Genomic DNA, 99,613 nt, shown 5'->3' on the forward strand with positions numbered 1-99,613 from the left:
CAGCGCCGGTTCGTCGGCTGGGCGGCGGGCTCGCCCGGGGCGTCCGCGCCGGGCGCCGGTTCGTGCGCGGGCGCGTCGGCGTGGCCGGGCCACCAGGCGGCGTGCCCGATCAGCGCGGTCACGGCGGGGGTGAAGAACAGCGCCATGACGAACGCCGCGATCGCGATGCCCGCCGAGATCGCGAAGCCCATCTGCAGCAGGGTGGAGCCGCCCGCCAGCATCAGCGAGGCGAAGGTGCCGGCGAGGATGACGCCCGCCGCGGCGACGGTCGGCCCCGCGTACCGCACCGACAGCGCGGCCGCCTCGCGCGGCGACCGCCCCTCCCGCGCCTCCTCGCGCAATCGGGCGATCATGAGGATGTTGTAGTCGGTGCCGAGCGCCACCACGAACAGGTACATGATCACCGGCAGCATGAAGATCAGCCCGGGCTCGCCGCGGAGCTGCTGGAAGATCAGCACGCTGGCGCCGAGCGTCGCGGCGAACCCGAGCCCGACCGACGCCATCAGGTACCAGGGCGCGACCACGCTGCGCAGCAGCAGCCCGAGGATCACCATGATCAGCACGGCCGCGACGGGGAACACGACGGCGTAGTCGTGGTCGACCGCGGCCTGGATGTCGACGAACACCGAGGTGATGCCGCCGACGACCGCGGTCGTCCCGGCCGGGGCGGCGTCGTGCGCGGTGGAGCGCAGCGGCCCCTTCACCGCCTTGATGGCCGACGACGACTCCGGCTTCTCGGCGAGCGTGACGCGGAAGTCGGCGACGCTCCCGTCCTTCGACAGCACCGGGTCGGCGACGTTGCCGACGCCGTTCACCGCGGCCAGCTTCGCCTTGTACCCGGCGAGGCCGGCCCGGTCGAGCGGTGTTCCGGCCGTCGAGCGCAGGTAGACGTCGGACGGCTCGGTGGCGCCCGCGGGCAGGCCCTTGAGCAGCTCCTTCTGCCACACGGTCGACTCGGCGCCCTTGGGGATGGAGCCGCCGGACAGGTCGAAGTTGGAGTGGAAGCCGAGGGAGAAGGCTGCCAGCACGGCCAGCAGCAGGCCGGAGACGACGGCGAACCGGCCGGGGTGGCGGCCCATCGACGCGCCGATCGCGGCGAACCGGGCGCCCTTCGGCTCGTGCCGCCACGCCTTGGACGGCCAGAACACCTTCGTGCCCAGCAGCGACACCACCGCGGGGATCAGCGTCAGGCCCGCCAGCAGGGTCGTCGCCACCGCGATCGCCAGCGCGGGTCCGAGCGAGCGGAACAGCGCCAGCGTCGACAGGACCAGGGCGAGGAACGCGATGATCACGGCGCCCGCGGCCGACGAGATCGCCTCGCCGACGCGGGCGATCGCCGACACCATCGCCGTCTTGGAGTCCTCGCCCGCGCGCAACCGCTCCCGGTACCGGAACATCAGGAACAGGATGTAGTCGGTGCCGACGCCGAACAGCACGACGATGAGCATGGAGCTCACCGAGCTGTCGGTCTTGAGGTCGAAGACGTCGTTGGCCCAGCCGATCAGCCCGGTCGCGATCTGCGACACCGCCCCGATGGTGATCACCGGGAGCAGCGCGATGATCGGGCTCCGGAAGATCACCAGGAGCAGCACCAGGATCAGCCCGATCGTGGCGGCCCCGGTGATCGCCTCGGCCTTGGCCCCGGCCTCCTGGCCGTCCAGGTTCTGCGCGGCGGTGCCGGTGATCCCGCCCTTGAGGCCGGTGCCGTCCAGCTTGTCCTGCAGTGCGGACCGCAGGTCCTTCACCGCGTCGGTCTGGTTCTTGCCCTGCGTCCCCTCCGGCTTCGGCATCTGCACCGAGATGATCTGGATCTTCTTGTTCCCGGTGGCCGGGGCGGTCTGCACGGCCGTGACGTTCTTGATGTGCGCGTCCTCCAGCGCCTTCCCGACCGAGGCGACCCGCCCCGAGTCGGCCGCCGTCAGGGGCGCGCCGTCCTGCCGTTCCAGCACGATGATGGCGGCGGGCGTGGCGGCCTGCGGGAAGGCCTTCTGCTGCAGGGTCTGCGCCTGGATGGACTCGTAGTGGCTCGGCAGGAACGACGCCTCGTCGGTGGTCGCGGTCAGCTTCGGCGCGAGCGCGACCACGGCCGCCGCGGCCACCAGCCACACCGCGATCACCCGCCAGGGGTGATGCACGACGACGCGTCCGATACGAGCGAACAAAGCCGCTTCCTTCCTCATGTCGTCGATCGGGGTCCCGCCCCGGCGCCCGGGCGCCCGGCGCGGGCTCACGCGTCCCCGTCCCCGCCGGAGGCGCGGCCGAGCGTCCGCAGGGCGGCCCGGGCCATCGCCTCGCGCAGCGTCTCGTCGCTCATCGGCGGGTCGGCGGCGCCGGTCATGAACATGCCGCCGAGCGCCATCCACGCGGCGACCTGGTCCGCCGGGTCGGACGAGCGGCCCGCCAGCGCGTCCGCCAGCCGGTCGCCGAGCCCGTCGAGCGCCGGGTCGGCCGGCGCGGTCCGCTCCGGCAGGGTCTCCAGCAGCACCTTCATCTCGCGCCGGAACCGCACGGTGAGGTCGGCGAAGGCGCTGACGGCCGCCAGCGCGGCCTCCTCGCCGTCCAGGCCGGCCAGCCGCGCGTCCAGCGCGACGGCCTCCCGCTCCACGGGCGCCAGCAGCTCGGCGAGGATCGCCTCCTTGTTGGCGAAGTGGTACAGCAGCGACGCCTTCGAGCAGCCCGCGCCGGAGGCGATGTGCTGCAGCGACGTGCCGCGGAAGCCGTACCGCGCGAACGAGCGCAGCGCCGACTCCAGGATCTGCCCGCGCAGGGCGGCCGGGGTACGCGCCATGGCCACCACGCTAACTGTCCGATCGGTCAGGTCTGACCGATCGGACAGGGTGATCCCTGTGATCTCCGACACCGCCCCGGGGCGCCCCGGGCGATCTCCTTATCCTTGGCGCATGGCGATCAGCTGGACGGCGGGACCCATGGAACTGCCTGGCGCGGTCCAGTACACGCTGGTCGCCGGCGGCGAGCCCACCGACCGGTGGCATGTCGCGGTGGCCCTGCCGCCGCCGAACCTGCGGAAGGCGGCGGGCCCCGGCCCGTACCCGGTGCTGTACCTCCTCGACGGCCTGTTCACGTTCGCCACCGCGGCGCAGATCGCCCACACGACGCTGGCCTACGCGGCGGGGCAGCTGCGTCCGGTCGCCGTCGTCGGCATCTCGCCCGCCACCGACGACCTGCGGCGGCTGAGCGCCCAGCGCGCCCGCGACATGACGCCGACCAGCGCCGTCTCCGGCTACCTGCAGGTGAGGACCGCCTACGGGACGGGCGGCGCGGACGCGACGCTCGACCTGATCCGCGACGTGATCGCCCCGTACGTCGAGTCCGCCCATCCGCTCGACCCCGCCGACCGGGGGCTCGCGGGGTTCTCCCTGGGCGGGCTCTTCACGTGCTGGGCCCTGGCGCGCCGCCCCGAGGGGTTCCGCCGTTTCCTGGCCGTGAGCCCGTCGCTGTGGTGGGACGACCATCTGCTGCTCGACCCGCGCCGGACGCCCATCGCCGCCCCGGACGCCGCCGACGTCTACCTCGCCGTCGGCGAGCTGGAGGACGCCCCGCACCGCAGCTGGCCGGTCATGGAGGCCGAGATGCTCCGCACGCTGTCGGGCCTCGACATGGTCGCCGACCTCGCCGCGTTCACCGACCGGCTGAAGCGGTGCCCGGGTGTCGGCGTCCGCAGCGAGGTCATCCCCGGTGAGCAGCACGCGACGGTCTGGCCCGCCGCCGTGACGCGCGGCCTCGTACACCTCTACCGCACCGATGCCGCACCGCCCGGAGCGCCCTTCCCTGACACCCGCCCGGTGCCGCGATCCCGCCGGGAGGGCACCCCGTAAGGTGAGGGCATGGGTGCGGAACCGCAGGTCAGGGCGGTCGGGCTGGTCCTCCATCCGACCAGGCCGGTGGGCCCGTCGATCGAGACGATCGTGGCGGCCGCCCGCGACCGCCCGGCGCGGGTGCTGGCCCGGCCCGCCGACCGGCACCGGGTGCCGTCCGGCGTCGAGGTCGTCCCGGACGCCCGGTTCGCGGCCGAGGTCGACGGCCTCATCGCGCTCGGCGGCGACGGCACGATCCTCGGCGCGATGCGGCTGGTGATCGACCGTCCCGTGCCCGTCCTCGGCGTCAACCACGGCAACCTGGGGTTCCTCGCCGAGGTGCATCCGGCGCAGCTGCCCGCGGCGCTGGCGCGGCTCGCCGCCCACGACTTCACCATCGAGCAGCACGCCGCCCTGTGCGTGGACGCCGGCCCCGTCGAGCTGACGACCCGGTCCGGGTTCAACGACGTCGTCCTCGGCCGCTCGTCCCGGTCCGGCGCCGTCTCCCTCGACCTCACCGTCAACGACCTGCGGTACGGCTACTACCGGGCCGACGCGCTGGTGGTGTCGACGCCGACCGGCTCCACCGCGTACAACTACGCCGCCGGCGGGCCGATCGTGTCGCCGTCCTCCAACGCGGTGGCCATCACCCCGGTCGCCCCCATGTCCGGGATCAGCCGGCCCGTCGTGCTAGGCGCAGCCGACCAGATCCGCCTCTGCGTCGCGGCGGACAGCGCGCCCATCACCCTCGACATCGACGGGACGGCCGCCGCCGAGCTCGGGCACGGGGACCGCCTCACCGCGACGATGCTGCCGGAGGCCGGCCAGGTCGTCCGGCTGTCGGCGCGGGACCACGCCAGCCGCAGCCGGGTGAAGCTCAGCCTCCTCGACCTCCCGCTGCGTCCGGACCAGCTCCTCGAGCTGATCCCGCCCGAGCTGCGCCGCGACGCGGAGGCCGCGGCCGGGCAGCTCCAGGCCCCCGGCTCGCCCGGCCTCGCCTGACCGCACACCCGCTTCAGCCCCGGCGACGAGTCCGGCGCCGGATCCTGCGCTGGCCCCGCGACGGCGCCCATGCGACTCGGCGGCACCACCAGCAGGGCGGCCGATATGAAGTGTCCGGGGTTTCCCCCGTAGTGTTCATATACCGGTTTATTACGCCCTGCCGGGCATGAGCACAGACATGGAGCGTCCCGTCAGTGACCGCAGCGCAGGCCCCGCGCGCCCATGATCCCGACCCGGGGCCCGGAACCACCCTGGACGGCGACACCGGGCGGGACGCGGGCCGGACCCGTCCCGGCGGCGAACGGCCGCCCGAACGTCCGGACGGACGCGGCACGCCGGAGGATTCCGGGCACCGGCGCCCGTCGCTGAACCGGTTCCTGCGCCACCCGGTCACGCTCGTGACGGCGATCGCCGCGGTCCTGCACCTGCTGTGGCTCGGCACGCTCGCCAGCAGCGGCGGCGACCTCGCGGCGCAGGACGCCTGGGCCGAGTTCGCGGGCCGCCACCCGGGATCGGCGTACAACCTCGCCTGGTACGGCGGGATGCACCCGGTCTCCTACAGCGCCGTGTCGCCGTACGTGATGTCGCTGCTCGGCGTCCGGACCACGATGATCATCGCAGGCACGGTCTCGGCGGCGCTGATGACCGTGATCCTCACCCGCAGCGGGCACGTCCGCCGGCCGCTGTGGCCCTCGCTCGCCGGCGTCCTCGCGCTGATCTGCAACGCGGTGTCGGGCCGGGTCACGTTCGGCCTCGGCCTGATGTTCGGCATCGCCGCGGCCGCGATCGTCTTCAGCACCCCCCGCCCCCTGCGCGGCAACCGCTGGGCGAAGGCGGTGGCCGCCGGCCCGCTCGCCGGCCTCGCGACCGCCTGCTCCCCCGTGGCCGGGCTGTACATCGGGCTCGTGGCCGCGGCCCTGTTCCTGCAGAAGCGCAGGCCGGCCGCCTACGCGCTCGGCGTCGCGCCCGTCGTCGTGGTCGCGGTGTCGGCCTGGCTGTTCCCCTTCTCGGGCACCCAGCCGATGCCGCTCGGGTCGGCGATCCTGCCCATCGTCTTCGCGGTCGCCGTCATCCTGCTCGTCCCGAAGGAATGGCGGACGGTCCGGATCACGTCGGTCGTGAGCTCGGCGGTCGTGCTGTTCGCCACGCTGATCACCTCGCAGATCGGCACGAACATCACCCGGCTCTCCATGCTGTTCACCGGCGTCGTGCTGATCGCCGCGCTGCCCTTCACCGAGCCGCGGTCGCGCAAGTGGTACGCGATCGTGCTGGTGTTCCTCGGGTTCACGACCTGGATCGGCATCAAGACGGTCCAGGACGTCGTCCGCGCCCACCCGGCCGCCGCCTGGACCCGCCGCCTCGCGCCCCTCGTCCACGAGCTGCGCAAGGCGGGGGCCGAGCGCGGGCGGGTCGAGGTCGTGCCGGCGCGCTCGCACCGGGAGGCCTCGGCCCTCGCCCCCTACGTGAACCTCGCGCGGGGCTGGAACCGCCAGGCCGACATCAAACGCAACCCCCTCTTCTACGACGGCACGCTCACCGTGGGCACGTACCACGACTGGCTGAAGCACTGGGCGGTCCACTACGTCGTCCTGCCCGCGGACGCGCCCGACAACGGCGCCGAGCGCGAGCGGGAGCTGGTCGGCAACGGCCTGCCGTACCTGAAGAAGATCTGGAGCGACAGCAACTGGCACCTGTACGCCGTCACCGACCCCGCGCCTCTCGCCGAGCCGAACACGACCGTCGTCCGCGCGGAGCAGAACGAGATGACGCTGAAGGTCGGCGCACCGGGCCGGATCCTGATCCGCCTGCCCTATTCGCCCTGGCTGAGCCTGGTCGACGGGGAGGGCCACAGCCTCCAGCCGCCCTTCGAGACGGACGCGTCCAAGCAGATCCGCAAGTACGACGAGAGCCGGCCGCCGCAGTACGAGAACCCGAACGGCTGCCTGGCGCCGACCGCACCGGACGCTTCGGGCGACTCCTGGACGGAGCTCGTCGCCCCGAGGGCCGGCACCTACCGGCTGGCCGCCCCCTACAAGATGCCGCGCGGTACGTCCTGCCCCAAGGAGCTGCGCGGCCCGGCCCTTAGCGGCCCCTAGCCCACCAGCACGATCTTGCCGCGGGCGTGGCGGCCCTCGCTCAGCTCGTGCGCCGCCGCGACCTCGGCGAGCGGGAACGCCGCCGCGACCGGCACCCGCAGGCGCCCCCGGGCGGCGAGGGCCACCGCGATCGGCAGGCCGTGCACCGCCAGCGGGTCGGCGCCGACGCCGAGGGCCGCGCCCGTGTCGTCGACCGGCGCGCCGTGCGACATGTGAACGCCGTGGGACGCGGCGGTGAGGTCCGGGGCGATCGTCACCACGCGCGCCGGGTCCCCGGCGATGGCGACGAGGTCGGGCAGCGCGCCTCCGGCGCAGTCGAACACGGCGTCCACCCCGTCCGGCGCGAGGGCGCGGACCCGCTCGGCGAGCCCCGCCCCGTACGTCGTCGGCTCCGCGCCGAGGGATCGCAGGAAGTCGTGGTTCCGCTCGCTCGCCGTTCCGATGACGGTGGCGCCCCGCGCGACCGCCATCTGCACGGCGACCGTGCCCACGCCGCCGGCCGCGCCCTGCACGAGCACGGTCTGCCCGGCATCGACCGCCAGCCGGTCGAGGACCCGGGTGGACGTCTCGGCGGCTCCGGCGGCGCCGCCCGCCTCCTCCCAGCTCCACGCGGCCGGTTTCGGCGCCCAGGCGGCCAGGACCGCGAAGTCGGCGTTCGCGCCGCGCGCCGTCATGGCGGTCATGCCGAACACCTCGTCGCCGACCGCGACGCCGGTGACGCCCTCGCCGACCTCGTCCACCACGCCCGCCGCGTCGAACCCCGTCCGGTACGGAAGGGTCACAGGCACCAGGCCGCGCATGGCCCCGGAACGGATCAGCGTCTCCCCCGGCGAGATCCCCGACGCCCGGACGGCGACGCGGATCTCGCCCGGCCCGGCGTGCGGCGCCTCGACCTCGGCGATGCGCAGGACGCTCGGCGGGCCGTACTCCTCGAACTGGACTGCTCTCATGCCGCCGACCGTAACGGAACACCCCGTCCGCTTGGCTAAAGTGAGAGCGGTGACGGACGAAGTGGTTCGGAAGCTCCGCTCGGACGCCCGGGACAACCGGGAGCGCATCCTCGAAGTGGCGCGCGAGGCGTTCGCCGCAGAGGGCCTGGACGTCCCGATGCGGGAGATCGCCCGCCGCGCGCGCGTCGGCCCGGCCACGCTCTACCGCCGCTTCCCGACCAAGGAGGCGCTGCTCACGGCGGCCTTCGCCGAGCAGATGGCCGCGTGCATCGGCATCGTCGAGGAGGGCCTCGCGGCGGCCGACCCGTGGCGGGGGTTCGCCGCGGCAATCGAGCGGCTCATGGAGGTCCACGCCCTGGACCGGGGCTTCGCCCACGCCCTCACCTCGCAGTACCCGCAGGTGTACGACTTCGTGGAGGGCCGCGAGCGCACCCTGCGCGCCCTGGCCGAGCTGATCCGGCGGGCGAAGGAGGCGGGCGGGCTGCGGAAGGACGTCGTCATCGAGGACGTCGTGCTCGCCCTCATGGCGAACGAGGGCATCCGCGCCGGGTCGCGGGCGGCGCGGCTCGCGGCCTCGCGCCGCTTCGCGGCCCTGATGATCCGGTCGTTCCAGGCGGACGCGCCCACCGCGCCGCTCCCGCCCGCCGTCCGGCTGCCGATCGGCGCCGGGGGCCGGGGCACCGCGCGGGCCCGTCCCCCGGCGCCCTGATCCCTCCCGCCGAGCCGCGCCCGGCGGGGAGCGGTCACTTGCTCTGGATCTTCCCCAGCGCCTGCGGGTCGCCCTCCAGCTCGGCGCACGCCGCGAGCCAGGCCCCGTCCTCAACGTCGAGGGCGCTGCGCAGGTAGGCGGTGGTGAGCCGCTGGATCAGCGCGACGCGCTCGGGGCTCTCGTCGGTCGTCTCCGCGACGCCGTGACCGGGGATGCCGCCGAGCGAGTGCTCCGCCCCGAAGAGGGTCAGCAGGCTCTTGCTCCCCGGGCTGAGGAAGTACGGGTCGGTGAACCAGTCCGGGCCGCGGACCGACAGCGGCGACCGGTCCTCGTCCCCCGCGATCACGAGGGTCGGCGCGGCCATGCCGTCGAAGGACGGGTTCATGAACGGGAAGTGCTCGGCGGCGAACGGGGACAGGTCGTCCCCGCCGAGGCCGGTCAGGGCGAGCAGCACGCCCGCCGTCACCCGGGGATCGGTCATGTCCTCCCCGGGGACGCCGCCGGCGTCGAGCACCCGTGCTCCCAGCAGCATGCTCGCCGTCTGCGCTCCCCAGGAGTGCCCGGCCACGGCGACGCGGCGGCGGTCCACCCGTCCGGCGAGGCCCGGCACGGCCGCCTCGACGGCGTCGAGCCCGTCGAGGACGCGCTTCAGGTCCTCCACCCGGATGCGCCAGATCAGCGGCGTGCGGGGATCGTCGGCGGGCAGGCCGAGCGTCCTGGAGTCGAGGTGGGTGGGCTGGACGACCACGAAACCGGCGGCGGCCCAGAAGTCGGCCAGCGGCGCGTAGCCGTCCATCGACCAGCCGAAGCCGTGCGAGAAGACGACGACCGGCAGGTCGTGCCCGGTCACGGGCGCGGACACGCGGACCTGGAGATCCGCGCCGCGTCCGGGTGCGGGCAGCACGACCGGCTTCACGGACACGACCGGAGCGGTCACTGCGTTCGAATCGGGCATGGAACGGCCTTTCCTAGGAGGACCCGGCTTGGTGGCCGCGCCCGGGTCTGCCATCATGAACAAACGGGACGTTGTCCCATTTCGAACATACGGGACACTGTCCCGTTTAGCAATCCGGAGGTGGAGGGCTCGGTGAGCGGCAGCGAGCGGGAGGCGGACGCGGACGACCGCACCGCCCGTCCCAAGCGGGCGGACGCCCGGCGCAACAAGGAGGCCCTGCTGGACGCGGCCGCCGCGGTCTTCGTCGCGTCGGGCGTGGAGGCGCCGGTCCGCGACATCGCCGCCGAGGCGGGCGTCGGGACGGCCACGATCTACCGGCACTTCCCGACGCGGGCGGACCTCATCATCGCCGTCTACCGGCACCAGATCGAGGCCTGCGCCGAGGCCGGCCCGGCGCTGCTCGAAGCCGGACCGACCCCGCACGCCGCGCTGGGTCGCTGGATCGAGATGTTCGTCGACTTCCTGGTCACCAAGCACGGGCTCGCCGCCGTGCTGCAGTCGGACGAGGCGGGCTTCGAGGCGCTGCACGCCTACTTCCTCGACCGCCTCGTGCCCGTCTGCGCACGGCTGCTCGGCGCCGCCGCCGCGTCCGGCGAGATCCGCCCCGGCCTGGAGGCCTACGAGCTGATGCGCGGCGTCGGGAACCTGTGCATCGGCGCGGACACCGATCCCCGGTACGACGCCCGCCGGCTGGTGGCGCTCCTCATCGCCGGGCTGCGCCGGCCGGACTGACCCGCCGGCCGCCGCGCCGGGAATCCGTCGCCGGTTTCCGCTCCGGAGGGCGCAAGAACGGCGAGACGGCTCCGACCTATCCGGGAAGGACGCCTTCGCCTGGGCGCATGCCCGGCGACCGATGAACGGAGATCACGCGATGGACCTGCCCCGCCTCGGAGTCACCCTCCAGCACTTCGGCCCGCACGCCGGACCCGACGCCGTCGTCACGGTCGCGCGGGCCGCCGAGCGGGCCGGCTTCCACGCCGTGTCGGTCAGCGACCGGCTCCTCACCCCCGTCGGCCCGCACTGGACCAACGACGCCGGGCTGCCCGAGTCGGCGCCGTGGGACGTCCTGGAGGTGCTGACCTGGGCCGCCGCGCACACCCGGCGGATCCGGCTGACGACCGCGATCCTGAACACGATCTTCCAGCCGCCCGTCGTCGTGGCGCGCCGGCTCGCCACCCTCGACCAGCTGTCCCGGGGCCGGGTGGTCGCCGGCGTCGGGCAGGGCGGCGGCACCCGGCTCGCCCCGTACTACATCCCCGAGGAGTTCACCGCCGCCGGCGTGCCCGCCGCGCGGCGCGGCGCCGGCTTCGCCGAGCACGTCGCCGCGATGCGCGCCTGCTGGGGTCCCGACCCGGTCGAGTTCCACGGCGAGCACTACCGGATCCCCGCCTCCAAGATCGGCCCGAAGCCGTACGGCGACGGCATCCCGGTCCTGTTCGGCGCGATCACCCGCCGCACCGTCGAGCGCGCGGCACGGATCGGGGACGGGTTCGTCACCACCGCCGTGAACTGGGACGACACCCGGACCCAGGTCCGCTGGTACTGGGACGCGGGCGGCGACGGGACCGTCCTCGTCAGCGCCTTCCCCGCACCGCCCGGCACCGACGTGTCCACCGCCGACTTCATCGACGGCACGCTGCGTGCTCTCGACCTGGCCGCCGAGGTCGGCGCCGACGAGATGCACCTCGCCACCAACCTCCTGGACGTGCGCCCGGATCGGCAGGCGGACATGCTGGAGGCCCTCGCCGCCAAGCTGGACCTGCCGACGCCCTGAGGCCGCGGGCCCCGGCGGCGGTTCACGCCTCGGTCACGGCGCGGGCGAAGACCAGGTCGCGGGCCGTTTCCAGGCCCGTGGCCAGGGCGCCGAGGACGACGGCGTCGTCGCCGAGGGCGGAGACCTCGACGCGCGGCGCGCCGAGCGGGGTCATCGCCTCGAGGCGGTCGCGCACGGCGCCGAGGAGCACGTCGGCGCCGTGCCCGCCGATGCCGCCGCCGAGCACGATCAGGTCGGGGTCGAGGAGCGCGACGACGCTGGCCAGCGCGCGGGCGACGTGCCCGGCCTCGTGCGCGACGGCCTCCGCCGCGACCGGGTCGCCGGCCCGGGCCGCGTCGAAGACGCGCTTGGCGGTGATCGGCCCGGTCATGCCGAGCCGCTTCGCCGCGGCGACGACGCCGGGGCCGGACGCGACGGACTCCAGCATCCCGTGCGACCGGGTCTCCCGGGGGTCGGCCTCGCCGAACGGCAGCCACGCGATCTCCCCGGCCGCGCCGCGCGCGCCGCGGTGCAGCTCGCCGTTCAGGACGATCCCCATCCCGATGCCGGTGCCGATCGACACGAACGCGAAGTGCGCCACGCCCTCGCCCAGCCCGTACCCCCGCTCCCCCAGCGCGGCCAGGTCGATGTCGTTCTCGATGGTGCAGGGCGCGGGCAGCCGCCGCGCGAGCCGCGCGGTGACGCCCGGCTCGTCCCACCCGGGCAGGTTGGGCGCCAGCCGGAGGCGCCGGTTCTCGACGTCGTGGACACCGGGGGTGCCGAGGACGATGCTGGTGACGGCGCCGTCCGCGGCCTTCGCCAGGTCGTCGACGATCCGGCCGAGCCGGTCGATGAGCGCGGCCGGCCCGGTGCTCCCGTCGGCGCCGACCGAGCGGACGTCCTCGCGCACCGCGATCTCGCCGGACAGGTCGGCGAGCGCGGCGCGGATCCATTCCCGGCCGACGTCGAGCCCGATCACCCAGCCGGTCTCGGGCCGGATGCCGTACAGCCGGGCGGACCGCCCGGCGCCGCCGGTGCGGCGGCCGATCGCCTTGACCAGGCCGACGCGCTCCAGGTCGGCGAGCGCGAGCGAGATCGTGGGCTTGGACAGCCCGGTCGCCGCGGCGAGCTGCGGTCGCGACACCGGTCCGAGCAGGCGGATCTGCTCGTAGACGGCGCGTTCGTTCATGATCCGCAGCACGCTGGTGGTGTTGGCGGTCTCCCGGCTCGGCACGTGTAAAGCCTGACATATCCCGGCACGGCGCACGCCTCGGGTGTTGATTTGTTAGGGAGCCTCCCTTACATTCGCATCGACGTCGGGCGGGGGCGAGGCGTCCGGTCACGAGGAAGGGAGGACCGAGATGACCGCTCCCGCGGGCTCGGGGTTCGAACGGCGGCTCGGCGTGTTCCAGGCCACCACCGTGAACATGACCCAGATGTGCGGCATCGGGCCGTTCGTCACCATCCCTGCGATGATCTCCACGATGGAGGGGCCGCAGGCCATGTTCGGCTGGCTGGTCGGCGCGCTGATCGTGCTGGCCGACGGCCTGGTCTGGGCGGAGCTCGGCGCGTCCATGCCCGGCGCCGGCGGCACCTACCTCTACCTGCGCGAGGCGTTCCAGTACCGCACCGGCCGGCTGATGCCGTTCCTGTTCGTCTGGTCGGCGGTGCTTTTCATCCCGCTGATCATGTCGACCGGGGTGATCGGGCTCGTGCAGTACGCCGGCTACCTGTGGCCCTCGCTCGTGGACGGCTCCGGCCTGTCGACCGGCGGCCACGTCCTCGCGATCGCCGTCGTCGCGGTCGTCGTCGCGGCGCTGTACCGGAAGATCGGCGACATCGGGCTGCTCACGACGGTCTTCTTCGTCGTCATGCTGGTCTCGGTGCTCGGCGTGATCCTCGCCGCGTTCACGCACTTCCACTCCGACCTGGCGTTCACCTACCCGCGCGACGCGGGGTCGAAGTTCTTCCACGGGCTCGGCGCCGGGCTCGTCATCGCCGTGTACGACTACCTCGGCTACAACACGGCGGCCTACCTCGGGGCCGAGGTCCGGCAACCGGGCCGGGTGATCCCGCGCGCGATCATCTTCTCGATCCTCGGCATGATGACGCTGTACTTCCTCCTCCAGGTCGGGATCCTCGGCGTCATCCCGTGGGAGAAGACGCAGGAGTCCAGCTCGTTCGCGTCCCTCGTCCTGGAGAGGACGTGGGGCAAGGGCGCCGCGCAGGTCTTCACGGTCGGGATCATCGTCACGGCGTTCGCGTCGGTGTTCGCCGGGCTCCTCGGCGGCTCCCGCGTGCCCTACAACGCGGCGCGCGACAAGCTGTTCCTGCCGTGGTTCGCGCGGCTGCATCCGCGCCTGAAGTTCCCGACGTTCGGGCTGTACGCGATGGGCGTCATCACGGCGATCGGCTCGCTGTTCACCCTGACCGACGTCATCAGCATGCTGACGGCCGTGTTCGTGCTGGTGCAGTCGGTCGCTCAGGTCGTCGCCCTGACCGTGCTGCGGCGCCGGCAGCCGGACCTGCCGCGCCCGTACCGGATGTGGCTGTACCCGCTGCCGAGCCTGGTCGCGCTGGCGGGCTGGATCTACATCTACAAGTCGGCGGGCACCAAGCCGATCGTGCTGTCGCTCGTCTGGCTCGCGGCCGGCGTCGTCGCGTACCTGGTCTGGGCGCGGCTTGAGCGGATCTGGCCGTTCGGGCCGAAGGAGATCAGCGAGCCCTTCACCGAACCCGGCGGCGCCGAACCGCAGCCCGCATGATCCTGGCGATCGACTTCGGGGGGACCAAGGTCGCGCTGGCCACCGCCGACGCGGCCGGGACGCCGCTCCGCCGCGCCCGCCTGGAGACGCGGGCCGCGGACGGCGCGAAGCGGGTGGTGCGCCGGGCGCTCGACGCGGCGCACCGCCTCGTCGCCGCGACCCCCGGCACGCTGACCGCGGTGGGCGTCTCGACGTTCGGCGTCGTCCGGGACGGGCGGGTGCGGCTGGCGCCCAACGTCCCGGGCTGGGAGGACCTGCCGCTGCCCGACCTGGTCTCCGCCGACCTCGGCGCGCCCGTGCGCGTCGACAACGACGTGAACGCGGCCACCGCCGCGGAGGCGCGCTGGGGGCGGCTCGCGGGCGTCGGCACCGGCGTCTATGTGAACCTCGGCACCGGCCTCGGCGCGGGGATCGTCGTCGGCGGGCGCGTCGTGCCGGGCGCGCACGGCGCCGCCGGCGAGATCGGCTACCTGCTGCGGCGGCGCGGCGAGCCCGGGTGCGCGGACGGCCGCGCGCCGCTGGAGGAGTACGCCTCGGGCAGCGGCCTGGCCGCGCGGGCCTCGGCCGTCCTCGGCGAGGCGGTGACGGCCGCCGGCCTGTTCGCCCGCCGGGACGACCCGCGGGTGGCGGCGCTGCTGGACGACACCGCCGGGACGCTCGGCCTGGCGGTCGCCAACCTCGCGACCACGCTCGACCCCGAACGGGTGGTCCTCGGCGGCGGCATGGCCGCCGAGCCGTCGCTGCTTCCGGCGATCCGCGCGACCGTCGCGCGGGCCGTCCCGTTCCCGCCGGAGGTCGTGACGGCCCGGTTCGTCGACGACGCCGCGCTCATCGGCGCCATCGCGCTCGCCGCGGCCGGGCCATGAGGCACGCGCTCACGTCCGCGGCGCGGCGGGAACGGTGCGCGCCGGCAGGTTCGTCCCGGCCAGGCTGACGACCGGGACGGCACCGCGCAGGTCGGCGGCACGGTACCGGGCGGTCAGGGTCTGCGAGCGCCCCGGCCACAGCGTGACGTCGTTGTCGTCCCAGCGGATCGGCAGCACCTGGTCGTCGCCGGGCAGCGGGCGCCCGCCGGGCGCGCCCCGCCGCACGTCCGCCCTGGTGAAGACGGCCGGCGCCGTGCCGATCGCCGTGATCGTCACCGTGGTCACCAGGTCGGCGCCGTCGCGGCGGGTGGCGGCCGACGCGCGCACGGCGGCGCGCGGCAGGCGGCGCAGTCCGGTCAGGTCCGCGTACCCGTCCGGCCGGAAGGCCGCGCCGCTGCCCTTGCCGAGGGTGTTCTTCCAGTCGACCGCGTCCGGCTTCGTGGACAGCCAGTAGACGTTGCGGCTCACGGTCGCGCCGCGCCGCGTCAGCGTGAGTTCGAGGAAGTAGGTACGAGAAATGCCCTTCGGTGCTCGTGCGGCGGCGACGGTCCGGACGTCCTGGGTCGCCAGTGCCGAGACGGCGACGCGGGAGGTCCGCTTCACCGAGCCGTCGAGGTCGATCAGCCGCGCGCGCGCCGCCAGCCCGGTCTGCCGCCTCCCCGTCAGGTTCGCGACCTTCACCGCACCGGACGCGTAGTCGTACATGATGTGCACCGGCTCGCCCGCCTTCTTCGCGCCGAAGTACACGCCGGGCTGGTCGAAGTCCTGGTTGTACAGGTTCCACTGCAGCGACGGCCACGCCTTGTTCATCATCCAGTAGATGACGCCGGTGCTCGGATTGGCCGGATCCTTGGAGTTGCCGAGGTACGCCTCGAACTGCGCCCGGGCGGCCTCGTACCCGCCCATCTGCGCGATCCGCTGGTAGGAGGCCATGTCGGACCAGGGCCCGTACCGGTGCCACAGCGGGGTGTTGTACTGCCCCATGCGCGCGGTCCGGGTGTAGTCGTTGTAGGCGTACACGTGGAAGAGGTCCCGGCCGGAACGCGGACCGCGCGCCGTCGCCGGGTCCCAGATCGCGGCCTGGTCCTCCGGCGTCAGGAAGCGGTCGAGCGAGTCCTGGGTCGGGACGGTGTTGCCCGCGCTCGTCTCGGTGTCGAAGCCCCAGGCGCTTCCGGCGTTCGTGTACGCCGGGTCGTGCACGGCGGCGGTCTCGCGGCCGTTGCTCCACCAGTAGACCGGCGGCACGTAGTTGTACGGGCCCTCCTTGGCACCGGACGGGCCGAGCCGCGGCGACGCCTTGTCCTCCGCGGACGCGATCTGCGGCGTGCCCCAGTCCGCGGCCTCGAACGCCGGCACGTACACCGACTCCTTCGCCGCGTCCGGCGCCGCGTCGCTGCCCTGGAAGAAGGTGAACACGCTCGGGTGGTCGCGCAGCCGGCGGGCGACGGCCGCGGCCTGGACGGCGGCGCTGTCCTGGAGCTCCTTGCCCCACTTGGCGTACGGGTCCTCCCAGCGGTCGCAGCACTGCCAGCCCGTCATGGCGAGAACACCCGCGCGGTCCATCTGCCGGAACATGTCGTCGGGCGGGAAGTTGCCCTCGAACCGCAGCGCGTTCAGGCCGAGGTTCCTGACGTAGGCGAGCTGGTCGCGGACGTTCCCGGACGAGTAGCGCAGGAACATGTCCGGCGACCAGCCGCCGCCGCGGATCACGAGCGGCACGCCGTTGATCTCGAACCGCCGGTAGCCGTGCGGCACGTGCGTCCGGCCAGGGACGGCGCGGGTCAGCGACGAGGTGACGGTGCGGATGCCGAAGTCCTCGGCGTACCGGCCGCTCTCCCGCCCGCCGGTGCGGACGTGCGCGGCGAGGCGGTAAAGCGGCTGGCCGCCGAGCCGGTACGGCCACCACACGTCCGGGTGGTCGAGGCGCAGGCCGAGCGCGACGGGACGCACGGCGTGCGGCGGCAGCGTCACCGCCGTCCTGAACGGCAGCCGCCTCGCGCCCCGGCCGACCGCGCCGGCGAACTCGGCCCGCCGCGCCGTCCCGGTGTTGTTGCGCAGCAGGGCCTTGACGGTGAGGTCGGAGCGGGAGAAGTCGCGGGCGTTGCGCTGCACGACGTGGACGTCGCGCAGCGACACCGGCCCGTCCTGGACGATCTTCGGCGGGCGGTCCAGGCCGGTGCCCTGGTCGGGGGCGGCCGGGTTCCAGTCGAGGCGGCTGCCGGTGAGGTAGGTCTTCGCCTTGTTCGGCGCGACGTCGAGGGCGATCGCGTTGGCACCGTCGCGGACGTACCGGGTCACGTCGTACTCGAAGCGCGAGTAGGAGCCCTGGAGCCGTGCGCGGCCGTCGATCCGGGCGCCGTTCAGCCAGAGGTCGGCGGTGCCGGACACACCGTCCATGATCAGGAAGGTGCGGCCGCCGCGCCGCGCGTGCAGCGTCACCTCGTCGCGGTACCACCAGTTGACCGCGAACCGCCGCGCCGGCACCGATCTCAGCCGGTCGGAGAAGAAGGCGCGCGGATACCGGCCGTTCTCCAGGAGGCCCGCCATCAGCGTCTCGGGACGGCCGATCGGCAGCCAGCCGGACGCGCGGTAGCCCGGCCGGGAGATCCGCGCGCCGTCGCTGCCGGCGACGGCCGAGGACTGGATCCGCCAGCCCCGCACCAGTTCCGACGCGCCGTCCTCCCCCGGAGGCGCGAGGACGGCGGGCTCCGCGCGCCCCTGCGCGGTGCCGCTCACGGCGTACGGCGGGGCGGCGATCGCGAGGACCGCGCAGGCGGCCAGGGCCGCCGGCGGTCGTCCGGGCTTCGACATGGGTGCCTCTGCGGTCGGCTGCGTCGTCATGCGTTCACTACCTGTGCGATCACCCGATCCGGCCGCCGCCACACGCGAGCGCGGGGAAAGATCCGTCCCGCTGCTGCGGCCGATCGCCAGCAGCGCGCCGCTGGCGTTCTTCGCGTTCGGCGTCGGCACCGTCCTCTACACGGCGCTGCAGCTGCAGTGGGTCCCGCAGGCGCAGGCCGGGCCGCTGACGGTCATCCTGCTGGCCTTCGTGGCACCGCTGGAGATCATCACGGGGCTCATCGCCTTCGCCGCGCGGGACGGCGGCCTGGGGACGATCATGCTGATGCTCGGTGCCGTGTGGGCGTCCATCGCGATCACGATGCGGTCGTCCCCGCCCGGCGCGCGCTCGGCGATGCTGGGCGTCTTCCTGCTCACCGTCGCCGCGATGCTGCTGGCCATGAGCAGCGCGTCGGTCCGGACCCGCCCCCTGCTGTTCCTGCTCGCGCTCCTGGCGGCGACCCGGTTCACGCTCAGCGGGATCTACGAGATCGACGGCAGCACGGCCGTGGAGCACGCGTCGGGATGGATCGGCGTCCCCATCGTCGCGATCGCGCTCTACGCGGGGACCGCGTTCCTGCTCGAAGACACCATGCGCAGGACGATCCTGCCGGTGGCGCGCCGCAGGACCGCCAGGACCGCGCTCGAAGGAGACCTGAGCCAGCAGGTTCAGCGCGTGACGCAGGAGGCCGGCGTCCGCCAGCAGTTGTAGAGCCGCGCACCGGCGGAGTCGGTCCCGGCGGTGAGCCTGCACCTGGCAGATGTACCTTCAGCAGGGCGCTGGCTGGCCCTGCCCGCGAGCAGCAGTCTCAAGGGCATGACGACAGACACCTCACAGAGCACCGCGCAGCTCGGTCTGCGCGGCTGGCTCGTCCTCATCACCCTGTGCGGCGCCACCTTCATGACCGGCCTGGACTACTCGATCATCACCGTCGCCCTGCCGGAGATCGGCCGCGACCTCGGCTTCTCCGGAGCGTCCGCCCTCCAGTGGGTCGCGACCGCGTGCCTGCTGCCGACTGCCGCGCTGATGCCGCTGTTCGGGCGCGCGTCCGACATGCTCGGCAGGCGCCGGCTGTTCATGACCGGCGTGGCGGGCTTCACCCTCATGTCGCTGGCGGCGGCGCTGGCGCCGAGCCCGGGGCCGCTCGTCGCGGCGCGCGCCGGGCAGGGCGTCGCCGCCGCCATGATCGGACCGACCGCGCTCGCGCTGATGACCGCCGCCTTCCCGGAGGGGCCGCGCCGCACCCGGGCCCTCGGCGTCAACGGCGCGCTCCTGTCGCTCGGATTCGTCATCGGGACGATCGGCGGCGGCCTCATCACCAGCGGGCTGAACTGGCGGTGGACGATGCTGATCCTGGTCGGTATCGGCTCCCTGGTCCTGCTCGGCGCGGTCGCGGTCGTCCGCGAGACGGCCGGACGGAGCCGGGCCCGGCTCGACGTCCCCGGCGCGATCCTCGCGAGCGGCGGGCTGTTCGCCCTGGTCTACGGCATCTCCACCGGCGGCGACGCGGGCTGGGGCAGCGCGCCGACGCTCGCGGCGCTGCTGGGCTCGGCGGTCCTGCTCGGTTCCTTCCTCGCCGTCGAGGCCCGGCACGCGGCGCCGCTCGTCCCGCTCCGCCTGCTGCGCCGTGCGACCGTCAAGTGGGGCATGGCCGTCGGCCTGGTCACCTTCGGCATGTGCGGCGGCGCGACGCTGCTGCTCAGCATCTACATGCAGGACGTCCTCGGCTACTCCCCGCTGCAGACCGGGCTCGGCTTCCTCGGCGAGGGCGTCGCGGCCCTGGCCGGCGGCACCCTCGCCGCCCGGCTGATCAACGCCCGCGGGACGGCCGCGACCATCGCGATCGGCCTGGCCGTGCAGGCCGCGGGCACCGCGGCGATGGCGGTCCTGCCCGTGCACGGCGGCCTGGCCCTGCTGCTGGCCACGTCCGCCACGATGGGCTTCGGGCACGTCCTGACCGTGGTGGCCGCGATCACGACCATCACGTCCGGCCTGGACCCGGCCGACCAGGGCGTCGCGGGCAGCCTCGCCCAGATGCCCACCTTCGTCGGCGCGATCGGCGTCGCCGGGCTCACCGCGATCGCCGCGGCCCGCGCCGAGGCGCTCGCTCCGGCCACCACCAAGGCCCTCGCCACGCTGGGCGGGCTGCACGCCGCATTCCTGGCGGCCGGGGCGGTCGCGCTGCTCGGCGCGGTCGCGGGCGGCGTCCTGCTCCGCCGGACCGGCCCCGTCCAGGCGGCCGGGCGCTCCGCCGAGGAGCCGGCCGAGCGTTGCCTGGCCGCCTGATCGGCGCCCGTCAGCGGGCGGTCGCGGCGACGAGCCCGGCGAGCCGCCGCAACCGCTCGCTCGACGGCGAGCCCGGTTCCGCCTGGAACACCACCACGCCCTGGCCCTCGTCGTCGGGCGTCCGCAGCAGTTCGGTCGTGAGGGTCATGACACCGGCTTCCGGGTGCCGGTAGCCGCGCTCGATGGTCGCGCAGTTCGCCACCGGATGCTCCGTCCACAGGGCGCGGAACTCCGGGCTGAGCGCCAGCAGTTCCTCGACCAGCGCGGTCAGCTCCTCGTCGCCGGGGAAGCGGCTCAGCGAGCCCTCCAGGTAGGCGATGTCGTCACGGGCCTTCTGCTCCCAGTCGACATAGAGACCCCGCGCGAAGTCCGTCTCCAGGAAGTCGACGCGGATGAAGTTCGGCTTCTCCTCGCCGTCGAAGTCCCAGTGCGGGGCCAGGAGCGCGTGCGCCAGGCGGTTCCACGCGAGGATGTCGCCCCGCCGTCCGACCGCCATCGCGGGCGCCTCGGTGAACGAGTCCACCATCGCCTTGATGCCCGGGCGCAGCCGCTCCGGCCGGACCCGCTCCCGGGCCCGCACCACCCGGGCGAGCCGGTGCAGGTGGTCCAGCTCGTCGTCGTCCAGCCGCAGGACGCGGGCGATGGAGTCGAGCACCTCGTCCGAGACGTTCGGGCTCTGCCCCTGCTCCAGCCGCGTGTAGTACCCCACGCTGACCCCGGCGAGCGGCGCCAGCTCCTCCCTGCGCAGCCCGGCCACGCGCCGGTGCCGCACGCCGGGGCTCAGCCCCACGTCCTCCGGCCGGAGCCGGGCGCGGCGGGACCGGAGGAACTCACCAAGCGCAGAACCGGGATACATGGATCAAAGAATCTCAGATCCGCACATCCCCCGAAAGCTAGGGCGCCGGGGAGTGCGCGGCGTTGGCCTGGTCGACCTCGGCCATGTGCTCCTCCGCCCACGCGCGCACGACCGCGAGCGCGCCTTCGAGGGAAAGGCCCAGCTCGGTGAGCCGGTAGTGGACGCGGGGCGGCACGGTCGGCTCCACGCGGCGGGCGACGAGCCCGTCGCGGGCGAGGCTCTGCAGGGTCGCCGACAGCATCTTCTGGGAGACGCCGGGCATCCGCCGCCGCAGCTCGGCGAACCGCAGCTCGCCGGGCGCGGCCTCGGCGAGGACCTTGACCGCCATGGACGTCCACTTGGTGCCGATGCGGTCGAGGAGCCGGCGCGTCGGGCAGGCGGGGTCGAACAGGTCCCCGCGCGCCCCCTTCGCGGTACCGGCCGGTGAGGAGGTCACCTGCGGCTCACCACCTGTCGTAGAAGTGCCGTCTGGCAGCCCGAATGGGAGTCACTTAGGCTCCCCTGGTAACCAATGGTAACCACTAAGGGGAGGCGCCATGCCGTCCTTGTCAGCTTCCGGCGGGCCCGTCCCGGGGGTCTCGCTGAGGCGGGTGGCCGCGAACGGCATCGAGGCCAACGTGGCCGTCGGCGGGCACGGACCGGCCGTCCTGCTGCTCCACGGCTTCCCGCACACCTGGCGGGTGTGGACGGAGGTCGTCCCCGAGCTCGTCCGGCATCACCGGGTCATTGCGCCCGACCTGCGGGGCCTCGGCGGGACCACCCGCGCGGCCGGCGGGTACGACGCCGCGGGGCTCGCCGCCGACGCCGAGGGGATCCTGGACGCCCTCGGGGAGGAGTCCGCGACGGTGGTCGCCATCGACGCGGGCGTGCCGCCCGCCTTCATCCTCGCCATGCGCCGCCCGCACCGGGTGCGGCGGCTCGTGCTGATGGAAGGGACGCTGGGGCCGCTGCCCGGCGCCGAGGACTTCTTCGCGGACGGGCCGCCGTGGTGGTTCGGGTTCCACCGCGTCCCCGGCCTGGCCGAAACCGTCCTGGCCGGGCACGAGGCCGAGTACATCGGCTGGTTCCTGGCGGCCGGGACGCGCGGCCGCAGGGTTCCGCGCGACATCCACGACGACTTCGTCCGCGCCTACACCGGAAGCGACGCCCTGCGCAGCGCGTTCGCCCACTATCGCGCCGCCCCCGCCAGCGCCCGGCAGTTCCAGGACGCCGCCGCCTCGTCGCGGCTCACCATGCCGACGCTCGCGGTCGGCGCGCAGCCGGTCGGCGACGCGCTGGAGCGGCAACTGCGACCGCTCGCCGACGACCTGACCGGCCACCTCATCGAGGACTGCGGCCACATCATCCCGCTCGACCGGCCCGAGGAGCTCCTCTCCGTCCTGATGCCGTTCCTGGGCTCGGACGGTTCCCGCCGGGCGCGCACGGGAGCCGGGTCGCGCGTTGTCTAGGATCGGACGCCGATCAGCGATGTGAGCGGCAGCGGGGGCCGAGGTGGAACCGACCGGCGCGATGGCGGGGGACGGCTGGGAGGCGCACCGTCCGGCGGTGTTCGGGGCGGCCTACCGGATCCTCGGCAGCGTCGCCGAGGCCGAGGACGTGACGCAGGAGGTCTGGCTGCGCGCCGCCGCCGCGGACCTGTCCGGCGTGCGGGACCTGCGGGCCTGGCTGGTCACGGTCGCCGCCCGGACGTCCTACAACGTGCTGAAGTCGGCGCGCGTCCGGCGCGAGTCCTACGTCGGGCCGTGGCTGCCGGAACCGCTGCTGACCGGGCCCGACACCGCCGCGCGGGTGCTCATGGACGAGTCGGTGAGCACCGCGATGCTGGTCGTCATGGAGACGCTCACCCCGGCCGAACGCGTCGCGCTGGTCCTGCACGACGTGTTCGACTTCCCGTTCGCGCGGATCGCCGAGGTGCTCGGCGGCACGCCCGCCGCGTCCCGGAAGCTCGCCTCCCGGGCGCGGGCGCGGGTCGCCGCCGTCCGGGAGCGGCCCCGGGCGTCCAAGGCCGAGACCGAGCGGGTGCTCCGCGCGTTCAAGGCGGCGGCCGAGGCGGGCGACATGGCCGGGCTCGTCAAGCTGCTGCACCCCGACGCCGTCTACGTCGCGGACGGCGGCGGCAAGGCGACCGCCGCGCGCAGGCCGGTCCACGGCGCGGAGCGGATCGCCCTGCTCGCCGTCAGGCAGCTCGAGATGCGGCGGCCGGACGCGGTCCGGATCGTCGAGGCCAACGGGCACCCGGCCCTGGCTACCTACCACGGCGGCACGCTGGTCTGGCTCGACACCGTCGAGGTCGCCGGCGGGCGGATCACCGCGTTCCGGAGACTGGCCAATCCGGAGAAGCTCGCCCGCGCCGGTCACACCTGACCCGGCCGTCTTGTCTCCCTCGCGACTCCCCCGGATCCCGCCGGGGGCGAGAGCGAGAGGACGGACGATGGCGCACGTTGTCATCATCGGAGGCGGGTTCGCCGGCGTGTGGAGCGCGGCGGGAGCGGCCCTGGCACGCGAACGGGCGGGCGCGGGCACGGGCCTGCGCGTCACGCTCGTCGCGCCGAACGAGCACCTGGTGCTCCGGCCGCGCCTGTACGAACCCGAGCCGGACCTGGCCAAGGTCGAGCTGCGCAGGATCCTCGGCCCGATCGGCGCCGAGCACGTGCGGGCGTCGGTGAGCACGATCGACACCGGCCGCCGCGTGGTCGTGGCCGACGGCCGCGAGATCGGCTACGACCGCCTCGTCCTGGCGGCGGGCAGCGCGCTCGTCCGGCCGCACGGCCTACCGGGCGCCGGACGGCTCTTCGACATCGACACGCTGGACGGCGCCCTGCGCCTCACCGATCACCTGCGCGGCCGCGAGGACTACGCCGCCGTGGTGGTCGGCGCCGGGTTCGTCGGGCTGGAGGCCGCGACCGCCCTCGCGGCCCGGGGCCGGGTACTGCTGGTGGACCGGGCCCCGGTGGTCGGCGACCAGCTCGGTCCCGGCCCGCGTCCGGTGATCGAGGCGGCGCTGGACGAGCTCGGCATCGAGCGCCGCCTCGGCACCACGGTCACGGAGGTCGGCGAGGGACGCGCCGTCCTCTCCGACGGGACCGAGGTCGAGACGGACGCCGTCGTCTGGTCGGTCGGCCTCCGGGCCAGCGGCCTCACCCGGCAGATCTCCGGCGAGCTCGACGCGCTCGGGCGGGTGCCGGTGAACCGGCGGCTGCGCGCCCTTCCCGAGGTGTTCGCCGCCGGCGACACCGCTGCGGCGCCGTTCGACGCCGGGCACACGGTCATGCAGGCGTGCCAGCACGCGGTCCCGCTCGGCAAGGTCGCCGGTTACAACGCGGCCGCCGACCTGCTCGGCGTGCCGCTCCGCGACTTCACGCCCGGCCCGTACGTCACCTGCCTCGACCTCGGCGGCGCCGGCGCGGTCTTCACCCGGGGCTGGGAGCGGACGGTGATGGCCGCGGGCGCCGAGGGCGCGGCCGTCAAGAAGTGGATCAACGACCACATCCACCCGCCGGTCGACGACGCCGCGGAAATCCTCTCCGCCGCCGACCACGTCTATCTGGAGATCCCGTTCTTCCCGCGCGAAGGGACGGCCCCCGCCGCATGAGACCCCCGGTACACCGGGCCCGTGCTCACAGGCCGAGCGCCGCCGCCACCCGTCCCGCCAGCTCGTCCTCGGTCATGCCGACGTCGACCTCGATGCCGCACAGGCCCAGGGACCTCGTCTCCTCCCGGAGGCGCGCGGTGAACATCCGGTCGCGTTCGAGGAGGTTGCGCAGCGCCCGCTCCGGATCGCCGGTCCGGCGGGCGATGGCCCACGTCGAGCCCCTGCTGTCGAGGGCGGCCCGGCGGAACCCGGGCGTCGGGAGGAGCCAGACGGCCCGCCCGGGGACGTCGAGGAGCGGCGCGACCAGGTGCGGCAGCAGCCGGAAACCCTCGACGATCACGCACGGCTCCTCCGGCAGGCGCAGCAGATCCTCGACGATCAGCTCGAAGGCCTCGCCGCGGAACCAGTGGAACGTCTCGAGCATGGTCTCCGGCGTCCGGTTCACCCACCGCTCGTCCATGTCCATGGCCTTGAACTCGCTGAGGAACGGGCTGTCGCCGGGCGTGGTCCGGGCCGCGTGGTCCGCCATGACGTCGTCGGTCGCGTACAACCGGAATCCGTGCCGCTCCGCGAGACGGCGGGCGATGGTCGACTTCCCCGCCCCCGACCCGCCGCCGATCCAGTGGACGTGCCGCAGCGCCCTCACGCCGATCCCCCCGGTCCCGGCGCGATCAGTCATCGGCGGATGATCGCACGGCCGTGGAAGGGCGGCAACCTGCGCGGCGAGCCGCCGGCGGACCGTCCCGCCGGACGGCGCCGGGCCGTCAGGCGGCGCCGGCGAGGACGTCGCGGAGCCTGCGCGCGAAGGCCTCCGGCTGCCCGGCGAAGCCGTGCCGGCCGCCCACGAAGCCGCCGTGGTGGCTCGGGAACACCGTCGCCCGCTGCCCGAGCAGTTCGGCCGCCGCCTCCGAGGTGCGCGCGGTGACGGTGCCCCGCGACTCCTCCCCCACCGCGATCACGATCCGCGTCGGCGCGGCGGTCAGCGCCTCGATGTCGGGCCGGTAGCCGCTGACCGCCCACGACACGTCCGAGAGCAGGGGGTCGCCGCGAGAGCCGTCGTCCTCCGCCGGCAGCCCGAACTGCGCGGGGTCGGGTGCGGGCGCGGCGAAGTACCCGTCGGTGAACTCGCCCTGCCAGGAGGTCATCGCGATGAAGGCCGCCATGCCCGCACCCGCCCCCTTGGCCTCGTAGACGTCCCGGATGGCGGCCCGCGCGCGCTCGGCGGCAGCCGCGTCGGGCAGCAGCGGAAGGAGCGGCGGCTCGTGCGCCACCAGCGTGGCCACGTCGTCGGGGTGGGCGGCGACGAGGGCGAGCGCGGTCACCGCGCCGCCGCTGCTGGCGAACATCTCGACGGGGCCCGCGCCCAGCGCCTTGATGAGCGCGTGCACGTCCCCCGCCTGGGTCTCCGGGTCGTGATCGGTCCTGCCGTCCTTGCGGGTACTGCGGCCCAGACCGCGCGGGTCGTAGGTGACCACCGTGCGCTCGGGGAAGTGGGACGCCAGGTCGGCGAACCCGCCGGCGTCCATGGGCTGGCCGATCATGACCAGCGGCGGGCGGCCGTCCGAGGGCGGCAGCGGCCCCCGGACGTCGTAGAAGAGGTCGGCCTCGGGAGTCTCGAGCGTGCGGGTCTTCATGCCCGTACCGACCTGCGGTGCGTCCGAAACTCATCGCCGAGAACGCGCTACTTGCCGGAGTCGGCCGCCAGCCAGTCGGTGTACGTGACCTCGCCGAGGGTCGCGCCGTCGGCCGGGACGAGGTCCGGCTCGCGCATGACGCCGCCGTAATACGGCGCGTTCTGATCGGTGACGACCTCGCGCGGGTCGCCCCACGCGGCCAGGGCCTCGCGGAAGAACACGTCCATCCGGAAGCGCTCGGGTCCGGCGATCTCGGTCCGCCCGTTCAGCGGCGCTTCCACCGCGGCCTTCTCGACCGCCTGCGCGACCTCCTCGCCCGCGACGGGCTGGAACAGCACCGAGGGCATCCGGACCGTGCCGCCGTCCGTCGCGGCGTCGGCGATCTGGTGGGCGAACTCGAAGAACTGCGTGGCGTGCACGATCGAGAACGGGATGCCCGATTCCTCGATCAGCTTCTCCTGTGCGAGCTTCGCGCGGAAGTAGCCGACGTCGGGACGCTCCTCGGTGCCCACCACCGACAGCGCGACGTGGTGGCCCACCCCGGCCTCCTTCTCCGCCGCGAGCAGGTTGCCGGTCGAGGTCCGGAAGAAGTCGAGCACCGCCGCGTCCTCGAAGGACGGAGAGTTCGACACGTCGACCACCACGTCCGCGCCCGCCAGCGCGTCGTCCAGCCCCTGGCCGGTGAGCGTGTTCACGCCCGTCTTCGGAGAGGCCGGCACCGCCTCGTGGCCCTGCTCGCCGAGCTTCTTCACGACCTTCGAGCCGATCAGGCCGGAGCCGCCGATGACCGCGATCTTCATGCCGGGCTTCCCTTCCGTTCCGGTGACGTTCTTCGCCGCCCGTTCATCGGGCGTGCCGGGAGACTCAGGTTCGGGTGGGGTGCCATTCGAACACCAGGATGGTGGCGTCGTCGGTGAGGTGGCCGTCCTGGTAGGTGAGGATGTTGTTGACCAGGCGGCGGAGGGCCTCGGGGGCGGGCTCGCCGGCGGCGATGGCGCGGATGATGAAGTCGGCGAAGCGCTCCTGGCCGAAGCGCGTGCCGTCGGGCGCCTCGGCCTCGGTGACGCCGTCGGTGTAGAGCAGGACCCGGTCACCGGGCTGGAGCTGGACGGCGTCCACCCGCCAGGTGTGCTCACCGGGGTCGCCGGTCAGCTGGTGGGCCGGGCCGAGCGGCAGCTGCGGTTCGCGGTCCAGCGCGTTCGGCACGAGGTTCTGGTCGCGCAGCAGCAGCGGGGTCGGGTGACCGCAGTTGATCCAGGTCAGCGTGCCGCTGGACAGGTTCAGATGGGCGAAGACGCCGGTGAGGAACCGGTCGGGGAACCAGGCGGCGAGGTTCTGGTCGACGGTCGTGACGATCTCCTGCAGCGACCCGCTGCTGCTGCGGCGCACGTTCCGGCAGCTGGCCATGGCGACCGTGGAGGTCAGCCCCGACAGCAGGTCGTGGCCCATGGAGTCCAGGACGGTGATGTGCAGCTCCCCGTCGATCAGCGAGTGGTCGAAGGCGTCGCCGCCGAGGTCGTAGGCGGGCTCGAGGACGGCGCTGGAGGTGACCTGGTCGGTCCCCATCGTGCGGGGCGGCATGTACGCCCACGCCATCTCCGCCTCGAGCTTCAGCGGCGCGCTGCGCTGCAGCCGCGCGTAGGCGTCGCTGTGGCCGCCCTTCCCGATCACGGCCAGGGCCAGCAGCGAGGCCAGCGTCCGGCAGACCTGAAGGGTGGCCTGGTCGAGCGTGTCGGTCCGCACCTCCAGGACGCCGATGCGGTCCATCCCGTCGTTCATCGGCAGCCACAGCTGGAGGCCGCCGGCGCGGTGCTCGGCGGCCTGCAGCTGGCCGGTGCGGTAGGTGCGGCCGGCCTCGGTGTCGTCCACGGCCAGCCGCAGGGACGGCTGGTCGGGCCCCTCCGGCAGGGAGACCAGGGTGTTCTGGCGGAGATCGGCCAGGTAGATGGTGATCGCCCGGACGCCCAGGTCGGCCGCGTGGGCGTTGAAGAGCGACGGCAGCCGGTCCGGCGAGACGAAGTGCATCTCCTCCAGCAACAGGAGCAGGGTCCTCTCCTGCCGGTGGCTGGCAACCGCCTCCATGCATGGCCCCCGGGTCGTGGTGCGTCGCTCCGGCGGATCGGTCGTCGGTGACACGGACCCTGCCCTCGGGCGCCGGGTCCGATCCGCGAACGCGGTTTCCTTGGCGAATCCCGGAGAAGTCCCCGACCGGCCCTTGACGTCACTCGTGGTGGGCGGCGGGCGGCTCCCGGCGCAGGCCGGTCATGATCGCGCGGAGGGCGTCGGCCGCGGCGCGGCGGGCCTCGTCCGGGTCGGGGGCGGCGCCGGCGGTCATGGCCGCCTCGCACAGGGCGCTGAAGAGCAGGCGCGTCAGCATCGGGCCGGGCTCCACCGTCAGCTCTCCGGCGGCCGCCAGGTCGTCCATGAGCGCCTGGACCGCGGGCAGCCCCAGCTGCTCGTCCAGCTCGCGGCAGCGCTCGGCGCCCAGGGCGGTGGGGGCCTGCTGGAGCAGCGCGCGGTGCGCGGCGTCGGTGACGGTGCCGTCGAGGTAGGCGTCCAGCGCGGCGGTGAGGCGGGGCCAGGGCCGGTCATGCCGCAGGGCCGCGGCGGCGACGGCCTCGACGAGGTGCCGCTGGCGGTCGCGGAACACGGCCTCGAACAGGTGGGCCTTGTCGGTGAAGTGGTAGTAGACCGTCCCCTTGCTCACGCGGGCGGCGCCGGCGACGTCGTCGATGGTGGTCGCGGTGAACCCCTGCGCGGCGAAGAGCGCCGCGGCCGCGTCGAGCACCGCGGTCCGGGTGAGTTCCCTGTATTCGGCCCTCCGGCCCTTGACGGTCATGCCGACCAGGCTACAGTTACTGACTATGAGTCAGTTCTCGACTGAAGGTCAGAACGTGCTGGAGACGTCCCGGGGCCCGCTGCGCTACTGGCGGACGGGCACCGGGACCGGGCCCGCCGTGCTCTTCCTGCAGGGCTTCCTCGCCGGGCCGGACGTCTGGTCGCCCGTGGTCGCCGAACTCGCCGGACGGCACCGGTGCATCACCGTCGACTGGCCGTTCGGCGCGCACCGCGTGCCGATGCGGCCCGACGCCGACCTGTCCCCGCCCGGCCTCGCCGACCTGGTCGTCGAGGTCCTGGACCTGCTGGGCGAGAGCAGCGCCGTCCTCGCCGGCAACGACAGCGGCGGGGTCATCGCGCAGCTGGTCACGGCCGCGCACCCGGACCGCGTCGCCGCGCTGGCGCTGGTGGCCTGCGACGCCTTCGAGGTCTTCCCGCCCGGGATCTATCGGTGGCTGTTCCGCTTCGCCGCGGTCCCCGGCGTGGTGCGGTCGATGGCCGCCGCGATGAGCGTCCCGGCCATCGCCCGGTCGCGGCTCGGGTTCGGCGCCGTCATGGAGCACCGCCCCGGCTCGGTCTCGCACTGGACCGCGCCGCTCGCCGCCGAGCCCGGCGTCCGCCGGGACATCACCAAGCTGATGACGGGATCGTCCAACGCGCAGACCCTCGCCGCCGCCCGCACCTTCGGCAGCTACGACCGGCCGGTCCTGGTCGTCTCGGCCGAGCACGACCGGCTGTTCCCGGTGGCGCTCGGCCGGCGGCTGGCCGACGCCTTCCCGCGCGGACGCCACGAAGTGGTCGGCGGATCGGGGACGTTCGTGCCGCACGACCAGCCCGCGCGGCTCGCCGAGCTCCTCGGCGGCTTCCTGGCCGGGCAGGGCGTCCGATGACCCCCGGCGAGCTCCCCGCCGTGTTCGCCGCCGGCTGGGCGCTGCCCAAGCCCGACGCGTTCCTCGACCACTTCCGCCCGGTCATCGCGCCGGACGCGACGTTCGTCCAGCCCATGTTCCCCGACGCCCGCGGCATCGCCGCCATCGAGGACATGTTCCGCAAGCTGTTCGCCCTCTTCCCCGACGCGTCGCTCACGGTCGTCGGCGGCGCCGTCCAGGGGGACACCGTCTACATCGAGTCCACCTGCACCGTGACGCTGGGCCGCAAGCCGGCCCGGTTCGACGTCTGCGACCGGTTCACCGTCGCGGACGGCGCCATCCGGACGCGCAGGTCCTTCTCCGACCCGCTGCCGCTCCTGCTCACCGGGCTGCGCCGCCCCTCCGCCTGGCCCCGTCTCATCCGCAGCCGCATCTCCTAGGGAAGGCAGGGGCGTCAGAGGGCGTCGCCGAGGGCACGGCGCAGGTCGGCGGCGTCGGTGAACGCGATGGCCGGCTGGTCCTGGACGGCCTCGTCCACCACGTCCGCCAGCGCCCGGGGCAGGGCCGGATCGCGCTTCCGCAGCGGGACGGGACGTTCCTGCAGGACGATCTGCCAAGGGTCGCGCCCGCGCGGGAAGTCGCGCGGGTACCGGCCGGTGAGCAGCCAGTACAGGCAGGCCCCGGCCGCCCACAGGTCGACCTCGGGCCGGGCGTACTTGAAGTTGATCACCTGCTGGCGGGGCATGAACGTCGGCTTGCCGGCGGCGGCCCCGGTGCGGGTGAGGCCGCTGAGCCCGGCCTGGTCGAACGCCTTCGCCAGGCCGAAATCGCTGACCTTCGCGGTGCCGTCCCCCGCCAGCAGGATGTTGTGCGGGCTGAGGTCGCGGTGGACGATGCCCTCCCCGTGCGCGTGCCCCAGGCCGTCCAGCACCTCCAGCATGAGCGGGACCGCCTCGTCCACCGGCAGGACGCCGCCGTGCCGCGCGGCCAGCCGGTCCAGGCTGCCGCCGGAGCAGTACTCCATGGTGAAGAAGAACCCGTCGCCGTCAACGCCGATCTCGTGCAGCGAGGCGATGTTCGGATGCCGCAGGCCGCGGGTGACCTCGGCCTCGCGCAGGAACCGCTCGCGCGCCGTCCGGCCGGCCGCCGCCTTGGGCAGCATCACCTTCAGCGCGACCCGGTCGCCGGTGCGCTCGTCGCGCGCCAGGTAGACCGCGCCCATCCCGCCGCGTCCCAGCTCCTCCAGCACCGTGAACCCGTCGAGCGGCACCGGGCTCCGCGCCGGACGCGGCGCGGCGCGGCGGCAGTCCGCGCACGGGACGCCCGCGTCGGCACCGTCCGGCAGCTCGGCGCCGCAGGACGCGCAGGACGGCGGGACCTCGATCCGCACCCGGAACACCGTCTCGCCGAGCGTGATCGTGTCCCCGTCGGCCAGGTCCCGCTCCGGATAGGACCGCGCCTTCGCCTCCTCGGGCGTGAGGCCCTTGTCCCGCTGGCCGATCTTCTCCCCGTTGACGTAGGTGCCGTTCAGGCTGCCGAAGTCGCGGACGCGCAGGTCGGGCGGGTTGATGTCGAGCAGGCAGTGGTGCCGGGAGATCGTGCGGTGCTCGCGGTCGTCGGGGATGCGCGGCGAGCAGTCCGGGGAGCGGCCGACGACGCAGGTGGTGCGCTCGTCGAAGACGAACGCGCGGCCGCGCAGCGCGCCGGCGGTGACCTCCAACGTGACCGTCGCGGGCATCGGCCCCGTCACCCTCCCGCTGCTCGCCACCCGGACCCGCGTCGCCGCGGCGGCGCACAGCCTACGCCGCGCCGCGCCGGTTCGTCCTCCCGCCCACGTCCCGCCGGTTCCCGTGCCCGCGGGAACATTCGTCCAATACAGGCGGCCCCGCGCCCGTGCACGGTGGCTCCATGAGCGAGCATGACGGTCACCTCGCGTGCGGGATGCACGTGGTCCACCACGGGTCGCGGCAGGCGCCGCCGCTGCTGCTCATCCACGGATCGGGGGCCTCGGGCGGCACCTGGAACCCGATGGTCCCGGCGCTCGCCGGCCATCATCACGTCATCCGGGTCGATCTGCCCGGCTGCGGCCAGTCGCCGCCCGCGCCCTCGTACGACGTCCCCGACCAGGCGGACCGCGTCGCCGCGCTGCTGGACGAGCTCGGCCTCCGGCGCGTCGCCGTCGCCGGGCACTCCAGCGGCGGCTACGTCGCGACCGCGCTCGCCGAGCGGCGTCCCGACCTCGCGGGCCCGCTCGTGCTGATCAGCAGCGGCCCGAGCCCCGACGCGGTCCTGCCGCAGCCGTTCGCCGTCCGGATCATGCTGGCGCCGCCGCTCGGCGCGCTGCTGTGGCGGAGGCGTTCGGCCACGATGATCCGGCGCGGGATCGGCGCGACCGCCGCCGGCCCGGTGGACATCCCGGACGAACTCGTCTCCGGCGTCCAGACCATCTCCTACCGCACGATGAGGACGGTGCTGCGGCGCAACTCCGCGTACATCGCCGAGCGGGCCGTGCCCGAGCGCCTCGCCGACCTCGACGCGCCCGTACTGGTGATCTTCGGGGACGGCGACCGCCGCTGGGACCCGGCGTCAGCCCGCCAGTACGACGCGGTGCCGAACGCGCGGGTCGAGATTCTGCCGGGCGTCGGGCACCTGCCCGTCCTCGAAGCGCCCGAGGCGACCACCGAGCTGCTCCTGGACTTCACGGCGGCGAACCACGGGCCGCTCGGCCGGTGAGCCCGGAAACCTAGACTGGTCACATGCTCGAGACGGTGCCGTCGCCGGACTGGGCGCGGGTGGACATCGCCGTGCCGCGCCCGGCGGACCGCCTGCCCGGGATCAGCATGGCGGGGTTCCATCAGCGCGTCCCCGCGGTCGCCGACATCGCCATGGTCGCCCACCCGTCGGTCACCCTGCTCATCGACCTGAGCGAGACGGACGGCCTCGCCTACCGCGCCCACGGCCGGCGGCGGCGCGGGAGCTTCGTCGCCGGGCTCCTCCCCGGCGACGTCCGGACGGGCGGCCGGGTGGGCGCGTGCCTCCAGATCCGGCTGGGGCCGGTCGCCGCGGCCGCGGTCCTCGGCGAAGCGGCCGAGCTCACCGGGACGGTGGTGCCCCTTGAAGACGTCTGGGGCCGGGACGCCGCGCGCGCCGAGGACAGGCTGCGCGCCGCCGCGTCGTGGGACGAGCGGTTCGCCATCGCGGCCGGCCTCCTGCTCCGCCGGCGGCCGGACGCCGGGCGGCGCGTCGACCCGGAGGTGGCGCACGTGTGGCGGCGGGCGTTCGCCGGACGGGGCCGGGTGCGGGTCGACGGCCTGGCGGACGAGGTCGGCTGGACCCGCAAGCGCCTGTGGTCGCGTTTCCGGGCCCAGCTCGGCACCACCCCGAAGCGCGCCGCGCAGCTGGTGCGCTTCGACCATGCCGCCCACCTGCTCGCGGCGGGGCATCCGGCCGCCGACGTCGCCGCGCGGAGCGGCTACGTCGACCAGTCCCACCTGAACCGGGAGGTCAGGACGTTCAGCGGGCTCACCCCGGCGGCCGTCGCCGCCGCGCCGTGGCTCGCGATCGACGACGTGGCCTGGCCGGCACCCTGACGAGACCGCCGGCGCGCTGACGAGACCGGCGCGCTGACGAGACCGTTGCCGCGCGACCGGAGGAGTCAGCCTCCGGTCGCCGCGGTGAGCTGGGCGAGCAGTTCGGAGGCGGTGATCGCGTCGAGGTCGCCGTACACCTGGACGCCGCCGATGGTGACGATCTCGGCGGGGTCGCGGTGGCCGATCGCGACCGCGGGCCCGAAGCCGAGCGCGACGGTGGCGCCGCCGGGAAGCCCCCGCGTCATCCCGTCGACGATCCCGGCGTCCGCCGGAGCCTCGTGCTCCCATCCGCGCCGTTCGAGGCCGAGGAGGCTCCCGACCGGGACCTTCACCCCTTCGAACCGGGCGAGCCGCCCGGTCTCCCGTTCCTCGCGGGTGAGGGTGTGGACGGGCCGGTCGAGCTGCCGGAACGGCTGGGCGATCTCGTAGTCGGCGAACACCTCGCCCCAGGCGGCGAGGTCGTCCGCGCTCAGGTCGAGACGGTGCGCGACGCGGACCCGCGCGGCGTCCGGGAGGGTGCGGGCGTCGTCGGCGGAGTCGGCGTAGGTGCCGTCCTCGGCGACCCGGAAGGCCGTGCCGTCGCCGGTGAGCCAGACCAGGCGGCGGGCGAGGTGGCCGAGCAGCGGGTGGCGGACCAGGAGCCGTTCGAAGTCGGCGCGGGCCCAGGACCGGCGGGCGGCCATCGCGTCCTCCAGCCGCCGCACCTGCCCGGCCGCCACCGCGCGGACGTCCTTGCGCAGCGCCGCGAACCGCGCGTACGCGGCGGGCGCCAGCCGGGGGTCATCCTTGGCCCCGGGTTTGGGCAGCGCCTTGCGCGGCCGGCCGGACTCGTCCAGGACGAACGGCCTGAGCTGCTCGTCGAAGCCGACGGTGAAGCGGCGGGGGCCGTAGTCGAGGAGGAGGCCGCCGCCGGCGTCGAGCCCGAAGTCCGGGACGAGCCGGTCTTCGAGTTCCTCCTGGCTGAGGCCCAGCGCGCCGGCGATCTGGTCGATCTTCTCCCGCGCCCGGTCCCGGAGCGCTTTGAACCGCTGCTTCTGGGAGATGCCGTGCAGGTGCATGAGCGCGACGTCGGTGCCGATCTCGGCGAGGACGTCGAGCCCGGCGGCGGCGTTGCGGTGGCGGCTCTGGCCGGGCCACGCGCGGATCAGCGGGGCGAGGCGGCGGGCGGCCTCGCCGCCGCCGATGAGGCCGAGTTGGGTGAGCGCCCAGCCGTCCTTGGCCGGATGCCCGGCCGCCTCCCACCGCTCGAACACCGCCCAGGAGAACGCGGCGAGCGACTCCGGGTCGCAGGCCCGGACGACGTCGGCCAGGTCGGGGCGGCCACCGCCGGGCCGTTCGAGCGCGAGCGTCCGCAGCAGGTCGCGGGGCGCGGCCCGGGGCAGCGCCCGGTCCCGGCCGTTCATCAGGACCTGCGGCAGCAGCGCCGGGTCGGCCCAGGCACCGGTCTTCGGCGCGCGGACCGGGGCGAGCTCCAGCGGGCCGGCGCTCGTCAGGCCGGCGATCCCGGCGGCGGCCTCGTTCCCGAAGGCGCGCGCGGCCTCGACGAGCGCCTCGTCACCCTCGTTCCCGGCGATGTGCAGGAGCGCCGACTCGGCGGCCTGGCGCCCCTGCCCGACCGGGCCCAGGGCGGCGGGGATCAGGTGCTGCGCGGCAGCGAGCCCGTGCCGCGCGAGCCATGCGTGCGCGATGGGACGCCCGGACTTCAGCCGCAGCGCCCAGTCCGCCATGAGCCCGGCGATCTCCGGGGTGAGGAACGGCAGCAGGACGTCCCCGTCCGGCGCGGGCCGTCCGGCGACCGCCCTGACCAGCAGCGGGACGGCGGCGAGCTCGTAGCGGGCGGCGAGGGCCCTCAGCCCCCACCCGACCGGCGGTTCACCGGCCGCCCACTCGGCGAACAGGGGCCGCACCAGGTCCTCGGGCCCTTCGGTGAACATGGCCTGGATCTCCCAGTGGGCGAGGCGCCCCGCCCGGTAGTCGGCGATCCTGGCGGCCCACGCGTCCCGGCTCCACCAGTGCGTCGCCGCGGACCACGCCTCCCGCTCGCCCGGCGCCCATCGCACGGCGGCACCGTCCGGCGGGACGAGCCCGTCGACCACCACGGCCTCGCGTTCACGGCGCCGGCGCCTCCACGGCGGGTTCGCCAGCGACGCGGGAACGTCGCGCGCCGCCGCGTCGGGGATCAGCGCCGCCGCCGTCTTCCCGCCGGCCAGGTCGGGGTGGGCCGTCAGGTGCTCGTCCAGCAGTTCGGCCGCGACGGCGGCGACCTTGCCGGTCCCGGCCGCCGCGTCCTTGAGCAGCCGCGCCGCACGCTCGGGGAACCGTTTCATCGCCTCCGCCAGCGCGGGCCTGACGCGCTCCTTGCCGGCGCGGTCCACGAGCGCTCGGAACGCCTCGTCGGTCGGCAGGATCGCCAGTGTCTCGGCCGTGTTCTTGCGGGCCTTGGCGTTGTGAGCGGAGTCGTGGGCCTCGGCCAGCAGCGGCGCGAGCGCGGCGCCCACACCGTCCACGGCGGTGGTCAGGAGGTCGGCGTTCGTCGCGTGCCAGTCCAGCGCGCCGAGCACCGGCAGCTGCGCGGCGGACCCGATGGAACACCACAGCATCCAGGAGTACCGGTAGTCCCCCGACCCGCCGAACTCCGCGAGCACCTCGTCCACCCAGTCCTGGCGGGTCGGCACGAGGTAGGCGGTCACGAGCCGCAGCAGCACGTTCTCGCGGCACTCCCCCAGCCGCTCCACCGCCCGCTCGTACTCGGCCTCGTCGGCCACCGCGAGGACGGCGCGCATCCGTCGCAAGGCGCCCCGCGTGCCCCACCAGTGGCCGTACCGCGCCAAGGGGTCCCGCAGGCGGACCCACGCCTCGCTCTTGACGCCCTGCTCGATCCACTGCCACGTGGGCTCGGCGCGGCTGATGCCCGCGACGGCCGCCGCGGCGAACGCGGCGCCGCGCTCGGCGCACCAGGCGTCCACGAGCCGCGTGTGCGGTTCGTGCCGCCAGTCCTCGTGGCGGACGGCGATCTGCCCGGCCACCGCGGCGCCGAGCGGGTCGTCCTCCCCGTCCAGGTAGCGCCGCGCCGCCGCGACCAGCCCGGGATCGCTCTTCGGGTTCCCGAGCGTCTCCTCGACGTCGCCCGCCTGCGCTCGGATCTTCTCGCGCAGCTCGTCGCCCGCCGCGGGGTCGAGCTTCAGCGCCGTACCGGGCGTCCCGCCCCGCCGCGGATGCACCCGGCGCCGCCAGGCCGGCGGAATGACCAAGATCCCTTCGTCCATGCCGCCGAACCGTAGGCCCTACCCCCGACAAGACCTCGCCGCGGCTCCCGCCGTCACGCGACGGGCGCGGTGTGGATCGAGACGGGACGGGTGGCCGCGTCGTAGGCGGCCCTGGACCCGGTGGCGCCCATGCCGCTGTCGCCCGCCGGTTCGTACAGGCGCTCGGGACCGCCGCCCTGCCACTGGTTCACCCAGATGACCCCGGCGGGGATGGCCCGCGCCGCGGCCATGTGCGCGGGGTCGCCGGTGTAGACGGTGGCGGCGAGGCCGAACCGCGTCCCGGCGGCCCTGGCCAGCCCCTCCTCGAAGGAGTCGACGACCGCGACCGGGGCGAGCGGGCCGAAGGTCTCCTCGGTCATCACGAGCATGGAGTCGTCCACGCCGGTGAGCACGGTCGCGGGGTAGAAGAAGCCCTTGCCCTCGGGCGTCCTCCCTCCGATGCGGACGGTCGCGCCGCGCTCGACGGCGTCGGCGACGTGCCGTTCCACGATCTCGCGCTGCCGCCGGTCGACGAGGGGGCCCAGCACCGTCGTCTCGTCGCGGCCGTCACCGAGGGTGTAGGTCGCGGCGGCGTCCACGAGGGCGTCGATGAACGCGTCGGCGATGTCCCGGTGCACGTAGATGCGCTCCATGGACGTGCAGATCTGGCCCGAGTTGGCGAACGCGCCGAACGCGACGGCCGCGGCGGTGGCGGCCGGGTCCACGCCGGCGTCGACGACCACGGGGTCCTTCCCGCCGAGTTCGAGGATGGCGCGGTTCAGCCGCCCGCCGGTCTCGGCGCCGACCTGGCGGCCCGCCTCGACCGAGCCGGTGAAGTGGACGAGCCCGACCCGCTCGTCCGCGACCAGCGGCACGCCGGCCCGGGAGTCGCCGTGCACGAGGTTCACCACGCCGGGCGGCAGGTCGGCCAGCTCGAGCAGCCGCACCGCCGACATCGGGGACCGCTCGGACGGCTTGACCACGACGGTGTTCCCCGCGGCGAGCAGCGGGCCGAGCGCGCCGAGCGTCATCGGCACCGGGAAGTTCCACGGGACGATGACCGCCGCGACGCCGACCGGTTCGCGCAGGATCGCGGTGGTGCCGCCGCCCGGCCCGGCGACCGTCTCCTCGAACGGGTAGCCGAGGGCCTCGGCCACGGCGGCCTTGAACGCGAGCGCCGCGCCGGCGATGAAGGTCGTGCCGAGCGCGACGGGCTTGCCCATCTCGGCGCACTCGATCCCGGCGAGTTCGGCGGCGTGCTCGGCGACCGCGTCCGCCCACCGGGTCAGCCGCGCCGCCCGCTCGGCGACGGGCAGCGCGGCCCACGCGGGCTGCGCCTGTGCGGCCGCGTCCACGGCCAGCCGGACGTCCTCTGGCGAGCCGCTGGGGCAGCGGGCGACGGCCTCGCCGGTCGCCGGGTCGACCACCTCGTGGAACGCGTCGCCGCGGGTGCCGGCCGGGCGTCCGCCGATCAGGTTCTGCAGGGTCTTCACTGGAGGTGCTCCTTGCCGCTCTGCTGCGTCTCTGCTGCGTCCGGGGGTCAGGCGAGGCGGTCGGCCATGAGCTCGCCGGCCATGATCGACGCCAGGTTGGTGTTGGCCCGCGGGACGGACGGGAAGATCGAGGCGTCCACCACGCGCAGCCCCGCGAACCCTCGGACGCGGCACGCCGGGTCCACCACCGCCGAGTCGTCGTCCTCCGCCCCCATCCGGCAGGTGCTGGTGCCGTGCTGGGCGTCGACCGCGGTGGCCAGCAGGTGGTCGCCGAGTTTCGCGTCGTCGTCCAGGACCGCGAACAGCTCGGCGTTGACGGCGTCGACCGACCCGTCGACGACGGCGGCGGCCTCGGGGCCGCGCGCCAGCTCGACCAGGGCGCGGACACCGTCGCGCAGGCGCGCCAGGTCGCGCTCGTCCGACAGCATCCGTTCCCGGACCTCGGGCTGCGCCTGCGGGTCGGCGGACGCCAGCGTCAGCACCCCGCGCGAAAGGGTCTGGTTGAGCCACACGCCGAAGCCGCCCGACGGGAACCGCGTGTCGGCGCTCTCCATCGCCAGCACGTTCATGTTCAGCGACACGAACATCATGTCGTGAACGAGCCCGGGCGTGCCGCTGCTGTAGCGGACGCAGACGTTGGTGTGGCGGTCGTCGGCCGTCTTGACCGCGGCCTCCGCGGTCAGCGGCAACCCGACGACGATCATCGGATGATCCTGCATGCCGCGGCCCACGGGCAGGTCGGCCCGCACCTCGATGCCGAGGCGGCGCAGGTCCGCGGCCGGGCCGATGCCCGACCGCAGCAGGATCGCGGGCGAATGGATCACTCCGGCGCTGAGCACGATCTCGTCGGCGTGCTCCGTCACGGCCGTGCCGCCGGTGATGACGCGGACGCCGACGGCCCGGTCGCCGTCGAACACGACCCGCTCGACCAGGGCGTCGCCGCGGACGGTGAGCCCGGGCAGCGACCGGGCCGGTTCGAGGTAGCCGTCGTTGACGGTGACCCGGCGCCCGGCCCGCGAGTTGATCGGGTAGGGCGAGACGCCGGCCGCCCCGGGCGCGTTCACGTCCGGCGCCCAGGCGTGCCCGGCGGCCCGCGCCGCCGCGGCCAGCGCGCCGTCGACGCCGCCCCACCGGTCCCGCGGCATCCGGAAGATCGGGGTCGGGCCGCCACGCCCGTGGTACGGCTCGTCGCCGAACTCCTCGTCGTCCTCCAGCCGGGCGAAGTACGGCAGGACGTCCTCGGGCGACCAGCCGGCGCATCCGGCCGCGGCCCAGTCCGCGAAGTCCTCCATCGGCGGGCGGATCGCGATCTGCCCGTTGACCGACGAGCTGCCGCCCGCGCCGCGTCCGCGCCAGTAGGGCGCCTGCGGCTGCGCGTCCGTGCGGGACGCGTTGACGCCGTCCCACACCAGCCCGGCGACGGCGGCGGGGTCCATCAGCGCGCGCGCCGGGTTCGGCGAGCGCCACGCCTCGTGCATGTGCGCGGACCTGTAGTCGGGCCCGGCCTCCAGGAGCAGGACGCGCTTGCCGCGCTCGGCCGAGCGGGCGGCGAGGACCGCGCCGGCGGACCCCGCTCCCACGACGATGACGTCCCAGCCCGTGTCCCTCACGGCGAACCTCCTGCGTTCGGCGGGAGCGCGGATCCGCGGATGTCCGGACCGCTGCTGGGCGGTAGACTGCCTCCTTGAGGAAAGTTCAGTCAAGAGTGAACTTTCATTTTCTTCTGATCGATGGGAGCTCCGGCCGTGTCGAGCCTCGCCCGCGACGATCGCACCGGCGACGCGAACGCCCTGATCGACGACTTCGGCCTGCACATCGGCCGCGCGATGGGCTGGCCCCCGATGGCGGGCCGCACCGCGGCCGTTTTGATGCTCGGCGAGGCCCCCATGACCATGGCGGAACTGCAGGCGGCACTGTACGCCAGCAAGGGGTCGATGTCGGAGATGACGCGCCTGCTGGTGGAGAACGGGACCGTCCGGCGGTTCAAACAGCCCGGCTCCCGCCACTACGTCTACGAATGGCGCGACGACGCCTGGGCCGGCTGCCTCCAGCACCAGCTGGACGCGACGGCCGAACTGCTCGCGCTGGCCGAGAGCGCGCACGCGCGCAGCACCGGCCTGCCCGGACGCCAGCGCGAACGGCTCCGCCAGATGCACGAGTACTACACCTTCATGGTGAGCAGCCTCGAAGCCCTCCTCGCCCAGTACAAGGAATCCCACTAGCGGAGTGCGGCGGCCCTGGCCGAGACTGAGCCGCCGCGATCTCGGCGAGGTCGCCTCCGGGCCGCCGAGCGGCCGTGTCAGCCGCCGGGCGACGTCGACGGCTCCGGCTGCGTGGGGGTCGTCTGCTGCTTCCCGTCGGGGTCGGTCATGCTCTCGTTGGCCGCGCCGATCGAGGTGACCTCGGTGACCTTCCAGGTCCCGTGGCTGCGGGCGAGCTTCATGTCGAGGTAGGAGCCGAGGACGCTGCGGGTGCCGGCGGTGCTGTGCACCTCGCTGTCCATCACGACGACGGCGCGGGCGTTGCTCCCGTCGACGTCGCCGACGTAGACGGTGCGGACGGTCGCGGACGCGTCCGCCTTGAGCTTGGTGATGATGCCTTCGAGCCCGCCGGTGAAGGCCTGGTCGTAGGTCTTGGCGAAGTCGTCCGACGCCAGGGACAGCACCCTGTTGCGGGCGGCCTGGAGCCGGGTGTGGTCGTAGCTGAGCAGCGCCTGCCCGAACCTGCCCGCGCTGTCGCCGACCTGCCGCCGCACGTCCTCGCGGGTGTCGGCCTTGTCCGCCCGGTGCCACTGCAGGCCCGCGGTGACGATCGAGGCGATCAGGACCGCGACGACGAGGAGCTTGGCGGCGACCTGCCCGGTCAGCAGGCCGGCGATCCGCCCGCGCCGGCCCGCCCGGCCTTCGGGCGCGGCCGTCTCGTCGGCCTCGGTCTCTTCGGCCTTCGCCTCGTCGCTCGCCGTCTCCTCGGTGTCGGTCTCTTCGGCATCGGTCTCTTCGGCATCGGTCTCTTCGGCATCGGTCTCTTCGGTGCCGGTCCCTTCGGTGCCGGTCCCTTCGGTGCCGGTCCCTTCGGTGCCGGTCCCTTCGGTGCCGGTCTCTTCGGTGCCGGTCTCTTCGGTGTCGGTCTCTTCGGCGGACGGCGAGCGGATGTCCTCGGTGGTGTCGGTCTTCACTGGTCCTCCATTCATCGGCGGAAGCCGGATCGGCGGCGCACGAGCGTCCTGACGACGTTGGCGGCGACGGCCAGCACCACCACGGCGGCGAGCGCGGGCAGCAGCAGGGGCAGTGCGCGCGACAGCGGGGAGCGGCGGTCGCCGGCAGCGCTGACCGGACGGGTCGCGAGCGCGGCGGGCGTCCGCTCCTGCGCGGGAGCCGTCGCAGCCGAGCCGCTTCCGGAAGGCGGCCTGCCGCCGGACTTCGCGGAGCCCTTCCCGGCGGTCGCGGGGCAGAGGGCGAGGGCCGGCGCGGTGGGCTTGCGCGTGGGGGCGGCGTACTCGGCGGCCTGCGGCGGGCCCGCCACGGTGATCACCGCGGTGGTGCGCAGCGCGCTGCCCTTGCCTTCCTTGACCCGGACGTCCGACACCAGCGCCTGGAGCGTGGGGACCATCCGCAGGACGTGGTTGATCTTCGCCTGGTTGGCGGCGTCGAAGACCGGCGCGGTCGGGACGGCGGCCGCCGACAGCAGGCAGTCCAGGCCGGGCCGGGCGGACTCCAGGAGCGCGTCGAGGTCGCCGAGGGTGCCTGGGCCTCGCGCCAGGACGCTGTCGAGGTCCTGCCGGGCCTGCCGCATCGTCGCGGTGAACGCGGCGAGGTCGTTGACGCCGGAGACCAGCTGGTAGCGGTGCCGGGTGAGGGTGCTCGTGAGCTGGGTGAGCTGCGTGGCGAGGGCGTCGAGCGTGGGGGCCTCGGCGGCGAGCGTGGCGGTGAGCCGGTCGGTGTCGCCGATCATGTCGTGGAGCGCGGTGCCGCGGCCCTGGAGGCCGGTCGCCGCCTCGTGGAACAGGGTCTGCGCGTCGCGCGGGTCGACGGCCTTGAGCGTGTCGCTGAGCCCGGTGAACAGCTGCTTGTAGTCGGTCGTGCCGGACGTCCGGGCGAGGGGGATGTGGTCGCCGGCCTTGAGGTATCCCCCGCCCGGCGTCTTCGGCGAGGTCAGCTCGATGTAGGGCTCGCCGATCGCGGACTTGCGGAGCACCTGCGCGCCCGCGCCCGCCGGGACGTGGACGCTGCGGTCCATCTCGATGCGGACCTCGACGTGGCCGTCGCGCAGTGCCACACCGCCGACGCGTCCGACCTTCACGCCGAGGTGGGTGACCTCCAGGTCGCGGTGCAGGCCGGGCGAGGACGCGAAGTCGGCGGTCACCGGGAACGGCCGCTCCAGGGCGTCGACGGTGATGATGTTGCGGACGGCCCAGACCGCGAGGAGCGCGCCGAGCAGCGCGAAGAAGACCAGGTTGACGACGATCCGCGGCTGCTTGACCTGCGGGAGCTTCAACGGCGGTGTCCTCATGGTCGTGGTCCGAGGAGTCCGGTCAGCGACCGCGCCTGCGGGCGGGCCGCGGCGGGCGCCTTGCCGGTCGCCTTGCCGGTCGCCATGCCGGTCGTCGTGCCGGACGACGGCAGGAAGCCCTTGATCCAGATGAACAGCAGGGCCTGGCCGCTGGAGGAGACCGACGGGCCGCGCAGGAACGTCAGCACGTTGGCGGCGATCGCCTTCAGGTCGTCGCGGCCATGCAGCGCCGCGGCGAGCAGCTGGTCGGCGCGTCCCAGCAGGACGGCCAGCCGCTTGGCGTGCCGCTGCTGCACCTTCGCGTTGACCGAGCGGGCGAGCTGCTCGAGCCGCTGGATGGAGACCTTGATGCGGTGGCGCTCGTCCTGGAGCCGCCGGGTGGCGAGGGCGACGTTGCCGGGGAGCCGGCCGAGGTCGCTCCTGCCCTTCGCCAGGGAGTCGCCGAGCCTGCCGAGCGAGTCCAGGGCGCGGCCGAGGTCGGCGCTGGCGGCGGCGTAGCCGTCGGTGACGTCGGCGGCCCGCTTGATCAGCGTGTTGAGCTCGCGGCCCTTGCCGTCGAGCGCGGTCGCGGACTCGTCGGCGATGGTCGCGAGGTCCTGCCCGCCGAGCGCGGCGATCAGCGGCCCGACCTTCTCGCTGACCTGCTCCAGGTCGGGCTGGACGGAGGTCTGGACGATCGCGGCGCCGCTGCGCAGGAACGGCCCGGTGCGCATGTCGCGTCCGGGCGGGAGGTCCAGCCGGACGTAGTTCTCGCCGAGCAGCGACGACTTGGCGATCGTGGCGGTGGTGCCGGCCGGGACGCGCCGGTCACTCTTCAGCGACATGGTCACCTTGGCGCGGTAGCCGGACAGCCCGATCGCGGTCACGGTGCCGACCCGCACGTCCGAGACCTGGACGCTGTGGCCGACGACGAGGCTCTGCACGTCGTCGAACGTCGCCGAGAGGGTCATGTCCCCGCGCGGCGCCCCGACCGTCTGGAGCGAGCATCCGCCCGCACCGGCGGTCAGCGCGGCGGCCAGGGCGCAGCAGGCCACGGCGTGGCGTCTCATTTGCCCGCCTTTCCGTTCGGCACGCAGTTGCCGAGCGCCGGGTTGTCCGGGACGCAGGGCACCGTGCCCCAGCCCATCGCGGTGAACAGCGGCTGGAGCCAGGTGCGGAGGGTGGCGTGGACGAGCACGCGGATGGTGGCGACGTGCTGCTTGCGGTTCCACGCCTTCACCGCGACGTCGGCGAACCGCCCGAGGCCCTGGATGGCCTGGTTGAGCCCCCGCGCGTTGCCCTTGAGCGTGAGGACGATGTTGGACAGGTCCGCGACGGTGCTCGGCAGCGTCTCGCGGTAGTCGGTGATGAGGACGTCGCTCTTGCGGATGGCGGCGGCGAGTCCGGCGACGAAGTCGCGCAGTTTCGTCCGTTCCGCGGAAAGCGTGCCGCTGGTGGTCGAGAACGAGGCGATGAGCTGCGACAGCTGCTCGTCGCGCCCGTTGAGGCTCGCCGCGACCGCCCGGAGGTTCCTCGCCAGAGACACGATCTGCCGGTCCTGGGCGGCGAGGTCGCCGGTCAGCCGGGACGTGGCGCCCAGCGCGACGTTGATGTCGCCGCCGTGGCCGCGCAGGCCGTCCGCGCCGCGGTGCAGGGCCGAGCCGAGCTGCTTCGGGTCGATGGAGCGGTTCAGCTTGGCGAACGCGTCGAGCGCCTCGTCGATCTCGACGGGCAGCTCGGTGCGCGACTGCGGGATGACGGCGCCGGGCGCGGCCCTGCGCATGCCGGGCTTCCAGACCGGGTGGAGCAGCACGTACCGCTCGCCGAGCGCGTTGTCGGAGGCGATGGCGGCGTGCACGCCGTCGGGCACCGGCACCGACCGCTTGACGGCGAGGTCCACGCGGACGCGCGTCTGCTCGTCCTTGATGGAGGTGATCGTGCCGGAGTCGGCGCCCATGACCTTCACGCGGGATCGCTCGTACAGCGACGGCGTCTTGGCGAAGTAGACGGTCAGCTTGTAGGTGCCGCCATCTCCGGTCACCGTGCATCCGCCCGTGGTCGCGGCCAGCACCAGTGCCGCGAGCGCCGGGACGAGGCGTCGCATCATCGTTCTCCCTGGGGGGCGAGGCGGGCGAGCTGCGCGAGGTCCTGCGGGGACAGCGGGCCGAGCCCGGTCGCGACGACCTCCAGCCACGGCCCGTAGCCGCCGGTTCCGGCGAGGCCGCTGAGCGTGGGGCCCGCCCAGGCGAGCAGGTCGTTGAACGCGCCGGTCTGCGGGCGGAGCGTGCCGAGCGTGCCGCGCAGGTCGGACATGACCGCCACCAGTTGCGCCTGGTGGTCGTCGATGAGCTTGGTGAGGGTCGCCACGGTGCGGCTGCCGCCGCCGAGGAACGCCGCCAGCTCCGCCTTGCGCCGCTGTAGTTCGTCCAACATCGCCTGGATGTTGCCGAGCAGCCGGTCGAGCTGCTGGTCCTTGGCGTGCGCGAGGGCCAGGATGCGGTCGCCGCCGGCGAGCATCCGCTTGATCTGCGGGCTGGAGCCGTCGACCGTCTCGGCGAGCTTCGACAGGTTGACCAGGGTGCGGGACAGGCGTCCGCGGTGCTCGGCGTCGACGCCCTGCAGCTCCGAGACGATCGTGTTGATGGAGCGGGTGTCGAGCCGCGCGACCGTCCGCGTGGAGGTGTTGAGGACGTCGTTGACCGTGGTCGGCACCTGCGTCCGGTCGAGCGGGATGCGCCGCTTCGCGGGCGGCAGGTCGGCCAGGTGCGGGGTGGTGACGGCGCCGGACAGCCGCAGGTACCGGCCGCCGAGGATGTTCGCCACCTCGATCTGCGCGCTGGTGGACGGCCCGAGGTCCACGCCGGAGTCGACCTTCCAGGTGACGAGAACCTGGCCGCGCCGGAAGTCCGGGCGGACGCCGGTGACCTCGCCGACGCGGACCCCGGCCACCCGGACGTCGTCGCCGGAGGACAGTCCGCCGGTGTCGGCGAACACGCCGGTGACGGTGTAGCGGTCCCGGAGCAGGCCCTTCGTCCCGACCAGGAACACCGACACGAGGAGCAGGACCAGGGCCGTCGCCGACACCAGCCCGACGACGATCTTGTTGCGGTCGCGGAAGGACTTCAGTGCCATGTGCCGCCTCCGACCATGAGGTTCTCCAGGGCGCCCGCCGAGTCGATCGGCTTCCCGCTCTCCCTCGGGCCGGGGAGCCGCGTCGGGTACGGGCACGGCGGGGCGGCGAGGCTGAGGCAGGGGACGGCCACCTCGATGTAGCGGCCGTTGTCGACGGCGGAGAAGATGTGCTGAAGCTTCGGCGTCGCCGACCCGAGCACGTTCGCGACGGTCTCGTCGTTGCGGTGCACGCCGGCGGTGAAGGCGGAGAGCTTCGCGATGACGTCGGCGAGCCGGTCGCCGTTGCCCGCGAGGACGGCGTCGGACGTGCGGGCCAGCGCGGCGAGCTGCACGATCGTGTCGTCGATCAGCCGCCGGTCGTCGGGGAACGCGCCGCTGAGGCTGACCAGGTCGTCGGTGGCCGCGCTGATCTGCTTGTCGCGGCGGGCGATGAGCTCGGTGACGGTCGCGTAGTCCGACAGCATCTGCTTGAGGGTGCCGCGGCGCTCGGCGATCGTGGACGACAGCCGGTCGACGTTGCCGACCAGCCGGTCGATGCCGCCGGCGTTGCCGTCCAGGGCCTGTGCGAGCGAGGTGAGCACCGTGTTCACCTGCTTCGGGTCGAGGCTCTTGGTGAGCGGTGCGAGCCCGTCCAGCAGCGCGCTGCCGTCGACGACGGACCGGGTGCGGGCGATGTGGGCGCCGGAGCGCATCCTCGCCGGGCTCGTGCCGGGGATGAGGTAGACGACGCGGCGTCCCATCGCGTCCCGCCACCGGATCGCGGCCTCGCTGTCGGACGGCACCCGCACCGAGTCGCGGACGGTCATGTCGACCCGGGCGCGGCCGTCCACGACCCGCACCCCGTCGACGCGGCCGACCGGCGCGCCGGCGATCTTGACCTGGTCGCCCTTCGACAGGCCGCTCGCGTCGTCGAAGGTCGCCGACAGGTGCCAGCCGCCGCCGAGCCCCACGCGCGCGATCTGCATGCCGATGAACAGCGTGAGGAACCCGGTCACCAGCAGGAACGCGGTCAGCCGGACGATGACGCCGGCGCGCGCCCGCGCCTGCTCGCTCAGCCGCGCCCTCCAGGGGCGGGCCGCACCGAGGCGGGCCATGTCACCGGCCTCCCTTCGCGCCCGTGCCCGGACCGCACAGGCCGAGGATCAGCGCGCACGGATCGCTCGGCAGGTACGCCTCGGACGCCAGGTAGTGCTTGCCGCCCGGTCCCGGTGTCGTGGCCAGTTCCTGGTAGAGCGGGAGCAGGCGGTTGCCGGTGCGGACCGCGTCCCCGAGCAGGCCGAGCTGGGAGTAGATGACCGCGGCGGCGCGCTCGCCGCTGCGGAACGCCTCGCCGAGCTGCCCGCCGCGCTTGTCGAAGCCGTGGGCGACCAGCACCGACAGGGCGGAGAGCCGGTCGGCGAAGTCGCCGAGCCGTCCCTTGCGGCCGCTCGCCGCGGCGGTGATGAGCGCGTTGGCGTCCGCGCTGATCCCTGTGATCTCGTCTCCCGAGCCGGACAGCGCGCCGCTCAGCGCCGCGCCGTCGGAGATGAACCGGCGGGCGTCCTCGCGGTGCTTGTAGGCGACGTTCAGCAGGACGCCGGTCTGGTCGATGGTGGCGGCCAGCTTCGCGCCCTGCCCGTCCAGCCCCTGCGCGGTGGTGTGGACGATCGTGTAGACGTCCTCGGGTGCGATCGCGCCGAGCTGCCGGTCGGCGTCCGCGAGCAGGTCCGACAGGTCCTGCGGATCGGAGGTGCGCGCGATCCTCGCGCCCGAGGCGAGATAGGGGCCGGCGCCCTCGTGCGCGCCCGGGACCAGGTCCACGAACTTCGGGCCGAACGCGGAGGCCGGCTCGATCGACGCGGTGACCGTGTCCGGGACGCGCGTCCCCGAGCGGAGCCGCAGCGTCAGCCGCGCCTTGCCGTCCTCGCCCAGCCGCACCCGCTGCACCGAGCCGACCTGGACGCCGCGGACCTTCACCGGGGCGCCCTTGCCGAGCCCCTGCCCGGCGCGGCCGAACTCGGCGGTCAGCACCGTCCCGCCGCCCTGGAACGGCTTGGCGACCAGCACCCACAGCAGCAGCGCGACCGCGGCCAGCGTCAGCGCCGTGATCAGCAGCCGGCGGGGCAGGGAGAGCTCCTCGTCGATCATCCGCTCAGCCTCACCGTCGCGCCGTTGCCCCAGAACACGTACGACAGCAGCAGGTTCAGCGTCACGATCGTCACGATCGACAGCCGGATCGCCCGGCCCGCCGCGCGCCCGACCCCGGCCGGCCCGCCGGTGGCGTAGTAGCCGTAGAAGCAGTGGATGGTGATGACGGCGAACGCGAACATCGCCACCTTGACGGAGCTGTAGACCAGGTCGATCGTCGGCAGGTACAGCCGGAAGTAGTAGTCGTAGACGCCGGGCGCCAGGTCGAAGAACTCCGTGCTGATCAGCCGGGTCGCGAAGAAGCTCGCGAACAGCGCGATCAGGTACAGCGGGACGAGCGCGATCAGCGCGGCCACGACCCGCGTGCACACCAGGTAGGCGAACGACCCGATGCCCATGACCTCCAGCGCGTCGATCTCCTCGGAGATCCGCATCGCGCCGAGCTCGGCGGTGAACGCCGACCCGCACTGCGCGGCGAGCGCCGTCGCCGCGATCACCGGGGTGATCTCGCGGACGTTGGCGAACGACCCGACCAGCCCCATGAACGACTGCGCGCCGATCGACTCCAGCCCGGTGTAGCCCTGCAGGCCCACCTCGGTGCCGACGAAGAACGCCATCGTGAAGATCACGAAGATCATGCCGCCGCCGACCACGGTCGCGCCCGCGCCGACGACCACGTCGCTGACGTGCCGGGCCACCGTCCGCGCGTACTTGCGGTGCCAGACCAGGTCGCGAGCCGAGTACAGCAGGACCCGGTAGACGAACACCGGCCACTGCGCGAGGTCGCCGGTCCGCGCCGCGAACCGTCCCGCCGCGCGCACACCGCTCCGGCCGGCCCGCCCGGCGGAGATCGAGCCCGCCATCAGATCTTGGGCGGGAACGCGACGAAGTACACCGTCGTGATCACGTAGTTGAGGGCGAACACCAGCATGAAGGCGACCACGATCGCCCGGTTCACGGCACGGCCCACGCCGACCGGGCTCTGCGCGCAGTTCATCCCCATGTAGCAGGCCACGACCGCGGCGACCAGCCCGAACAGCCACGCCTTCAGCAGGGTCACGGCCAGGTCGGACACCTGCAGCAGCGACACCGCGCCGTCGAAGTAGGCGCCCGGCGTGACGTCCTGCAGCAGGACGTTGAATACGAAGCCGCCGGCGGCGCCGGAGACGATGACGAGCGAGGCCAGCAGCGTCGAGACGAGGCTGGACGCCCACAGCCGCGGCGTGACGAGCCGGTGCACCGGGTTGACCGCCATGGTCTCCATGGCCGCGAGCTCGTCGCGGATCCGGCGGGCGCCCATGTCGGCGGTCATCGCCGACCCGCCCGCGCCCGCGATGATCAGCGCGGCGGCGATCGGCGCGACCTCGCGCACGAGCCCCACGACGACCGCTCCCCCGGTCGCCGACTGCGCGCCGAGCTGGGCGGCCAGCTGCCCCACCTGCAGCGCCACGGTCGCGCCCAGGGGCAGCGACACGAGGATCACCGGCAGGCTCGTCACCCGCGCGAGGAACCACGCCTGCTCGGCGAACTCCCAGAACCAGCGGCGCACGTCCCAGGTGCGCCGCAGCCCCTCCAGCGCGATGACGAACAGCTCGCCGACCTCGCTGAGCAGCCCGTGGACACGGCCGGGCAGGTAGGCGACGGCCACGCCGATCACCTCCTCGGTCGTCGTCGGGCACGGATACCCTAGAGCACTAATTGGCGCTACGCCAATAGTGACTATCAGAGCGTCAGTAGAGCGTCCGGCACGGGACCGCGGCCCGCCGATCTCCACGCATCACGGCCAGATCGTCAGCAACTATTGGCGGAACGCCAATAACGGTCTAGTGTTCCGGGTGGCTCACTGGAAACCGGAGTGTGTCCCTTGCCGCGGCGGGCGCCCGAACCGCGCTTCGCGCGCCGCCGCGGCGGGCCGCCGGCTTCCCGCGTGCTTCAGGCGGGCCGCGACGATGCGTCACCCCGCGTATCAGGAAGGTGCTCTGGCCCCCGAGGAGGAGCGAAGGCATGGAGAAACCCAGCAGGCGCAGCGTGCTGATGGCCGGCGGAACGCTCGGCGCGCTCGGCGCGCTGACCGTCGCGACGCCCGCGCGAGCGAACGCACTGTGGACGTGGTCGCCCGAAGGCTCGGTCGTCGGCCGCGGCGAGGGCGCCGACCCCAAGTGGGTGTGGGACGAGGAGGCCGACTCGCTGGTCGCCGCGCTGCTCAAACGCGGCGACGTGCCCAAGGTGAACGAGCTGCTGAAGACCTGGACCAAGAACAGCCAGGCGCTGCCGGCGGGCCTCCCCGCCGACCTGCGCGACTTCGTGGAACGTGCCCGGCAGCTGCCCGCGTGGACCGACCAGGCCAAGCTCGCCAAGGCGTTCGAGTTCAACCAGAAGCGCGGGCTGTACCTCGGCGTCACCTACGGCTTCGCCAGCGGGATGATGAGCACGGCCATCCCGCACGAGGCGCGCGCGGTCTACTACTCCAAGGGCGGCGCGGACATGCGCGACCGCATCACCAAGACCGCCAAGCTCGGCTACGACATCGGCACCGAGCAGGCATTCCAGCCCGACGGCGAGATGATCGTGACCTGCGTCAAGACGCGGCTGGCCCACGCGGGCGTGCGCAACCTGCTGCCGAAGTCCGCGTACTGGACCAAGGTCGCCGACGAGAAGATCCCGATCAGCCAGGCCGACATGATGGTCACCTGGCACAGCCTGCCGACGACGGTCATGAAGCAGTTCGCCAAGTGGAAGGTGGCGGTCCCCGACGACGAGTCCGCGGCGTTCCTGCACTCCTGGCAGCTCGCCGCGCACATGCTCGGCATCAAGGACGAGTACATCCCGAAGTCGTGGGACGAGGCGAACGCGCAGGCCGCCCAGGTCCTCGACCCGATCCTGGCGCCCACCCCCGAGGGCATCAAGCTCGCCGACATCCTGCTGAACCTCGCCGCCTTCATCGACGGCGGCATCCTCACCAAGCACATCCTCGGCGCGCTCACCCGCTACGTGCTCGGCGACGAGATCGCGACCTGGCTGAAGATCCCGAAGGAGCCGGTGTGGGACCCGGTCTTCGAGAACCTCTGGCCGCCGTTCGTCGCCGTCCGCGAGGGCATCCTCGACATCACGAAGGCGCCCAAGGAGCTGCGGGAGTTCTACTGGGTGTTCGACGAGATCATCCGGCAGGGCGTCCTGCTCGTGCTGTCCGGCGCCAACTACCCGATCAGCATCCAGATCCCGACGACCAACAACCCCAACTACTGACCGGGCTCCTCCGGCCACGCCCCCGGCGCGGCGTGGCCGGAGGCCGCCGCCCCGTCCAGCGCCTGCGCGGCAGGCCGCGGTCCCGGCGGCCCCGGGCGCCCGGCCATGTTTGGCGGCGAGGTGCGGGGTAGCCGGGAGGGATGAGGCTGATGAAGCCGCCAGGGGTGTACGCGCCCCAAGGCGACACCTTCCTGCTGGCGGAGGTCCTGCGCAAGGCTCCGCTGCTGAAGGGCGCCCGCGTGCTGGACGTGTGCACCGGCACCGGCGCGCTCGCGCTCGCCGCGGCACGGGCCGGGGCGGGCCGGGTCACGGCGGTGGACCTGTCCGCGCGGGCCGTGCTGGCCGCCCGGGCCAACGCCCGGCTGAACCGGCTGCCGGTCAGGGTCCTGCGGGGCGATCTGTTCGGCCCGGTGGCCGGCCAGGCGTTCGACGTCATCGTGACGAACCCCCCGTACGTGCCGAGCGGGTCCGCGCCCCCGGGCCGCGCCGCCCGCTGGTGGAACGGCGGCCCGGACGGCCGGGCGCTGCTCGACCGGATCTGCGAGCGGGCGCCCGGCCGGCTCCGCCGCGGCGGCACGCTGCTGATCGTGCAGTCGGCCGTCTCCGGCGTCCAGGCGACGCTGGACGCGCTGCGGGCCCAGGGGATGTCGGCGTCGGTCGCGGCGCGGCGCACGCAGCCGTACGGCCCGGTGCTGCGGGCCCGGGCCGCCGACCTGGAGGCCGCCGGGCTCACCGAGCCCGGTGACGCGTCCGAGGAACTGGTGGTGGTCCGTGCCGACCGGAACTGACCGTCCCGCCCCCCGCCGGGTCCGGCTGGACGCGGACGGGCCCGTGCTGGTGGAGGGACCCGTGGAGATCGAGCTGCCGGACGGCACGACCGTGTCGTCCGACCGGTTCATGGTCGCGCTGTGCGTGTGCCGCCGGAGCCGGCGCTACCCGTTCTGCGACACCAGCCATCGCCGCAAGCCCCGCCGCAGGCCCGCCGGCGACTAGCCCGTTCCGGTCGGGAGCGCCTGGCGGAGCGAGGTGCGGCCTTCCCGCCACGACGCGAGCAGGTGCTCGCCGAACCGGTCCTCCAGGAACCCGGTGGCGCGGACGCCGAACACCACGTCGCACGCGAGGGCGGGCTCCCGGGCCAGCAGGTCGCCGAGGACGTCGTGCCGGAGCACCTGCTCGTGCACGGCGTCGGCCTCGATGTGCTCGGTGTGGAAGCGCACGCAGCGCGGGCTCGCGCCGAGGCGCTCCAGCGCGGCGGCCATCCGGCGCGCCGCGGGCGCCGTGGTGATCTCGGCGGCGGCGAAGTGCCCGGCCATCGCGCCGCGCAGCGCGCGGTGCAGACCGAACAGCGACATCATGTTGACGATCGCGAGCATCCGCCCCGGAACCAGGTCCAGGTACCGGCCGTAGGACGGATCCAGGCCGAGGTCCTCCATGAGGTCGGCGAACAGCCGGGCGTGCATGGCCTCGCCGCGGCCGCCGCCGAACTCGTCGAACTCCACCGCGACCAGCGCGGCCTTCGCCTGCCCGCGCAGGCGGGGGATCAGCCAGGCGTGCGGGTCGGCTTCCTTGAGGTGGTAGGCGGAGCGGTGGACGGCGTGTTCGCGCATGTGCCACCACTCCCCCTCCTCGCGCAGGTAGTGGGAGACGCCGTACGCGTCGGCCGGCTCGGCGAGCACCTCGGTCAGGACGCCGTCCACATCGTCGCCGGGTCCGGTCTCCGCGCGGAGGGCCGTCAGGAAGCGGCGCTCCAGCTCGCCGCGGAACGCGAGGAGCCCGGGCGCCCATTCCCAGCCGTCGTCCACACCGCCGAAACCGCGGTAGTGCAGCTCGTAGCAGACGTACAGGGCCAGGTGCAGATCGTCGCCGAACGGATCGGCGTCCTCCCGGGAGGACGCGGCGGCGTCGAGCATCGGTGCCGGGTCCGCGGGCCCGAGGCGGGCGAGCGCGGCCAGCACGGCCTCCGACAGCGGCCCGCGCGGGGCGGGCAGCGGCGGCCGCTCGCCGGCCCGGGGCGGGCTCGTCGCGGCGGTCGTCATGTCCCCTCCCTCGTCGATCAGCGGGCCGTCTCGGGCGATGGACCTGCGGTACCCGCTCCGATCCCGTCCATTCGGCCGCCGCCGTGGGCTGCGTCACCGTTCGCGGTGGAAGGGTCCGGAGACGTTCGCCGGGCGAGCGCCCCGACGAGCGCGCGCATGCCTCCGGCCGCGGCCCGGCGCTGGTGGTCGGCGCCCGTTCCCGCGCGCAGGACGCGTCCGAGCAGCTCGCGCGTCCGGCCGAGGTCGCCGGTCTCCTCCAGCGCGGACGCCACATGCTCGAGCAGCGCGGCGGCCAGCCGTGCCGCCGGGACGCGCCGCTCCTCGATCGGATGGACGCCCTCGCCCGCCAGGCCGTAGCGCGCCGCCGCCCAGACGGCGGCAGCCCCGACCTGGTCGTCCGGCGCGCGCGACGCGGGCCGTCCCGCCGCCAGTTCCGCCAGCGCGGTCCGCACCAGCCCGCGGGTCAGGGCGGCCTGCAGGACGGCCTCGTCGCCGGTCGGCACGGCGTCGGCCGCGCGGACCTCCACCGTCGGCAGGTGCGGCGAGGGCCGCGCCAGCCAGAACGACATGGCGGGGTCCACGACCACCCCGCATTCGGCGAGCCGGACCGTCTCCCGGTCGTGGGCCGCGGCGGACGGGAACCAGGGCGGCAGCCCGGCGCCGGGGAAGCGGGCCTGCTGGACCATCCGCCAACTCGCGTAGCCCGTGTCGGACCCCCGGTCGAAGGGCGAGTTGGCCGACACCGCCAGAAGGGTCGGGAGCCACGGGCGCAGATGGTTGACGACGGCGACCGCGGTGTCCCGGTCGGGGACGCCGACGTGCACGTGGCAGCCGGACACTTCGTAGTCGCGCACCACGCCCGCGTACAGGTCGCGGATCCGGGCGAACCGCTCCCCCTCGGACGTCGGCGGCACGGGGCCGGGCAGGGGCGCCGTCCCCGAGGAGACCAGCAGCGCGCCCTCGCGCCGGGCGGATTCGGCGAGTTCGCCGCGGGCCGCCGCGAGCCGGTGCTCCAGCGTCGCCAGGTCCGTGCACACCGCGGACGCCGCCTCCACCTGCGTGCCGAGGAGTTCGGCGTGGAACTGCGCACCGGAGCGCGGGGGAAGGTGCCGCGTGCGCGCGAGGACGGCGCCGGCCCTTGCCGTGGTCTCCCCGGTCACGGCGTCGGCCAGCAGGAACTCCTCCTCCACGCCGACCGTCAGCCCCGGCTCCTGCCCGATCGCGGTCGATCCCATGGCGGGGCCCTTCCCGGTTCCGGCCCGAGCGGCCTGCCCCGCTCGAATGCGCGTCAGTGGTCGAGGCCGTACAGGACCGCGGCGGTGACCGCGCCGTAGGCGGCGTGCGGGACCAGGTCGCTGATCCAGGACGACACCGGCCAAGTACGCGGATCGGTGACGCCCAGCGCGGTCATCGGGCCGCTGCTGCCGACCATGGCCCCGGCGGTGGCCAGCACGGCGGTGACGGCGCGCCCCGGCCGCCAGCCGGCGCCGGAGACGATCCCCAGCAGCACTCCGGTGCCGACGCCGGCCGCGAGCCCGGTCAGCGGACCGAGACCGGAGATGCGGTTGTCGTGCTGCTCGCCCTCGCCGGGCACCGGGATGCCGGTCTTGTCGGACAGCGCGCGGACCGTCTCCTCGGGCGTGTCGCTTCCCGGCCGCCCGCGCAGGGCCATGTCCAGATAGGTGACGCCGTTGAGCGCGGTCGTGCCCGCCGCACCGGCGGCGGCGCCCCGCAGCGCTCCTCGCAGCAAGCCGGCCATCCCGCGACCTTTCCGATCGTCCGTTTCGTCCTCTCGTGCTGCGCTCCCCGCCCCCGCACCCGGCAAACATCCCGCCCCGGCGCGCACCGGGTCCCATTGCACGCCTCCGGCGTGGGAGCCTGTTCCCATGCCGACAGGCCCTTCCCGGGCCACCGACGGCGAGTTCCTCGCCCCCTGACCGGTCCCCCTGCAGCGAACTGGGAGCCGAGCGTGAAAACGACCTCCTCCGTGGCGCTGGCCGCCGCGCTGCTCGTCCTCACCGCCTGCGGCTCTGAGGACCACGTGTGCGCTCTGGTCTTCTCGCCGACGGGCATCAGCGTCGACGTCGCCGCTCCGGACGCCTCCCGTGTCGCGTCCGCGTCGCTGCGCGTGTGCTGGGACGGAACGTGCAGGACGAAAGAACTCGGCTTCCGCCCATCATCGACGACCGTCCCGCTGGGATGCGACGTCGACGGGCCCGGCTCCGTCTGCGAGGCGTCCGCCTCACCCGACGGCGGTCAGCACGGATTCGCCGCCATCACGGATCTGCCCGAATCACCCGTCCAGGTCACGCTCACCCTGCGCGACCGCGACCGCCGCGCGTTCGTCGACCAGGAACTCCTCGTCACGCCGAAGGCCACCCGTGCGGACGGCCCGGGTTGCGGCCCGCAGGGCGTCCAAGCCGCACTGACCGTGACGAACGGTCGGCTGGCCGCTCGGTGACCGGTGGCGCCTGCGCACCCGCTGTCACCTGCGGGTCGCCGCGGTGACGAACATCGGGAGCGCGAGGAACAGCCAGCCTCGGCGGCCCCAGGTCGGCGCGGGCGTGCACGATGGCGCGGCTGAGCGCGGCGTCGGCGGCGTCGATGACGAAGGCCCGGTAGCCGCGCAGCTCGCCGTCGGCGAAGGGCAGCTCGTAGGCGTTCGCCACGCGGAAGCCCGCGGCGGGCCACCGCTCGCCGGCCGCGGCGACCATCCGCTCGTCGATGTCGACGCCGACCGCCCGCGCGCCCCGCTCGGTCATCTCCGCGACGGCGCGACCGGGGCCGCAGCCGACGTCGACCACCGCGACGCCCGGCGCGACGTCGAGCAACTCGTAGGAACGCGCGCGCAGCTCGCTCGCACCGGACATGGTGTCCCCGATATCGAGCAGGGCGATGAGGGCGTCCGCGCAGCGCGGCTACGACGGGCCGTCGTCCTGCGTTTCGGCGGCGCCCAGGCGCAGGATCGGCTCGAGCAGTCCCGGGAAGCGGTCGCCCAGATCGCCGGCGCGCGGCCGGACCCGCCGGTTCCGGCCGTCGACGGCCATGCTGATCAGCCCGGCCTCGCGCAGGATCCGCCAGTGGTTGGACAGCGTCGACAGCGGCACGTCCAGGCCGTCGGCGAGCGCGGAGCAGGTCGAGCCGGGCCGCGCCCAGGCGCGCCGCACCAGCTCCAGGCGCACCGGATCGCCGAGGGCGTGCAGGACGGGCGCGAGCGCCAGGGACTCGCGCGCGGGCTCGGGCAGCGGTCGCATGCCCCGACGATACCCCGACGCTTCGATGATCCGGGATCCTCGTTTGGACAACACTTCGATACTTCGGCATTATCGAAGTATTGTCCCCCGCGTCGTGAGAGGAGCCCGTGTTGAGCGCAGCCGAAGGCGCCCCCGGATCACCCGGAACCGCCGCCCCGACGAACCGTGCGGTCCTGCTCGCCGTGACCTGCCTGGGGCAGTTCATGGTCCTGCTGGACAGCACGATCGTCGGCGCGGCGCTGCCCGACATGCAGCAGCGGCTGCACACCCATATGAGCGGCCTGCAATGGATCGTCGACGCCTACGTGCTGCTCGTCGCCATGCTCCTGCTGTCCGGCGGCGTCTTCGCCGACCGCTTCGGGCGCAGGCGCGTGTTCCTGGCCGGCGTCGCGGTGTTCACCGTCGCGTCCGTGCTGTGCGCCGCCGCCCCGTCGATCGGCTGGCTGATCGCCGGCCGGGTGGCCCAGGGCGTCGGGGCCGCGGCGCTGAGCCCCGCCTCGCTGGCCCTGATCGCCGCCGCCCACCCCGTCCCGCAGGACCGCGTCAAGGCCATCGGGCTGTGGGCCGGCTTCAGCGGGATCGGCCTGGCCGCCGGACCGCTGGCCGGCGGGATCCTCGCGGACGCGTTCGGCTGGCCCGCCATCTTCCTGGTCAACGGACCCATCGGCGCCGTGCTGCTGCTGGCCGGGATCCGCGTCCTGCACGAGTCCCGCAACCCCGGGGCCCCGGCGATCGACGTCCCCGGGACGGTCCTTTCCGTCCTGGGCGTGGGGGCGCTGACCTACGGGCTGATCGAGGGCGGCTCCCGCGGCTGGACGTCGCCGGTGATCCTGGTCAGCTTCGCCGCCGCGGTGGTCGTCCTCGCCGCCTTCGCCGTCGTGGAGGCCCGCGTGCCCGCCCCGATGCTGCCGCTGCGCCTGTTCCGGCAGCGGCTGTTCACCGTGTCGAACACGGCGATGATCGTGGTGGGTTTCGCGCTGATGGGCTCGTCCTTCTTCTTCTCCCAGTTCTTCGTGTACGTCCAGGGCAGCTCGGTCCTGCGCGCCGGCCTGCAGACCCTGCCCGCGTCCCTCGCCATGGTGGTCGTCAGCCCGTTCGCGGGCCGGTTCGCCGCCCGGTACGGCTTCCGGATCGTGGTCACCATAGGCCTGGCCCTCGCCGGGGCCGGGCTGCTGACGCTGGGTCTCGTACACGCCGGCACCGGATACGGGAACGTGTGGTGGCGGCTGGCGGTCGTCGGCACCGGCTTCGCGCTGACGATGTCGCCGCTGACGGGCGCCGCCATCCAGGCGGTCAGCCCGCAGGAGGGCGGCCTCGCCTCCGGCATCAGCAGCACCACCCGCCAGATCGGCGCGGTCCTCGGCGTCGCGGTGCTCGGCGCCGTCGTCCGTACCCGCCAGGCGGGCGGCGCGTCCTTCGAGAGCGGGCTCGACAGCGCCTTCCTCGCGGCCGGCGCCGTCACGCTGGCCGGTGCCGTGTTCACCGGCCTCTGGCTGGCACGGTCCAAGCCGCCGGCTACGAGCGAACCTTCCCGATCACCCACTGGAGCGCGAGGAGTGCCAGAGCGGCGATGAGCGCGGCCCGCCCGTTCCCCGTGGCGATGCCCGCGCCGAGCACCACGGCCGCGAGGGTGGGGAGGAGCTTGAAGCCGAACATCGGTGCCTCCTGGAGACGTCGTGCGGCGGACCGCCGCCACCCGCGGATCCCATTCTTCTCGACGCCGTACCGGGCGGTAATCACCGCCGTGGTGAGGATCGCGGCCGGGGGCGGCGCGGCGGGTTCAGTACCGGTTCGTCGCGGCGTCCACGGCGAGGTCCGCGTCGATCTGCTCGGCGGACAGGTCCTTGAGTCCCATGTGGTCCTTGGCGATGCGGCCGAGCGTGGGGAGGCTCTTGCGGTCCGGCCACGTGCCGGGATCCCACAGGGCCGAGCGCAGGAACGCCTTCGCGCAGTGCATGTACAGCTCTTCGACGTCGATGAGCAGAGCGAGGCGCGGCCGCTTGCCCTGGACCACCATGTCGTCGAAGAACGGCGCGTCCGACACGAGCGTCGCCCGCCCGTTCACCCGCAGCGTCTCGTTCATCCCCGGCACGAGGAACAGCAGCCCGACCCGCGGGTTGCGCAGCACGTTCCGGAAGCTGTCGGCGCGGTGGTTGCCGGGACGGTCGGCGAGCGCCAGCCGGTGCGCGTCCAGCACCAACACCGAGCCGGCGGGGTCGCCGCGCGGCGAGACGTCGCAGGCCCCCTCCCCGTCCGAGGTCGCCAGCAGCACGAACGGCGAGTGCGCGATGATCGTGCGCGCGTGCTCGTCGATCCGGCCGATGTCCTTGTCCCAGATGGGCCGCGGCGGATCGGGGACGATCTCGCGCAGCTCGGCCTCGGTCGTCACCGTCCGGATCTCAGCAGGATGCACCGCTCGACTATAAGGTAAGGCTCACCAAACATGCACGGCCTGTCGGCCGAGGTAGCGCAGGAATCGGGTCTCCGCTGACGCGTCCGGCTCGACGGGCAGCTCCGGTGCGTAGTGCTCGGGGGAACGGTGCTCGCCGACGGTGCGCCTGGCGGCGTCCAGCCCGGCGCTCCAGACCTCGTCCGGGCAGTGGAAGGCCGCGCCGGTGGCCTGCCGGATGTCCCAGCCGTGGGCCAGCAGATCGATCAGGTTGATCCCGGCGGCGAGCTCGGCGGGGAAGGTGGGCAGATGGCACTGCCGGCGCGGATCGGCGCCGCGCCAGGCGGCGAGGGCCTCGGCGGCGGCATCGTCGAAGGCCGTGCGGTGATCGTCCCCGATGAGGCCGTGCTCCGGCGTGCGCGGCCGGTCGGTCGCTCCGGCGGCGAACGCGGCGAACTTCCTCGTGACCGCGATCGAGTGACCGATGACGTCGGCGACGTCCCAGCCCGGGTTCGGGGTGGCGAGCACGAGGTCGGCCGCCGTGAGCCGGTCCATCAGTGCGCGCCAGGCCTCCAAGGTGATGCCCAGTGATCGCAGGATCGGCCGATCGTCCACCCGCCCAACGCTATCGCCGTCGAGAGCCCGCGAATCGCCGTTCCCGGTGCGGCGGCGTCAGGCGCGGGGCGCGGCCCGGAAGGGGACGACCGGGTAGCCGCCCGCGGTCGTTCCGGTCGTGAGGACGCGGCCGTCTGCAGGCCCCGGAGTGTCCAGGCCGTGGGTGGCGGTGGTCACCAGGACCCGGTGCGGCGGTGCAAGCGAGAGGCCGACGCTGGTAGGCTGGCTCGCGGGAAGCCTGAACACCGTCAGCAGATCGCCGGACGGGGCGTAGCGGTGCACGGCGGACGCGCCCCAGACCGCCGACCACAGGCATCCCTCGGTGTCGACGGCCATGCCGTCCGGGGAGCCGTCCGGTACGCGGGCGAACACCTCGCGCTCCCCCAGCTCGCCGGAAGACGGGTCGACAGGGACACGGTAGATGACGCCATGGGCGCTGTCGGCGAGGTACATAGTCCGGCCGTCAGGGGTGAAGGCGGGGCCGTTGGGGATGGTCAGGCCGTCCATGGCGGTGTGGACGGTGCCGTCGTGCTCCACCCGGTAGAGGGAGCCTGCGGCGAGCGTGCCGTCGTAGGCCATCGAGCCCGCCCAGAAGCGTCCGGACAGGTCGGTCGTGCCGTCGTTCATGCGCATGGGCGTGGCGGCGCCGTCCTCCGGGCGCGCCAGCCAGTCGACGGTGCCGTCGCCGTTCAGGAGGGCGATGCCGGTGTCGGCGGCGGCGATCCACGCGTCCGAGTCCTGGACCGGGGCGACGGCGCCCAAGGGGAACGGCACCGAGGCGAGGAGCGTGGCGGGCTCCAGGCGGTACAGGTTTCCGGCCAGGAGGTCGACGGCGACGAAGCCGCCGGGCGTGGCGCGCAGCCCTTCGCCGAGTTCCCACGGGCCGGTGTTCTCCAGGACGGTCCAGGTCATCGCAGCGCGGCTCCTTCGGGAAGGCCGATGAGGTCGAGTTCGTCGCGGCGGGGCAGACCCTCCCAGTCGCCGCGCGTCAGCACCGCGAAGGCGCCGACGGTGTGGGCGCGGCGCAGGCGGGCCTCGGCGTCGAGGCCGTCCAGCAGGCCGGACAGGTACCCGGCGACGAACCCGTCACCGGCGCCGATCGAGTCGACGGGGTTGACGCGATGGGCGGGCACGGTACGCGTTCCGTCCGCGGTGTAGGAGCGGGCCTCGTCGCCGTTCTTGACGACGACCTCGGTGACGCCGCCGTCCAGCAGCCGTGCGGCGATGCTTTCCGGTGGACCGGATCCGAGCAGGGCCAGTTCGTCGGGGGACGCGATGACGTGGTCGGCGCCGGCGGCGAGCGGGGCGAGCGCCTCGGCGGCCGCCTCCCGGGTCCATAGCCGCGGCCGGTGGTTGAGGTCGAGGCTGATCTGCGCGTTCCGGGAGCGGGCGAGGCGGCACAGCGCGGTCACGGCGTCCCGGCAGGACGCGCCGAGCGCCGGGGTGATCCCGGTGACGTGCACGATCCGCGGCTCGAACGGCAGCGCCTCCACGTCGTCCGGGCAGAGCCGGGACCCGGCGGAGCCGGCCCGCAGGTACTGGACGCGGGTGACGTCCGGCAGCCGCTGCTCGAACATGATCACGCCGGTGGGCGCGGTGCCGTCGCGGCGGACGGCCGAGACGTCAACGCCCTCGGCGCCCAGCGTGCGGGTGACGAGGTGTCCAGCCTCGTCGGTTCCGACGCGCCCGGCCCAGGCGGCGGTGTGGCCGAGCCGGCTCAGGCCGATCGCGACGTTGCTCTCGGCCCCGGCGATGCTGGTGGTGAAGCCGGAGCCGAGCCGGATCGGGCCCGTGGCGCGCAGCGCCATCATCGCCTCCCCGGCGGTGAGGACGTCCACCCGGGTCACGCGGGCCCGCCCGGCGCGGCCGTGACGGCGAGGAACGCGCGGGCGCGGCGGCGCAGTCCTTCGAGGTCGCCGCCTCGGGGCGCGTCCCCGCACAGGGGCGAGCCGACGCCGACCGCGACGGCGCCGCGCCGCAGGTACTCGGCGGCCTCCGCCTCCCCCACGCCGCCGACCGGGACGAACGGGACGTCCGGGAACGGGTCGCGCAGCGCGGTGAGGTAGCCGGGGCCGTGCGCGCTCGCCGGGAACAGCTTGACGGCGGTCGCGCCGGCGGCGACGGCCGCGGCCGCCTCGGTCGGGGTGAGCGCCCCGGCGAGGACGGGGAGGCCGAGCCGCAGCGCCTCGTCGACGCCCGCGCCGAGCGCCGGCGTGACGGCGTATTCGGCGCCCGCGTCGCGGGCGCGGCGCGCGTCGTCCGCGGTCAGCACGGTGCCCGCGCCGATCCGCGCGGCGCCGGCGGTCCTGCCCGCGACCTCCTCGATCACGCCCAGGGCGCCGGCGCCGCTCAGCGACACCTCGATCAGCGTGACGCCCTCCTCCGCGAGGGTCAGGACGGTGCGGGCGGCCGCCGCCGGGTCCGGGCCCCGGACGATGGCGACCAGCCGGCGCCGCTCCAGTTCTTCGGCGATCGTGCCCGCCGTGTTCGCCGTGTTCGCCGTGTTCGCCGTGTTCGCCGTGTTCGCCGTGTTCACCATTCCGCGTGCCCTCCGTCCGGGTGCCGCCAGACCGGCGGGCGCCACCGGTGCCCGGTCCGGTCGGCGCGGCGCACCTCGTCCTCGTCGATCTCTATGCCCAGGCCCGGCGCGTCCCAGCGCTCGATCGAGCCGTCCACGAACGCGAACGGCGACCGGTCGGCCAGGTAGTCGAGCACCTCGGCGCCGTGGTTGTAGTGGATGCCGATGCTCTGCTCCTGGATCAGGAAGTTCGGCGTCGCGAACGCCACCTGCAGGCTCGCGGCGAGCGACAGCGGGCCGAGCGGGCAGTGCGGGGCGAACAGCGCCCCGTACACCTCGGCCAGCGACGCGATCCGCCGCACCTCGGAGATCCCGCCGGCGTGCGACAGGTCGGGCTGGACGACCGCGACGCCGGCCTGCAGCGCGGGCAGGAACTCGGCGCGGGAGAACAGCCGCTCGCCGCACGCGATCGGGGTGGTGGTGGACGCGACGACGTCCGCGAGCCGGTGCGTGTGCTCCGGCAGCACCGGCTCCTCCACGAACAGCGGGCGGTACGGCTCCAGCAGGGGGATCAGCCGCCGCGCGGCGGGCACCGTGATACGGCCGTGGAAGTCGACGGCGAAGTCGGCCTCGTCCCCGATCGCCTCCCGGACGGTCGCGGCCCGCCGCACGATCGCGTCGATCTGCGCGGGCGGCGGCAGCGCCGCGGCCCGCCCGGAGGCGTTGATCTTCACGGCGGTCAGCCCGGCGGCGATCTGCGCGGCGGCCTCGTCGCCCACCTCGCCCGGTTCGTCGCCGCCGATCCAGCCGTACACCCGGACGCGGTCGCGGACCGCGCCGCCGAGCAGCTGGTGCACCGGGACGCCGAGCGAGCGGCCGAGGATGTCCCACAGCGCCTGGTCGAGCCCGGCGACCGCGCTGGACAGCACCGGGCCGCCCCGGTAGAACGCCGCCTTGGTCATGGTCTGCCAGAGGTCCTCGACGCGGCGCGGGTCGGCGCCGAGCAGCAGGTCCGCCAGCTCGTGGACGGCGGCGCGGACCGTGTCGGCCCGGCCCTCCACGACCGGCTCGCCCCATCCGACGAGCCCGTCGTCGGTCTCCACCCGGCAGAACAGCCAGCGCGGCGGGACGAGGAACGTCTCCACTCTCGTGATCTTCATGCGGATCCCTTGGTGATGCTCCAGCCCCCGTCCACCGGCAGCGAGACGCCGGTGACGAACGAGGCGTCCGGGCCGGCGAGGAACGCGATCGCCGCCGCGACCTCCTCCGGGCGGCCGAGGCGCCCCGCCGCGGTCTCGGCGGCGCTGCGCCGCCGGTCGGCCTCGCCGATCCCGTCCCACTGCGCGGTGAGGACCGGGCCGGGCAGCACCGCGTTCACCCGGACGCCCGGCCCGTACTCGGCGGCGAGCTGCCGGGTCAGCCCGGTCAGCCCGGCCTTGGCGGCGGCGTACGCCGGGCGTCCCGGCAGCCCGAACGCGGCGTGCACGGACGACACGATCACGACGGAGGCGCGGTCGCTGGCGCGCAGGTCGGGGAGGGTCGCGCGGACGCCGAGGAAGGTCCCGGTGAGGGTGACGTCGAGCTGGCCCCGCCAGGATTCGAGGGTGATCTCGTCGGCCGCGCCGGGCTCGTAGCGCAGGGCGTTCGACACCAGGACGTCCACCGGCCCGAGTCCGGCGCGGCAGGCGGCGACGGCGCGGTCCCAGCCGGCGGGGTCGCTCACGTCGCAGCGCAGGCCGAGGACGGCCGCGCCGCTTGCGGACAGCTCGGCGGCCACGTCGTCGACCTGCGCGGACACGTCGAGCAGCGCGACCGCGTACCCGTCGGCGGCGAGCCGGCGGGCGGTGGCCGCGCCGATCCCCTGCGCGGCGCCGGTGACGACGGCGACCGGTCGTCTCGCGGTCACGGCGTCTCCCCTCTCTCGCCGGCCCGTTCCACCGTCACCCGGATGCCGAGCGCGGTGGACGCGCCGGGCGCGAGCGTCTCCCACGGGCCGAGCGCCTCGCACTCGACGATCCGGGCGGGCGGCGCCAGCCCGCCGAGGTGCTCCAGCGGACGGTCGAGGGGATGCTCCATCCACACCTCGGCGCGCGAGCCGCCGTCGGGGTACGGGGCGTCGTCGTGGACGTCGAACTCCATGGTCAGGCGGTGCCCGGCCCGCGTGTAGGCCAGCCGCCCGGCGGCGTGGGGGAAGCCGAGCTTGCCGACGGCGTCCTGCGCCGGGACCTCGACGGTGTCCGGGCGCGGACGCGTCCAGCCGGGCGCGGCCGTGCCGACCGCGAGCTCCACCGGTGCGCGGAAGCCCGGCCCCACCGCGACATGGACTGTTCCACCACCGGGGTACTGGGCGACGTTCCACACCGCCCACCGCACGGGCCCGGACGACGCGTTGACGGCCGAAACACGCAGGTCGTAGCCGCTTTCCCCGGCGCGCAGCCGGATCTCGCGGCGCAGCCGCAGCCCGGTGCGCGGATCGTGCTCGCTCTCCAGCACCAGCGCCGCGTCCCCGGAGCCCGTGCGCACCTCGCGCGTGTACGGGCCCGAGTCGAGCACCGGGTCGGGCGGCCCGGCCCACTCCCCCGCCGACGACCAGCCCTGCGGCGCGGGCCAGGTCTTGTCGCCGCCGTAGTTGTGCCAGTTCGCCATCGGCCCCGAGGTCGGTTCCGGCCGGTGCCCGCCGATGGGGTGCAGCCGGTCGTCCAGCAGCGCCGGATTGCGCCACAGCAGTTCCTCACCGTCGTGGACGAGGCTCAGCAGGCGCCCGCCCAGCGCCGGGACGCCCCCGAGCCGCAGCGTCCCGTTGCCGAGCCACACCACCTCGTACGGGCCGGACGTGTCGCTCTCGACGCGCACGGCTTCTTCCACACCGGCCGTCACTGCGCCGCGTCCGGGACGAGCACGACCTTGCCCTTGCTCGTGCCGGCGGCCAGGGCGTACGCCTCGTCGGCCCGCGACAGCGGGAAGACGTCGCTGACGGCCTTCTCCGGCCGCAGCCTCCAGCCGACGAGGTTGCGCGCCAGCTCGCTCATCGCCGGCAGCGACGTCACCCAGGACGCGTGGATGGTGAGCTGCTTGTGCAGCAGCGTGTCCGAGACCTCGGTGCACAGGTCGCCGCCCTCGCCGACGAGCGAGACGTGGCCCCACTCGGCCGCCGCCTCCAGGGCGAGGCTGCGGCCCGGGCGCGTCCCCGAGCAGTCGATCGTCACGCCCGCGCCGCCGCGTCCGGTGAGGTCGGCGACCGCTTCGGCGGTGCCGTCGCCCGCGGGCAGGGTCGTGTCGAACACGCCGAGCGTCCCGGCCCAGTCGCGGCGCGCCTCGGACGGCTCGACGCCGATCACCTTCCGGGCGCCCATGCCGCGTCCGATCATCCCGGCGGCGAGCCCGACCGGGCCGAGCCCGACCACCAGCAGGTCGGTGTCGCCGCTGACCCCGGCGCGGCGCAGCCCCTCGTAGGCGGTGCCGAACCCGCAGGCGATCAGCGCGCCGTCCACGTAGGACAGCTCGTCCGGCAGCGGCACGCACGTCCGCTCCTCGGCGAGCAGGTACGGGGCGTGCCCGCCGTCGCGCTGCCACCCGTAGGACTCGCGGCCGGAGCCGCAGCTGATGTAGTGGCCGCGGCGGCAGTTGTCGCAGAGCCCGCAGCCCACGATGTGGTACACGATCACGCGGTCGCCCACCCCGAAGCGCCGCACGCCCGGCCCGGCCGCCACGATCCGGCCGGACGGCTCGTGCCCCGCGATCACCCCCCGGTAGGCGGGGCCGTCCACGCCGCGGTAGCCCTTGTAGCCGCGGTAGATGTAGCCGATGTCGCTGCCGCAGATCCCGGACGCGCCGACCTCGATCAGCACCTGCCCGTGGCCGGGTTCCGGCACGCCGAACTCGCGCAGCACCGCCGTCGAGTCCCCGGGCAGGAACACGCCCTCCATCCGCCCGGGCGTCCCCTCGGCCCCCGCGGGCCGCGTCGTCGAAGTCACGGTCACCACCGCCCCCTCTCAGGCCGCCGCGCCGGCGCGTCCGCGCCGCGCGACCACCACGTTGATCAGTACCGCGCCGACGATGATCACGCCGCGCACCACGTTCTGCAGGAAGGAGTCCACCCCGAGCAGCACCAGCCCGTTGCCGATCACGGTGATGAACACGACGCCGAGCAGGGTGCCGAGCATCCCGCCGCGGCCCCCGGACAGCGCCGTCCCGCCGATCACGACGGCCGCGATCACGTCGAACTCCAGGCCGGACGCCGCGCCGCCGCTGCCGGAGCCGAGCCGGGCCGCCAGCAGGATCCCGGTGATCGCCGACAGCAGGCCGGTCGTGGCGAACAGCAGCACCCGGATCCGGGTGAGGTTGATGCCCGCGAGCCGCGCCGCGCCCGCGTTGCCGCCGATCGTGTAGACCGACCGCCCGTACGCGGTGAACCGGGCGATGTAGGCGAACACCCCGAACAGCACCAGCATCACGATCGCCGACGTCGGGATCCCGGCGACGTCCCCGCCGAGCACGTCGAACACGCCGCTGTCCGGCAGCGTCACCGGCAGCGCGTCGGTGAGGTACAGCCCGAGTCCGCCGAGGATGCTCCACAGGCCGAGCGTCGTGATGAACGACGGCACGTCGAACACCGCGCGCAGCCAGCCCGCGATCGCGCCCCACACCACGCCGAGCAGCAGGGTCACCACGATCGCGCCGCCGACGCCGAGCCCCCACTCGGTGGCGCCCTTGGCGACCAGCACCGAGGAGAACGCCGTCGCCGGGCCGATGCTGATGTCGATCTCCCCGGCGATGATGACCAGCGTGACGCCCCACGCGGCGATGCCGACGGTCGCGGCGTCCCGCAGGATGCCGAGCTGGTTGTGCACCGACAGGAACCCCGCGGCCGACGCGCCGAGCGCCACGTACAGCGCGACGATCGCGACCAGCAGGCCGATCTCGTTCAGCTGGTGCGACCGGCCGTTCAGCAGGCGGCCCGCCACGCCCGCGATGCGCGTCCCGCCGGGCGGCGGGACGGTCCGAGTGGTGGTCATGGTCTCTCCTCGTCTCTCAGGGCGGGTTGCTCAGGCCGCCATCGCGGCGGACAGCACGGCGTCGACGGTCACCGCGTCGCCGGTGAACTCGGCGGCGACCGTCCCGCCGCGCAGCGCGATCACGCGGTCGCACACCAGCGGCAGCTCCTCCAGCTCGCCGGACACGAACAGCACGGCGGCGCCCCGGCCGGCCAGCTCCCGGACCAGCCGGTAGATGCCCTCCTTGGCCTCCACGTCCACGCCGCGGGTCGGCTCGTCGAGCAGCAGGATCCGGCTGCCCGCGTGCAGCCACCGGCCGATCACGGCCTTCTGCTGGTTGCCGCCGCTCAGCGCGGCGATCGGGGTGCGGGCGGACGCGGTCGCGATCGACAGCCGCTCGATCAGCCCGCGCGCGGCCCGGTCGACCTTCGCCGGCAGCACGGACGTGCCGCTGCTCACCGCCCCGAAGTCCGACATCACCATGTTCTCCCCGACGCCGAGCAGCGGGACGATCGCCTCGCTCTTGCGGTCCTCCGGCGTCAGCCCGACGCCGCGGCGCTTCATCCCGGCCGCGGTCACCCGCCGCACCTCCCGGCCGTCCACCCGGACGGTCCCGGCGGCGGCCGGCTCGAACCCGGCGATCGCCCGCAGGATCTCGGTGCGGCCCGAACCCATCAGCCCGGCCAGCCCGAGGATCTCGCCCGGGTACAGGTCGAAGGACACGTCGGCGACCTTCGGCGGGACGCTCAGCCCCGACACCGACAGCAGCGGCGTGGCGTCGCGGTCCACGGCGCGGGCGCGCGGCCGGACCGCCGCCTCGTACGCCGAGCCGAGCATCATCGCGACGGCGTCCTCGGTGGACGTGGCCGCCATGTCGACGGTCCCGACGACCTCGCCGTTCCGCATGATCGTCGCGGTGCGGGCGATCCGCCGGATCTCGTCCAGCCGGTGGCTGACGTAGATCACCGCGACGCCGCTCTCCGCGATCCGCCGGACCGCCTCCAGGACGGTCTCGACCTCCGCCGCGGCGAGCGCGCTGGTCGGCTCGTCCAGGATCAGCAGCCGCGGCTCGCGGCGCACCGCCCGGCAGATCTCCACGAGCTGCTGCTCGGCCAGCGGCAGCGCGCCGACCTGCGCGTCCGGCGCGATGTCCAGGCCGAGCCGGTCGAAGATCTCGCGGGCCGCGCGGCGCATCGCGGGATGGTCGACCCGGCCCGCCGCCGACCGCGGCCACGCGCCGAGGAACAGGTTCTCCGCCGCCGTCATCCCCGGCACCAGGCTGAGCTCCTGGTGGACGGTCCGCACCCCGAGCTCGTTCGCGCGCCGGACGCCGCCGTCGCCGAGCGGGGCGCCGCCGATCTCGACCGTGCCCGCGTCGGCGCGCTCGACCCCGGACAGCACCTTGATCAGGGTGGACTTCCCGGCGCCGTTGCGGCCGAGGAGCGCGCGGACCTCGCCCGCCGCGATCTCCAGGTCCGCCCCGGTCAGCGCCCGGACGCCCGGGTAGTGCTTGGTGACGTCGGCGACGCGTACCAGCGGGGTGCTCATGCCGCTCCTCTTCTCGGGGTTACGGGATGCCATCGGAGTGCTCCTGGAGCCAGCGCGTCCCGTCCTTGGCGCCGAGGTAGCGGTCGATCGGGGCGGGGACGACGAACCGGTCGCTCGGCCGGCCCGCCAGCACGTCCCGCGCGGCCTGGCCGGCGAGCCGCCCGACCTTGATGCCGGAGATGTCGGCGACGCCCTTCAGGACCCGTCCGTCCTGCAGCTTCTTGGCGGCCTCGACCGACATGTCGCCGCCGAACACGGCGGTCCTGCCGGTCTTCCCGCGCGCCTCGACGGCCTTGACCGCGCCGAGCATCTGCGACCCGGCCTCGCCGTAGAACGCGTCGATGTCGGGGTGGGCGGTGAGGAGCTGCTCGCCCCGCTCGACCGCCTCGTCCAGCGCGAGGCCCTGCTGGTTCGCCACGATCCTCGCGCCCGGCACCTGCGCCTTCAGCGCCTTCTCGAAGCCCTGCCGGCGCTGGATGCAGACCTCGAACTGCTCGCAGTTGATCACGCCGACCTTCGGGGCGCGCTTGCCGGCGGCCAGGAAGTAGGCGGCCATCTGCTCGCCGCTGACCCGGCCGAACTCGGCGGGGTCGCCGAGGACGAACGACGTCACGTACTTGCGCGCCTGCGCGTCCTCGATGCAGGTGTTGTAGCAGATCACCGGCACGCCGCTCTCCTTGGCGAGGCGCAGCGCCGGGATCGACGCCGTCGCCGAGGCCGGGGACACGATGAGCGCGTCGACCTTCGCCGAGCTCATCGTGTTGATGAACGAGCTCTCCTTGGCCGGGTCGGACTGGATGTTGGTCTGGACGAGCTGCGGATCGTCGTCCCCATGGCCGAGCGTCGAGCGCAGCCCCCGCTCCACGCCCGCGTAGTAGCCCTCGGCGTTCAGGTAGACGACGCCGATGCGCCCGTGCTCGCCCACCCTGCCGCAGGCCGCGGTGACCGCCAGGACCGCCACGACGGCCATGAGCACGGCCGCCAGACGGCGCTTGGCATGCTTCATCGACGTACTCCTCGTTCCGGCAACCTGCTGACCTTGTCTAACGTCCCCGCCCCGGCGCTGTCAATATTAATTCCTAATTTATGATTACTCTGTGAGGGCTAGGGTACTCGACGGACGAGCGAAGGAGGGGCCCCGTGGTGCGCTACTCGGAGCGCGGCCTGCACGGCCAGACGGTGCAGGAGATCGCGCGCCGCATCCTCGGCGGGGAGCTGGAGCCCGGCGACACCATCGACGTGGCCGCGCTCGGCGGCGAGCTGGACGTCAGCCTGACCGCGCTGCGCGAGGCGCTGAAGGTGCTGGCGGCGAAGGGCCTGGTCGCCTCGCGGCAGAAGCGCGGCACGTTCGTGCGGCCCCGCTCCGACTGGAGCCTCCTCGACCCCGACGTGATCCGCTGGCAGTTCGCCAACCGCGACGACCATGCCTTCCTGCAGAACCTGGCCGAGGTGCGCGGCATCATCGAGCCCCAGGCGGCCCGTTATGCGGCCCTGCGCCGCACCGCCGACGACCTCGCCGCCCTCGACGACGCCCTCGCCGCCATGAAGGCCGCCGACGGCGACCTCACCCACGCCGTCCAGGCCGACCTCGACTTCCACCGGGCCCTGCTCACCGCGACCCACAACGAGCTGCTGGAGCGGATGGAGGTCGTGATCGAGGTCGGCCTCGCCGAACGCGACCGCCTCGTCCACGGCGTCCGTCCCCACGACGACCCCGTCCCGAGCCACCGCGCCGTCCTCGACGCCGTTCGCAACGCCGACCCGGACCGCGCGGAACAGGCCATGCACGACCTCCTCTCCAAGGCGGCACACGACCTCAACACCCTCACCACCGACTAACAGCGCCCCTCAAAAAGGCGCCTGAGGCCGAGAAGCGTCCCGTCACGATTTCCGCGCCCATGGCCGGCCCGACACTTCCGCCGCGCGACGGACACCGCATTTCACCGCAGCCGCTCCCCGTGATTTCCCGGTATTCGGCCGGAAACGTGGCCTGACCCGGGCAACTCCCTTGACCGGCCGTGTCAGCGGGCAGCATGCTTCGGTCCCTACGGAGGGACGAATGCGACACCTCACTTTGATCGCCGTGGCCGCGACCGGCCTGCTCGCCCTGGGCGCCTGCAAGGCGGACCCCTCGCCGTCGGCGGCCGTTTCGCCGATATCGAGCCCGGCGGATTCCGGGTCCCCGGCGGCGTCCGCACCGGCGACGTCAAAGGCGCCGAGCGTGAAGAAGACGGTCACCGTGACCCGGAAGATTCCCTTCGGGACCCGGAAGGTGCGCGACCCGTCCCTCGCCAGCGGAACCACCGAGGTGAAGAGGCGCGGCGTCACGGGAATCAAGACGCTCACCTATCAGGTGACCCTCGTCAACGGCGTGCAGACCGGGAAGAAACTGATCCGCGAGGAGATCACCAAGGCGCCGGTCGAGCAGATAGTCGCCGTCGGGGCCAAGCGGGCGTCGCGCTGCGACTCGAACTACAGCGGCGCGTGCGTGCCCATCGCGAGCGACGTCGACTGCGCCGGGGGCAGCGGCGACGGGCCCGCCTACGTCCGGGGTCCCGTCCGCGTGGTCGGGAGCGACATCTACGACCTGGACCGCGACGGCGACGGAATCGGCTGCGACACCTGACCCTTGTTCGGCCGGGGCTCGCCGTGGGACCGGTCTCTCATCCGCGCGGGCCATATCCCGGGCTGTAGCGGGAACTGCGCGGAATGGTTCGGGAGCGATTTTCTGCTCTGTTTTGCGGCGATGCCTGATTTCTGGTTTCCCGCTCAGCGGGAAGCGGCGGTGCCGGGGCGAGCGGCCCCTCTTACGTTGTGACGCACCTCACCGTCCGCCAATGGCGCGAACAACGCGCCCAGGCAATCGCGATATCGCAGCGGCTCCCGATGTCCGGTGCCGAGCCCGCCCCCCGCTCGGCCGATCCGATCTCCACCCCTGCTTCGGGAGGACGCCCGTGTCCACTTCTCCCCCCACCGGCGCCGCGATCCCCGCGGAGTCCGGTGCCGCCACCGGCCGCCTCGACGGCGCCTCGCCGGTGCGGATCTTCTCCGTCCTCGCGGTCATCGTGCTGTTCACCGAGGTCGCGCCGCTCCAGTACACGATGATCTCCGCGGCGCTGCGGCAGATCGCGCCGGCGTTCCCCACCGTGGGCGCCAACCTGAACTGGGCGATCATCATCTTCGGGCTGATCGGCGCCGCCGCGTCCCCGCTCATCGGCAAGATGAGCGACATCTGGGGCAAGAAGCGCATGTTCCTGGTGTGCGGGATGCTGTTCATGGCGGGCTGCGCGATCTGCGCGGTCACCGGCTCCTGGACCTGGTTCCTGATCGGCCGCGGGCTGCAGGCCATGGCCATCGCCACCGCCGTCATCGCCTACGGGCTGATCCGCGACCTGCTGCCGCGGCGGTACGTGCCGATCGGCATCGGCGTCGCGTCCACCGGCCTCGGCTTCTCGGCGCTGCTCGCGCCCATCGCCGGCGGCTGGATGGTCGAGAACTTCAGCTGGCGGGCGATCTTCTGGTTCCTGTTCGGCTACACCGCCGTGCTGTTCCCGCTGGTCATGGCGGTCGTGCCGGAGTCGCGGCTGCGGGTGCGCGAGCGCCTCGACGTCGTCGGCGCCGTCCTGCTCGCCGGCGGCGCCGGGCTCGTCCTGCTCTACCTCGACAAGGGGCAGGACTGGGGCTGGGGCCGCCCGAGCGCGTGGGGCTGGGCGGTCGCCGGGCTGGCGCTGGTCGTGCTGTTCGTCGTCATCGAGTCCCGCTCCCGGCAGCCGATCATGGACCTGCGGCTGCTGTTCGCGCCGCGGGTCAGCATGGTGCTGTTCGTGGCGCTGTTCGCCTCGTTCGCGATCGGTTTCCAGAACTACGCGATGGGCTACATGACGCAGAGCCCGGACGCGGCGACGCTGAAATCGACCATCGTGCAATCCACTCTCCAGTCCGTCCAGCAGAAGACCGGGCAGCCCCTTCCCGCGAGCGCCGTCCAGGTGGCATTGGACCCGGGCTACTCCTACGGCAACGGCTTCTCGCTGCTGGAATACGCCTGGCACATCGCCATCTGGAACGCGGTGCTGGGAATGGTCTTCGGCGCGCTGGCCGGGATCTGGGCACGGCGCTCCGGCCCGAGGCGCCCGCTGCTCCTGGCCGCCGCCGTGATGGCCGCGTGCGGCGTCACCTACGCGTTCCTGCCGCACACGTGGGTGGTGTTCACCCTGGTCAGCGCCGCGTTCGGGATCGGCTTCGGCGCCTACTACGCTGCGACGCCCAACCTCATCATCGAGGCCGTCCCGCAGGAGCAGCAGGGCGTCAGCGCGGGCATGCTCGGCATCATGCAGAGCATGGGCGTGGCGATCGGCCTGGCCGTGGCCACCGCGTTCCTCAACGCCAATCCCGTGAAGGCCTCGGTGTCGGTGGGCGGACGGCCGCCGGTCGTCCAGGAGATCCCGCAGGTGTTCGCCGACCGCGGATACGAGATCGGTTTCCTGTTCGCTGCCGGCGCCTCGCTCATCGCGCTGATCGGCGCGCTCGTCATGCGCCACGGCCGCGCCCCCGCCACCGGCGGCACGGCCCACTGACGCACGTCCAGCCCCGCCGGAGCCCTCAACCGGCGGGGCTGCCTCACGCCCGCCGCGCGGAACGGCCCTCAGGCCTTGCCGCGCGGCGGGTTCCGTCATTGCCGGACGCGCTCACGGCAGCGGCGACCAGGACACACACGCGGAACGACCTTTCCCGGAGCTATTGACCGATCGATCGATCGATCGGTACCGTCGGCGGAAACAGTACGATCGACCGATCGATCGACTGATGTCCGGGTGGCGCATCGAGGAGGCCGGATGAGCGGGAACGCCGACGGATCGGCGCGGGGGCGGCGCGGCCGCCGGGCCGCGGACGACGCGCCCGCGAGCGTCCGGCTCTCGCAGGCGGCGCTGGAGCTGTTCTCGCGCAAGGGATTCCACGCGACCGGGATCCGCGAGATCGGCGCGCACGCCGGCGTGAGCACCTCGATGCTCTACCACTACCTGAGCTCCAAGGACGAGGCGCTGACCGACCTCGTGCTGGAGGGGCTCAGCAGGCACGGCCAGGCGCTGGAGAACGCCTGCGCGATCGTCGACCGACCGGAGGAGCAGCTCGCCGCCCTGATCGGCGTCCACATCATCATTCCCGTCAAGCATCCGCAGATGGGCCAGTTGCTGCAGCAGGAACTGCACGCGCGCGACTGGTCCGACCATCCGGCGATCAGCCGCCAGCGCGCGCTCACGAACCGGTTGTGGACCGGTGTCCTGACCCGCGGGCAGGCGGAGGACGTCTTCACCTTCGGGTCGGCGTCGCTGGCGCGGATCGCGCTGATGCGCTCGACCACGCTGGTCACCCAGTGGTTCAAGGACGGCGGCGCGCTCGGCCTGGACGCGGTCACCGCCCAGTTCGCCGACCTCGCCCTCGGAACCGTCCGCGCCCACCGGGACGGCCGGCCGCTGCGCTTCGACGACCTCGAAGCCCCGTCCGTCGCCCGGCTCGTCGAGGTGGTCGAGGACGCCCACCGCGACGTCTGGTGGTGACCGTCCGCTAGGGCGGCCCGCACCCGCCAGACACAGCCCACTTCCCCCACCCGCACCACGACGCGGCGCACCCTGCGCGCGCGCCGTCCTGCCCGCATGCCGTGACGGCGGTGACGTCCGCGGCTTGAGCACCCCACCCCACGCACTCCTTCGCGCCCTGCGCGGCGTCGTGTCACCAAGGAGGTACCCGGATGTTCGCTGACACCGGGAGAAGCCGTCCATCCACCCCCATCCGCCCGCCGAGGTTCCGTGCGCGGACCCTCGGCGCGGCCACCGCCGCCCTGCTGCTTCCGCTCACCGCGTGCGGGACGAGCGAGGCCGGCGGCGACGACTCGACCATCAAGATCGGCTACATCGCGCCGCTGTCGGGGACCGCCGCGCTCTACGCGGGCGGCTTCACCGGCGGCGTCGAGAGCGCCGTCGCCGTCCACGCGAAGTCCGGCGGCCGGAAACTCGTCCTGAAGAAGGGCGACGACGCCAGCGACCCGGCGACCTCGACGCAGGTCTGCCAGCGCTTCGTCAACCAGGACCACGTGGACCTGATCGTGGCGGGGCAGCCCGCCGCCAACGCCCAGGCGTGCCGGGCCGTCGCCGCCGCACGGAAGATCCCGTACGTCTCGTTCGCCACCGGCGCGACCGAGTTCTGCTTCCCGAACATGTGGAACTACGGCCCGTCGCCCAAGCAGGCCGCCCTTCCCCTCATCGAGTACCTGCTCGCGCACGGGTCGAAGCGGTTCTACCTGCTGGGCACCGACTCGGCCTCGCCGAAGGCGACCTTCGCCATCGTGAAGTCGCAGGTCGAGGCCGCCGGCGGCACGGTCGTCGGCACCGGCTACGAGCCGCTCGGGACCTCGGACTTCTCGCCCGACATCTCCAAGATCGTCTCGTCCGGCGCCGACACCGTGTTCAGCGCCGCCGTCGCGGGCGACAACATCACCTACCACAAGCAGTTCGCCGCGAACGCGGGCACGAAGAAGCTGATCCAGGGCGACATGCAGATGGTCACCAAGACCGCGCGGGCGCTCGGTTCCGCGGCGGCGGGCGTCGTCTATGCAGGCCCCTACGACCCGTCCGCGCAGAACGCCGCCAACACCGCCTACGTCGCGGCGCTCAAGGCGGCGGCTCCGAAGGTGAACCCGGGCGACGCCATCCTCAGCTACCAGGGCATGACGCTGGTGGACAAGGCGCTCGACGGCCTGCCCAAGGGCGCGAAGCCGACGTCGGCCGCCATCGGGAAGGCCCTGTCGTCGGCGACCGCGGACACGCCGAGCGGCACGGTCACGGCCGGCGCGAACCGCTACGTGACGATGCCGATGCGGATCTGGAAGGTCGGGTCGGACGGCACGGCCTCGTCGGTCCTGCAGACCGTCCCGTCCGCGGACCCGTCCGTCGGGTGCAAGCAGTGACGGGGCGGGGAGCGACATGACCGTTCTCATCAGCATGGTCAACACGAGCGCGACCACGCTGCTGGTGGTGATGGGGCTGGCGATCGTGCTGGGCCTGATGCACATCGTGAACCTCGCGCAGACCGGCTTCATGGCCGTCGGCGTCTACACCGGGCTGGAGATCGGGCCGCGGCTCGGCTTCTGGACGGGGGCGCTCGCCGCCGCCGTGCTCGCCGGGCTGATCGGCGCGGCGGCCGAGACGCTGCTGCTGCGCCGCGTCCGGGAGCGGATGCTGGAGACGATGCTCGCGACCTGGGGCCTGTCGCTGATCCTGACCCAGCTCATCACGCTGCGGTACGGGCCCGACAGCCGCGTGATGGCGACACCGCTGCACGGCTCGTTCCACCTGTTCGGCACCACCTGGCAGAAGTACCGGGTGCTGCTCGTGGCGGCCGCGGTCCTGCTGGTGGTGGCGATGTGGGCGCTGACCCGCTTCACCCGCGTCGGGCTCCGGGTGCGGATGTGCATGGCCGACCCGGACCTCGCCGAGGACAGCGGCATCAACACGCTGCTGGTCCGGCAGGCGACGTTCGTGCTCGGCTGCGCGCTCGCCGGGTTCGTCGGCGTCCTGCTCGGCCCGATCTCCGGGATCGACCCGAACTTCGCCGGCAGCCTGCTCATCCCCGCCTTCCTCGCGGTGATGATGTCCGGGCGGACGCTGCACGGCCTGGTCATCTCCGGCGTCGCGCTGGCGGTCGTGCAGGTCGGGTTCGCCTACTGGTCCAAGCCCGCGTACGCGACCGTCGCCGTGATCGCGGTGGCCGTCGTCGTGCTCGGCGTCCTGCCGGACGGCATCGACCTGCGGCGGTTCAGGAGGGCCCATGTCTAGGCCCGTCCTGATCGCGACGGCCGCGGCGGCCGTGGTCGTGCTGGTGGCGCCGTACCTCACCGGCACCTACTACCAGCAGCTTCTCGCCCAGGCGTTCCTGTACGCGATCGTCGCGGTGAGCTTGGACTTCGTGTGGGGGTACGCCGGGGTCCCCGACCTCGGGCACGCCCTCTGGTTCGGCATCGGCGCCCTGTCGGTCGGCCACGCCACCACGGTGCTGTCCGACGTCGGGCTGGTCACCGAGGTACACGGCTCGTTCGGACGCTATGCCCTCGGCACGCTGACCGGGGTCGTCGCCGCGACCGTGCTGGCCGCGATCGTCGCGCGGCTGTGCCTGTCGTCGCGCCGCTCGAACGACTTCTACATCGTCGTGGTGACGCTCGCGCTGGCCACCGCCGCCGTCACCGTCTACGACCAGACGCCGGCGCTCGGCGGCGGCGAGAACGGGCTGTTCGGCTTCAACCTGCAGAACGTCACGCCGCTCGGCTGGTACTACATCACCGCCGCGCTGCTCGCGGTGACCGTCGCGGTGGCGCTGGTCGTGGTGCGCAGCGACTTCGGGCTGCTGATGCGGGCCGTCCGCGACAACGCGCCGCGGGCCCGCTACCTCGGCTACAACGACGTCAACGTCAAGATCGGCGTGTTCACCGCGGGCGCCGCCGTCACCGCGCTCGCCGGCGCGGTGTTCGCGATGATGACCGGCGTCGCCAACGACGGCCAGTTCAGCTTCACGCTCGCCACCTCGATGCTGGTGTGGGTCGCCGTCGGCGGCCGCGCCACCATCGTCGGGCCGATGGTCGGCGCGATCGTGATGAGCCTCGCCGGCGCGAAGCTGAACGAGCACTTCCCCGCCCAGTGGACGATCATCGAGGGCGCGCTGCTGATCGCCGTCGTGGTGTTCGTCCCCGGCGGGCTCATCGGCCCGCTCGTCCGGCTCGCCGGGCGGCTGCTCGCGCGCCGGTACCCGCCGCGCGGCCGTGCCATCGCCGCCGCGCCGGCCCGGCCCGCCGGGGAGCCCGGCGGCGGACGGCCCGTGATCCGCATCCGCGACCTGGTGTTCGGCTACGGGTCCCTGCGCGTGCTGGACGGCGTCACGCTCGACGTCGTCGCCGGGGAGCTGCTGTGCGTCGTCGGCCCCAACGGCGCCGGCAAGTCCACGCTGACCAGCGTCATCACCAACCGGCGGCTGCGGTCGCGGGGCGAGGTCGAGTACCTGCTGCCGGGCCACCGGCTCGGCGACCGCCCGGCGGCGCACGAGATCGCCCGCGCGGGCGTCGGGCGCAAATTCCAGATCCCGTCGGTCTTCGCGAGCCTCACCGTCGCCGAGGCGCTGCTGCTCGCCGACCGGCGCGGCGCGCCCCCCTCACTGTGGCGGCGCAGCACGACCGTCGAGGTGGCGCCGGCCGTGGTCGACATCGTGCGGATCGCCGGGCTGGACGGGCGGGCCGGGACCCTGTCGTCCGACCTCTCGCACGGCCTGCGGCAGGGCCTGGAGGTGGCGATGGCCGTCGCGGCACGGCCCCGCGTGATCATCCTGGACGAGCCCACCGCCGGCCTGACCGCCCACGAGCGCCACGACATCGGCCGGGTGCTGGAGCATCTGCGCGACATCGGGATCGCGGTGGTGCTCATCGAGCACGACCTCGACTTCGTCATCCGCGTCTCCGACCGCGTCGTCGTGCTGCACGGCGGCCGCGTCATCGAGGACGGCCTGCCCGAGACCGTCCGCGGCTCGGAGGTCGTCCGCAGCGCCTACCTCGGGACGGCGGTCCGATGAGCGGGGACACCACGGGCACCCTCGACCTGCACGTGCGGGACCTCGACGCCGGGTACGGCGCCGCGACCGTCATCCAGGGCGTGTCGTTCGACGTCGCCCCCGGCGAGGCGCTCGCGGTCGTCGGGCGCAACGGGATGGGCAAGACGACGCTGCTCAAGGCGATCATGGGCCATGCCGGGCGGACGGCCGGCGCGGTCCGCGTCGGGGGCACCGACGTCACCGGCCGCGCACCGCACCGGATCGTGCGCCTCGGCGTCGGCTACGCCGCCCAGGAAGGGAACCTGTTCGCCGACCTGACCGTCGCGGAGAACCTCCAGGCGGCGACGATGCACGCGCGGCGCGGCCACAAGGCGGAGCGCCGCGAGGAGGTGCTCGCCTACTTCCCGGTGCTGAAGGAGCGCCTCTGGCAGACCGCCGGAACGCTGTCCGGCGGGGAGCAGAAGATGCTCGTGCTCGCGCTGGCGCTGCTCCGCGAACCCCGGCTGCTGATCATCGACGAGATCAGCGACGGCCTGCAGCCCAGCGTCGTCGACACGGTCGGCGCCGTCCTGCGGGCCGAGCGGGAGCGGCGGGGGACGTCCCTGCTCATGGCGGAGCAGAACGTCGACCTCAGCCTGCGGGTCGCCGACCGCGTGGCCGTCCTCAAGCTCGGGCGGATCGTGTCGACGGTCGGCAGCACGGCCGAAGGCGTCCGGGACCGGCTGATGAAGGAGCTGGCGCCGTGACCCGCCGCTCGACACCGGTGGACGAGGGCACGGTGCCGGTGGACGGCGCGGACCTGCGCTGGGCGCGCCTCGGCGACGGGGCGCGGACGGTCATCGCGGCGCACCAGGGCCCGGGCGGGCCGTCCCGCCCGCCGTGGCTGCGGATGCTGGCCGAGACCCCGGGATGGAACGTGCTGTCCCTGGAGCTGCGCGGGACCGGCGGCACGCTGCGTCCGCGCGACGACCTGGGCGACCGCTGGTACCCGCGATGGGCCCTGGACGTCGCACGCGTCGCCGGCGCCCTCGGCGAGACGGACTACGTCTATGCCGGGGCGTCGCACGGCGCGGTCGTCGGCTGGCACCTGGCGCTCGATCGCCCGCCGGGACTGCGGGCGCTGGTCTCGGTCGTCGGCGCTCCGCACGGCCGCGACGGCGGGTCCGCGGCGGCGTCCGGCTGGGAACAGCGGAAGGCCGCCGTCCGCGACCGGCGGCTCGCGGAGGAGGTCTTCGCGTCGATGCGGCCGCCCACGTCCGACCCGGTGCGGCTGCGGCGACGCGCCGAGGCCCGCGAGTCCTACCTGAGGAGCCTCGACGCGCTCGACCCGGACGCCCTGCCCCGAGCCGGCATCGCCCTACCCCACCTCCGCACCGATGCCGAGGTCGGCGACACGCTGAAGACCATCGGCATCCCCGTGCTGGTCGCAGGGGGAATCCAGGATCGGCTCTGCCGGCCCGAGGACAACCTGCGCGCGGCCGCCGCCGTCCCCGGCGCCCGCCTCGTCCTGTTCCAGGACCACGGCCACACCACGCTTCTGGACGAGGAGCCCGAGCCGCTGATCGAGCAGATCCGGCTGTTCCTCGCCCGCATCGAACCGCAGCCGACGCCGGTCCACCGGCGCGGCGACAAGGAGGGCTCCCCTTGCCTTTGATGGAGATAGCCGACGCCACGCTCCACTACGACGAGTACGGCGACGGAGACGAGATCGTCCTGTCGTCCGCGATGGCGTTCGATCCGGACGCCTATCCGGCCTGCCTGGCCGCGCCGCCCACCGGCTACCACGTGTACACGATCCAGGCGCGCGGCTACGGCCGCTCCAGCCACCCCGACGAGCCGCCCGCGCAAGGCTGGCTGGACCAGTGGGCCGACGACGTCTGCGCGTTCGCCGACCGCCTCGGCGCCGACCGGTTCATCTACACCGGGATCTCCCACGGCGGCGGGATCGGCTGGCACGTGGCCGCCCGCCGGCCCGAGCGGCTGAAGGCGCTGATCTCGGTGGTCGGCACCCCGCACGACCGGGCGGGCGGCACCGCGTCGTCCGCCGGCCGCCGCCGGATGATCGAGAACCGCCGCTCCCCCGAGGTCATCGCCGAGCAGCTCCGGATCATGTACGGCCACACCGACGACCCGGCGCGCCGCGCGGCCCGGGAGGAGCAGATCGCCCGCCGGGTCGAGCACTACCTCGCCCAGCCGGACCGGGAGACCCTCATCAACCAGGGCAAGCCGTTCCCGGACGCGCGGACCGACGACGAACTGGCCGAGGTGCTGCGCGGCATCCGCGTCCCCGTCCTGATCCTCGCGGCGATGCGCGACGGGGTCATCTCGCCCGAGTCGGCACTGCGCGCCGCGCGCTCCGTGCCGGGCGCCAAGGCCGTCCTGTTCGAGGACGAGGGCCATTTCATCGGCACCGAGAGCCCGGAGCGGCTCGTCCGGGAGGTGCGCGTGTTCGTGGACGAACTGAACGGCGTCGCCGAGCCCCTGGCCGCGACCGGGGCCTCGACCGGGGCGGGCGCATGAGCGCGGAGATCACCGTGATGGCCGTCGGCGACGTCATCCTCGACGAGCCCGAACCCGCCTCGTTCTTCGACCCGGCGCGCGAGACGCTGCTGAGCGCGGACGTCGCGGTCGCCCACATCGAGGTCCCGCACACCGACTCCACCGAGCGGACCAGCACCGACGTCCCCGCCCCGCCCGCCGACCCCGCCGCCCTGGCGGCGCTGCCCGGCGCGGGGTTCGGTGTCGCGACGCTCGCGGGCAACCACATCTACGACGCGGGCGCGAGCGGCATCGCCGACACGATCAAGCATCTGGAGGCCAACGGGCTGGCGACGACCGGAGCGGGCCCGAACCTGGAGGCGGCCCGGCGCCCGGCCGTCGTCGAACGCGGCGGGCTGCGGCTGGCCGTGCTCAGCTACAACTGCGTCGGCCCGCGCGAGTCGTGGGCCACGTCCGCCAAGGCCGGATGCGCGTACGTGCACGTCCTGACCCACTACGAGCTGGACCACGCGAGCCCCGGCGGGCCGCCGCGCATCTACACCTTCGCCGAACCCGACGACCTCGACCGGCTCGCCGCCGACGTGCGGGCCGCCCGTGCCGAGGCCGACGCCGTCCTCGTCGCCTTCCACAAGGGCGTCGGGCACACCCCGGCGGCGATCGCCATGTACGAGCGCCCCGTCGCGCACGCCGCGATCGACGCGGGCGCGGACGCGGTCGTCGGGCACCACGCGCACATCATGCGCGGCATCGAGGTGTACCGCGGCCGCCCGATCTACCACGGGCTCGGCAACTTCGTCACCGTCACCCGCGCCCTCACCCCGACCGGCGGCGACAGCGCCGAGATCGAGGCGTGGGCGCGCCGCCGCGTCGAGCTGTACGGGTTCGCGCCCGACCCGGCCATGCCGTTCTACCCGTTCCATCCGGAGAGCCGGAACACCGCCATCGCCACCCTGCGCTTCGACGCGTCCGGCATCACCGGCGCGGGGTACGTGCCCTGCTGGATCGACGACCGCGGACGTCCCGTGCCGCGCCGGCGCCACGAGGGCGGCGAGGACGTCGCCGGCTACATCGACGGCATCGGACGCCGCGCCGGGCTCGGCACCGCGACGCGGTGGCGCGGCGAGACCGAGATCGAACTGACCGGCGTGAACGGGGGCGCACGATGACGGCACGACCGCTGGACGGCAGGACCGTCCTGGACCTGACGACCGCGCTCGCCGGCCCCTACGCGACGCTGCTGCTCGCCGGCCTCGGCGCGACCGTCATCAAGATCGAGAACCCGGCGGCGGGCGGGGACAGCTCGCGCGGCAACTCCCCCTACGCCCGCGCGGACGGCCCGGCCGCCGCCCGCCGCGAGGCCGCGGACATGTCGGTGTCGATGCTGGCCCGCGGCCGCAACAAGAAGAGCATCACGCTCGACCTGAAGAAGCCGCGGGGCCGCGAGGTCTTCGCCGACCTGGTCCGGCACGCCGACGTGGTGGTCGAGAACTACGCCGCCGGCACCGCCGACCGGCTCGGCGTCGGCTACTCCGCCGCGCGGGACGCCAACCCCCGGATCGTCTACACCTCGATCAGCGGGTTCGGCGCGCAGGGCGGCGGGTCCGGGACGGGCAAGGCGATGGACACCATCATCCAGGCCCTCAGCGGGGTGATGATGACGGCCGGGGAACCCGGCGACCCGCCGGTGCGGTTCGGGCTGCCCGTCGGCGACCTCCTCGCCCCGCTGTACGCGGTCATCGGCACCCTCGCCGCCGTCATGCACGCCGACCGCACCGGCGAGGGCCAGCACGTCGACGTGTCGATGCTCGGCGCGCTGACCTCCCTGCTGTCGTGCGAGCCGTTCGACGCCTTCGAGACGATGGGGCTGCCGGCCCGCACCGGTGCGATGGTGCCCCGGCTCGCGCCGTTCGGCCTGTTCCCCGCCGCCGACGGCTGGATCGCCCTGTGCGGCCCGACCGACGCGTTCGCCCGCGGCGTCTTCGCCGCGATGGAACGTGCCGACCTGGCGGAGGACGACCGCTTCGCCACCCGTGACGAGCGGGTCCGCAACGCCGCGGAGCTGCACGAGATGATCCGGGCCTGGGCGTCCGGGCTGCCCCGGGCGGAGGTGATCAAGCGGCTCGCCGGACACGGCGTCCCGGCCGCGGAGGTGCGCGAGCCCGCCGAGGCCGTCCGGGACGCGTCCGTCCTCGCCCGCCGCGAGGTCGTCGAGCTCGTCCACCCCGACCACGGCCCGACCGGCCTGCTCGGCCCCGGCGTCCCGATCACGTTCTCCGTCTCCGGCGCCGGCCTCGACCGTCCGGCGCCCCACCTCGGCCAGCACACCGAGGAGGTGCTCGGCGGGCTGCTCGGCTACTCCGCCGGGCGGCTGGCCGCGCTCGCCGACGAGGGCGTCCTGTGAGCGCCGTGCCCGCCGCGCTCAAGGAGCTGCGCGACGCCTACGACGACCGCGCCGCCGCGATCCGGCGGTGGCGCGAGACCGGGGCGCCGGTCGTCGGCTGCGTGGGCGCCGACGTCCCGGTCGAGCTCGTCACCGCCGCCGGCGCGCTGCCGGTGCGGCTGGCGGGAGACCCCGGCCGCGACCGCGCCCTCGCCGACCGCTACCTCGGGACCGGCCTCGACCCGTCGTCCCGCTCGATCCTCGCCGGGCTCCTGCGCGGCGAGCCGGACCTCGACCTGCTGCTGGTCTCCAACGACTGCGCCGGCTCGCTGCGCCTGTTCTACACCGTCCGCGAACTGCAGCGCCTCGGCGTCGAACCCGCCCTGCCGCGCACGCACCTCGTCGACCTCCTGCACCTGCCGCACCGCACCACCACCCGCTACAACCGCGTCCGGATCGCCGAGACCAAGGAGCTGCTGGAACGCTGGTCGGGGCGGCGCATCGGGGAGAGCGACCTGGCCGAGGCCGTCCAGCAGCACGACGAGGTCCGGCGGATGATGCGCGCCCTGCGGCGGCTGCGCACCGCCGACCGCCCGGCGCTGCGCGGCGAGGAGGCGCTGATCGCGATCGGCGCCGGCGCCGCGCTCCCCGCCGGGGACCACGCGGGCCTCCTCGACCGGCTGCTGTGCGCCGAGGCCGGCCTCCCCCGCCACGACGGGCGACGGATCTACCTCACCGGCAGCGCCCACGACGGGCCCGCGGTGTACCGGGCGATCGAGGACGCCGGCCACGTGATCGTCGCCGACGACCACGACTGGGGCGACGCGCTCGCCGACCCCCTCGTCGGCGAGCCGACCCTCGACGCGCTCGCCGAGCGCTACCAGTACCGGGGACCCACATCCGCGCGGTCGTCGATCCACGCCCGCGCCCGCCAGACCGCCGCCACCGCCGAACGCTCGCGCCCCGACCTGCTCGTCTCTTACGTCCGCGCGATGGACGAGGCGCCCGCCTGGGACTTTCCCGCGCAGCGCGAGGCGGCCGGCGTGCCCGCGGTGATCCTCGAGCACCGCCGCTACGGCGAGCTGGGCGACGACGCCCTGCCCCTCATCGCGGACGCCCTCGGCGCCGCCCGTCCGAAGGGAGAGGCCGGCTGATGGCCCGGCGGAACAAGCTCCTGACCTCCTCCGAGGAGGCCACCCGCTACCAGCGGGAATGGTTCGCCGGACTCCGCGCGGCCGTCGCCGGCGGCGAACCCCTCGCCCTGGTCAACGCCGACGCCCCGCAGGAGATCTTCCGGGCGATGGGCATCCCGTACGTGGTGAACCAGTGGTGGGCGTCCGTCGTCGCGGCCAAGCAGCGGACGGGCGAGTACCTGCGGACCCTCCGCGAGCACGGCTACCCCGACTACTCCGAGCAGTACAGCGCCACCTCCCTGGCGTCCGCGTTCACCGAGGTCGCCGACCCGCCGTGGGGCGGGCTGCCCCGCCCCACGATCGTCCTCGGCGAGACCACCGGCGACGCGTCCCGCAAGCTGTTCGACATCTGGGACGAGCAGGACGGCATCGCCTACTACCCGCTGGAGAGCGCCGCCGCCGACACCGTCCCGGTCAACTGGTGGGACCTGATGCCCGAGCAGTGGGAGTCCGCCGTCGGCACTCCCCGCCTGGACCTGATGACGGCCGAGCTGGAAGGGCTCGTGCGCTTCCTGGAGACCACGACCGGCCGGGTCTTCCGCGAGTCGCGGTTCCGCGAGGTGATGGCGCTGGTCAACGAGCAGGAGGAATGGAACCGCCGCACCCGCGACCTCATCGCCCGCACGCGTCCCGTCCCGCTGCGCGTCGACGACAGCATCTCCAGCGTCATGATCCCGCAGTGGCACCGCGGCACCGTCTGGGCCCGCGACGCCGCGAAGCGCTTCCACGACGAGGTCGCCGCCCGCGTCGCCGCCGGCGAGGCCGCCTGCCCGGACGAGCGCCTCCGGCTGATGTGGATCGGCCGCGGCCTCTGGTACGACATGGACTTCTACCGCCACTTCGAGGAACGCCACGGCGCGGTCTTCGTCTGGTCGATGTACCTGGCGATCGCCGCCGACGGCTACATCCGCTACGGCGACGACCCGATGCGCGCCCTCGCCGCCCGCTTCGCCGCCTTCTCCGACCAGCTCTACCGGCCGCCGTGGTCGACCGAGTGGTACCTGAAGGAGGCGCGCCTGCACCAGGTGGACGGTGTCGTGCACCTGGTCGGCGAGGACGCCCGCAGCGGCTGGTTCATCACCGAGACCCTCGAACGCGCCGGCATCCCGGTGTTCGAGCTGCGCGCCGACAACGTCGACCAGCGCACCTACGACCTGGCCGCCGTGCGCGAGGAGATCGACGCGTGGCTCACGACCCGCGTCGCCGCCGCACCGCCGAAGCCGCGGCCCGCCCCGGGCGTCGAGGGCCGTGCCTTGACCTAGATCATTCGCCCAGAAGGTGGCCCGTCGTCGCGTCGACGTGCGCGGGGATCGCGTCATGGCGGTCGCCGACCGACGGCGTCCCGGTGGGCTCGAACATCAGGATCGACGCGCCCGCGGCCGAGGACGGCCTGTGCTCGGTACCGCGCGGGACGGTGAAGACCGCGCCCTGCCCGAGCCGGACCGTGCGCTCCCCGTCCGGTTCCCGCAGGGCGATGTGGAGCTCCCCGCTCAGCACCAGGAAGAACTCGTCGGTGTCGTCGTGGACGTGCCAGACGTGCTCGCCCTCGACCTTGGCGATGCGCACGTCGTAGTCGTTGACGCGCGTCACGACGCGGGGGCTCCACAGCGCGTCGAAGGTGGTCAGGGCCTGGGCGAGGGTGATGGGTTCGTTGCTCATGAGCCGATCCTCGCCGGTTGAGGACCGCGGGTTCGAGTGCTAGGAATCGCATATGGCGCAAGAATCCTCTCAGGCGGGTTCCGGGGGCGGCCCGCACCGCGTCGTGGTGATCGTCGACGAGAACTCCAACCCCTTCGAGCTCGGCTGCGCGACCGAGGTCTTCGGGCTGCGCAGGCCCGAGATCGGCCGCGACCTGTACGACTTCCGCCTCTGCGCCGCCGAGCCGCGCACCCTGATGCGGGACGGCTTCTTCACCCTCACCGGCGTCGCGGGCCTGGAGGCGGTGGACGCCGCCGACACCGTGATCGTCCCGAACCGGCCCGACGTCGAGGTGCCGCGCCGTCCCGCCGTGCTCGGCGCCGTCCGCCGCGCCCACGAGCGCGGCGCGCGGCTGGTCGGCTTCTGCAGCGGCGCGTTCACGCTCGCCGAGGCCGGCGTGCTGGACGGGCGGCGGGCCACCGCGCACTGGCAGTGGGCGGACGCGTTCCGGGCCCGCTTCCCCGCCGTCCGGCTCGAGGAGGACGTGCTGTTCGTCGACGACGGCGACGTCCTCACCGCCGCCGGGAGCGCCGCCGCGCTCGACCTCGGGCTCCACATCGTCTGCCGGGACCACGGCGCCGAGATCGCCAACGCGGTCAGCCGGCGGCTGGTGTTCGCGGCGCACCGGGACGGCGGGCAGCGGCAGTTCGTCGAGCGTCCCCTCCCCGACATCCCCGACGAGTCCCTCGCGCCCGTCCTGGCCTGGGCCCAGGAGCGGCTGGACGCGCCGCTGACCGTCGCCGGTCTCGCCGCGCGCGCGGCGGTCAGCCCCGCGACGCTCCACCGGCGCTTCCGCGCGCAGCTCGGCACGACCCCGCTTGCCTGGCTCACCGCCGAGCGGGTCGCCCTGGCCTGCCGGCTGATCGAGCGCGGCGAGTCGCGCGTGGACGTGGTCGCCCGACGCAGCGGCCTCGGCACCGCCGCCAACCTGCGCACCCTCATGCGCCGCGAGACGGGCCTGACCCCGTCCCAGTACAGGCACCGTTTCGGGCCGGGCCTGAAAGACCGTCCTGAGCCGTCCGCGCGCGGGTGACCGCGTCCGGCCGCCCTGGACCCAAGAGCGGCGTTGGCGGCCGGGCATGGCGATGTGCGACGTTGATGACGTTGGCCTGGGGCTCGCCCCGGCCTGTTCCGAGGACGGCGTGGGGGCTGGTGGTGGACGGCGGGCACGAACCGCGTTTGGAGATCCGCTTCTGCCCCGCCGAGGGCGGGGCGCGGATCGCGTACGGCACGGTCGGCGACGGCCCGCCGCTGATCGTCCCGCCCGCCTGGATCAGCCACCTGGAACTGTCGTGGCAGGATCCGGCCGTCCGCGCGTTCCTGCTCCCCCTCGCGGAGCGCCGGACGGTCGTGCTGTACGACAAGCCCGGCTGCGGGCTGTCCGACCCGTGGCCCGGCCAGACGCTGGACACCAGCGTGCGGGTGCTGCGGACGGTCGCCGACCATCTGGGGCGGGAACGCTTCGACCTGCTGGGCGTCTCGACGGCCGCCGTGACGTCGCTGGCCTTCGCCGTCCGGCATCCGGAGCGCGTCGGACGGCTGATCGTCTACGGCGGCTACGCCGACGGAAGCCGGGTCGCCTCCCCGCAGGTCCGGGCGGCCGTGCTCGGGATGGTGCGCGCGCACTGGGGGCTGGGCTCGGACGTCCTGGCCGACATCTTCATGGCCGACGCCGCCGCCGGCACCAAGGCGCATTTCGCCCAGCTGCAGCGCGGCACGGCCACCGCCGAGTTCGCTTGCGAGCTGCTGGAACAGTGCTACGAGGCGTGCGTGGCGGACCAACTCCACAAGGTCGTCACGCCCACCGCGGTCCTGCACCGGCGCGGTGACCGGGCGATCCCGTACCGGCTCGGACGCGATCTGGCCGCACGGATCCCCGACGCTCAACTGGTGACGCTCCCCGGCCGCAGCCATTTCCCCTGGGCCGGGGACTCGGCCCCGGTCGTCCGGGCCGTCCTGAACCACCTGGGCGAGACCGCGGGACCGCCGGAGCAGCGTTCCGCGGACGACGTGCTCACGCCGCGGCAACTCCAGGTCGCGGCCCTGGTCGCGGACGGGCTGAGCAACCGCCAGATCGCCCGCCGCCTCGGCATCAAGGAACGCTCCGCCGAAGGGCACGTCGAACGGATCCGCCAACGGCTCGACGTCCGGTCCCGCGCCCAGATCGCCGCCTGGTGGGCCCGGAACAGGTAGCGGCTCAGGTAGAGCCTGGCGTAATTCCCCGCCTGACAGCGCGCCCTGCGCCATCGGAACATCGAAAAACACCACCGCCAGTACGGCCTTCCCATTGGCGGAATCGATGTCGAGGAGCGCCACATGCCCGAAGCCACCACGTTGCCGGCACTGAGCCCGAACCCCGTGCGCGGCCGCCTGAACTCGGGATTCTTCGCGCTCATGGCCGGTTACATCGAGCACCGGCTCGCCGGCCACAAGCGCAGGATCTTCGCCGGGACCGGCGGCGTCGTCGCCGAGATCGGCGCCGGCAACGGCCCGAACCTGCGCTACCTGGCGCCGGGGACGACCGTGCACGCGATCGAACCCAACCCGTACTTCCACCGGCGGCTGGAGCGCACGGCCGCCGCCCGCGGCGTCGACCTGACCGTCCACCCGGTGCCGGGCGAGGCGATCGACCTGGAGGACGCCAGCGTGGACGCCGTGGTGTGCACCTGGGTGCTCTGCACCGTCCACGATCCGGCGCAGGTGCTCCACGAGATCCACCGGATCCTGCGGCCCGGCGGCCGGTTCGCGTTCATCGAGCACGTCGCCGCGCCGCCCGGCACCGTCCGGCGCGCCCAACGGCTGGTCCGCCGGCCGTGGCGGTGGGCCTTCGAAGGCTGCCGCACCGACCGGGACACCGCGGCCGCCATCCGCGCGGCCGGCTTCACCTCGGTCGACATCACCGAATTCCGGTTCCGTTCCACCTTCGTCCCAGTCCGAACCCAAATAGCCGGCACCGCCGTCCGCTGACCCGGGCCGCCGCCCGCCGCTGGTCCGCTGGGCCGTCGGGGCGGACGCCGCGCGCCGCGACCTGCCCGCGGCGCCGCCGCCCCGGCCGGCCGCCCTCGTCGCCATTACGGAGTTCAGTTGGCATATAGGCCCGGGAACGGTCTCGTGATCGGGGTGGATTGGACTTGGTGTCAATTGTTCTGCTGTTGAAGTTCCATGGACCAAATGCAATGATCTGACGCGCGGGAACCCGGAACGGCAGTTCACAGCCCTGATACGCGCTGGGGTGGCGATGATCGACAGCCGCGGATGGCAGGTCCGGACCGGAGCGTGGGGCGGCGGTGCGCGGACCGGACGCGCGGCACGGCGCGCATGAGCGGGTCCCTGGTCGCCGACGCCGCGGTCCTGGTCCTCGCGGTGTTCCCCGGGCTGCACTACGACCTGATGCGCGACCGCCTCCGTGTCCGCCGGCCGGCGGCCCTCCCGCAGCCGGGCCGGGTGGTGATCGCCGGGACGCTCGTCACCGCCTCGACGCTGGCGCTGCTCGGGGTCCTCGGCACGCTCACGCCGGTGTCGATGCTGAGCCTGCGCCAGGTCGTCCTCGGCGATGCCGCCGAGGCCCTGCACTCCCCCGCCCTCGTCCTGTGGACGGTGGCCTGCTTCATCGTGCTGTCACTGACGATCTCCTGCCTGGCGGCCGCGACCCTGGCCCGGCTGGAGGACGGCGCGGGCCCGCCTCCCGGCCCAGCGTCCGGCGCGCCGTCCGCGTTCGACCGGTGCGCCTACTACGCCGAGCGGGACGTCGAACTGGAGATCACCCTCGACAACGGCGAGACCTACCGGGGGCTTCTGGGCGATGAGGCCCGAGGACGCGCCCATCAAGCCCGCTTCGTCACCTTGTACGGCCCCATTTTCCAACTCCACGGACAGGACAAGTCGTTACCGCTCGACGCCCTGCACTGGGACCAGATGGTGGTGCCCGTACGAGCGGTGACCCGGGTGCTCGTGCGTCCCGTCACCGAGTCACCGGCACACGGCCAAGCCGGATTCCGCGGGACGCCGTCCCGGCACGGCGCTCCGCGCCTCAACCCGGTGGAGCAGATGAAGGCCCTCGCCGAGCACTGCTACCGGTACCGCTTCACGCCCCGCTATCTCGCGAGGCTGCTCGGCCTGGAGATCGTCCTCATCGGTCTCGTCGGCGTGCTGGCCGCCGGCCTCGCCTAGCACGTCACCCGGGGTCGGTCCGCGTGTCGCCCGCCGGGCGGACGAGCCCGTGATCGTAGGCGAAGACGACGGCCTGGATCCGGTCACGCAGGCCGAGCTTCGCGAGAATGCGCTTGACGTGGGTCTTGACGGTCGCCTCGGCGGCGTGGACCCGCAGGGCGATCTCGGCATTGGACAGCCCGCGGGCCAGGTGGAGCAGCACCTCGTGCTCGCGCGCGGTGAGCCGGTCGAGGCGCCGCCGGACGTCGTCGCCGGGCGGCGGGGGCGACACCCGCGCGAACTCGCCCAGCAGCCGCCGGGTCACCGAGGGGCCGAGCAGCCCCTCCCCGGCGGCGACCGTCCGGACCCCGTCGATGAGGGTCTCCGGCGGGCTGCGCTTGAGCAGGAACCCGCTGGCCCCGGCGCGCACGGCGGCGAAGACGTACTCGTCCAGCTCGAAGGTGGTCAGGACGAGGACCCGGGTGGGCAGGCCCGAGGCGGTGATCTCGGCGGTCGCCGCGACGCCGTCCTTGATGGGCATGCGGACGTCCATCAGGACGACGTCGGGCCGCAGGCTCGCGGCGAGCCGGACGGCCTCGGCGCCGTCGGACGCCTCGCCGGCGACGGTCATGTCCGGCTGGGTGCCCAGCATCATCCGCAGGCCGCCGCGCATGAGCTGCTCGTCGTCGGCGAGCAGGACGCGGATCACGGGGCGCCCGCCGGGATCCGGGCGTCCACCCGCCAGCCGCCGGACGCGCCCGGGCCCGCCCGGCAGGTGCCGCCGAGCCGCTGGACGCGGTCGCGCATCCCGGTCAGCCCGCGTCCGGGACGCGGCGGCGCCGGTGCGCTCCCGTCGTCGGTCACCTCGACCACGATGTCCTCCCGGTCCCGCAGCAGCCGGACGCGCACCGAGGTGGCGGACGCGTGCCGGACGACGTTGGTCAGCGACTCCTGCACGACGCGGTGGACGGCCTGCGCCGCCGGGCCGCTGACCTCGCCCAGGTCGGCGGCGACCGCGGTCTCGGCCCGCAGGTGCGCGGGCAGCGTGGCGACGAGGCGGCGCACCGAGGCGTCGAGGTCGGGGGCGGCCGGATCGGTCTCCAGCAGGCCGAGGATCCGGTCGAGGTCGTGCATCGCGGAACGGCCCACGTCCTCGATCTGCTCCAGGGAGGCGCGGATCTCGGCGTGCCCGCCGCCGAGCACGAGGCGGGCGGCGCCGGCGTGGGTGACCATGACGGTGACCGCGTGCCCGACGGCGTCGTGCAGCTCGCGGGCCAGCCGGGCCCGCTCGTCCGACAGCGCCTGCCGCCGGTCGGCCCGGGCCCGTTCGGCCTCGTGCTCGCGCAGCGCCCGCGCCGCCTCGAAGCGCGACCGGGCGGCGTCGCCCGCCAGCCAGGCGCCGGCGTGCAGGATCGCGCCCAGCACCAGTGCCTGGACGCTCTCGCCCGCCAGCGCGACCAGCGCCGCCGCCACCGGGACGGCGACGAGCGGCAGGGCCCGGGGGCGCGGGCGGGTCTGCGCGACCATCGTCAGGCTCAGCGCGGACGCCGCCGACAGGTTGGTGAGCGGCTCGCCCGCCGCCGCCACCGCGACCGTGGCGCACGCCGAGGCCGCCAGGGCGGTGGCGGGCGCGAACCGGCGTCCCGCGATCGCCGCGAACCAGACGACCGCGGCGACGCGCATCACCACCGGACCGTGCCAGAGCGACGCGGTGACGTCGGACGGCCCGACGGGGATGACCGCGGACACGTAGGCGACCAGCACGTCGAGGGCGATCCAGCGCCACCGGCGGTCGGCCGGCCGGTCCGGCCGTCCCGCATCGAAGTCCACGAGCACGAGCGTAGGGAATGCCACGTATCCGGGGAATCGTCCGAGAGAAGGGGCGTGCGTACCCCCGGCGGGGTACGAACAGCGTTCCGTCCGGGGGACGCCCCGGACACCGCGCCGTTCCTACTGTCGCCGCCATGCCGACAACATCCGCGTTCTCCTTGCGCCGCCGCATCGCCGGCTGGACGCTCACCGCCGTCGCCGTCCTGCTCGCCGCTCCGGTCGCGATCGTCGCGTTCCTGCTCGCCGTCTCCGCCGCCGCGTCCATCCCGGTGGCGATGGCCGCCGCGCTCGGTGCCACGGCGCTCGGGTGCGCCGTGCCGGCCGGTCTCGGCGCACGCCTGGCCTTCCGCCGCCGGCGGGCGGCGACCCTGCTGGTCACCGGACTGCTGGTCGGCGCGGTGTCGCTCGCCTCCGCCCTCACCGTCTTCCGGCCGCTCGAGGTCCGTCCGGTGCCGCTGCCTCCCCAGGCGACCCGCTACTGGACGCTGTCCACCGGCTCGCGCATCGCCTACACGCTGACGCCAGGCCGGGGGCACCGCGGCGCCGCTCCGGTGGTGCGCCTGCACGGCGGCCCCGGAACCCCCGGCGCCGGGCCGGACGACCTCGACCGCGACCTCGCCGCGCGCGGCTTCGACGTCTACACCTACGACCAGCTCGGCTCCGGACGCTCCGAGCGGCTCTCCGACCCCACCGGCTACACGGTCGCCCGCCAGGTCGCCGACCTGGAGGCGATCCGCACGCGGATCCGAGCGCCGAAGCTCATCCTCGTCGGCAGCTCGTGGGGAGCGACCTTGGCCGCGTCGTACATGGCCGAGCACCCGGACAACGTCGCCAAGGCCGTCTTCACCTCCCCCGGCGCCCTGTGGGCACCCGAATGGAAGAAGTCCGGAGAGGGCGATATCTGGGACCGCCTCACGCCCCGGCAGCGCAAGCGCATGGACGACCTCGAGGCCAGCCCCCGCCTGATCGCCTGGTCCGTGCTCATGGACGTCGACCCCCGCGCCGCGCACGCGCTCGTCCCCGACAAGGAGATCGACCCGCTCTTCGACGAGCTGCTCTCCACGGTCGGATCGGCCGCGACCTGCCACCCCGAACGCGCCCTCCACGAGGCGTCCTCGCGCGCGGGCTTCTACTCCAACCAGCTGATCTCCGACGACGCCCTCAAGGTGCCCGACCCCAGGCCCGCCCTGCGCACCGTCCACGCCCCCGCGCTGGTGCTACGCGGCCAGTGCGACTACAAGCGCCCCGAGATCGCCCGCGAATACCGCGACACCATTCCCGGAGCCGCGCTCCTGCAGATCCCCGGCGCCGGGCACGTCATCGAAGCCGAACAACCGGAGCTCTACCGCACGTCCGTCACCGCCTTCCTGACCGATCGCCCGCTCCCCCGCACCAGCCCCAGCACGCTCGGCCGACAGCCCTGACGACGGCGCGGGGCCGGTGGTCAGCGGGCCGTGCGCGGACGGTCAGCGGCCACGGACAGAGTCCTGTTCATCGAGACAGGCACCCGGCCGACGGCGGCTGGCGCCTGCCGTTCCACCCGCAGGACACCATCGCCTCCGAGGCGGCGACCCATGGCGACCACTGGGCCGACTGGACCGCCACGTCCTGCCCGGCCCTGTTCGTCCTGGCCCGCAGCAGCCAGGTCATCGCGCCCGAGGAGGGCCGGGAGATCGTCGCCCGCCGCCCCGGCACCCGCCTCGCCGAACTCGACGGCGACCACTTCGCCCACACCACCGAGCCGGACGGCTTCGCCGCCGCCGTCGGCACCTTCCTGGACACCCTCGACTGACCGCCCCGCGCCGGCCACTCGTCGGAATGCCTAGGAGAACGCGGCCGCGTCACCGGTTCGTTCTGCCGGATGCCCGGGTCGGTATCGGTAGGAAATCGGCCCCGGCATCTGGAGTGGTTCATGAAGACTGTTCGTACGCACGCGGTGACGGCCGGCGGCGAGCCGAGCGTCGAGGGCGAGGAGCGCGCCGTGGCCGCCGTGTTCGAGGCGACGTCGAATGCGTGGGCGGACGGCGACGCGAGCGCCTTCACCCGGTGGTACGCGGAAGGCGCGACCGTGATCCTGCCCGGCGTCCACCTGCGGGACCGGGCCGAGGTCCGGGCCGCGATGGGGGCGGCGTTCGCCGACTCGCTGAAGGGCTCGGAGCGCATCCACACGGTGCAGAGCGTCCGGTTCCTCGGGGAGGACGTGGCGGTCGCGGTCACCAGGAGCGTCACGGTGCCGCCGGGCGAGACCGAGCCCCCGGCCGAGCGGTGGGAGCTGGCGACGTGGACGCTCTCCAAGAACGACGGCCGATGGCTGATCGAGGCGTACCACAGCTGCCCCGCCCCGGCCGAACCCGCGGAAGCACACCACCCGGACGAGGCCTGACCCCGGGCTTCGTCCGCTCGGGAGGCGGGCGCCCCGGGCCCGAGCGTTGCCGGCCGTGGGCGCCTGTCATTCATGTATGTTCTCCTGCATGGCAGGACAGCGATCGGAAAAGGTCAGCGGGTACCGGGAGCGGAACTCCACCGCCGACCGCGCGCTGGACATCTTGCTGCTGTTCGACGACTCGCGGCTCGTGGTCGGCGGCCAGGAGGTCGCCGACCACCTCGGCGTCGCGCGGTCGACCGCGTACCGGTACCTGCAGAGCCTCGCGTCCTCGGGGTTCATCGAGGAGCAGCGGCCGGCGGGGTACCGGCTCGGGCCCCGGGTGTTCGAGCTGGCGCGGCTGGCGCGCAAGGGGATCGGGCTGTCGGAGGTCGCGCGGCCGGTGATGCGGGACCTCGCCGAGCGGGTCGGCGAGGCCGTGCTGCTGACGCGCCGGACGGGCGCGACGGTGGTCTGCCTCGAACGGGAGGAGGCCGACCACCCCGTCCGGCTGTCGTACGAGCGCGGGCACGTGCTGCCCGTCAACGCGGGCGCGTCCGCGCTGGTGCTGCTGGCGTGGGCGCCGGACAAGGAGATCGACGAGGTCGTCGAGCGGAGCGGGCTGCCCCGGTTCACCGACGCGACGCTGACGGACGCGGCCGCGCTGCGGGGGCGGCTGGAACGCATCCGGGAGGCGGGGACGGCCGTGTCGCGCGGCGAGCTCGACGCCGACGTGCTGGGCGTGGCGGCCCCGATCCGCGATGCCGGCGGTGCCGTCGTCGCCGCGGTGAGCGTGGCCGCGCTGTCGTACCGGGTCCCGGACGAGCGGGTGCCGCAGGTGACCAGGGCGGTGGAGGAGGCCGCCGCGCGGATCAGCGAGCGGCTGGCGATCCTCGACTCCTAGGCACGGCGAACAGGCACGGCGAACAGGCACGGCGGACCGGCGCGGCACTGTGCGGTGCCGCGCCGCCGGCACGTCTACTGGACGGGGCGGTAGGCGGGTCCGCCGTCGTCGAGGAGGCGTTCGGCCTCGGCGTAGATCTCCTCGGGGGGCAGGCCGAAGTCGATGGTCTTGCGGAAGGGCTGGGGGACGTCCCGGTCGACGCGCAGGTAGACCTCGTTGCGGTTGCCCTCGGGGTCGAAGAAGTAGATCCCGAACGCGTTGCCGTGGGTGACCTCCTGCTGCACCTCGACGCCCTCCTCGGCGAACCTGCGGTGGAACGCGCGGATGTCGTCGAGGGTCTCGACGCGCCAGGAGATCTGGTGCTGCTGCTTGGCGCCGGGCGGGGCGGTGCGGCCGGTCTGGAGCACGAACTCGTGGTGCTCGACGCCGGGCCGGGAGCTGAGGAAGACGATGCCGATGTCGTCGTCGTGGTCGGTGACGGTCAGGCCGAGGACGCGCTCGTAGAAGTCGCGCATCAGCGGGAGGTCGTCGACCCAGAGTCCGGTGTGTCCTAGTTCGGCGATGGCCATGGACGGCTCCTTGTCCTGTTTTACAGGATGCTTCTCCTGAATGTTGAGCACGCTAGCTCATTGACCCTCGATCGTTCTAGCTCTAGCTTGTATCGAAAAGCAGGATCACTGCTTTGATAAACAGGACAGGATGTGGGATGCGGTTCGTCGCCTACCAGGACGAGGACGGGGCCGGCGCGATCGGCCGGCTCGACGGGACGCGGGTCCACCGGCTGCCCGGCGTCGACCGGATCGACCGCGCGACGCGCGATCTGGAGAACACGCCCGCGGCGGAGACGGGCGTGGAGCTGGACGGGTTGACGCTGCTCCCGGTCGTCCGGCCGGAGAAGGTCTTCTGCGTCGGCCTCAACTACCGCGCGCACGTCGAGGAGACCGGCCGCGACCTGCCGGACTATCCGGTGCTGTTCCCCAAGTTCGCGTCCAGCCTGATCGGGCACGGCGCGCCGATCACGCTGCCGCCCGAGTCGTCCCAGGTCGACTACGAGGCGGAGCTCGCCGTGGTGATCGGCAAGGGCGGCCGCCGCATCCCGCGCGACCGGGCGTTCGAGCACGTCCTCGGGTACACGATCGCCAACGACGTCACCATGCGGGACTTCCAGTACAAGACGCATCAGTGGATGCAGGGCAAGGCGTGGGACGCCTCCACGCCCCTCGGCCCCGTGCTGGTCACCGCCGACGAGCTCGACCCCGGCAAGCTCGACATCTCGCTGCGGCTGAACGGGCGGGAGATGCAGTCCTCGAACACCGAGCGGCTGATCTTCGACGTGCCGCGCCTGGTCGAGGTGACGTCGCAGTTCACGCGGCTGGAGCCGGGGGACGTCATCCTCACCGGGACGCCCGGCGGCGTCGGGTACCGCCGCGATCCGCAGGTGTTCCTCGCCGGCGGCGACGTCGTCGAGGTGACGATCGGCGGCATCGGCACGCTGCGCAACACCGTCCTCGCCGAGGCCTGAGACTCGCCGAGGCCTGAGAAGGGAAAGCCATGGGCACCGTCAGGGAGAGCTTCGAGACGTTCCCGTTCGACGCGCCGCCGCGCGTGTTCGAGCGGCGCGAGGAGCAGCTGCTGGGCGATCCGCACGCGCGGCCCGGCGCGCCCCGCATGGGGCGCGACCACCCGCCGATCGAGGTCGTCCACTTCGACGCCGAGTACGTCCAGCGGGCGTTCGCGCCGCCGCGCGGCGTCTACGAGAGCGACTTCATGCGCCTGGAGTGGCAGACGATGAACGGCCGGCAGCCGTTCTACCACCGCAACTGCGACGTGGACGAGATGTCGTTCCAGGTCGCGGGCGTGCGGTCGCTGATGACCGAGTTCGGCACCGTCGACCTGGTGCCGGGCGACTTCTCCCGCATCCCGGTCGGCGTGGCGCACGACAACTACGGGCGCGAGGACATCCACGTCCTGTTCTACGTCCCGGCTCCGGTCGTCGAGGCGGTGCCGGCGCAGCGGACGTCGGAGGTGGTGATCCCGCCGTTCGACGGCTGGGAGCCGGGCGAGGTCAACGAGATGATCACCGAGTGCCTCGCCGGTCCCGGCCACGACGTCGTGCTGGCCCCGGCCGACGAGCGGGCCCTGCTGGAGCAGGCCAAGGGCGAGACCGAGCGGGTCCAGGTGCTGCGCCCGGACGACGCGCCGGGGACGACCTGGCTCTACCGGTCGTCCCACGTCCTGATCGGGCGGACGGTCGCGGCGGCGTCCGACGGCCGCGTGTACCGCCGGATCCGCAACGCCGAGGAGATCCAGTACCAGATCAGCGGGCACCGGACCCTCGTCACGCAGCGCGGCACGGTCGCGCTCGAGCCGGGCGACTTCGTCAAGGTGCCGGTGGGGATCGCGTTCACCTCGATCCACCGCGAGCCGAGCGTCCACCTGACGGTCGCGTCGGCGCGCGCGGTCCCGCAGGTCACGGAGGCGACGAGGACGGCCGAGCGGCTGCCCGCGGCCGAGATCGAGGCGCTGCGATGACGGCGGCGCGGGAGCTGGCGGTCACCGCGAACCGGGCCCTGGCGGCGGCGGGGCAGTCGGACATGGTGTGGGGTCACGCGGCGGTCCGCGACCCGGACGGGCGCGGCATCTGGATCAAGGCGCCGGGCTGGGGCTTCGAGGAGATCGACGGCGACCGGATCCAGCTCGTGTCGTGGGACGCCGAGGTCGTCGAGGGCGACGGCGCGCCGCACAAGGAATGCCACATCCACCTGGAGATCCTCCGGCTCCGGCCGGAGCTGCACTGCACGGTCCACTCGCACGCGCGGGGGGCCGTCGCGTTCGCCGCGCTGGACACGCCGCTGCTGCCGGTCTCCCATGAGGGGGCGCTGTTCGGCGGCGCGGACGTGCCGCGCTTCACCCTGACCGGCGGGCTCGTCAGCACTCCGGACCTCGGGCGCGCCCTGGCCGGTGCGCTGGGCGACGCGCCCGCCGCGCTGATGCCCAAGCACGGCCTGGTCGCCGCCGGGACGAGCGTCCAGGCGGCCGTGATGCACGCCGTCCTGCTCGACGGGGCCTGCCGGACGCAGCTGACGGTGATGGCCGCGGGCCCGGTCAAGGTGTGGTCGGACGACGCGGAGGCGGCGGCGAAGCGCGGCGAGTGCTGGGCGGAGAGCCAGCTCGACGCGGGATTCGCCTACCTCGCGCGCAAAGACGGCCGCCCGTGACCGCGTCCACGCGACCGCCCGTGCTCATCGTCGGCGCGGGCCCGGTCGGGCTGACCACCGCGAACCTGCTGGCGGCGCGCGGCGTGCCGGTCGTCCTGGCCGAGCGGAACGCGTCCACCAGCGACGAGGCCAAGGCGATCAGCCTGGACGACGAGTCGCTGCGCACGCTCCAGGCCGCCGGGCTGGACGAGGCCGTGCTGGAGATCGTCGTGCCCGGAACGGGCACCCGGTACCACGACCGGAAGGGCCGTCCGCTGTTCCAGGCGCGCGGGCCCGAACCGTACCGCCTGGGCCATCCGTTCAAAAACCAGTTCGCGCAGCCGGAACTGGAGCGCGTGCTGCTGCAGAACCTCAAGGACCGCGACGGCGTCGACGTCCGGTTCGGCACCCGGCTGATCGGGATCGAGGACGGTCCCGGCGGCGCGACCGCCGCCCTGGAGGAGGCCTGCGGCACCCGCACCGAGATGGCGGCGAGCTGGGTGCTCGGCTGCGACGGCGGCCGCAGCACGGTCCGGGAGCTGGCGGGCATCGGGATGACCGGGACCAGCCACCGGGACGTCTGGCTGGTCGCCGACACCACCGGCGATCCCCACGACGAGCGGTACGGCATGCACCTCGGCCGCCCGGACCGGCCGACGGTGATCGTGCCGGGGCGGGACGGCCGCTGCCGGTACGAGTTCCGGCTCCGGCCCGGGGAGGGCGAGGGCGGCACCCGGCCGGACTTCGCGACCATCGAGCGGCTCGTCTCCCCCTACCGGACGATCACCCCCGAGCAGGTCGAGCGCGCGACGAACTACACCTTCAACGCCGTGGTCGCCGACCGGTGGCGCGACGGCCGCCGCTTCCTGCTCGGCGACGCCGCGCACATGATGCCGCCGTTCGCCGGGCAGGGCCTCAACTCCGGCGTCCGCGACACCGCCAACCTGGCCTGGAAGCTGGCCGAGGTGTGGCACGGCCGCGCGCATGAACGGCTGCTCGACACCTACGAGCCCGAGCGGCGCCCGCACGCCGAGGCGACCGTCGCGTTCTCCGAGCGGCTCGGGCGGGTGGTGATGACCGTGGACCCGATGCGGGGGCGCCTGCGCGACACCGCCGTGCGCGCCCTGCTGCTCGTCCCGTGGAGCCGCCGCTACCTGACCGAGATGCGGTTCCGGCCGCGCGCCGTCCACGCCGAGGGCGTCGTGGTCCGGACGGGGCACGGCGACGAGCGGCTGGTCGGGACGCAGCTCCCGCAGCCGCGCGTGCTCGTCCCGCCGGGGCTGCGCCCGCGGCGGCTCGGCGACGGCCCGGCGCTG

96 protein-coding genes are annotated in these 99,613 nt (G+C 74.0%); 48 read left to right on the forward strand and 48 right to left on the reverse strand.

Going from position 1 to position 99,613, the window contains the following annotated elements; translation table 11 throughout:
• Positions 1-2,162: MMPL family transporter (locus F9B16_RS05240; protein ID WP_151538686.1), on the reverse strand; the 2,162-nt coding region annotated here is incomplete at its 3' end.
• A 65-nt stretch (positions 2,163-2,227) separates the two neighbouring features.
• Positions 2,228-2,788 (reverse strand): TetR/AcrR family transcriptional regulator, encoded by a 561-nt coding sequence (locus F9B16_RS05245; RefSeq protein ID WP_151538687.1) that lies wholly within the window; start codon positions 2,786-2,788, stop codon positions 2,228-2,230.
• Positions 2,789-2,900: 112 nt separating this feature from the next.
• Here F9B16_RS05245 and F9B16_RS05250 point away from each other — a divergent pair, with 112 nt between their 5' ends.
• The 3 genes from F9B16_RS05250 to F9B16_RS05260 all read left to right on the forward strand — a co-directional run bounded on the left by F9B16_RS05250 (position 2,901) and on the right by F9B16_RS05260 (position 6,913).
• Entirely contained in the window at positions 2,901-3,836 is a 936-nt protein-coding gene (locus F9B16_RS05250; RefSeq protein WP_192808632.1) for an alpha/beta hydrolase, read from the forward strand.
• A 9-nt stretch (positions 3,837-3,845) separates the two neighbouring features.
• Positions 3,846-4,817 (forward strand): NAD(+)/NADH kinase, encoded by a 972-nt coding sequence (locus tag F9B16_RS05255; protein WP_151538689.1) that lies wholly within the window; start codon positions 3,846-3,848, stop codon positions 4,815-4,817.
• A 194-nt stretch (positions 4,818-5,011) separates the two neighbouring features.
• Positions 5,012-6,913, forward strand: coding sequence for an MFS transporter (locus F9B16_RS05260; protein ID WP_151538690.1), 1,902 nt, complete (start codon positions 5,012-5,014; stop codon positions 6,911-6,913).
• Here the strand turns inward: F9B16_RS05260 and F9B16_RS05265 are convergent.
• On the reverse strand, positions 6,910-7,863 hold the full coding sequence (locus F9B16_RS05265; protein WP_151538691.1) for an NADP-dependent oxidoreductase: 954 nt from the start codon (positions 7,861-7,863) through the stop codon (positions 6,910-6,912). The two genes, F9B16_RS05260 and F9B16_RS05265, sit on opposite strands and share 4 nt — an antisense overlap.
• A 49-nt stretch (positions 7,864-7,912) precedes the next feature.
• Between F9B16_RS05265 and F9B16_RS05270 the strand changes: the two genes are divergently transcribed.
• A complete protein-coding gene (locus F9B16_RS05270; protein WP_151538692.1) occupies positions 7,913-8,572 on the forward strand; it encodes a TetR/AcrR family transcriptional regulator in 660 nt (219 codons plus the stop codon).
• Between the two features lie 34 nt (positions 8,573-8,606).
• On the opposite strand, the gene F9B16_RS05275 is transcribed toward F9B16_RS05270, so the two are convergent.
• Positions 8,607-9,527, reverse strand: coding sequence for an alpha/beta hydrolase family protein (locus tag F9B16_RS05275; protein WP_151538693.1), 921 nt, complete (start codon positions 9,525-9,527; stop codon positions 8,607-8,609).
• A 132-nt stretch (positions 9,528-9,659) separates the two neighbouring features.
• On the opposite strand from F9B16_RS05275, the gene F9B16_RS05280 reads away from it, so the two are divergent.
• Together F9B16_RS05280 and F9B16_RS05285 are read left to right on the forward strand one after the other, a co-directional pair.
• Positions 9,660-10,259, forward strand: coding sequence for a TetR/AcrR family transcriptional regulator (locus tag F9B16_RS05280; RefSeq protein ID WP_151538694.1), 600 nt, complete (start codon positions 9,660-9,662; stop codon positions 10,257-10,259).
• 139 nt (positions 10,260-10,398) lie between these two features.
• Positions 10,399-11,301 carry a TIGR03619 family F420-dependent LLM class oxidoreductase gene (locus F9B16_RS05285; RefSeq protein ID WP_151538695.1) on the forward strand — a complete coding sequence of 301 codons (903 nt, stop codon included), beginning with the start codon at positions 10,399-10,401 and terminating at the stop codon, positions 11,299-11,301.
• 22 nt (positions 11,302-11,323) lie between these two features.
• On the opposite strand, the gene F9B16_RS05290 is transcribed toward F9B16_RS05285, so the two are convergent.
• Positions 11,324-12,514: an ROK family transcriptional regulator gene (locus tag F9B16_RS05290; RefSeq protein ID WP_225991369.1), complete on the reverse strand. Its 1,191-nt coding sequence runs from the start codon at positions 12,512-12,514 to the stop codon at positions 11,324-11,326.
• 127 nt (positions 12,515-12,641) lie between these two features.
• On the opposite strand from F9B16_RS05290, the gene F9B16_RS05295 reads away from it, so the two are divergent.
• The gene (locus F9B16_RS05295) at positions 12,642-14,045 is read left to right on the forward strand and encodes an APC family permease (protein ID WP_151538696.1); all 1,404 of its coding nucleotides are present in this window, start codon (positions 12,642-12,644) and stop codon (positions 14,043-14,045) included.
• Complete coding sequence (locus F9B16_RS05300) at positions 14,042-14,911, forward strand: ROK family protein (protein ID WP_151538697.1); 870 nt, start codon at positions 14,042-14,044, stop codon at positions 14,909-14,911. The genes F9B16_RS05295 and F9B16_RS05300 overlap by 4 nt, the downstream gene beginning before the upstream one ends.
• A gap of 9 nt (positions 14,912-14,920) precedes the next feature.
• Here the strand turns inward: F9B16_RS05300 and F9B16_RS05305 are convergent, their stop codons facing one another.
• Positions 14,921-17,752, reverse strand: coding sequence for a glycoside hydrolase family 2 protein (locus F9B16_RS05305; RefSeq protein ID WP_151538698.1), 2,832 nt, complete (start codon positions 17,750-17,752; stop codon positions 14,921-14,923).
• Here F9B16_RS05305 and F9B16_RS05310 point away from each other — a divergent pair.
• Both F9B16_RS05310 and F9B16_RS05315 read left to right on the forward strand, forming a co-directional pair.
• Complete coding sequence (locus F9B16_RS05310; RefSeq protein ID WP_192808634.1) at positions 17,751-18,461, forward strand: GPR1/FUN34/YaaH family transporter; 711 nt, start codon at positions 17,751-17,753, stop codon at positions 18,459-18,461. The genes F9B16_RS05305 and F9B16_RS05310 overlap by 2 nt on opposite strands.
• A 105-nt stretch (positions 18,462-18,566) precedes the next feature.
• On the forward strand, positions 18,567-20,036 hold the full coding sequence (locus F9B16_RS05315; protein WP_151538700.1) for an MFS transporter: 1,470 nt from the start codon (positions 18,567-18,569) through the stop codon (positions 20,034-20,036).
• 10 nt (positions 20,037-20,046) lie between these two features.
• Here the strand turns inward: F9B16_RS05315 and F9B16_RS05320 are convergent, their stop codons facing one another.
• Positions 20,047-20,892, reverse strand: a complete 846-nt coding sequence (locus F9B16_RS05320; protein WP_151538701.1) for a helix-turn-helix transcriptional regulator — start codon at positions 20,890-20,892, stop codon at positions 20,047-20,049.
• 37 nt (positions 20,893-20,929) lie between these two features.
• Entirely contained in the window at positions 20,930-21,328 is a 399-nt protein-coding gene (locus tag F9B16_RS05325) for a winged helix-turn-helix transcriptional regulator (protein WP_151538702.1), read from the reverse strand.
• 100 nt (positions 21,329-21,428) lie between these two features.
• Between F9B16_RS05325 and F9B16_RS05330 the strand changes: the two genes are divergently transcribed.
• The 3 genes from F9B16_RS05330 (at position 21,429) to F9B16_RS05340 (ending at position 24,484) form a co-directional block, all read left to right on the forward strand.
• Positions 21,429-22,340 carry an alpha/beta fold hydrolase gene (locus F9B16_RS05330; RefSeq protein ID WP_151538703.1) on the forward strand — a complete coding sequence of 304 codons (912 nt, stop codon included), beginning with the start codon at positions 21,429-21,431 and terminating at the stop codon, positions 22,338-22,340.
• 43 nt (positions 22,341-22,383) lie between these two features.
• Entirely contained in the window at positions 22,384-23,256 is an 873-nt protein-coding gene (sigJ, locus tag F9B16_RS05335) for an RNA polymerase sigma factor SigJ (RefSeq protein WP_225991370.1), read from the forward strand.
• A 67-nt stretch (positions 23,257-23,323) separates the two neighbouring features.
• Entirely contained in the window at positions 23,324-24,484 is a 1,161-nt protein-coding gene (locus tag F9B16_RS05340) for an NAD(P)/FAD-dependent oxidoreductase (RefSeq protein WP_151538704.1), read from the forward strand.
• A gap of 25 nt (positions 24,485-24,509) precedes the next feature.
• On the opposite strand, the gene F9B16_RS05345 is transcribed toward F9B16_RS05340, so the two are convergent.
• From F9B16_RS05345 to F9B16_RS05365, 5 genes are all read right to left on the reverse strand, one after another.
• Positions 24,510-25,163: a hypothetical protein gene (locus F9B16_RS05345; RefSeq protein WP_151538705.1), complete on the reverse strand. Its 654-nt coding sequence runs from the start codon at positions 25,161-25,163 to the stop codon at positions 24,510-24,512.
• An 85-nt stretch (positions 25,164-25,248) separates the two neighbouring features.
• Positions 25,249-26,118 (reverse strand): alpha/beta fold hydrolase, encoded by an 870-nt coding sequence (locus F9B16_RS05350; protein WP_151538706.1) that lies wholly within the window; start codon positions 26,116-26,118, stop codon positions 25,249-25,251.
• A 47-nt stretch (positions 26,119-26,165) separates the two neighbouring features.
• Entirely contained in the window at positions 26,166-26,918 is a 753-nt protein-coding gene (locus tag F9B16_RS05355) for an SDR family oxidoreductase (protein WP_151538707.1), read from the reverse strand.
• Positions 26,919-26,982: 64 nt separating this feature from the next.
• Positions 26,983-28,200 carry a PP2C family protein-serine/threonine phosphatase gene (locus F9B16_RS05360; RefSeq protein ID WP_151538708.1) on the reverse strand — a complete coding sequence of 406 codons (1,218 nt, stop codon included), beginning with the start codon at positions 28,198-28,200 and terminating at the stop codon, positions 26,983-26,985.
• 139 nt (positions 28,201-28,339) lie between these two features.
• Positions 28,340-28,957, reverse strand: a complete 618-nt coding sequence (locus F9B16_RS05365) for a TetR/AcrR family transcriptional regulator (RefSeq protein WP_151538709.1) — start codon at positions 28,955-28,957, stop codon at positions 28,340-28,342.
• A 25-nt stretch (positions 28,958-28,982) separates the two neighbouring features.
• On the opposite strand from F9B16_RS05365, the gene F9B16_RS05370 reads away from it, so the two are divergent.
• Together F9B16_RS05370 and F9B16_RS05375 are read left to right on the forward strand one after the other, a co-directional pair.
• Positions 28,983-29,846 (forward strand): alpha/beta fold hydrolase, encoded by an 864-nt coding sequence (locus tag F9B16_RS05370; RefSeq protein WP_192808635.1) that lies wholly within the window; start codon positions 28,983-28,985, stop codon positions 29,844-29,846.
• Positions 29,843-30,265 (forward strand): nuclear transport factor 2 family protein, encoded by a 423-nt coding sequence (locus F9B16_RS05375; RefSeq protein ID WP_151538711.1) that lies wholly within the window; start codon positions 29,843-29,845, stop codon positions 30,263-30,265. The genes F9B16_RS05370 and F9B16_RS05375 overlap by 4 nt, the downstream gene beginning before the upstream one ends.
• A gap of 14 nt (positions 30,266-30,279) precedes the next feature.
• On the opposite strand, the gene F9B16_RS05380 is transcribed toward F9B16_RS05375, so the two are convergent.
• Complete coding sequence (locus F9B16_RS05380) at positions 30,280-31,563, reverse strand: protein kinase domain-containing protein (protein ID WP_151538712.1); 1,284 nt, start codon at positions 31,561-31,563, stop codon at positions 30,280-30,282.
• Positions 31,564-31,733: 170 nt separating this feature from the next.
• Between F9B16_RS05380 and F9B16_RS05385 the strand changes: the two genes are divergently transcribed.
• Both F9B16_RS05385 and F9B16_RS05390 read left to right on the forward strand, forming a co-directional pair.
• Positions 31,734-32,558 carry an alpha/beta fold hydrolase gene (locus tag F9B16_RS05385; RefSeq protein WP_225991371.1) on the forward strand — a complete coding sequence of 275 codons (825 nt, stop codon included), beginning with the start codon at positions 31,734-31,736 and terminating at the stop codon, positions 32,556-32,558.
• Positions 32,559-32,581: 23 nt separating this feature from the next.
• Entirely contained in the window at positions 32,582-33,415 is an 834-nt protein-coding gene (locus F9B16_RS05390) for an AraC family transcriptional regulator (RefSeq protein ID WP_225991372.1), read from the forward strand.
• A gap of 65 nt (positions 33,416-33,480) precedes the next feature.
• On the opposite strand, the gene F9B16_RS05395 is transcribed toward F9B16_RS05390, so the two are convergent.
• From F9B16_RS05395 to F9B16_RS05405, 3 genes are read right to left on the reverse strand one after another with little or no spacing between them, the layout of a single operon-like run.
• Positions 33,481-36,681 carry a DUF4132 domain-containing protein gene (locus F9B16_RS05395; protein ID WP_151538713.1) on the reverse strand — a complete coding sequence of 1,067 codons (3,201 nt, stop codon included), beginning with the start codon at positions 36,679-36,681 and terminating at the stop codon, positions 33,481-33,483.
• 53 nt (positions 36,682-36,734) lie between these two features.
• A complete protein-coding gene (locus F9B16_RS05400; RefSeq protein ID WP_151538714.1) occupies positions 36,735-38,153 on the reverse strand; it encodes an aldehyde dehydrogenase family protein in 1,419 nt (472 codons plus the stop codon).
• Between the two features lie 47 nt (positions 38,154-38,200).
• Positions 38,201-39,763 carry a GMC family oxidoreductase gene (locus F9B16_RS05405; RefSeq protein ID WP_151538715.1) on the reverse strand — a complete coding sequence of 521 codons (1,563 nt, stop codon included), beginning with the start codon at positions 39,761-39,763 and terminating at the stop codon, positions 38,201-38,203.
• A 120-nt stretch (positions 39,764-39,883) separates the two neighbouring features.
• On the opposite strand from F9B16_RS05405, the gene F9B16_RS05410 reads away from it, so the two are divergent.
• Positions 39,884-40,375 carry a GbsR/MarR family transcriptional regulator gene (locus F9B16_RS05410; protein ID WP_151538716.1) on the forward strand — a complete coding sequence of 164 codons (492 nt, stop codon included), beginning with the start codon at positions 39,884-39,886 and terminating at the stop codon, positions 40,373-40,375.
• A gap of 77 nt (positions 40,376-40,452) precedes the next feature.
• On the opposite strand, the gene F9B16_RS05415 is transcribed toward F9B16_RS05410, so the two are convergent.
• From F9B16_RS05415 to F9B16_RS05455, 9 genes are read right to left on the reverse strand one after another with little or no spacing between them, the layout of a single operon-like run.
• Positions 40,453-41,328, reverse strand: a complete 876-nt coding sequence (locus F9B16_RS05415; protein WP_151538717.1) for a hypothetical protein — start codon at positions 41,326-41,328, stop codon at positions 40,453-40,455.
• Between the two features lie 11 nt (positions 41,329-41,339).
• Entirely contained in the window at positions 41,340-42,647 is a 1,308-nt protein-coding gene (locus tag F9B16_RS05420) for an MCE family protein (protein ID WP_192808636.1), read from the reverse strand.
• 11 nt (positions 42,648-42,658) lie between these two features.
• Complete coding sequence (locus F9B16_RS05425) at positions 42,659-43,711, reverse strand: MCE family protein (protein WP_151538719.1); 1,053 nt, start codon at positions 43,709-43,711, stop codon at positions 42,659-42,661.
• On the reverse strand, positions 43,708-44,748 hold the full coding sequence (locus F9B16_RS05430) for an MCE family protein (protein ID WP_151538720.1): 1,041 nt from the start codon (positions 44,746-44,748) through the stop codon (positions 43,708-43,710). Before F9B16_RS05430 ends, F9B16_RS05425 begins: the two co-directional genes overlap by 4 nt.
• Positions 44,745-45,773 (reverse strand): MCE family protein, encoded by a 1,029-nt coding sequence (locus F9B16_RS05435; protein WP_151538721.1) that lies wholly within the window; start codon positions 45,771-45,773, stop codon positions 44,745-44,747. The genes F9B16_RS05430 and F9B16_RS05435 overlap by 4 nt, the downstream gene beginning before the upstream one ends.
• Positions 45,764-46,867: an MCE family protein gene (locus tag F9B16_RS05440; RefSeq protein ID WP_151538722.1), complete on the reverse strand. Its 1,104-nt coding sequence runs from the start codon at positions 46,865-46,867 to the stop codon at positions 45,764-45,766. The genes F9B16_RS05435 and F9B16_RS05440 overlap by 10 nt, the downstream gene beginning before the upstream one ends.
• A 1-nt stretch (position 46,868) precedes the next feature.
• The gene (locus tag F9B16_RS05445) at positions 46,869-47,900 is read right to left on the reverse strand and encodes an MlaD family protein (protein ID WP_151538723.1); all 1,032 of its coding nucleotides are present in this window, start codon (positions 47,898-47,900) and stop codon (positions 46,869-46,871) included.
• Positions 47,897-48,763, reverse strand: a complete 867-nt coding sequence (locus tag F9B16_RS05450; protein WP_151538724.1) for an ABC transporter permease — start codon at positions 48,761-48,763, stop codon at positions 47,897-47,899. Before F9B16_RS05450 ends, F9B16_RS05445 begins: the two co-directional genes overlap by 4 nt.
• Positions 48,763-49,548 carry an MlaE family ABC transporter permease gene (locus F9B16_RS05455; RefSeq protein WP_151538725.1) on the reverse strand — a complete coding sequence of 262 codons (786 nt, stop codon included), beginning with the start codon at positions 49,546-49,548 and terminating at the stop codon, positions 48,763-48,765. Before F9B16_RS05455 ends, F9B16_RS05450 begins: the two co-directional genes overlap by 1 nt.
• A 356-nt stretch (positions 49,549-49,904) precedes the next feature.
• Here F9B16_RS05455 and F9B16_RS05460 point away from each other — a divergent pair, with 356 nt between their 5' ends.
• The 3 genes from F9B16_RS05460 to F9B16_RS05470 all read left to right on the forward strand — a co-directional run bounded on the left by F9B16_RS05460 (position 49,905) and on the right by F9B16_RS05470 (position 52,139).
• Positions 49,905-51,146: an oxygenase MpaB family protein gene (locus F9B16_RS05460; protein ID WP_151538726.1), complete on the forward strand. Its 1,242-nt coding sequence runs from the start codon at positions 49,905-49,907 to the stop codon at positions 51,144-51,146.
• Positions 51,147-51,295: 149 nt separating this feature from the next.
• Positions 51,296-51,934 carry a HemK2/MTQ2 family protein methyltransferase gene (locus tag F9B16_RS05465; protein ID WP_225991373.1) on the forward strand — a complete coding sequence of 213 codons (639 nt, stop codon included), beginning with the start codon at positions 51,296-51,298 and terminating at the stop codon, positions 51,932-51,934.
• Positions 51,918-52,139 (forward strand): CDGSH iron-sulfur domain-containing protein, encoded by a 222-nt coding sequence (locus F9B16_RS05470; RefSeq protein ID WP_151538728.1) that lies wholly within the window; start codon positions 51,918-51,920, stop codon positions 52,137-52,139. The genes F9B16_RS05465 and F9B16_RS05470 overlap by 17 nt, the downstream gene beginning before the upstream one ends.
• On the opposite strand, the gene F9B16_RS05475 is transcribed toward F9B16_RS05470, so the two are convergent.
• From F9B16_RS05475 to F9B16_RS05485, 3 genes are read right to left on the reverse strand one after another with little or no spacing between them, the layout of a single operon-like run.
• A complete protein-coding gene (locus F9B16_RS05475) occupies positions 52,136-53,182 on the reverse strand; it encodes an iron-containing redox enzyme family protein (protein WP_151538729.1) in 1,047 nt (348 codons plus the stop codon). The two genes, F9B16_RS05470 and F9B16_RS05475, sit on opposite strands and share 4 nt — an antisense overlap.
• Before the next feature lie 17 nt (positions 53,183-53,199).
• On the reverse strand, positions 53,200-54,417 hold the full coding sequence (locus F9B16_RS05480) for a carboxylate-amine ligase (RefSeq protein ID WP_151538730.1): 1,218 nt from the start codon (positions 54,415-54,417) through the stop codon (positions 53,200-53,202).
• Positions 54,418-54,470: 53 nt separating this feature from the next.
• A complete protein-coding gene (locus F9B16_RS05485) occupies positions 54,471-54,941 on the reverse strand; it encodes a hypothetical protein (RefSeq protein WP_151538731.1) in 471 nt (156 codons plus the stop codon).
• A gap of 210 nt (positions 54,942-55,151) precedes the next feature.
• Between F9B16_RS05485 and F9B16_RS05490 the strand changes: the two genes are divergently transcribed.
• Complete coding sequence (locus tag F9B16_RS05490; protein ID WP_151538732.1) at positions 55,152-55,643, forward strand: hypothetical protein; 492 nt, start codon at positions 55,152-55,154, stop codon at positions 55,641-55,643.
• Here F9B16_RS05490 and F9B16_RS05495 read toward each other — a convergent pair.
• Positions 55,546-56,052: a class I SAM-dependent methyltransferase gene (locus tag F9B16_RS05495; RefSeq protein WP_151538733.1), complete on the reverse strand. Its 507-nt coding sequence runs from the start codon at positions 56,050-56,052 to the stop codon at positions 55,546-55,548. The genes F9B16_RS05490 and F9B16_RS05495 overlap by 98 nt on opposite strands.
• 48 nt (positions 56,053-56,100) lie before the next feature.
• Entirely contained in the window at positions 56,101-56,436 is a 336-nt protein-coding gene (locus tag F9B16_RS05500) for an ArsR/SmtB family transcription factor (protein ID WP_151538734.1), read from the reverse strand.
• 110 nt (positions 56,437-56,546) lie between these two features.
• On the opposite strand from F9B16_RS05500, the gene F9B16_RS05505 reads away from it, so the two are divergent.
• The gene (locus tag F9B16_RS05505; protein ID WP_225991374.1) at positions 56,547-58,010 is read left to right on the forward strand and encodes an MFS transporter; all 1,464 of its coding nucleotides are present in this window, start codon (positions 56,547-56,549) and stop codon (positions 58,008-58,010) included.
• Between the two features lie 206 nt (positions 58,011-58,216).
• On the opposite strand, the gene F9B16_RS05510 is transcribed toward F9B16_RS05505, so the two are convergent.
• The 12 genes from F9B16_RS05510 to F9B16_RS05565 are packed head-to-tail and all read right to left on the reverse strand — an operon-like array spanning position 58,217 to position 69,506.
• Positions 58,217-58,849: a pyridoxamine 5'-phosphate oxidase family protein gene (locus tag F9B16_RS05510; RefSeq protein WP_151538735.1), complete on the reverse strand. Its 633-nt coding sequence runs from the start codon at positions 58,847-58,849 to the stop codon at positions 58,217-58,219.
• Between the two features lie 21 nt (positions 58,850-58,870).
• Positions 58,871-59,440, reverse strand: a complete 570-nt coding sequence (locus tag F9B16_RS05515; RefSeq protein WP_151538736.1) for a TIGR03086 family metal-binding protein — start codon at positions 59,438-59,440, stop codon at positions 58,871-58,873.
• A 57-nt stretch (positions 59,441-59,497) separates the two neighbouring features.
• On the reverse strand, positions 59,498-60,352 hold the full coding sequence (locus F9B16_RS05520; protein ID WP_151538737.1) for an SMP-30/gluconolactonase/LRE family protein: 855 nt from the start codon (positions 60,350-60,352) through the stop codon (positions 59,498-59,500).
• Positions 60,349-61,287 (reverse strand): sugar kinase, encoded by a 939-nt coding sequence (locus F9B16_RS05525; RefSeq protein ID WP_225991375.1) that lies wholly within the window; start codon positions 61,285-61,287, stop codon positions 60,349-60,351. Before F9B16_RS05525 ends, F9B16_RS05520 begins: the two co-directional genes overlap by 4 nt.
• Positions 61,284-61,979 carry a bifunctional 4-hydroxy-2-oxoglutarate aldolase/2-dehydro-3-deoxy-phosphogluconate aldolase gene (locus tag F9B16_RS05530; RefSeq protein WP_151538738.1) on the reverse strand — a complete coding sequence of 232 codons (696 nt, stop codon included), beginning with the start codon at positions 61,977-61,979 and terminating at the stop codon, positions 61,284-61,286. Before F9B16_RS05530 ends, F9B16_RS05525 begins: the two co-directional genes overlap by 4 nt.
• A complete protein-coding gene (gene dgoD, locus F9B16_RS05535) occupies positions 61,973-63,118 on the reverse strand; it encodes a galactonate dehydratase (RefSeq protein ID WP_151538739.1) in 1,146 nt (381 codons plus the stop codon). The genes F9B16_RS05530 and dgoD overlap by 7 nt, the downstream gene beginning before the upstream one ends.
• The gene (locus tag F9B16_RS05540; RefSeq protein ID WP_151538740.1) at positions 63,115-63,864 is read right to left on the reverse strand and encodes an SDR family NAD(P)-dependent oxidoreductase; all 750 of its coding nucleotides are present in this window, start codon (positions 63,862-63,864) and stop codon (positions 63,115-63,117) included. Before F9B16_RS05540 ends, dgoD begins: the two co-directional genes overlap by 4 nt.
• Entirely contained in the window at positions 63,861-64,811 is a 951-nt protein-coding gene (locus F9B16_RS05545; RefSeq protein ID WP_225991376.1) for a DUF4380 domain-containing protein, read from the reverse strand. The genes F9B16_RS05540 and F9B16_RS05545 overlap by 4 nt, the downstream gene beginning before the upstream one ends.
• Positions 64,812-64,831: 20 nt before the next feature.
• Positions 64,832-65,938 carry a zinc-dependent alcohol dehydrogenase family protein gene (locus F9B16_RS05550; RefSeq protein ID WP_225991377.1) on the reverse strand — a complete coding sequence of 369 codons (1,107 nt, stop codon included), beginning with the start codon at positions 65,936-65,938 and terminating at the stop codon, positions 64,832-64,834.
• A gap of 12 nt (positions 65,939-65,950) precedes the next feature.
• Positions 65,951-66,973 (reverse strand): ABC transporter permease, encoded by a 1,023-nt coding sequence (locus tag F9B16_RS05555; RefSeq protein WP_151538742.1) that lies wholly within the window; start codon positions 66,971-66,973, stop codon positions 65,951-65,953.
• 30 nt (positions 66,974-67,003) lie between these two features.
• The gene (locus tag F9B16_RS05560) at positions 67,004-68,500 is read right to left on the reverse strand and encodes a sugar ABC transporter ATP-binding protein (protein ID WP_151538743.1); all 1,497 of its coding nucleotides are present in this window, start codon (positions 68,498-68,500) and stop codon (positions 67,004-67,006) included.
• Positions 68,501-68,519: 19 nt separating this feature from the next.
• The gene (locus F9B16_RS05565; protein WP_151538744.1) at positions 68,520-69,506 is read right to left on the reverse strand and encodes a substrate-binding domain-containing protein; all 987 of its coding nucleotides are present in this window, start codon (positions 69,504-69,506) and stop codon (positions 68,520-68,522) included.
• 134 nt (positions 69,507-69,640) lie between these two features.
• On the opposite strand from F9B16_RS05565, the gene F9B16_RS05570 reads away from it, so the two are divergent.
• The 14 genes from F9B16_RS05570 (at position 69,641) to F9B16_RS05635 (ending at position 85,419) form a co-directional block, all read left to right on the forward strand.
• Complete coding sequence (locus tag F9B16_RS05570; protein ID WP_151538745.1) at positions 69,641-70,339, forward strand: FadR/GntR family transcriptional regulator; 699 nt, start codon at positions 69,641-69,643, stop codon at positions 70,337-70,339.
• A gap of 382 nt (positions 70,340-70,721) precedes the next feature.
• Positions 70,722-71,126, forward strand: coding sequence for a G5 domain-containing protein (locus tag F9B16_RS05575; RefSeq protein WP_225991378.1), 405 nt, complete (start codon positions 70,722-70,724; stop codon positions 71,124-71,126).
• A gap of 328 nt (positions 71,127-71,454) precedes the next feature.
• On the forward strand, positions 71,455-73,074 hold the full coding sequence (locus F9B16_RS05580; protein ID WP_225991379.1) for an MFS transporter: 1,620 nt from the start codon (positions 71,455-71,457) through the stop codon (positions 73,072-73,074).
• A 258-nt stretch (positions 73,075-73,332) separates the two neighbouring features.
• Positions 73,333-74,055 carry a TetR/AcrR family transcriptional regulator gene (locus tag F9B16_RS05585; protein WP_151538748.1) on the forward strand — a complete coding sequence of 241 codons (723 nt, stop codon included), beginning with the start codon at positions 73,333-73,335 and terminating at the stop codon, positions 74,053-74,055.
• A gap of 191 nt (positions 74,056-74,246) precedes the next feature.
• Positions 74,247-75,461, forward strand: a complete 1,215-nt coding sequence (locus F9B16_RS05590; protein WP_151538749.1) for an ABC transporter substrate-binding protein — start codon at positions 74,247-74,249, stop codon at positions 75,459-75,461.
• A gap of 16 nt (positions 75,462-75,477) precedes the next feature.
• A complete protein-coding gene (locus F9B16_RS05595) occupies positions 75,478-76,329 on the forward strand; it encodes a branched-chain amino acid ABC transporter permease (protein WP_151538750.1) in 852 nt (283 codons plus the stop codon).
• Positions 76,322-78,106: a branched-chain amino acid ABC transporter ATP-binding protein/permease gene (locus F9B16_RS05600; protein WP_151538751.1), complete on the forward strand. Its 1,785-nt coding sequence runs from the start codon at positions 76,322-76,324 to the stop codon at positions 78,104-78,106. The genes F9B16_RS05595 and F9B16_RS05600 overlap by 8 nt, the downstream gene beginning before the upstream one ends.
• Entirely contained in the window at positions 78,103-78,831 is a 729-nt protein-coding gene (locus F9B16_RS05605; RefSeq protein ID WP_151538752.1) for an ABC transporter ATP-binding protein, read from the forward strand. Before F9B16_RS05600 ends, F9B16_RS05605 begins: the two co-directional genes overlap by 4 nt.
• Positions 78,828-79,739 carry an alpha/beta fold hydrolase gene (locus tag F9B16_RS05610; RefSeq protein ID WP_151538753.1) on the forward strand — a complete coding sequence of 304 codons (912 nt, stop codon included), beginning with the start codon at positions 78,828-78,830 and terminating at the stop codon, positions 79,737-79,739. Before F9B16_RS05605 ends, F9B16_RS05610 begins: the two co-directional genes overlap by 4 nt.
• A complete protein-coding gene (locus F9B16_RS05615) occupies positions 79,739-80,605 on the forward strand; it encodes an alpha/beta fold hydrolase (protein WP_225991382.1) in 867 nt (288 codons plus the stop codon). The genes F9B16_RS05610 and F9B16_RS05615 overlap by 1 nt, the downstream gene beginning before the upstream one ends.
• Positions 80,602-81,750: a CapA family protein gene (locus F9B16_RS05620; RefSeq protein WP_151538755.1), complete on the forward strand. Its 1,149-nt coding sequence runs from the start codon at positions 80,602-80,604 to the stop codon at positions 81,748-81,750. The genes F9B16_RS05615 and F9B16_RS05620 overlap by 4 nt, the downstream gene beginning before the upstream one ends.
• The gene (locus F9B16_RS05625; RefSeq protein ID WP_151538756.1) at positions 81,747-82,985 is read left to right on the forward strand and encodes a CaiB/BaiF CoA transferase family protein; all 1,239 of its coding nucleotides are present in this window, start codon (positions 81,747-81,749) and stop codon (positions 82,983-82,985) included. Before F9B16_RS05620 ends, F9B16_RS05625 begins: the two co-directional genes overlap by 4 nt.
• A complete protein-coding gene (locus F9B16_RS05630) occupies positions 82,982-84,118 on the forward strand; it encodes a 2-hydroxyacyl-CoA dehydratase family protein (protein ID WP_225991380.1) in 1,137 nt (378 codons plus the stop codon). The genes F9B16_RS05625 and F9B16_RS05630 overlap by 4 nt, the downstream gene beginning before the upstream one ends.
• Complete coding sequence (locus tag F9B16_RS05635) at positions 84,118-85,419, forward strand: 2-hydroxyacyl-CoA dehydratase family protein (RefSeq protein WP_151538757.1); 1,302 nt, start codon at positions 84,118-84,120, stop codon at positions 85,417-85,419. The genes F9B16_RS05630 and F9B16_RS05635 overlap by 1 nt, the downstream gene beginning before the upstream one ends.
• Position 85,420: 1 nt before the next feature.
• Here F9B16_RS05635 and F9B16_RS05640 read toward each other — a convergent pair whose 3' ends face one another.
• Positions 85,421-85,816, reverse strand: a complete 396-nt coding sequence (locus F9B16_RS05640) for a cupin domain-containing protein (RefSeq protein WP_151538758.1) — start codon at positions 85,814-85,816, stop codon at positions 85,421-85,423.
• Positions 85,817-85,868: 52 nt separating this feature from the next.
• Between F9B16_RS05640 and F9B16_RS05645 the strand changes: the two genes are divergently transcribed.
• From F9B16_RS05645 to F9B16_RS05660, 4 genes are all read left to right on the forward strand, one after another.
• Positions 85,869-86,888, forward strand: coding sequence for a GlxA family transcriptional regulator (locus F9B16_RS05645; RefSeq protein ID WP_151538759.1), 1,020 nt, complete (start codon positions 85,869-85,871; stop codon positions 86,886-86,888).
• A gap of 65 nt (positions 86,889-86,953) precedes the next feature.
• On the forward strand, positions 86,954-88,048 hold the full coding sequence (locus tag F9B16_RS05650) for an alpha/beta fold hydrolase (RefSeq protein WP_151538760.1): 1,095 nt from the start codon (positions 86,954-86,956) through the stop codon (positions 88,046-88,048).
• A 123-nt stretch (positions 88,049-88,171) separates the two neighbouring features.
• A complete protein-coding gene (locus tag F9B16_RS05655) occupies positions 88,172-88,822 on the forward strand; it encodes a class I SAM-dependent methyltransferase (protein WP_151538761.1) in 651 nt (216 codons plus the stop codon).
• A gap of 351 nt (positions 88,823-89,173) precedes the next feature.
• Positions 89,174-90,025, forward strand: coding sequence for a DUF6338 family protein (locus F9B16_RS05660; protein ID WP_151538762.1), 852 nt, complete (start codon positions 89,174-89,176; stop codon positions 90,023-90,025).
• Positions 90,026-90,029: 4 nt separating this feature from the next.
• Here F9B16_RS05660 and F9B16_RS05665 read toward each other — a convergent pair whose 3' ends face one another.
• Both F9B16_RS05665 and F9B16_RS05670 read right to left on the reverse strand, forming a co-directional pair.
• The gene (locus F9B16_RS05665; RefSeq protein WP_151538763.1) at positions 90,030-90,713 is read right to left on the reverse strand and encodes a response regulator; all 684 of its coding nucleotides are present in this window, start codon (positions 90,711-90,713) and stop codon (positions 90,030-90,032) included.
• Entirely contained in the window at positions 90,710-91,834 is a 1,125-nt protein-coding gene (locus F9B16_RS05670) for a sensor histidine kinase (protein WP_151538764.1), read from the reverse strand. The genes F9B16_RS05665 and F9B16_RS05670 overlap by 4 nt, the downstream gene beginning before the upstream one ends.
• Before the next feature lie 134 nt (positions 91,835-91,968).
• Between F9B16_RS05670 and F9B16_RS05675 the strand changes: the two genes are divergently transcribed.
• Positions 91,969-93,258, forward strand: a complete 1,290-nt coding sequence (locus tag F9B16_RS05675; RefSeq protein WP_192808637.1) for an alpha/beta fold hydrolase — start codon at positions 91,969-91,971, stop codon at positions 93,256-93,258.
• 67 nt (positions 93,259-93,325) lie between these two features.
• Here F9B16_RS05675 and F9B16_RS05680 read toward each other — a convergent pair whose 3' ends face one another.
• Complete coding sequence (locus F9B16_RS05680; protein ID WP_151538766.1) at positions 93,326-93,604, reverse strand: hypothetical protein; 279 nt, start codon at positions 93,602-93,604, stop codon at positions 93,326-93,328.
• Between the two features lie 142 nt (positions 93,605-93,746).
• Between F9B16_RS05680 and F9B16_RS05685 the strand changes: the two genes are divergently transcribed.
• A complete protein-coding gene (locus F9B16_RS05685; RefSeq protein WP_192808638.1) occupies positions 93,747-94,217 on the forward strand; it encodes an SgcJ/EcaC family oxidoreductase in 471 nt (156 codons plus the stop codon).
• A gap of 88 nt (positions 94,218-94,305) precedes the next feature.
• The gene (locus tag F9B16_RS05690) at positions 94,306-95,100 is read left to right on the forward strand and encodes an IclR family transcriptional regulator (protein ID WP_151538768.1); all 795 of its coding nucleotides are present in this window, start codon (positions 94,306-94,308) and stop codon (positions 95,098-95,100) included.
• A 74-nt stretch (positions 95,101-95,174) separates the two neighbouring features.
• On the opposite strand, the gene F9B16_RS05695 is transcribed toward F9B16_RS05690, so the two are convergent.
• Positions 95,175-95,720 (reverse strand): VOC family protein, encoded by a 546-nt coding sequence (locus tag F9B16_RS05695; protein WP_225991381.1) that lies wholly within the window; start codon positions 95,718-95,720, stop codon positions 95,175-95,177.
• 86 nt (positions 95,721-95,806) lie between these two features.
• On the opposite strand from F9B16_RS05695, the gene F9B16_RS05700 reads away from it, so the two are divergent.
• From F9B16_RS05700 to F9B16_RS05715, 4 genes are all read left to right on the forward strand, one after another.
• Positions 95,807-96,622: a fumarylacetoacetate hydrolase family protein gene (locus F9B16_RS05700; protein ID WP_151538769.1), complete on the forward strand. Its 816-nt coding sequence runs from the start codon at positions 95,807-95,809 to the stop codon at positions 96,620-96,622.
• Between the two features lie 29 nt (positions 96,623-96,651).
• Positions 96,652-97,632, forward strand: coding sequence for a hypothetical protein (locus F9B16_RS05705; RefSeq protein ID WP_151538770.1), 981 nt, complete (start codon positions 96,652-96,654; stop codon positions 97,630-97,632).
• Positions 97,629-98,318 (forward strand): class II aldolase/adducin family protein, encoded by a 690-nt coding sequence (locus F9B16_RS05710; RefSeq protein ID WP_151538771.1) that lies wholly within the window; start codon positions 97,629-97,631, stop codon positions 98,316-98,318. Before F9B16_RS05705 ends, F9B16_RS05710 begins: the two co-directional genes overlap by 4 nt.
• On the forward strand, positions 98,315-99,613 hold a 1,299-nt coding region (locus tag F9B16_RS05715), incomplete at its 3' end, for an FAD-dependent monooxygenase (RefSeq protein ID WP_151538772.1). The genes F9B16_RS05710 and F9B16_RS05715, both read left to right, overlap by 4 nt.

The organism is Actinomadura montaniterrae, from assembly GCF_008923365.1.
GTDB lineage: Bacteria > Actinomycetota > Actinomycetes > Streptosporangiales > Streptosporangiaceae > Spirillospora > Spirillospora montaniterrae.

What these genes read in the sequence shown, in the direction of transcription:
- F9B16_RS05245 (WP_151538687.1), bottom strand. Translation starts at nt 2,788, where the DNA reads ATGGCGCGTACCCCGGCCGCCCTGCGCGGGCAGATCCTGGAGTCGGCG.
- F9B16_RS05375 (WP_151538711.1), top strand. Translation starts at nt 29,843, where the DNA reads ATGACCCCCGGCGAGCTCCCCGCCGTGTTCGCCGCCGGCTGGGCGCTG.
- F9B16_RS05310 (WP_192808634.1), top strand. Translation starts at nt 17,751, where the DNA reads ATGCGTTCACTACCTGTGCGATCACCCGATCCGGCCGCCGCCACACGC.
- F9B16_RS05390 (WP_225991372.1), top strand. Translation starts at nt 32,582, where the DNA reads ATGCTCGAGACGGTGCCGTCGCCGGACTGGGCGCGGGTGGACATCGCC.
- F9B16_RS05380 (WP_151538712.1), bottom strand. Translation starts at nt 31,563, where the DNA reads ATGCCCGCGACGGTCACGTTGGAGGTCACCGCCGGCGCGCTGCGCGGC.
- F9B16_RS05690 (WP_151538768.1), top strand. Translation starts at nt 94,306, where the DNA reads ATGGCAGGACAGCGATCGGAAAAGGTCAGCGGGTACCGGGAGCGGAAC.
- dgoD (WP_151538739.1), bottom strand. Translation starts at nt 63,118, where the DNA reads ATGAAGATCACGAGAGTGGAGACGTTCCTCGTCCCGCCGCGCTGGCTG.
- F9B16_RS05645 (WP_151538759.1), top strand. Translation starts at nt 85,869, where the DNA reads ATGGCGCAAGAATCCTCTCAGGCGGGTTCCGGGGGCGGCCCGCACCGC.
- F9B16_RS05485 (WP_151538731.1), bottom strand. Translation starts at nt 54,941, where the DNA reads ATGGCCGGCTTGCTGCGAGGAGCGCTGCGGGGCGCCGCCGCCGGTGCG.
- F9B16_RS05465 (WP_225991373.1), top strand. Translation starts at nt 51,296, where the DNA reads ATGAAGCCGCCAGGGGTGTACGCGCCCCAAGGCGACACCTTCCTGCTG.
- F9B16_RS05295 (WP_151538696.1), top strand. Translation starts at nt 12,642, where the DNA reads ATGACCGCTCCCGCGGGCTCGGGGTTCGAACGGCGGCTCGGCGTGTTC.
- F9B16_RS05265 (WP_151538691.1), bottom strand. Translation starts at nt 7,863, where the DNA reads ATGAGAGCAGTCCAGTTCGAGGAGTACGGCCCGCCGAGCGTCCTGCGC.
- F9B16_RS05590 (WP_151538749.1), top strand. Translation starts at nt 74,247, where the DNA reads ATGTTCGCTGACACCGGGAGAAGCCGTCCATCCACCCCCATCCGCCCG.
- F9B16_RS05435 (WP_151538721.1), bottom strand. Translation starts at nt 45,773, where the DNA reads ATGGCACTGAAGTCCTTCCGCGACCGCAACAAGATCGTCGTCGGGCTG.
- F9B16_RS05595 (WP_151538750.1), top strand. Translation starts at nt 75,478, where the DNA reads ATGACCGTTCTCATCAGCATGGTCAACACGAGCGCGACCACGCTGCTG.
- F9B16_RS05700 (WP_151538769.1), top strand. Translation starts at nt 95,807, where the DNA reads ATGCGGTTCGTCGCCTACCAGGACGAGGACGGGGCCGGCGCGATCGGC.
- F9B16_RS05685 (WP_192808638.1), top strand. Translation starts at nt 93,747, where the DNA reads ATGAAGACTGTTCGTACGCACGCGGTGACGGCCGGCGGCGAGCCGAGC.
- F9B16_RS05600 (WP_151538751.1), top strand. Translation starts at nt 76,322, where the DNA reads ATGTCTAGGCCCGTCCTGATCGCGACGGCCGCGGCGGCCGTGGTCGTG.
- F9B16_RS05640 (WP_151538758.1), bottom strand. Translation starts at nt 85,816, where the DNA reads ATGAGCAACGAACCCATCACCCTCGCCCAGGCCCTGACCACCTTCGAC.
- F9B16_RS05350 (WP_151538706.1), bottom strand. Translation starts at nt 26,118, where the DNA reads ATGAAGACCCGCACGCTCGAGACTCCCGAGGCCGACCTCTTCTACGAC.
- F9B16_RS05560 (WP_151538743.1), bottom strand. Translation starts at nt 68,500, where the DNA reads ATGAGCACCCCGCTGGTACGCGTCGCCGACGTCACCAAGCACTACCCG.
- F9B16_RS05500 (WP_151538734.1), bottom strand. Translation starts at nt 56,436, where the DNA reads ATGCGACCGCTGCCCGAGCCCGCGCGCGAGTCCCTGGCGCTCGCGCCC.
- F9B16_RS05475 (WP_151538729.1), bottom strand. Translation starts at nt 53,182, where the DNA reads ATGACGACCGCCGCGACGAGCCCGCCCCGGGCCGGCGAGCGGCCGCCG.
- F9B16_RS05370 (WP_192808635.1), top strand. Translation starts at nt 28,983, where the DNA reads ATGAGTCAGTTCTCGACTGAAGGTCAGAACGTGCTGGAGACGTCCCGG.
- F9B16_RS05250 (WP_192808632.1), top strand. Translation starts at nt 2,901, where the DNA reads ATGGCGATCAGCTGGACGGCGGGACCCATGGAACTGCCTGGCGCGGTC.
- F9B16_RS05585 (WP_151538748.1), top strand. Translation starts at nt 73,333, where the DNA reads ATGAGCGGGAACGCCGACGGATCGGCGCGGGGGCGGCGCGGCCGCCGG.
- F9B16_RS05305 (WP_151538698.1), bottom strand. Translation starts at nt 17,752, where the DNA reads ATGACGACGCAGCCGACCGCAGAGGCACCCATGTCGAAGCCCGGACGA.
- F9B16_RS05605 (WP_151538752.1), top strand. Translation starts at nt 78,103, where the DNA reads ATGAGCGGGGACACCACGGGCACCCTCGACCTGCACGTGCGGGACCTC.
- F9B16_RS05650 (WP_151538760.1), top strand. Translation starts at nt 86,954, where the DNA reads ATGACGTTGGCCTGGGGCTCGCCCCGGCCTGTTCCGAGGACGGCGTGG.
- F9B16_RS05285 (WP_151538695.1), top strand. Translation starts at nt 10,399, where the DNA reads ATGGACCTGCCCCGCCTCGGAGTCACCCTCCAGCACTTCGGCCCGCAC.
- F9B16_RS05620 (WP_151538755.1), top strand. Translation starts at nt 80,602, where the DNA reads ATGAGCGCGGAGATCACCGTGATGGCCGTCGGCGACGTCATCCTCGAC.
- F9B16_RS05565 (WP_151538744.1), bottom strand. Translation starts at nt 69,506, where the DNA reads ATGAAGCATGCCAAGCGCCGTCTGGCGGCCGTGCTCATGGCCGTCGTG.
- F9B16_RS05340 (WP_151538704.1), top strand. Translation starts at nt 23,324, where the DNA reads ATGGCGCACGTTGTCATCATCGGAGGCGGGTTCGCCGGCGTGTGGAGC.
- F9B16_RS05300 (WP_151538697.1), top strand. Translation starts at nt 14,042, where the DNA reads ATGATCCTGGCGATCGACTTCGGGGGGACCAAGGTCGCGCTGGCCACC.
- F9B16_RS05425 (WP_151538719.1), bottom strand. Translation starts at nt 43,711, where the DNA reads ATGAGACGCCACGCCGTGGCCTGCTGCGCCCTGGCCGCCGCGCTGACC.
- F9B16_RS05450 (WP_151538724.1), bottom strand. Translation starts at nt 48,763, where the DNA reads ATGGCGGGCTCGATCTCCGCCGGGCGGGCCGGCCGGAGCGGTGTGCGC.
- F9B16_RS05625 (WP_151538756.1), top strand. Translation starts at nt 81,747, where the DNA reads ATGACGGCACGACCGCTGGACGGCAGGACCGTCCTGGACCTGACGACC.
- F9B16_RS05655 (WP_151538761.1), top strand. Translation starts at nt 88,172, where the DNA reads ATGCCCGAAGCCACCACGTTGCCGGCACTGAGCCCGAACCCCGTGCGC.
- F9B16_RS05440 (WP_151538722.1), bottom strand. Translation starts at nt 46,867, where the DNA reads ATGGCCCGCCTCGGTGCGGCCCGCCCCTGGAGGGCGCGGCTGAGCGAG.
- F9B16_RS05345 (WP_151538705.1), bottom strand. Translation starts at nt 25,163, where the DNA reads ATGACTGATCGCGCCGGGACCGGGGGGATCGGCGTGAGGGCGCTGCGG.
- F9B16_RS05480 (WP_151538730.1), bottom strand. Translation starts at nt 54,417, where the DNA reads ATGGGATCGACCGCGATCGGGCAGGAGCCGGGGCTGACGGTCGGCGTG.
- F9B16_RS05385 (WP_225991371.1), top strand. Translation starts at nt 31,734, where the DNA reads ATGAGCGAGCATGACGGTCACCTCGCGTGCGGGATGCACGTGGTCCAC.
- F9B16_RS05555 (WP_151538742.1), bottom strand. Translation starts at nt 66,973, where the DNA reads ATGACCACCACTCGGACCGTCCCGCCGCCCGGCGGGACGCGCATCGCG.
- F9B16_RS05355 (WP_151538707.1), bottom strand. Translation starts at nt 26,918, where the DNA reads ATGAAGATCGCGGTCATCGGCGGCTCCGGCCTGATCGGCTCGAAGGTC.
- F9B16_RS05710 (WP_151538771.1), top strand. Translation starts at nt 97,629, where the DNA reads ATGACGGCGGCGCGGGAGCTGGCGGTCACCGCGAACCGGGCCCTGGCG.
- F9B16_RS05495 (WP_151538733.1), bottom strand. Translation starts at nt 56,052, where the DNA reads ATGTCCGGTGCGAGCGAGCTGCGCGCGCGTTCCTACGAGTTGCTCGAC.
- F9B16_RS05430 (WP_151538720.1), bottom strand. Translation starts at nt 44,748, where the DNA reads ATGATGCGACGCCTCGTCCCGGCGCTCGCGGCACTGGTGCTGGCCGCG.
- F9B16_RS05675 (WP_192808637.1), top strand. Translation starts at nt 91,969, where the DNA reads ATGCCGACAACATCCGCGTTCTCCTTGCGCCGCCGCATCGCCGGCTGG.
- F9B16_RS05275 (WP_151538693.1), bottom strand. Translation starts at nt 9,527, where the DNA reads ATGCCCGATTCGAACGCAGTGACCGCTCCGGTCGTGTCCGTGAAGCCG.
- F9B16_RS05445 (WP_151538723.1), bottom strand. Translation starts at nt 47,900, where the DNA reads ATGATCGACGAGGAGCTCTCCCTGCCCCGCCGGCTGCTGATCACGGCG.
- F9B16_RS05705 (WP_151538770.1), top strand. Translation starts at nt 96,652, where the DNA reads ATGGGCACCGTCAGGGAGAGCTTCGAGACGTTCCCGTTCGACGCGCCG.
- F9B16_RS05330 (WP_151538703.1), top strand. Translation starts at nt 21,429, where the DNA reads ATGCCGTCCTTGTCAGCTTCCGGCGGGCCCGTCCCGGGGGTCTCGCTG.
- F9B16_RS05530 (WP_151538738.1), bottom strand. Translation starts at nt 61,979, where the DNA reads ATGGTGAACACGGCGAACACGGCGAACACGGCGAACACGGCGAACACG.
- F9B16_RS05460 (WP_151538726.1), top strand. Translation starts at nt 49,905, where the DNA reads ATGGAGAAACCCAGCAGGCGCAGCGTGCTGATGGCCGGCGGAACGCTC.
- F9B16_RS05365 (WP_151538709.1), bottom strand. Translation starts at nt 28,957, where the DNA reads ATGACCGTCAAGGGCCGGAGGGCCGAATACAGGGAACTCACCCGGACC.
- F9B16_RS05635 (WP_151538757.1), top strand. Translation starts at nt 84,118, where the DNA reads ATGGCCCGGCGGAACAAGCTCCTGACCTCCTCCGAGGAGGCCACCCGC.
- F9B16_RS05315 (WP_151538700.1), top strand. Translation starts at nt 18,567, where the DNA reads ATGACGACAGACACCTCACAGAGCACCGCGCAGCTCGGTCTGCGCGGC.
- F9B16_RS05360 (WP_151538708.1), bottom strand. Translation starts at nt 28,200, where the DNA reads ATGGAGGCGGTTGCCAGCCACCGGCAGGAGAGGACCCTGCTCCTGTTG.
- F9B16_RS05615 (WP_225991382.1), top strand. Translation starts at nt 79,739, where the DNA reads ATGGAGATAGCCGACGCCACGCTCCACTACGACGAGTACGGCGACGGA.
- F9B16_RS05320 (WP_151538701.1), bottom strand. Translation starts at nt 20,892, where the DNA reads ATGTATCCCGGTTCTGCGCTTGGTGAGTTCCTCCGGTCCCGCCGCGCC.
- F9B16_RS05410 (WP_151538716.1), top strand. Translation starts at nt 39,884, where the DNA reads ATGGGAGCTCCGGCCGTGTCGAGCCTCGCCCGCGACGATCGCACCGGC.
- F9B16_RS05255 (WP_151538689.1), top strand. Translation starts at nt 3,846, where the DNA reads ATGGGTGCGGAACCGCAGGTCAGGGCGGTCGGGCTGGTCCTCCATCCG.
- F9B16_RS05395 (WP_151538713.1), bottom strand. Translation starts at nt 36,681, where the DNA reads ATGGACGAAGGGATCTTGGTCATTCCGCCGGCCTGGCGGCGCCGGGTG.
- F9B16_RS05660 (WP_151538762.1), top strand. Translation starts at nt 89,174, where the DNA reads ATGAGCGGGTCCCTGGTCGCCGACGCCGCGGTCCTGGTCCTCGCGGTG.
- F9B16_RS05520 (WP_151538737.1), bottom strand. Translation starts at nt 60,352, where the DNA reads ATGACCTGGACCGTCCTGGAGAACACCGGCCCGTGGGAACTCGGCGAA.